Consider the following 115343-nt stretch of genomic DNA (forward strand, 5'->3'; position numbering starts at 1 on the left):
TGAAGACTTGGTGGGCGGTACTGGGTTCGAACCAGTGACCCCCTGCTTGTAAGGCAGGTGCTCTCCCAACTGAGCTAACCGCCCAAATCTTTGCCGCTTCCCGCCAACCAGGCGAGAAACCGATATAAGTGGCGTCCCCTAGGGGATTCGAACCCCTGTTACCGCCGTGAAAGGGCGGTGTCCTAGGCCTCTAGACGAAGGGGACCCCGGACNCAACTGAGCTAACCGCCCAAATCTTTGCCGCTTCCCGCCGGCCAGACGAGAAACCGATATAAGTGGCGTCCCCTAGGGGATTCGAACCCCTGTTACCGCCGTGAAAGGGCGGTGTCCTAGGCCTCTAGACGAAGGGGACCCCGGACATAAAAGGCCGCATGGCGGCCTTTTACTGAAACCTTGGTGGAGCTACGCGGGATCGAACCGCGGACCTCTTGCATGCCATGCAAGCGCTCTCCCAGCTGAGCTATAGCCCCAGAGCGCACTCACGAGGGCGTCCCCGTTAGTGCGTGGCGCATTTTAGGGAGCCCCCCCAAGTGAGTCAATAGCGTTTTTTACGAATTCGCTCTGTTTGCTACAAATTCAACCGCCTTGTTGATCCTTTCTACGGAACGCGTCTGCCCTATCAGCAACAGAGTGAGATCCAGGCTTGGAGACTGGCCCGCACCGGTCACCGCAACCCGCAGGGGCATGCCCACTTTCCCCATCCCAAGCTCCAGCTCTTCGGCAGTATCCTTGATGCTCTGATGGATCGCCTCGGCGCTCCACTCGCTCAAGGCGGAGAGCTTCTCGGCGATCCGCTCCAGGGGAGCCTGGGCCACGGGGCGCAGGTGCTTTTTGGCAGCCGCCGCATCGAACTCGGTGAACTCCTCGTAGTAGTAGCGGCTGGACTGCGCCAGCTCCTTGAGGGTCTGACAGCGCTCGGCCATCACCGGGATGAGGTCCGTCAGCGCCGGACCGTTGGCGGTATCGATCTTCTGATCCGCAAAGTGCCAGGCCAGATGCTCCGCCACCTCCTCCACCGGCAGGCTCTTCATGTAGTGCTGGTTCAGCCACAGCAGCTTGTCGGTATTAAAGGCGGAGGCGGACTTGTTGATCGCCTTCAAGGAGAACAGCTTGATCATCTCCTCCATGGAGAAGATCTCCTGGTCACCGTGGGACCAGCCGAGACGCACCAGGTAGTTGAGCAGAGCCTGGGGCAGGAAGCCGTCGTCGCGGTACTGCATCACGCTGACCGCACCGTGGCGCTTGGACAGCTTGGCGCCGTCATCACCCAGGATCATGGAGACATGGGCGAACTCCGGCACCGGGGCGCCCAGCGCCTCGTAGATGTTGATCTGACGCGGCGTGTTGTTGATGTGGTCCTCCCCACGAACCACCTGGGTGATCCCCATGTCCCAGTCATCGATAACCACACAGAAGTTGTAGGTCGGTGCACCATCGGTTCGACGGATGATCAGATCATCGAGTTCGCGATTGTCGATCTCAATGCGGCCGCGAACATGGTCATCCCAGGCGACTTTGCCCTCGACCGGGTTGCGGAAACGCACCACAAAGGGGGCATCGGCCTCCGGCGCTTCCCCGAGGTCACGGCAGTGGCCGTCGTAACGGGCCTTCTCACCATTGGCCATCTGCTGTTCACGCAGGGCATCGACCCGCTCCTTGGAGCAGTAACACTTGTAGGCTTTGCCCTCTTGCAACAGCTGGTCAATCAACTGGTTGTACCGATCGAAACGCTGGGTCTGGAAGTAGGGTCCCTCCTCCCAGTTCAGGCCAAGCCAGTTCATCCCTTCGAGAATGGCGTCGATCGCCTCCTGGGTAGAACGCTCCAGATCGGTATCTTCGATGCGCAGGACGAAATCCCCGCCTTGATTTCGGGCGTATAACCAGGAGTACAAAGCAGTGCGAGCGCCACCGACGTGCAAAAAGCCGGTCGGGCTGGGGGCAAAACGGGTCTTAACGGTCATATCCTTCTCGATATACAGTAACTTGAGGAAGTGGCCCGGGGCCATGTAGGCAGGCTAGTTTAGCAGCCTCCCCGCACAGCGCCAAAAGCTATCGCTGCAGGCCCGCTGAAGGGGAAATATTGTTCTACGCTAACTCACAGAACTTCGCATCGGAGGATAGCAATATGCCGAAGTCCATCTCTCAATCCGCCCCCTTGGAGAGCATCGCCCGTTACCTGCAACGGGTGGAGGGCTGTGATCCGGTTCAGGCCGAACGAGAAGCACGCCAGGTGGTTGCCGACTTCGAGCGCATGCAGCGCCAGGGTTACATCAGCGGCTGGTACTTTGACGAGCAGGGCCATCTGGACCTGATCCCCTCCGATGACGTGCTGGGACGATTGAATGAAAAATAAACGGCGCGGTCGGCTGACCGCGCCGCGCGAGCCCTGTGAATTTCCCCTCTCTCCCCTATTGAGTCCTTCCGGTAAACTGGCATAGTAAACAGACTACCCGCAGTTTTATCGAGGCAACTCAAGCGTCTATGGATCTACGTCAGTTACGTAATTTCGTCATGGTGGCAGAACATGCCAGTTTCACCCGAGCGGCGAAAGTCTTGGGAGTTGCCCAACCTGCGGTCAGTACCGCCATCAAGAAGCTGGAGACCGACTTGGGACTGGTACTGCTGCATCGCCAGGACAAACGGGTCCAGTTGACCGCCGAAGGCAAGGAATTGCTGCCCCATGCCCAGGCGATTTTGCAACGGGTTGAACAGGCCACCCAGGCGATGGCAAGGCTGCGGGATCTGGATCGCGGCGAAGTGCGGATCGCCCTGCCGGGCATGGTCGGCTCCTACTACTTTCCGGCCCTGTTGATGGCGTTTCACCATCGCTATCCGGAGCTCAAACTGTCACTGTGCGAAGCGGGCACCAAAGAGATCCTCGGAATGCTGGAGCGGGACGAAGTGGACATCGGCATCATCATCGATCCCGGCGAACATGCCGGCCTCGAGACCCTGCCTTTAACCCGACCTGAGATGATCGCGGCGGTCGGCCTCGAACATCCCCTGGCCAAGCAGGACAGCATCGACTGGGATGAGTTCTTCCAGCATGAACTGGTGATGTTTAAGGACGGCTATTATCACCGTGAATTGGTTAATGAGTTGGCCCAGGCCCGGGGCTTCCAACCGGATATCGCCTTCGAGACCAACCTGATCGAGCTGATCCGCAGCATTGTCCGGCAGGGTTTTGCCATCACGACGGTGCTGGATATGGTGGTCAAGGGGGATCCGGAAATCAAGGCGCTGCGGTTTAAGGAACCGATGTACATGGATCTGCATGTTGGCTGGAAAAGTGGCCGTGCCCTAACCCAGGCGGATCGTACCTTCCTGGACTTTTTGCTGGAACAAAACGCCTGACACCGACAAGGGCGGACTATGACAGCAAGCTGTTCATCAGCAGTTGCAGGATCACCGCGTTGGACACATCCACAAAGAAAGCGTTAGCCAGGGGAATCACCATAAATGCCAGCGGTGCGGCTCCGTAACGGGCCGTTACCGCGTTCATGTTGGCCATCGCATTGGGGAGTGCCCCCAGTCCCATGCCGAGATAACCGGCACAGATCACCGCGCTGTCATAGCTCCTGCCCAGCAGTGGAAACATCACGAAAAGCACCAGCAACACCATCATGGCGACCTGGGCCAGCACCGTCAGCAGCATCGGCAGCGCCAGATCCACCAGCGTCCAAAGCTGCATCCCCATCAGTGACATCGACAGAAACAGGCCCAGGGTTATCTCTGACAGCAGCGGCAGCGATTGCCCCTCCGTCGGAGCTTCAAGCCTAGGTAACAGTCGGGGTAGCACGTTCGTCAACACCAGACCGGTTAGCATGCAGGCCAGGAATTCGGGAATATTCACACCATGTTGCCCGGCCAGAGCGGCGATATTGGTGCCCAGAATGATGCCAGCGCTGACATACATCAACACCACGAACATCCCCTGGCTGTCTATCTGGCGCCCCTTACGCTCTCCGCTTTGAGTCCTCAGTACCGGCTCACCGGCACGCAAACGGTGACGTTCGATAAGACGCTGGGCCAAGGGCCCGCCCACCAGCCCCCCCAGTACCAGGCCGATGGTGGCACTGGCGATCCCGATCTCCAGGGCGTTCTCCACCCCGGCGCTTTGCTCAAATACCGAGGACCAGGCCACCGCGGTTCCATGGCCACCGAACAGGGAGACCGAGCCGAGGAGCAAACCATTAATAGGCGGAAGCCCGCTGGCCTTGGCCATCAGTAATCCGGTGACATTTTGCAGCAGTACCCCCAATACGCAGATCACCAACAGCACCATCATGGGGCGCCCACCACGGGTCAACATCTCGAGGCGGGCCGTCAGCCCTACGGAGGTAAAAAACGCCAATAGCAGGACGTCGCGCAATGAGGTATCAAACTGAAGATCGAAACCGAAAAACTCGTGAGCCACGAGGGTAAGAAGGGAGGCTGCGATCCCCCCACTGACAGGTTGGGGAATGTTGTAGGTTCTTAGCACAGCGATCTGACTGTTAAGCAGGCGCCCCATCAACAACACCAGGATGGCGGCCAGCACAGTCTCTCGCAAAGATAACTCCATCCTCAACACCTCGAATCGCGTGCTTCAGCACCTGCTGTCCCGGTCGGGGTCAAGGAGATCCCGAACAGGCTGTTGGGTCGCTCAGAAGCCAGCAACGCCGGTCAGGATCGCCGTAACGTCACTGCCATCCACGCGCTCTTAATCGCGTGCTTTAATGACTTGGCCGTAGGAACGAGAGAAGGAAGTATAGGCCTCATTTTGCCCGCCTTGGGGGCTTGGGCCCAGAAACCCGTGGGGAAGTAACCGGTTTAAAAGGCATCCGGCTGCAGCTCGGGGGCGGCCTGCCTGAAGCAGGGAAGCGTGCGGCATCGCGCGACAATCTGGTTGATGCGGCGGTAGGGTTCCAGCATCAGCTGCTCCCGTTGCGCCTGTTCCCACTGGGGGAGTAGGCAAAGATCCGCCAGGGTTAAGCCATCCCCAAAACAGTACTCACCCGCAGTGCGCTCCAGTTGCACCTCCAGGGCATCAAAGCTCTGTCTTAGCCAATGCTGTCGCCATGCCTCCGGCGTCGCTGACGATGACTCGTGGTATATCGCGAGGCGGCGTTCTACCCGGCTGGTCAACAGGGGCTGGCAATCCGAAACCATCATCTGGGCCAGAGAGCGAACCTGGGCACGCTCCACCGGCTTGCTCGGCAGCAGGGGGGGGAGTGGGTAGGCTTCCTCCAGGTACTCGATGATCGCCAGGGACTGGGAGAGAACGAAGTCGCCATCCACCAGGGTGGGCACTGCCCGGGCCGGATTCAGCAAGCCGTAGCCGGGCAGTCGGTGTGCCCCGCCGTCCCGCTCGAGATCCACCGCGACGTACTCAAAGGGCAGGCCCTTGTAGTGGCAGGCAATGCGAACCCGGTGGGCGGCGACCGAGCGCCAATAACCGTACAGTTTGACCATGCAGCATCCCCCTGGCGATGCCTTAATCCCTGTCATCACTATAGACGGGGCGATACCCGCCGAGAGAGAAAAGGGCATTAATTCATTCGATTGGGGGATGCATTCATGGCATCCGTCCGCCACCTGGCCGACGGCGCCACAAGGCTCAGATCACGCCGCGACGGATCTGGTCCTCTTCGATCGACTCGAACAACGCCTTGAAGTTGCCCTCACCAAACCCTTCGTTGCCCTTACGCTGGATGATCTCGAAGAACACCGGACCGATAACCGTCTGGGTGAAGATCTGCAACAGGATCCCATCCTTGCTCGGGGCCCCGTCAATCAGGATCTGCAGCTCCCGCATCGCGTCGAGATCTTCCTGGTGCCCCACGACACGGTCATTGACCTTGTCGTAGTAGGTATCCGGGGTCGGCATAAAGGCCATGCCACCATCACGAAGGGTCTTAACGGTCTGGTAGATGTCGTTGGTACTCAGCGCGATGTGCTGGATCCCCTCCCCTTGGTAAGCACGCAGGTACTCCTCGATCTGGCTCTTGTCATCAGACGACTCGTTGATCGGGATCCGGATCTTCCCGCAGGGGCCGGTCATCGCCCGGCTCACCAGCCCGGTCAGTTTACCTTCGATATCGAAATAGCGGATCTCACGGAAGTTGCCGATCCTCTCGTAGAAACCGGCCCAAGTATCCATATTGCCCCGGAAGACGTTATGGGTCAGGTGATCAATCTCGAAAAGCCCTGCGTCACAGGCCTTCAATCGGGCCTGTGCATCGGGGTAGAAACGGAAATCCACGTCATAGATGCTTCGGTCACCGTAGCGATCGACGAAGTAAAGCGCCGAACCGCCGATGCCTTGTACCGCAGGAATATTCAGCTCCATCGGCCCAACGGCGGTTTCCAGCCGCTCAGCGCCGTTGGCTAACGCATGGGAAAGCGCCGCTGCTGCATCCCGGCAACGCCACGCCATGCCGCAGACACTTGGGCCGTGGGCCCGGGCAAAGTCGGCCGCCTGGGAGTGGGGCTCGGCATTGATGATGAAGTTGATGTCCCCCTGACGGTAGAGCCAGGCCTCCTTGCTGCGATGACGAGCGATCTCGGCAAAGCCCAGGTGGACGAACAGGTCCTTAAGCGCCTGGATCCCCTTCGGGTCCGGTGCGGTGTATTCGACAAACTCGAACCCGTCAGTCCCCAGGGGGTTACGACGCTGTTCGGATTGGGGGTCATTGTTATGGGTCGTGTGAGTCACTGTGCTTTCCCTCTTAAATTCTCATATGTTCACATTGCAACAACAACCTGTTTACCTAATCGGAGGGCAGGGATAAACCACCGCGCAGCACCAGCACAAACACGACGCAAAAAAAAATGTCAGGGTGACGTTACACCCTGACATTTTCCCATATTTATTAATACCTTAATGCCCTATGATGGCGTACGCTGCTTACCGATGCGGTACTCACGGAGCTTATTCGCAATGGCGGTGTGCGATACCCCAAGCTTGCGGGCCAGCTGGCGGGTCGAGGGGTAGGCAGGGTAGAGGCGCCGCAACAGGCTGGCCTCAAACTGCTTAACCGCTTCATCGAGCGTGCCCTCAAACTCCCGGTCGAAATAGCCGAAACTCTCGTTCCAATCGGGCAGGCGAAGCTGCTCCGGCGTCAGTTCACCCCGCTGCTCCGCCATGGAGACCGCGCGGAAAATGGCATTTTTAAGCTGCCGAACGTTGCCGGGCCAGGCGTAGTTGCGGATGAACTCCCGGGTTTGCGCCGAGAGCTGCCGCACCGGCGTGCCCAACTGCTCGCTGTAGTGTTCCAAAAACAGCTCGGCCAGAGGGATGATGTCTGCTTTGCGCTCCCGCAGCGGGGGGAGGATCAAGTTCAGGACGTTGATGCGGTAGTAAAGATCCTCACGAAACTCCCCTTTCTGGCATAGCTCCGAGAGGTCTTTCTGGCTGGCACAGATGATGCGCAGATCCACCTTGATCTCGGTATCATCCCCCACCCGACGGAAGCAGCCATCCTGGATCAGACGGAGCAGCTTGACCTGCAGTTGAGGGGACATATCCGCCACATCATCCAGGAACACAGTGCCTCCGCTGGCCTGCTCGATCACCCCACGCTTCACCACCTCACCGGGGCTGCTGGCCAGGCCAAAGAGTTCGCTCTCCGCCACATTATCCGGCAATGAGGCGCAGTTGATCACCACGAACCCCTTGTCCCGGCGTAAACTGGCTTCGTGGCACGCCCGTGCCATCTGCTCCTTACCGGTGCCGGTTTCCCCCAGGATCAGCAGCGGCGCCTCCAGCTGAGCCATGCGACGCGCCTCCTCCAGCAACAGCTTCATCCGCTCGCTGTCGGCAATCAGGGTATCGAAACCGGAACGCTGCTCCCGCAGGGCATTAAACTGCTTGCCAACCCGAGCCGGCGACTTGAGCTGTACCATGGCGCCCGCCAAAATCTTCTTCCCCTCCTCGTCCGGCAAGACGATGGGCGACATCTCGGCAAGGTACTGGTTACCGGCAATGGTCACCTTGGTCGCCTGAGGTTGCACCTGCTCCGAGCCCAGCCAGCGGACAAAGGAGAAACCGTGTAGGTAATTGGCAATAGGCTGGTCTACCAACTCCTCCCAGGAAACACCAAGGATCGCCAGGGTCGAGTCATTGGCCAGCGCAAAATTGGCTTTTAAGTCAATAGAAAATACCGGATCCGGCAGCGTTTTCAGTAGCGCCGAGAGTATCGAGTGCTCCCTCTCAGAGGGCATGTAAGGAACCGTGCGGACATCCGTGACATCACGAATTTTACGCAGTTGCGGCATCAGCGCCTGCAGTTGGTCAAAGCTGGGGGCCGGGATCTGAAGATACACAAAGCCTTCGCTGGCCGCGTCGATGGCATTGATATTGATTTCAAATTTTTCTAATACATCGAGGATTTCGCGGGCAAGCCCGATCCTGTCCTGACAACTGACTCGTAAGCGCATCCTCTCTCCCTGTTATTATCATGCGGGGCCCGGCGACTACCGATAGGGGTTGCGGGATATCGGGTCATCCTGACCGGCGCGGGGCTCAGTGCGGAGATGATACTGTAAAATTCGCTGTACAATACAGTCAAAAAAATGAAAAAACCCACCGCGATGGGTGGGCTTGGAGACTGGGCGAGACCCGATCACGAGTCAAGCAGTGCGTCGGTCTTCGCCGCCATGATGAGGTCATTGCGGTGTAATCCATTGATGGCATGGGTCCACCAGGTCACCGTCACCTTTCCCCACTCCAGCAGGATCGAGGGGTGATGAAACTCCGATTCCGCCAGCTCAGCCACCCGGTTTGCAAAGGCCCAGGCCAACTTGAAGTTCTTAAAATCGTAAGCCCGCTCCAACTGCATCACACCATCACGGACCGGGAGGGACCAATCCGGTATCTGCTTCATCAGTTTGGCCAGTTCCTCCTCACTGATCTTCGGGGCTCCAGCCTGGCAGGCTTCACATTTGAGTTCGGTCAATTCGGTCATGCTTGGCTTCCTTTCTTAGCTAACGTTTTTTTTCATCTCAAAACTGGGCGCAAAAAGACCCAACTGCTGGGCACGACGAACATGCGCCATCAGATCCTGCTGAGCAAGATCGTAAAGCTGGTCAATCTGCTCCAACACAAAGTAGATGGGTTGCATGATATCGATGCGGTAGGGGGTTCGCATCGCCGTCACCACGTCCAGCGGCTTGCGCTCGGGCTGTTCAGACATCGCGTACTGGGTCTCACCGGGGCTGGAGAGGATCCCACCGCCGTAGATCTTGAGCCCATCCGGGCTGTTTACCAGGCCAAACTCAACGGTAAACCAGTAGAGTCGGGCCAGGAATACCCGCTCCTCGGGGCTGGCGGCGAGGCCGAGCTCACCGTAGGTCTGGGTGAAGTGGGCAAAGGCAGCATTAGTCAGCAGCGGGCAGTGGCCAAAAATCTCATGAAAGATGTCCGGCTCCTGCAGGTAATCCATCTCCTCACGGGAACGAATGAAGGTCGCCACGGGGAAACGCTTGCTGGCCAGCAGTTCGAAGAAACGTTCGAAGGAGATCAGGGCTGGTACCTGGGCAGTTTGCCATCCGGTGGCATCGAGAAGGACACTATCCACCTCCGACAGCTGGGGGATCCTGTTCATGGGCAGATCCAGCGCCGCCAGTCCCGCCATATATTCATCACACGCTTTCCCCTGGATGCATGCACTCTGTCGGGCGATCAACTCAGCCCAAATCTGGTGCTCCTCCTCGGGATAATGGATGTAGCCCTTCTGATCCGGCAGTCGTGCCTGATACTTGGTGCCCTTCATGCTCTCTTTCCCCTCTGACTCAAGTTTCGCCAGCGTCTACCACTACTCCTGCTTGCCGCCGCCAAGGCTGATCGTCCTGACTTTGCCGCTGAGAATACGACCGCTTAATCTTCCCAACCTACCCCGTCAGTGGGCAAAAAAAAGACTGCCGGCTCAATCTCCTTCCCCCTTCTTTGTAAACTCTTCGTTACGACGTTTGAGATCCCGGGCATGGCGTATCGCATCCGCCGACACGCGAGTCAACTGGGCCAGCAGCTTGCCCTGAACCGTCAACAGCGCTGGTCGGTGACGGGCCCGGTAGGGTAACGGCCGGCACAGGGCACAGGCGGCATAACCGAGCCGTGCCGTCAGCAGGCCAGCCCCCAGCCCCTGGGCAACCCGAGCCGAGAGCTTGCCCGTCAACTCCGCAGACAGCATCTGGGTACCCAGATCCACCGCCAGCTCGCTGCCCCCGGCGTAGAGCAGATTGACCAGGATCCCACGCAGCAGGCGCACCCGTCCCCAGTATCCCGGCTCAATGCCGTAAATCCGCGCGACCTCATCCAGCATCGCCTGGTTGCGCCACAGCATCAGGGCCATATCCAGTATCGCGACAGGACTGGCGGCCAGCAACAGGCTCGCCTGGCCGGCATAACGATAAATACAGGCCTCCGCCGCCCTGTCCTGCTCCGCCAGCACCGTTCGCTCGTAAAGCAATAGACTCTCGCCATCATCGTGGTAGCCCTGTCGGCACGCCAGCCACCGCTCCCGAGCCGGGTGGTACGCCTCTGGCAACGACTGGGCCAATGTATCCAGCCACGCCTCGGCCTCACCCCGCTGGCTGCCCTGCTCCATCCGTTTTGCCTGTTCGCGCTGCCGCTCGGCCCGCTTCAACTGGCCCAGGCGGTGCCACTCGCGCCATCCCCAGCGCCCCAACAGGAGAGACGCGCCCCCTATCACCCCGGCGTAGAGGCCGAACCAAAGCGGACCACGTAACCAGGCTTCATACAGGCTCCAGCCGGACTCCATCACCACCAGGATCAGCAACAGCAGGAGAAACAGACCCAGCAGGCGGTGGCGACGCTTGGGCCGCTTCGTTGCGGCACGCTGCGGGGGCGCCTCCTGCCAGAGGGGGTCATCCCACTCCGAGGCGGGTTGGAGCCTCGTCTCCTCAGTGTCTGGGGGGCCGGGGTCGAGCTGGGATTCGTCGAACTGCTGGGGCGGTTTCAAGGTACTCATCGCATCTTGTCTCCCAGTAACCACTCAAGCAGATGATCCATCCGCATATGGGGCAGAGGCGCATGAGGATCCGGCAGGGCCGGTGGTGCTAAGGCACCAAAGGCAAACCCCTGGCGTTGCCAGAACTCTGGCTGAGGCAGGGTTCTAGGGACTTCACCGGGGAAGCGGGTCACGGGGGTGCCCGCACTGTCCCGCCCCCGGATCACCGGTACCACACCGCTACCCGGGTCCACCTGGCCCTGCTGGCTGGCCCGGATGGCACTGAGCACCATGGTTTCTACCCGCCCCCCCATGAAGCGGGCCCGGCGGCCGATTTCGCCGGTCAGGCTGTCGGTCAGGGCCAGTAGGTTGGTGTGCTGATCCACAGTGATGTGATCCGCCTTGCTGGCCACGAAGAGTAGCTTGTCGATGCGGGGGTTGATCAGACGGCGTAGCAGCGAACCGGGACCGTATTGGAAGCTTTGCATGATCGCCTGCACCGATTGCGCCATCTGCAGACACTGGGCATGCCCCTGGTCCAGGGCCCCAAGCGCATCCAGCAGAACAATCTGGCGGTCAAAGCGAGCAAAGTGCTGCCGATAGAAGGGTTTGACCACCTGCTGTACGTACGCCTGGTAGCGGCTGGCCAGCCTCTGGGCCAGCGGCGACGCCAGCGCCTCCGGAGGAAGGGGAAAAAACGCCAAAATGGGTGTCCCCGCCAGCTCACCGGGCAGCAGCGCCCGCCCAGGCTGCAGGTAAGTCGCCGACAGCTCCCGCCGTAACGTCTTTAACAGCTCACCATACTCGGTGGCCAAGACGCCCAGCGATGAATCATCCAGCGCCCGGGCTTCAGAGGTGTGGGCCACTATCTGGTCAAGCCAGGGCTGGGCCCGTTCGGCCCAGGGCGCCTCGGCGAGGATCTGCCACTGCTGTTGACTCCAGCTGGCGAAGTCCATCCCCAGCAGCGGCAGATCCAGCAGCCATTCGCCCGGGTAATCCACCAGGTCCAGGTAGAGGGTAAGGTGATCCGCCAGCTGCCGCTTTAGCCCCTTGGCCGGGACATAGCGCAGCGCCAGACGGATCTCGGAGATCCCGCGGGTGGATGGGGGCCATTGGGGCTCACTCTGGCAGAGGCCACCGATGGCAGCATCGTAATCGAACGGCAGCAATGCCAAATCCGGCTGCGGTTGCCGGGCCGCCCCCAGCAGCCGTCCCTGCTGCACCACCTCCCACATCGGCAACTGACCGGCATCCGCGTGCAGCAGCTGGTGCACCAAGGAGGTGACGAACGCGGTTTTGCCGGCACCGGACAGACCGGTGATACCGACCCTAAGGTGCTGATCCAGGCTGCGGTAGGCGAGCTGTTCCAATTGTCGCCCCAAGCGGCTTAGCTGAGATTTCATGCCATCCATCACAACAAAAGGCGGGTGCCCGAAGCACCCGCGTTCTAAAGAGAGTTATTTTAGGTTATCGATTTCGCGCCTGAGGGCGTAAGCATCTGACGTCACGTAGCGTTCCATCTGCTGCAGGCGCAGATCCAGGGAGCGGAAGCGGCTGCTGACATCACGAAAGGCCTCTCTTGGGGACTCCCCTGCTTGCCATACCTTGGTTTTCAGCTCCGGTCGACTCAGGGGCAGCTCACGGGGTTTCTTGTCCAGCAACACCCAGCCGATGACATAGAGCAGAAACACCACGCCAAAGAACCAACCGGTCAGGAGGAAAGCGGACAGGGCGATGATCCGCACCAGCCAGACCTCCCAGCCGAAGTGCTCCGCCAGCCCGGCACAGACACCGGCAACTTTGCCCTGCTCCGGAATGCGGTAAAGCTTGTTTTCCTGATTACTGGTGGCCATCTTTCCTCCGCCATTGTGGTGACTCCGCATCGAGGATCCGCTCCAGGCTGTCGATCCGCTCCGCCATCTTGTCGGCGCGATGCAGGAGCTCGCTCAGTTGCTGGTACTCCTCATCGGTCAGCCCCTGGCTGATCTGCTTCTTGCTGCGGTAGTGCAGGATCAGCCAGATCGGCGCCACCAGCAGCAAAAAGATGATCAAGGGGGCGAGCAACAAGCCAATCATCTCTTCCATCCCTTACTCCTCATTAATCAGTTTACGATTTTTTCTTGGCCAGCTTTTTCTTCATCGCTTCCAGTTCCTGGTTGACCTTGTCCTCCGCCTCCAGGGCGGCGAACTCGTCCTCCAGGGAGTGCGGCTGGCTCATTTCGTAAGCCTCAACCTCCGACTCCAGCCCCTCGACACGACGTTCATACTGCTCGAAACGGGACATCGCCTTGTCGATCTTGCCCGGGTCAAGCTGACGCTTCACATCCAGGCGGGAGCTGGCAGTCTGCTTGCGCATGATGATGCTCTTCTGACGCGCACGGGCATCATTGAGCTTCTCCTGCAGCTGGCTGATCTCCTCCTTGAGGCGGTTGATCTGCTCCTCGATGATGATCAGCTCATCTTTGAGTGCATCCACCACGTCACTGGCCTTCTGTTTCTCCACCAGGGCGGCTCGGGCGAGATCTTCCCGCTCCTTGGAGAGCGCCAGCTCTGCCTTGTTCTGCCACTCGCTGACCTGCAACTCGGCGCGCTCGATACGGCGCATCCCCTCTTTCTTCTCTGCCAGCACCTTGGCGGAGGTGGAACGAACCTCGACCAAAGTGTCCTCCATCTCCTGAATGATCAGGCGAACCATTTTTTCCGGATCTTCCGCCTTATCCAGTAAGGCACTAAGATTGGAATTCACAATATCTGCGAAACGCGTAAAGATACCCATAATCAATTCCTCGTGTTTTCGATAACCCTCGGCACTAACAGATACAGGAACCGTGCCAACTTCGAATTCTGCAGTTAAACCGCTGTTTTGACTTATCTTAATCAGTAGGGTTTCTTTTTGATTTGGCCCTTCCTATCATGGGAAATGCCAACAGTTGGCCAAACTCACCATCGCTAAGGAACCGGATGTCCTCTCCTCGCCAAAGTGACAACCTGCTCGGTCAGTCCAGCGCCTTTCATGACGTCCTGGAGCAGGTCTCCAAGGTCGCGCCCCTGAGCAAACCCGTCCTGATTATCGGTGAGCGGGGCACCGGCAAGGAGTTGATCGCCGAGCGACTGCACTTCCTATCCCAGCGCTGGGAGCAGCCCTACGTCAAACTCAACTGCGCCGCACTAAACGAAAACCTACTGGAAAGTGAACTCTTTGGCCATGAGTCCGGTTCCTTTACCGGCGCCGGGAAGCGCCACGAAGGGCGCTTCGAGCGGGCCAATGGTGGCACACTGTTTCTCGATGAGCTGGCCAACACCTCTGGACTCATCCAGGAGAAGCTGCTGCGGGTGATCGAGTATGGCGAGTTTGAGCGGGTCGGCGGCAACCGCACCCTGCGCACCGAGGCCCGGCTGATCTGCGCCACCAACGAGGACCTGCCCAGACTGGCCGCCGAGGGGCGCTTCCGGGCGGACCTGCTGGACAGACTTGCCTTCGATGTGATCACCCTGCCGCCGCTGCGTGCCCGTCCCGACGATATCCTGCTGCTGGCGGAGCACTTTGCCATCCAGATGGCACGGCAACTTGAGATGGAGCTTTTCGCCGGCTTCACCGAGCGGGCCCGTAAAATCCTGATGACCTACCACTGGCCCGGCAACATCCGGGAACTGAAAAACGTGGTGGAGCGCAGTGTCTACCGCCACGATAACGCCCAGTTACCAGTCCACGAGATCATCCTGGATCCCTTCGAGTCTCCCTGGCGACCCAACCAGACCATCGCAACCGAGGACCGCCGTCCACGTCCGAGTGAGGAGACAGAGAGAGAGGAAGCGTCTCCAACTCCCCCACCCGGCTCCGAGATCACGCTGCCGCTGGATTTCAAGCAATACTGTCAGGAGAGGGAGGTCGCCATCCTCAAACAGGCCCTGGCGCAAAGCCAGTTCAACCAAAAGAAGAGCGCCGAACTGCTTGGCCTCACCTACCATCAGTTACGCGGGATCCTGAAGAAATACGACTTGCTGGGGCAGGACAATTGAGCCGCTTCCGGCCCCTTGCTAGACTAAGCCGATCAACAAGTTGTGGATTAACGATGGCCCCGATATGGCGATAACCCGGTACCTGCTCGCCTCACTGACCCTGTTTTGGCTGGTCGGCTGCGGTGGCGATCAGCCCCAGGGCGGCTCGGGGCTGGTGTACTGCTCCGAAGGCAACCCGGAGACCTTCAACCCCCAACTGACCACCTCGGGCACCGCCATCGACGCAACGGCCAAGCAACTTTACAACCGCCTGCTGTCGATCGACCCCACCAGCGGTGAACTCGTCCCGGAACTGGCAACGGCGTGGTCTGTCAGCCCGGATGGACTGGCGTACCACTTCACCCTGCGCCAAGGCGTCGCCTTCCACAGTACCGACACCTTTACCCCGACCCGTCCCTTCAATGCGGACGATGTTCTGTTCAGCTTCGGGCGGGTCATCGATCCCCAGCACCCTTACCATTCGGTGTCCGGTGGCCGCTACCCCTACTTCCAAAGCATCGGCCTAGCCGCGCAGATCGCCAGGATGGAGCGGCGCTCGGATCACGAGGTGGTGTTCCACCTGCAGAAACCCAACGCCAGCTTCCTGGCCGATCTGGCCACGGATTTTGCCATCCTGCTCTCCGCCGAGTACGGCGAGCAGTTGTGGCAGCAGGGGAAGCCAACGCAGCTGGACAACCAGCCGGTTGGCACCGGCCCCTATCGCCTCAGTCGCTACCTGCGTAATCGTTACGTGCGCTACCGCCCCCACCCGGATTACTGGGGGGAGCCGGCACCACTGGACCAGCTGGTCTTTGATATCACCCCCTCCAGCACCACCCGGGTGGTGAAGCTGATTGGGGGGGATTGCGACGTCGCTGCCCTGCCGCAGATCAGCGAGTTGGCGGTGATCCAGCGCTATGACGATCTCGCCGTCGATACCCGCCCGGGGCTCAACGTTGCCTTCTGGGCCTTCAATACCCAGAAGCCGCCTCTGGATGATCCCCGTGTCCGACGCGCCCTCAGCCTGGCAGTGGACAAACGTCGACTGCTCACCACCGTCTATCAGAATACCGCGGTGATCGGTAAGGGTCTGCTGCCCCCCATCTCCTGGGCCTACGACCCCAGCCTGCCCCCCTTTCCCCACGACCCCTACCGGGCACGCCAACTGCTGGAGAGTGCAGGGATCAGCGAGCTGGAACTGGATGTGTGGGCGATGCCCATAGGACGGATCTACAACCCCAATGCGATCAAGACCGCCGAGATCCTGCAACAGGACATGGCCAACATCGGCGTCAAGCTGAACATCGTCAGCTACGACTGGGGCGGCTTTATCAGCAAACTGGAGCACGCGGAGTACGACTCGGTGCTGATCGGCTGGGCTGCGGACAACCTGGACCCGGACAACTTCTTTACCCCGCTGCTCTCCTGTGATGCCCTGATCAGCGGCTCCAACCGGGCACGCTGGTGTGACCCGGAATTTGATGCGCTGATGGCCCAGGCCCGGGCCACGGAGGACAGGGAAGCGCGCAAGGCGATCTATCGTAAACTGGAGCGCCGGCTGCAAAGCCAGGTGCCGCTGCTGCCCCTGGCACACGCCAGCCGAACCCTGGGCCGCCAGCGACACTGGCAGGGGCCGATCCTTCACACCACCGGCGGGGTCGACTTTACCCGGATCCGCAAGGAACCTTAGATGCTGATCTACCTGCTTAGACGCCTGAATCTGCTGGTCCTGACCGCCCTGGTGCTGTTGGGACTGCTCTACATCGCCAGCCTGAAGATGCCTGGTGATACCCTGACCAACCTCAGCGGGGTGACCCACCCGTCGCAGGAGCAGGTGGCCCGACTCACAGAGCGCTACCACCTCGACGGCAACGGTCTGCAGGGCTACCTGGCGTTCGTGCGCCAACGACTCACCGGTGATTTCGGCCTCTCTCAGGCCTCGGGGCGCCCGGTGCTCAACGAGCTGCTGCAGGTGATCCCCGCCACACTGGAGCTGACCATACTGGCCCTGCTGCTCGCCCTGCTGGTGGGGATCCCACTGGGCGTGCTGGCCGCCGGCCGTCGCGGCCCTCTCCCCAACCTGCTCTGGGGCGGGACCCTGCTGGGGTTCAGTGTGCCCACCTTCTGGCTGGGGTTGCTGCTGATGCTGACCTTCGGCCTCAGCCTGGACGCCCTGCCCGCCTCCGGACGCATCAACCTGCTTTACGATGTGCCCTTCGTAACCGGCTTTATGCTGGTGGATATCCTGCTCTCCGATGCCCCCTGGCGCTGGGCCGCCCTTTGGGATGCGATCAATCACCTGGTGCTGCCGACTCTGGTTCTGGCCGCCCTGCCCTGCTTCATCGTTATTCGCACCATCCGTGCCGCCATGCTGGCGGAGATGGATAAAAATTACATCAGGGCACTGATGGCCCGGGGCGTGCCCCGATACCGCCTGGTCCTCTCCCATGCACTGCCCAACTCCCTGGCCCCGATGCTGCGCCTGTTGAGCCTGCAGTTGGGACAGATCGCCTCCGGTGTGATCATCGTCGAGATGATCTTCACCTGGCCGGGGATCGGCAGCTGGCTACTGGCGGCACAGTACCAGGGGGATCACACCGCCCTGACCGGCGGCGTCCTTGTGGTGGCCCTCTCGATTATCGTGCTGACGATACTGCTGGAGATCGCCCAGGCGCTGCTGAACCCCGTGATCCGGAAGGAGATCCATGGCTAAACCCCAGCTCTATCACGAGGAGAGCATCCCCTCTCCCTGGCACCAGATCTGGCGCCACTTCAAGGCCCGTCCCAGCGCCGTCATCGGCCTGTGGGGATTGGGTCTGATGGTGGCCTTGTCCCTGTTTGGTGCCTACCTGGCGCCCTACAGCGCCCAACAGCAGTTCAGTGACCAGCTGCTTGCTCCCCCCTCCTGGCATTCGGATGGCTCCGTGCTCTTTTTCCTCGGCACCGACGCCCTGGGGCGGGATCTGCTCTCCCGTCTCCTACACGGCGCCCACATTACGTTCGGCTTCGCTGGCTTGATCGTGGTGCTGGCGCTCGGGGTTGGCCTGGTGATCGGTACCCTGTCCGGGACCAGCCAGGGGCTGCGATCCTCGGTCCTGGGGCACCTTCTCGATGCCCTGCTCTCCCTCCCCTCCCTGGTTTTGGCCCTGCTGTTTGCGGCGGTCCTGGGGCCAGGACTGCAGAATGTCTTCTGGGCGGTCGGCCTGGCCCTGCTGCCGGGGTTTGTGCGGGTGGTGCACAACGCCATCCACGAGGAGATGCAGAAGCAGTACGTCATGGCGGCACGGCTGGATGGTGCCAGCCCGTGGCAGCTGCTCCGATTCGCCATCTGGCCCAACATTACGGACGTGGTGGTGCTGCACACCACCCTATCCTTCTCCACCGCCATCCTGGACATCGCCGCTCTGGGGTTCCTCTCCCTGGGCGCCCATGCCCCCTCACCGGAGTGGGGCGCCATGGTGCGTGAAGGGGTCAACAACGTGCTCAGCGCTCCCTGGACGGTGACCATGCCCGGCCTGGCAATTCTGTTCGGGGTGCTGGCAACCAACCTGGTGGGCGATGGCCTACGTCACGCCATCGCCGAGGAGCGCGGCTGATGCAGCTACTGGATATTCGTAACCTCACCATTGAGCTGGATACCCCCCAGGGGCGCTTCCCGGCACTGGAACGCTTCAGCATCAAGCTGGCGGAGGGGGAGATCCACGCCCTCGTGGGGGAATCCGGATCCGGCAAAAGCCTGCTGGCCAAGGCGGTGCTTGGCATCACTGATCGGCGCACCCACGTCCGCGCCGACCGCCTCAACTGGCGGGGCCAAAACATGCTGGCAATGAGTGCCAAGGAACGCCGGACGCTGATGGGTCAGGAGATCGCGATGATCTTTCAGGAGCCGGCTTCCTGTCTGGACCCCGGCGCCCGTATCGGTACCCAACTGCTGGAGGCGATGCCAAAGATGAAGGAGCTGCCATGGTGGCGGCGTCGCAGCCAGCGTCGCGCCCTGGCGATCAAGCTGCTGCACAAAGTGGGCCTCAAGGAACACCGCAGCATCATGCGCGAATTTCCCTGGGATCTCACCGATGGGGAGGCCCACAAGGTGATGCTGGCGATGGCGCTGGCGCACAAGCCGCAACTGATCATCGCCGATGAGCCCACTACCGGGCTGGAGAGCTCGGACCAGGCCAAGATATTCCGGCTTCTGGATAAGATGAATAAACTCAACGGCGTGGCGATCCTGTTTATCAGCCACGATCTCAAGGCGGTCGCGAGGTGGGCTGACCGGATCAGTGTCTTGTACTGTGGCCAGCTGATGGAGTCCGGGCGAAGCAAGAAGCTGCTGGAGCATACCCGCCACCCCTACACCGAGGCGCTGCTGCAAAGTGCGCTGACCCCAGGCTCCAGCCGAGCGCGAAAATCGGAACTGCCCGCCCTTCGCGGTGGTATCCCCCCCTTGCAGCATCTGCCTGTGGGCTGCCGGTTGGGGCCACGCTGTCCCTATGCCCGACGGGAGTGCGTCAAGCCCCCCGTCATCCGAAGCCAAAGCGGCCACGCCTATCGCTGCCACTTCCCGCTGGGCGAGGATAAGGAGAACAACGGATGAGCCCTCTGCTTGAGGTCAGGGACCTGTATAAGCACTACAAGAAAAGTGGTGGCTGGCTCAACCGGGAGTACAAGAAGGCGCTGATGCCGATCTCCTTCGATCTGCATCAGGGAGAAACCCTGGCCTTCGTCGGCGAAGCGGGCTCCGGTCGCAGTACCCTGGCGCAGATCCTCTCCGGCGCCAAGGCGCGCAGCGGCGGCCAGATCCTGCTGGAGGGTCAAGACCTACAAAGCCAGAATCGTAAACAGCGCAGCCAATTGATCCGGATGATCTTCCAGGATCCCAGCACCTCCCTCAATCCCCGCCGCCGGATCGGCAACCAGCTGGAGGAGCCGCTGCTGTTCAACACCGATGCCGGCCCGGAGCAGCGTCAGGAGCGGGTGATCCAGAGCCTCACCCGGGTGGGTCTGCTTCCGGAGCACGCCGACTTCTATCCCCATATGCTCGCCCACGGCCAGCGTCAGCGGGTGGCCATCGCCCGGGCACTAATGCTCGAACCGAAGATCCTGGTGGCTGACGAGGCGTTCTCCGGCCTGGATACTTCGCTGCGGGCCCAGTGCGTCAACCTGATGCTCAGTCTGCAGAAGGAGTTGGGGCTCGCCTACATTTTGATGTCTCACGATCTCGGACTGGTTCGCCACATGAGCGACAGGGTGATCGTGATGAAACGGGGCAAGGTGGTGGAGCAGGGAGACACCCAGGCGGTGTTTGAACACCCCCAGCACAGCTATACCAAGCGACTGCTGGAGGAGCAGTTCCTGCAGATACGACGTTGATCCCGTTTACCGGAGCATCCTTTGGAAACCGGTCAAAACCGGGAGAGGACACCGTTGAGCACCCGCTCAACGGCTTTTTTAACGCCGCAGCCGCACCGCGGTGCCAAACACCAGCAGCTCCGATGAGCCATCCATAATGGCGCTGGTGGTGAAACGCAGGCCCACCACGGCATCCGCGCCCAGCCTTTGGGCTTCCTCCTGTAGGCGTGACAGCGCGATCTCTCTCGCCTCGGTCAGCATCTCGGTGTAGCCGCGCAGCTCGCCCCCCACCAGGTTTTTGAGTCCCGCCATAATGTCGCGGCCAAAGTGCTTGGATTGCACCACGTTGCCGGTCACCACCCCAAGCACTTCGCCTATCTCTTTGCCGGGAATGGTCTCTATTGTCGTCAGGATCACGGGGCCTCCATCATGGTCAGTATCGGGTAGCAGATTAAAAGACCATTAGAGTTCAATTACTTTTTCTTTGCATCAAAAAAAAACGAGCCTCAATGAGGCCCGCCATTTGATGCTTCCGGTGTGCTCGGTCACCGCTTAGTTCAGTGCATCTTTAGAGTTTGATCACCACCCGCCCGGACACCTGACCGCGGGTAATGGCATCCGCGTACTCTGGCACCTGCTCTAGGGTGATCTCTTCACACGCCTGTTGATAGAAGGACTCAGGCAGCAGCTTCGCCAATCGCTTCCAGGCCGCCTGACGCTTGTCAAAGGGGCACATCACCGAATCGACACCCAACAGAGCCACGTTGCGCAGGATGAAGGGCATCACCGTGGTCGGCAGATCGAAGCCCCCCGCGAGACCACAGGCTGCGACGGCCCCTCCGTAGTTGACCTGGGCCAGCACATTAGCCAGCAGAGTACTGCCCACGGTGTCCACCGCCCCGGCCCAGCGCTGCTTATCCAGCGGGCGACCGGGCTCAGACAGGGTGCTACGCTCGACAATTTCGCTCGCCCCCAGGGCCTTGAGCATCTCGCCGTTTTCCGCGGCACGCCCGGTAACCGCCGCCACGGTATACCCCAGCTGGGCCAGCAGCGTCACCGCCACCGAGCCCACACCGCCGCTGGCACCGGTCACCAGCACAGTGCCTTTGTCCGGCGTCACGCCGGCATCTTCCAACGCCTGAACACAGAGCATGGCGGTCAGACCGGCAGTGCCGATCATCATCGCCTGTTTACCGCTAAGCCCCTCGGTCAGGGGAACCAGGTGATCGGCCTTGAGCCGGGCACGCTGTGCCATACCGCCCCATCGGTTCTCGCCGACGCCCCAACCGGTCAGCACCACGGCATCACCGGGCTTGTAACGGTCATCACTGGACTCAGCCACCTTACCCACCAGGTCGATGCCCGGCACCATGGGAAACTCGCGGACAATCTTGCCCCGGCCGGTCACCGCAAGGCCATCCTTGTAGTTTAGGGAGGAGTAGTCGACGTCGACCAGCACCTCGCCCTCGGGCAGTTGACTCTCATCAATGGACCCGATGCTGGCCAGAGTCTTTTTATCTTCTTGGTTAAGGATCAGTGCTTTAAACATGGCAAGAGCTCCATAGCTGGAAAATGTTTGGGAACCACTGAACGCAGTCTAGTCAGCGGATCCCGATCAACCCAGTGATATCTCTTCATCGAAAACATGCACCAAGTGCATACGTGAATGGAGTCATCCTAAAGGGCGTACGCCAATCCCAAATTTGAGACACGACTTGTGACCCGCCAGACTTGCCTGGCCCAAGTTTCCGGGGCAACGCCCAGCAGGTGCCCGCCTGCAACCGCCCTGACGGTGGCATGTGCTCGCAGTGCCACTCCGTGCTAAGTTCTGAACAGGGGCCCATCGGGCCGGGCGTGGAGCGGCTATGGACCTGGATGAGATCTTTCGCAAGGATCTGAACCTGCTGGTGGCGCTGAAAATCCTGTTAGAGGCGGGCAGCGTCAGTGCCGCTGCCGAGCGCCTTAACCTGAGCCAGTCCGCCACCAGCCGGATCCTCGGCCGACTGCGACAGCTCACCGGCGACCCGCTGTTTATCCGTCAGGGACACCGCCTTGTCCCTACCGAACGGGCTCTGCAACTGGGCCAGGCCCTGGGGCAGCCACTCTCTACCCTAGGACAATTGCTGACCCCGGAGGAGTTCGAGCCGACCCGGTGCCAACGGCACTTTACCATCGCCGCCACCGACTACGCGGTGCAGACCATCCTCCCCTTCGCTCTGCCGCGGCTCTACCGGACGGCGCCCAACCTTGAGCTGGACCTCACCCCCGTACTGCACGATCAACTGCTGAAGCAGCTCACGACCGGGGGCGTCGACATGGCGATCTGCCGCAAGAATCGCTCCATTGAGCCATTGCTCTCGGTGGATCTGGGGCCGGTAGGGGTGTTCTGCTTACTGTCGCCAAACCACCCGCTGGCCCGGGCGCCTCTCACCCTGGAGGACTACCTGCACTATCCCCATGCACTGATCGCCATCAGCGATGGGGTCAAGGCGCTGCTGGACGACGCCCTGGCGGGGCAGCCCCCGCGCAAGCTGGTGCTGCGAGCCTACCACCTGCAAACCGCCCTGTCGGTGCTCGACACGCTACCGCTGATCTTGACAGTACCGGCGGATCTGGCGTATCTGGTGGCCAAGGAGCAGGGCCTGCTGATCCGGCCGCTGCCGTTTGACTTCAAACCGTTCCAGTATTCCCTGATCTGGCACCCACGATGCGAGTTTTCACCTGCCCAGAAGTGGCTGAGAGGGGAGTTGCAAGCGGCCTGTCGTGCTCTGATTGCGGATCGGATCCAAGCGATGGGACTGGTGTAAGGCATCACGACCCGGTATCAAGCCCTTGGGTCGCGGAACGCTTCAGCGGGAGGTGCGGGGATAGCGGACTGACGCAACGCCGACAGTCCGCCGTGCCGACGGGATCAAAGCCAGCTGGCGCCCTCCCCCATTGTTGTCTTTATTGAAAAGGTTACACTGCCCCATGGTCGGGCAGACCCGGTTTCCCAAAAGGAGTGCCCTTGATGTCCCATCCCCTCCCGGCAACCACCCTGTTGCTGGCCAGCCTCGGCTTACTGCCCTTCGTGGGGTTGTCGATGGCTCCCCGGCTGGAGATCCTCCCCTTCGATGCGGCTCTTGTGGCCTTTCTCCAATACAGCGCGCTGATCCTTACCTTTCTCGGCGGGGTCCACTGGTACCGGGGCACCATCGCCCAGCCAAGTCCCCTAACCGCAGCGCTGGCCCTGATCCCCTGCCTGGTGGCGCTAGCCGCGCTCTGGCTGCTCAATGCTGAGCCCGCCTTATGGTTACTGGGGATCGCCTACCTGGCAGTACTGGGGTGGGATCTTGCGGTGCTGGGCGCCACAGCGCCCAGTGGCTACCTGGCGATGCGCATCACCCTGACCGCCATTGCCGTGCTCACCCACGCCCTCTGGCTGCTGACCTAAGCGAGCGAGCCGTGCCAAACCACTGTCGCCAACTCGGACGCAGTAAGCTAGGAGGATTCCCTACTTAAGCAGATCCTCCACCTTGCTGAAGTCCAGATGGCGAACATCCGTACCCTTGACGTAGTAGATCACATACTCACAGATGTTTTGGCAACGGTCGCCGATCCGCTCCAGGGAACGGGCGGCCCAGAGCACATCCAGCACATGGGGGATGGAGCGCGGGTCCTCCATCATGAAGGTCATCAACTGGCGCACCACCCCCTCGTAGGCATCGTCGATGCGCACATCCTGCTGGTGGATCTGCATCGCTGCCTCCACATCCATGCGGGCAAAGGCATCCAGCACATCATGCAGCATCCGCTGGGTCAGCCGTCCCATGGCATCCACCGTCATCACCATGGCGCGGTGGCGCTTGTCCCCCTGCATCGCTGCGGTGCGGGCGATGCGCTCCGCCGCATCGCCGATCCGCTCCAGATCGGTCACCGCCTTGGAGATCGCCAGCACAAGGCGAAGATCCGACGCCGCCGGCTGCCGCTTGGCGATGATCCGGGTACACTCCTCATCGATACCGACCTCCAGGGTATTCACCTTGCGATCCCGGTTGACCACCTTCTCCGCCAGGGTCTCATCGCCATGCTGCATCACCTCGAGGGCATCCGCCAGCTGCTGCTCCACCAGCCCCCCCATGGCCATCACGCGGTTACGGAGATCCTCCAGTTCGGCATTGAAGGCACCGGAGATGTGCTTGCTGATATTAAAATTATCCATACTGCGCTCCTCGGCGTCGTGGCTTAGCCGTACCGGCCGGTAATGTAATCCTCGGTCTGTTTCTGCCGGGGCGTGGTAAACAGGGTATTGGTGTCCCGGTACTCGATAAGTTTACCCAGGTACATGAAGGCGGTGTGATCCGACACCCGGGCCGCCTGCTGCATATTGTGGGTGACGATCACCACGGTGTAGCGACTTTTCAGCTCGGTGATCAACTCCTCGATGGTGAGCGTGGAGATGGGATCCAGCGCCGAGGTGGGCTCATCCAGCAGCAGCACCTGAGGCTCGATGGCGATGGCCCGGGCGATCACCAGACGCTGCTGCTGCCCACCTGAGAGGCCAAAGGCGTTATCGCCGAGACGATCTTTCACCTCGTCCCACAGCGCCGCCGCCTTCAGGGCCTGCTCGGCGGCCTCATCCAGTCGCCGGCGATCCCGGATCCCATGAAGGCGCAAACCGTATACCACGTTTTCATAGATCGACTTGGGAAAGGGATTGGGACGTTGGAACACCATCCCCACGTTGCGTCTCAGTGCCGCCACGTCGATGCGGCGATCATGAATATCGTCGCCATCGAGACGTATGGTCCCAGTAATGTGGCAATCATCGATCAGGTCGTTCATCCGGTTCAGGCAGCGCAGCAGTGTCGATTTACCGCAACCGGAGGGGCCGATGAAGGCGGTGATCTGGTGCTTTGGGATCTTCATGCTGATCTCGCTCAGCGCCATCTTATCCCCGTAGTGAAGACCCAGGTTCTCGATCTCGAAGGCGGTCTGCGCCTTGGTCAGGCGGTTGGGATCGATCGCTTTGGTGGCGCGCTCGCCCGTGTCGATAGAAAGCATGCGTTGGCCCCTGTTATCCATGATCGATGCTGCGGAACTTCTCCCGCAGATGGTTACGTACGGCGATCGCCGTCAGGTTGAGGCTGACAATCACCGTGACCAGCAAAAAGGAGGTGGCATACACCAGTGGGCGCGCCGCCTCCACGTTGGGACTCTGGAAGCCCACGTCGTAAATATGAAACCCCAGGTGCATAAACTTGCGCTCCAGGTGCACGTAGGGAAAGTTACCATCCACCGGCAGCTGGGGGGCCAGCTTGACCACCCCCACCAGCATAAGGGGAGCCACCTCACCCGCTGCCCGGGCCACCGCCAGGATGAGACCCGTCATGATCGCCGGGCTGGCCATCGGCAGCACGATGCGCCAGAGCGTTTCCGCCTGCGTTGCCCCCAGGGCCAGGCTGCCATGGCGCACCGTGGAGGGGATCCGCGCCAGCCCCTCCTCCGTGGAGACGATCACCACCGGCAGGGTCAGGATCGCCAGGGTCAGGGAGGCCCAGAGCACGCCGGGGGTGCCAAAGGTGGGGGATGGCAGGGCCTCGGGATAAAACAGGCTGTCCAGCGAGCCCCCCAGCACGTAGACGAAAAAGCCGAGGCCGAACACCCCGTAGACGATGGACGGCACGCCAGCGAGGTTGATCACGGCGATGCGGATAAAACGGGTAAGCGCATTGTTAGCCGCATATTCATGGAGGTAGACCGCCGCGAGCACCCCGAAGGGGGTCACGATCACCGCCATCAGCATCACCATGAAGACGGTCCCGAAGATGGCGGGAAAAACGCCCCCCTCGGTATTGGCCTCGCGGGGTTCGGCGGTAACAAAAATGGCCACCTTGCCCATCCAGTGCCATAGCTTCTCCAGCAGGTTCATCCGGTTGGGGAAGGCCACCGCCAGGACCTGGTCCATCGGCAGGCGCACAGTCTCCCCTGTCATCTCCCGCACCTCGAGCCAGTCACTGGCCGCCTGCTGACGCAGCGCGAACAGCGACTGCTCCAGCACCTGATACTCGGCCCGTAGCGCACTCGCCTGGGCCTCCAGCGGCGCCAGGTTATCGGGGCTATCCTGCCCCTTGAGGGCGAGCTTGCGCTTTTGCAGCCGCAGCTGCTCCAACTGATAGTTGATTCGCCCGATCGCCCCGGACTGCAGCTCCCGTGCCTCGTCACGAAGGCGGTTGGCCTCCTCAATCACCGACGGCAAACGCGTCGCCATCTGCCCCCCCTGGAGCCGCTCGCCATCCACCACCAGGGCTTCGGGGTAGCCATAAAAGTTGCCGTTACGGACCCGCTCAACCACCGCCAGTGCTTCCGGGGTCCGCTCGGCGATCACCTGATCCTGCCAGATCCAGCGAAAATCCAGGCTGACCCGCTCCCGGTTGCCGGTCTTGACCAGGAAGCGTTCCACGAAGGGGGCCTCCCCGGGGACCGTCATCCCGGCCTGCTCCAGTCGCTCCCTTGGAACTCGCTCCCGCTCGTAGCGCTCACCGATCACCACGCTGGTCTCACCCTGGCTCTCCTGCAGCTGCCACTCGTAGAGCGTTGAGGGCCAGAAATAGACCAGACCACGGCTGGCAATCAGCAGCAGCAGGCCAAGGACGGCGATCAGAGCCAGGCTCACCGCGCCGCTGGTCATCCAGATCCAGGGTGCGCCGGACGTAAACCATTTCCTCATCGGCCTCCCCTTAAAGCGTCGAATACTTGCGGCGCAGCCGCTGGCGAACCAGCTCCGCCAGCGTGTTAAAGAAGAAGGAGGCGACGAAGAGCACGAAGGCAGCCAGGAACAGCACCCGGTAGTGGCTGCTGCCGATGGCAGATTCCGGCATCTCCACCGCGATATTTGCGGCCAGGGTGCGCATCCCTTCGAAGATGTTCCACTCCATCAGTGGCGTGTTCCCTGTGGCCATCAGCACGATCATCGTCTCCCCAAGGGCACGGCCGAAACCCATCATGATGGCGGAGAAGATCCCGGGGCTGGCGGTCAGCAGCACCACCCGGTTGAGGGTCTGCCACTGGGTGGCACCAAGGGCCAGGGAGCCATTCACCAGGTGCTTGGGCACGGAAAAGATCGCGTCCTCGGCAATGGAGAAGATGGTGGGGATCACCGCAAAGCCCATCGCCAGCCCTACCACCAGGGCATTACGCTGGTCAAAGGGGATCCCCAGCTCGTGGGTAATGAAGGCGCGGGCATCTCCCCCCATTAGGAGTAACTCCAGGTAGGGGCTCAGCCAGAGGGCCACGACCCCGGTGAGGATAAGCACCGGCAACAGCAGCAACTCCCGGTAATGTCCCCAGGTACTGCTGTGCCACCGCTCGGGCAGTCGCTGCCATCCCCAGGCACAGAGCAGGATCACCAGGGGCAGGAGCAGCACCAGCAGCAGGATCCCCGCCAGGTTCCGCTCCACGATGGGCGCCAGCCACAACCCGGCCAGGAAACCGAGGATCACCGTCGGCAGCGCTTCCATGATCTCCACCGTCGGCTTGACCAGTCGGCGTACCCCGGGGGTCATGAAGTAAGCGGTGTAGATGGCGCCGGCCACCGCCAGGGGCACCGCGAACACCATTGCATAGAGCGCCGCTTTGAGGGTGCCAAACGCTAGGGGCATCAGGCTCATCTTGGCTTCGAAGTCATTGGAACCGGAGGTGGATTGCCAGACATAATCCGGCTCGCTGTACCCTTCGTACCACACCTTTTGCCACAGGGCACTGAAGGAGATCTCCGGGTGGGGGTTATCCAGGGTGAACAGGGTGACCCCCTCCCCGCTCTCTAGGATAAGGCCGTTACCCGCCGGAGCGAAAGCCAGGTGGCGTACCGCCCCGTTTCCGCCATCCTGGTGCAGCAGGTGGCGCTCGGCAGTAGTGTGGTAGAGATCCAACCCGCCCTCTGCGTCCCCCAGGGCAAAACCTTTACGGTAGTGCTCACTGGCAATGGCGGTCACCGGACCATCATGGACGAAGGCCCGCACCCGCTGGTAGCGGCGCTGGCCATCGATACGGGCCTGGAACCACTGGGAGACCACGCCATTGTCATTGACCACCAGCAGGGAACTCTCCCCCGCCAGCAGCGCCAGCTCAGTGATCCGGGCTTCGGGCTCTGCCGCATCCAGCACCTGGTCCAGCCGGACGGCGTCCAGGGCGCCGATCTGCCACACTTGGATGCGATTATCAGTCAACACAAAGAGCTGACGCTGATCCGGTGACAGCTGCAGGCTTTGGACGTTGTTGAGCTCCGGCAGCTCCACCGACACCGGGGTCCAAACCACCTCATCGGAAAGAAAATCTCGCTCCCCGTAGAGTCGGGTCAGTTGATAGGGGCCCTGGTCACCCCGCCACACCAGGGTGACCTGTTCCTGGTCCGCGGCCACACTCAGTGAGCGGATCGCCTCCTCTCCCAGCGGGTATGTGGGGCTGCCCAGGGGATAGCCAAGCGCAGGCGTGATGGTTCGAAGGTTATTCGGATAGGTGGTGATGAAATCGGTGCGGGCCAGGAGCAAATCACCGTTACTCAGCCCCATGGCCAGGATCTCACTGGCGGGGTGCGCCTTCGCGGAGGCGGTGATCTGCGCGCCCTCGGGCAGGTCCAGTCGGCGGGCGGTGTGTTCGCCATTGGCCTGGTAGAACTCCACCACGCCGAGATCCGTAAAGCGGTAGCCGTACTGCCGGCTATCATCAAGCCCCAGCTTCAGGGTCTTGGCAGGAGAAAGAAAAGGGGCCTGGTAGCTCTCGGTCAGGCTTGGGCTGCGAAACAGCGGGGTTACCACGTACAGCAGGTAGAAGAAGATCAGCAGCAGGGAGACCAGCACCATGGAGCCACCCAGCACAATCCCGATACGGGTGAGGCGGTTTTTCAGCAATCGACGTTGGCTACTGCGGTAGCGCTCCAGTTTTGCGGCGTCCATGGTGTTCCCGAATAGGCGGCATCAGTGCGGCTTGGCGCCGCAAAAGGAGTATATGTCGTTTGTATGACAGTCAGATGACAGGGACCGGCCAACCCGAGGGTGGCCACCTTGGTATAAAATATCATCAAATCAGTAGATTATACCTTCACTGCCAATAGAAGATGGTGGCACCCTGGTGATGCAGCGCCCCCGCATACGGGCCCCTGGGCCATGGAATTAAGGAGTGATACCGGTGCAACAGGCCTTTCCCTACATCGAGAAGGAGCTAAGCTGGCTCAGTTTTAACGAGCGGGTGTTGCAGGAAGCGGCAGAGACCGATAACCCGGTGATCGAGCGGGTGCGCTTTTTGGGGATCTTCTCCAACAATCTCGACGAGTTTTTCCGCGTCCGGGTCGGCGAGGTGAAGCGGCGGATCCTGATCGAGGAGGCCCAGGGGGGTGGCGATGCTTCACGCGCCCTGCTCGGCCAGATCAACCAGCGTGCCTTGGTGCTGCAAAGCCAGTTTGATGAGATCTACCGGCAACTGCTGCTGGACCTGGCCCGACGCAACGTCTTCCTGGTCAGCGAAACCCAGTTGTCAGCGTTCCATGGCCGCTGGCTCAAGCAGCACTTCAAGAACAAGATCCGTCGCCATATCATCCCTATCCTGCACCATAAGGATCGCCCCGCCCTGGCCAATATGGAGGATGGGCTCACCTACCTGGTCGCCCAGATGCACAAGGCCGACCAGGTCCAGTACGCCTACATCCCGGTCCCCTCCACCCGCACCGCCCGCTTCACCCAGCTGCCGTCGGAGGGGGAGAAGTCCCGAAAAACCCTTATTTTGCTCGACAATATCATCCGCCACTGCCTGGATGAGCTGTTCGAAGGGATCATCGATTACGACAGCATAACCTGCTACTCCATGAAACTGACCCGGGGAGCGCAGTTTGATCTCTCCCGGGAGATCGACGAGAGCCTGCTGGAGCAGATGTCAGAGGCGCTCAAACAGCGGGTCACCGCCGAGCCGGTGCGGCTGGTCTATGACCGGGAGATGCCCCAGCAGATGCTGGACATGCTGGTGGAGCAGCTCGGTCACAACCATTACGGGTCCCTGATCCCCGGTGGTCGTTACCATAACTTTCGCGATTTCATGGCCTTTCCCAACCCGGGACGAAAGTACCTGGAACATGAAAAGATGCCCGCCCTGGCCAGCCGGCAATTCACCAGCTACCGGACCGCGTTCGAGGCGATCAGCGCCGGGGATATCCTGCTGCACTATCCCTACCACAAGTTTTCCCACCTCACCGAGTGGCTGCGCCAGTCCGCCTATGATCCCCAGGTTCGCAGCATCAAGATCAATGTTTACCGGGTAGCGAAGAACAGCCAGGTGCTCAATACGCTGATCGAGGCGGTCAAGAACGGCAAGGATGTCACTGTGGTGGTGGAGTTGCAGGCCCGCTTCGATGAGGGGGCCAACATCGAATGGGCCAAACGCCTGACCGACGCCGGCGTGCGGGTGCATTTCGGGATCCCCTCACTGAAGATCCACGCCAAGCTCTGCCTGGTGAGCCGCCAGGAGGAGGGACAAATCGTTCACTATGGCCATATCGGTACCGGTAACTTTCACGAGAAGACCGCCCGGATCTACACCGATTACGCCCTGTTTACCCGCCACCCGGAGCTGACCCGTGAGGTGGATGCCGTCTTTGATTTCATTCTCCACCCCTATCGGCGGTTCCGTTTCCAGCACCTGCTGCTCGCCCCCACCGACACCCGGAGCAAGCTCTACCGCTTTATCGATCGGGAGATCGAGAATCAAAAGCAGGGACTACCAGCGCTCATCACGTTGAAGCTCAACAACCTGGTGGACCCCGATCTCATCGCGAAGCTCTACAGGGCCTCCCGGGAAGGGGTGAGCATCCGTCTCATTATCCGTGGCATGTGCTCTCTGGTGACCGAAGTGCCCGGGGTCTCTGACAACATACGCGCCATCTCGGTGATCGACCGCTACCTCGAACACCCCAGGGTGATGGTGTTTGGCAACGGCGGGGATCCCCAGGTGTTGATTACCAGCGGTGACTGGATGACCCGCAACCTGGACAGCCGGCTCGAGGTGGGCTGTCCCATCTACCACCCCAGGCTGAAACAGATGCTGCTGGACCACCTGGATATCCAGTGGCGGGATAACCAGAAGGCGCGCCTGATCAACCGTGCCCAGGACAACCCCTACGTCAAGCGGGGCAACCGCAAGAAACTGCGCAGCCAGAGTGCCATCTACGAACACCTCAAGGGGATGGAGCAGGCGCAGGGCGAGTCATAACCCATACTGAACCCAGAGCCTCAACCGCACCGGGGGAACAGGAGTGATACCGCATGAACCGGCAACCTGTGCAAGTCGGTGACACCATCGCCGCCATCGACCTGGGCTCCAACAGCTTCCACCTGGCGATCGCCCGGGTACTGGAGAACCGGATCCAACTGCTGCACCGGGTCAAGCAGCGGGTGCAACTGGCCGAGGGGATGGACGAAAAGGGCAACCTCAGCGAGACCGCCATGGCCCGCGGGCTGAACTGCCTGGAGCAGTTTGCCCAGCAGTTGAACAACAGCCAGATCAGTCAGGTGCGCGCCGTCGCCACCTATGCCCTGCGCCGCGCTCCAAACCGGCGCCAGTTTCTCGATCCCGCCCATGACCGCCTGGGGATCCCGGTGGCGGTGATTCCCGGAACCGAAGAGGCCCGCCTGATCTTCCGTGGCGTCGTCCAGTCCCAGGAACTCAAGTCAGGCAGCCTGGTGATCGACATCGGCGGCGGCAGTACCGAGCTGATCCTCGGACAGGGCATTGAGCCGCAACAGCTCACCAGCCTAAATATGGGCTGTGTCAGTTACCAATCCCGCCATTTCCCCACTGAGCAGCCGACCCCGGCCCAATTCCAGCGCGCCATCATCGCCGCTCGTCAGCAACTGGAGCCCCTCCTTTCCCGCTACCGGTCCGAGGATTGGACCCTAGCCATCGGCTGCTCCGGTACCATAAAGACGCTGACCGGACTCTGCCAACCCGGTGATGAACCGGCGCCATTAGAGCGCCAGAGCCTGGAGCAACTGGTCGCCTTTATTGGCCACCACGGCATGGCCCACCCGCGCTTCGCCGGGCTATCCGACAGTCGGCGCCGGGTGCTGCCCGCGGGACTTTCGATCCTGCTGGCCTGTATGCGCAGCCTGCAGATCGAAGCCATGACCTTCTGCGACAGTGCCCTGCGGGAGGGCGTGCTGGCGGAGATGGGCGGCGAAGCGCCCCATCCCTCCGTCTGTGCCCAGACGGTAGCCGCCATGGAGCGGCTTCACCACATCGATACCCGGCATGGCCAGAGGGTGGCCCAATCCGCCGCCAGCCTCTACCTGCACTGCCCGGAGGCGGTGCCGGACCTGATGCAGCTGCTGCACTGGGCGGGACGCCTGCACGAGACAGGCCTCTCCCTCAACTTCCGCCACCGGCATCGACACACCGGCTATATCCTTGCCAACAGCAACCTTCCCGGCTTCACCCTGGAGCAGCAGCAGTTACTGGCCCACCTGGGCCGCTTCCACCGCAAAAAGCTTGAGAGTTTCGAGCCCCTGGACTCACAACTTGCCAACGCCGGGCAGCAGCGGCAGCTGCTGATGGCCCTGCGGCTGGCGGTGGTGTGGCACCTGGGGCGACGCCACGATCTGCCCCTGCCCGAACTTCAGTGGCTGCCGCAGGGCTACCAACTGATCCTGCCACCGGCACTGGCAGACGACCCGCTGCTGCAGGCGGACCTGCTTCGCGAGCAGCGAGAACTGGCCTCTGCGCCGCAACCGATGCAGCTGTTTCTTTAGTCCCGCCCTCCTCACCCTTGTCCGGGATGCTCCGGCCAAAGAGGACGACCTCAGAAACCAACCTACTGCGCCGACCAGCACTGGTCGGCGCAGTAGGTTTCCCCATTCGCAGCAGGGACTTTTCCGGCCCATGTTAACACCTTGTTATCGAATGCAACATTTTTGACGGACAGTTTAATGATTGGGCTGTCAAAGTTATTCGTGGTTATAAATCAGTTGGTTAAATGGGTACCTCTTCAAGGCCCGTATCGATCAGACCCATTACCTCGCCCGTTGCGTGTCGCAAGGAGAAGGTGAGGATTGTCAAGGAGTCATTGTGAACAAGAAAACTTACCTGGCATTGCAAATCGCCGCAGTGCTCGGCGCCTCCTTTACCCTGCCTGCGGGCGCCGAAGAGGCCCCCTCAGCCACCTCTAAGGGACGTCAACTGGAAGTGATTCAAGTGCGCTCCCAGAAGCGGGTTCAGAACCAGCAGGAGGTGCCGATCGCCATGACCGCGGTCAGCGAGGCGGACATTGAGCGTCTCGGCGCCACCGAGGTCAAGGATATCCAGTTCGCGACCCCCAACTTCACCGTCACCGGCAGCGATCCGGGGATCCAATCCTTCGGGATCCGAGGCGTTGCCGACCGGGGTCGTAACCCGGGTTATGATCTGCGGGTCGGCGTCTATGTGGACGGCGTCTGGGTAGGGAAAGCCGCCGCCGCCAACCAATCTGCCCTGGATGTGCAGACCATCGAGATCCTTCGCGGCCCCCAGGGCACCCTGTTCGGGAAAAATACCGTCGCCGGCGCGGTGAACATCACCACCATCCGCCCGTCCGAGGATTTCTCCGGCTACCTGCAGGCGGAGCTGGGCAACTACGGTCACACTCGCTTCAAAGCCTCGGTGAACGGCGGCCTGACCGATGGCCTCTCCGGTAAGCTCTCCCTTTCCACCTTCGACCGCGATGGCTACGTCGATAACGTTTATGCCGACGCTCCGGTCAAAGAGTACAACGACAAAGCCGAACGTGCGGGCCGCGGCCAACTGCTGTGGCAGGCCGGCGAGCGCACCGAAGTGCTGTTCACCTATGACCACTTCGAAAACAGCTTCTACTTCAGCGGCGGTGGCGAAGCCATCAACGATCCCGTGGCGCCGGAGCCCTACAAGATCAACGTAAACGAAGCCACCCGCTACGACATCGACGGCGTCGGCGGTGGGTCTGTCCACATCACCCACAGCTTCGACAACGAGTTCGAGCTGACCTCCATCTCCGCCTACCGTTACGAGAAGTACGGTTACGTTGATAACGACGAGGACATGACCCCCCTCAAGGTCGGCACCTCAGGGATTACCTCAGACGGCAACCACTTCAGCCAGGAGCTGCGGATTGCCTCGCCCCTGTACGACAACTTCAACTACGTGCTGGGCCTCTACTACCTCGACCAGGAAACCAAGGGGGGCGGTGATGCCTTCGTCAACCTATCCTGGCTTACCGGCGGCGCCGTGCCCATTGAAAGCTACGATATGTCGTACCGCGCTAAGGTGGATACCGAGGCCTACGCCGCCTTCGGCCACGCCAACTGGTTCTTCACCGACAGCCTGCAGTTGACCGGTGGGGTGCGCTATACCCACGAGAACAAGGCCGTCAACTACAGCATCTTCGATCCCCTCGGCGTCTTCTTCGCTAACGGGTCCACCCAGGAAGATCGTTCTGTCGATGACTGGTCCCCCAAGGTGAGCCTGAACTGGTTCGTCAACGAAGATAACATGCTCTACGTCGGCTACTCCCGCGCCTTCAAGAGTGGTGGCTACAACACCGACTTCATCGCCGATCTCAGCGCCCTGGAGTTTGACGACGAGAAGGTAGACGCCTACGAGCTGGGGATGAAGAACACCTTCTTCGACAACACCCTGCGCTTCAACTGGGCCATCTACGATGCGGAATACCAGGATCTGCAGGTACTGGCTCAGACACCGCTGGCGGACAGGGACGGCTCCATCATCACTATCACCAACGCCGGTCGCCTGACCAGCCGCGGTTTCGAGATGGATCTGCAGTGGCAAGCCCTGGACAGCCTCCAGCTCTGGACCTCCTATGGCTACACAGACTCCAAGTTTGACGAGTACCTGGGCTGCGCCCAGTCCGATAACCCCAACGGCGACTGCAGCGGCAACGTCGCGCCGGAAGCGCCTAAGCACAACTTCAACGTGGGTGCCGAGTTCTACTACCCGACCGACAGCGGTGACTTCTACGTCAACGCCAACTACTTCTGGCGCGACAAGATGTTCTCCAACGCCAACAACGAGCCGGAGTTTGAGAACGAGGCCTTCCACGAGCTCAGCGGCCAGATCGGCTGGAAGTCCGCCAGTGGCGCCTGGAACGTCTACGCCTGGGGCAAGAACCTGACTGACGACACCTTCCAGACCTACAACACCCGCACCTTCCTGGGTGCCGATCGGACGGTCTACAACGCGCCGCGGATGGTGGGGATCACCGCCCGATGGAACTTCGGTTCCTACTAATCCTCGCGGAGCCTCCCCCAGGGCGAGGACACAGAGGCAGTCTTCGGGCTGCCTTTTTTGTTCTCCCCCTCTCAGCTCCCAGGCGCCAGCTGTTAGGTACTCAATAACCGTTACAAATGGATTTAATTACAGGATGAGAAAAATGAAAAGGAACCGGTTCGCCCCGAAACTTCTCGCCCCTATGCTGTGGCTTGGGCTCGCCTCTGCCACCACCGCGCAGGATTACGATCTGGTGATACTCAACGGCCGGGTGATGGACCCTGAAACCATGCTCGACGCCGTGCTAAACGTGGGAATTAAAGATGGCATGATCTCCAAAATAACCTCAAGTGCTATAGAAGGGGATAAAACTATTGATGCGAAAAACTTGGTTGTGGCGCCTGGGTTTATTGATACTCACTTTCATGCATTAGACGGCTTGTCGCTGAAGTTAGCTGCTCTCGATGGTGTGACAACAGGTATGGACCTCGAGGCGGGTGCTATTCATGTGGGCGAGTGGTACGCAGAAAAAGATAAAGGCTGGCCACTCAACTATGGTACGGGCGTCAGCCAACAAATGACGCGTATGCGTGTTCACGATACTGAAATCGATACCAGTGGCCCGCATGACGTGACGAGCATTTTTGAGCTTCTTGGAAAATCGATGCAAGATGGAACGCCAGGTTGGTCAGTTTCTCGCAGTAATAAAGATCAGATGAACCAAATCTTACAATATCTCGATGAAGAGTTTCGTCAAGGTGCGATCGGTTTATCGTCAACCGTAGGTTATATGACACAAGGTGTCACCACCTACGAGATGTTTAAATCTCAAGAAGCAGCAGCGCGTTATGGTCGACTTACTGGTGCCCATGTTCGTTTCCACGGAAACCCAAGTAACCCTGAAGGTCCGCTGGGTTTCAGTGAAATCTTTGCCAATGCGATTGCACTTAACGCTCCGCTGAGCCTCAGCCACAACAATGAATATGGCTGGTGGGAAAACGAAGAAAAGCTGCAAGCTGCACGCAAGCAAGGTTATAACGTATGGTCTGAATACTATCCATACTCTGCGGCATCAACGGCGATTTCAGCGGAAATTTTCCACCCAGAAAAATTTAAGGTACTGAGTGGCGGGTTGCCGTATGAAGAAGTGATTTTTGACCCCGTACAAGACAAGTTCTTAACTCAAGCCGAGTGGGAAAAAACCTCCGCCGAACATCCAGAACGCTCAATTTTCGCCTTCAACAGAAAGCGTGACGACTGGCTACCGTACTGGCTACGTATGCCACACATGATCGTTGCCTCTGACGCGATGTGGTCAGGCAAAGGCATTGATTCTTGGGATCTAGACCCGACGGAATATGTTGGTCACCCAAGAACCGCGGGAACTCGCGGCAAAGTGCTGTCAGCAGCGCGTGAAAATGGCGTGCCATTAATGTTCACGATTGCACAAATGTCTTACTGGCCTGCGAAGCACCTAGGTGATACAGGACTGAAAGCAATGCAAGCTCGCGGTCGCCTTCAAGAAGGTAAAGTTGCGGATATCACCATTTTTAATCCAGAGACTGTCAAAGATAATGCAACCTACACTAAGGGCGAGCAAGGTCTACCAACATCGGGCATTCCTTATGTGATTGTAAGTGGTGTTGAGGTCGTTAGTCAGGGTGAATTTAATCTTGATGCTAAACCAGGTAAACCCATTCGATTCCCTGTCGAAGCTGAAGGTCGATTTGAGCCAATTTCTGTAGAGGGTTGGACAGATTAGCACGTGATCAGACCAATCAGCATCGATGCTATTTCACTTTGACAGTCAGTGAAATAAAACAAAAGGCAACCAGTGTCGTCGCACTGGTTGCCTTATACATTGATTTTTTATCGAAGACAGGTAACTCCCATGATTCACTTTTTTACCGTTTTATTTTTATTCTCACTTTGTATATCTGCGACCCTGTCTGCACAAGAATCGCCTAAACTACAAACAAACACATCAGCATTCGATCAATTTGTTGCTCAGGAGTCTTTGCGTTTTACGGATGAGAATATCGCCACTTTAATAGAGGAGCATTCAGAAAATTCACAGTTAATGTTGTTTTGTCAAGAACACCAAATGCTAGAACCGAAAAAGATGGATAAGGGTATCTGGGCACGCAGAGACATGTTTAAAGCGCGTTCACTAAACTAATTAACTAAAAAGTCGATTAATTATTCATTATTCATAGTTCTTTCGCACTTGATCCTACTTCATGGCAATGGCTAATCATTGCGTAAAGGTTGTTAACAACAAAGTTGAAGTGCCTCATCAGCATCCAACCCACTAAATAACTGATCCTAATTGTGCTCCACTCGCGATAAGCCATGCCCTCCACCGGGAAAGGGTGAAGCATTGTTCATGAAGTGCTTCACCTGCTTGAGTAAAGTCCACATCTGTTAGCATCATGGGGCTCGACTTCTTTGTGGAGCTGTTTCTTTTGAGCGATTGATCAGAACGCATAACGGCAGCCGAATTCCCTTCATTCCAGAAAACTCAGCGATCGACATTTCGGAACAGTTATTTAGATCGCCCTTTAGGCACTGGCTCCTAAAGCCCCTTTTCTCACTGGACACGACAGAATGAAAAATGCCCCGATTATTCGGGGCATTTGGTATCGGTGCCGGTGCCGTGCGTGACTACAACGCCAGCTGCGCCAGGGTTCGCTCCACCACCGCCACAGGCAGGGGAACATAACCATCCTTGGCCACAATAGCCTGTCCCTCCCGGGAGAGGATAAAGCGAACAAACTCCGCCACCATCGGCTCCAGCGGACGGTTGGGGTGTTTATTAATATAAACGTACAGGTAGCGGGAGAGGGGGTAACGCCCCGCTGCGGCGTTCTCGGCCGTAGCCTCGATAAACGCCCCCCGCTTATCGGCCACGGGGACGGTGCGCACACCGGCGGTCAGGTAGCCGATGCCGGAGTAACCGATGGCGTTGAGGGAGGTGGAAACCGACTGTACCACGGAAGCGGAACCGGGCTGCTCGTTAACGCTGGGTTTGAAGTCCCCCTTGCACAGTGCCTTGTCCTTGAAGTAACCGTAGGTGCCGGAAACGGAGTTTCGGCCATAGAGCTGGATATCCCGGCGTACCCAGCTGCCGGAGAGCCCCAGCTCCCCCCATCGCTCGACCGGCTCGCCACCGCAACGCTGGGTCACCGAGAAGATAGAATCTACCTGCGTCAGGGTCAGTCCGGGGATCGGGTTGTCCTTGTGGACGAACACCGCCAAGGCATCGATGGCAACACGGATCGCCGTGGGGGGATAGCCGTAGTGATCCACAAACGCCTCCACCTCGGAGGGCTTCATCTGGCGGCTCATCGGGCCCACCTGGGCGGTGCCTTCGGTCAGGGCCGGAGGGGCGGTGGAGGAGCCCGCCGCCTGGATCTGGGGGTTGATGTTGGGGTAGTAGTAACGAAATGCCTCGGCCCACAGGGTCATCATGTTCGCCAGAGTATCCGAGCCCACCGAGGAGAGGTTCCCGGAAACCCCGCTGACCTTCTCATAAGCGGGCAGAGGGGGCTCAGGCTGTGCCGCCAGCGGGGCCGACAGCAGAGTGACCATCAATCCAATCAGGGACAGAGGTTTAAAGCTTTTCATCGCTGTTCTCCCAGTCTCATTCGCGTTAGGGGTCGAGTCGAACTCGGTACCCTGTCAGTATTTAGCCTGTAGATGACGTTCCCGTGACACTTTCATTACGCCGTACTGATACCAGCGACGGCGGCAGCTCAAAGGCAAAACAGCTGCCCTCGCCAGGCCGGGATCGGATGAGCAATTGACTGTTGTGGTGACTGAGGGCGTGCTTAACAATGGCTAGCCCCAAACCACTGCCACCGGTATCCCGGGAGCGTGCCCTGTCCACTCGATAGAAGCGCTCGGTAAGCCTCGGCAGGTGCTCCGGCTCGATCCCCATCCCCTCGTCATGCACCTCAAAGCGCCCTCGTGCCCCCTGCAAGAACCACTTTACCCGCACTTTTCCGCCCTCCGGGCTGTAACGGATGGCGTTTTGCACCAGGTTGGCACAGGCACTGTGAAGCTGCATCTCGTCGCCGTAGAGCCATAGCGCTGGATCCACCTCGAACAGCAGCTCATGACGACCATCGGAGAGCTCCTCCGCCTCCTTGCGGACCTTCTCCAGCAGCGCCGGCATCGCTACAGGGTGCTCAAAATCGATGTCAGTGGCCGCTTCGATTCGGGAGAGGGTCAGCAGGCGATCGATGAGGGTTTTCATCCGCAGGGACTGGTCCTCCATTGCGCGGTACTGCTTGCCCAGCACGCTGTCAGGATCCGAGGTCATCTGCATCATCTCCACGTAGCCCTGAAGCACCGTCAGCGGGGTCTTCAGCTCATGGGAGACATTGGCCACGAACTCCCGTCGCATCTGCTCGAGCTGCCGCACCCGGGTCACGTCCCGGGCGATCAGCAGCCGTTGACTGTCACCGTAGGGGATGATCCGGATCTCCAGTGTCCGGTCATCGTTAAGGGGGGAATCCAGCTCCAGCGGGTCGTGAAAGTTGCCTCGACGCCAGTACTTGACGAAGCGGGGGTGGCGCAGCAGGTTGTGGATCCGGTTGCCGGCATCCTTGGGCCAGTGGATCCCAAGCAGCCGCTCCGCCAGGGTGTTGCCCCACAGGATCTCCCCCTGCTGACCCAGCACCAGGGTCGCATCAGGGAGTGCCTCCGCCCCCTCCCTAAAGCGCGACAACATCTGCGCCAGCTGGGCCCGGCGACGCCGGTCTTTGCCCTGCATCCGGTAGATCCCGTTGAAGATCACCTCCCAGCTGCCGCTGCCGTGGGGCGGGGTCAGGCTGCGGTCACGCCAAAACCAGTGGGCCAGCCGGATAAGCTGTTTGTAGTGCCAGAACAGCAGCCACCAGGCACCAACAAGGAGCGCCCAAGCCACTTGGTCCAGCATCAGTCCAAGAAACAGGAAGGGCAGCTGAGTCAGTACGACACGCGTCAACAGCCGGGGAAGGGAATACTCTGCAAACATGCCACTCCTCGTGAACAGATGAAAAAGCCACGGTTGGGCGATACCGCCCACCGTGGCCCGGATTCCGATCGTTACCGACTCAGAGTTTACTGGAGAAGCGGTAACCGGCGCCACGCACCGTCTGGATCAGGCGGTCATGGCCATGCTGCTGGATCGCCTTACGCAGGCGACGGATATGAACATCCACGGTGCGATCCTCCACGTAGACATTGGTGCCCCAAACATTATCCAACAGCTGTTCTCGGCTGTAGACCCGCTCCGGGTGGGTCATGAAAAAGTGCAGCAGGCGAAACTCGGTGGGACCGATCTCCAGATTCTGATGCGCCGCCGTCACCCGGTGGGAAACCGGATCCAGCCGCAGCCCCTCGATCTCCACCACCTCCTCAAGGCGGGTCGGTGCCGAGCGTCGCATCACCGCCTTGATCCTGGCCACCAGCTCCTTGGGGGAGAAGGGCTTGGTGACGTAGTCGTCTGCCCCAACCTCCAAGCCCCGAACCCGATCCTCCTCCTCACCGCGGGCAGTAAGCATGATGATCGGGATCCCCCGGGTGTGAGCCTCACCACGCAGGCGCTTGGCCAACTGCACCCCACTGCCACCGGGCAGCATCCAGTCCAGCAGGATCAGATCCGGGTAGGGTTCCTGGACCGCCTTCAGGCCCTGGTCAAAATCGGCGGCGGTCGTGGTGCGAAAGCCATGCTGCTCCAGCACAAAAACCAGCATCTCACGAATGGCGGTTTCATCTTCAACAATCAGGATATTGGCGGTCATAGCGATCCATCGAGGTTACTGCGTTTCAGTTCGGGACAAAGTATCTGGCAGCGAGATGACAGAAATATGACCCCTGAAACAAGATACCCACAAAAAAGAGGCATTACTGCCCCTTTTTGCGTGCGTTCAGGCCCGTTCAAAAGTCGTAACGCAAACCGACCGCCAGCACACTGTCATCGTCCTGCACGTCGTAGCTGGTGCCGGTGTAGTAAGCGTTCACCCGCAACGGCTTGGAAAGCTTGTGCTCCACCCCAACGGAGTAGACACTCCCCGCATCGGCGAACTTATTGCTGCCATCGGCGTCCTGGAACTGCCCCTTCACCTTGGTTTTCCCGAAGCTGTAGGCGGCGGATACCATGAAACCATCGAAGGACTCGGCGCCGTTGATCGCCTCCTGATCGTTGTACATCGCCCCGAGCTCGACCCCGGCAATCTGGCCGCCCACGGTCACCCGGCTCACATCGTAGCCCTGAACCTTGCTGTCGTAGGCCAGGGCGACGTAGTAGGGCTGCTTCTTGTAATCGGCATCGCCGATCATCGCGGCGATGGAAACGCCACTTTCGTCCTCCTGTTTGCTGTCCGCTTCGGCCACGTAGGTCACCTCCAGCGCCAGGAGGCCCGCCAGGGTCGGCGTCATGTAGGAGACCTGCTGAGCGACCCGGTTTTCACCGCGAAAGAGTGCGTTGATATCCCCTTCGTAGTCGCTGAACTGGTCCACCTTACCCTGGGAGCGTTTCAGGGCCGTATCGCGGCGACCCAGGGTCGCCAAACCAAAGCCCCCTTTGAGACCGACAAACTGGTTACGGTTGGAAAACACGTCACCTTCGACCACATTCACGCCCCACTCGGCCTGGAAGATCGCCTCCAGGTTGTCGCTCAGGGCGTGGCCCCCCTTGACCCCGAAACGGGAGGAGTGGGAAGTGATACGGGTGGTGCTTTCACTCTCATCGCCCCCCAGTTCCGCGGCCTGCAGCGTCAGGTTGAGGCGGCCATAAACGGACAACTCGTCGGCAGAAACGGTGCCAGGAATAAAGGCAGCGGCCACTGCAGTAGCCAGCAGAGTACGGGTGATAGACATGATTCAATTCCTTGTTTTGACAGAGACTCCCCGGATTCATCGGGAAGCGATGCGCAGTGTGCGCCCCTTTTATGACAATTCCATTTCACCAGGCAGTGACATTTTTATTACATTGTGAAGCTTCGTTCAATTAATACCCGTTTATCCGTTAGTTGCCCCGACCTACCGGAGCAATAAAGCCCCCTGTTTTTTGCCTCCAGGGACGATTGCGACCCAGGGCGCTTTTCCCTACACTGCCGGGCCATCAAACATTTCTCAGCGGTGACCCCTATGTGGTTTAAAAACATCCAGCCTTACCGGCTGACCAAGCCCCTCTCCCTGGCCGTGGAGGAGCTCGAGCAGCAGCTGGAGGCGTTAACCTTCACGCCAGCCACCAGCCAGGAGATCAGCAAGCTGGGTTTCGTGCCAGCATTGGGCCCCAAGGTCGGCCAGGCGCTGGTTCATGAGGCACAGGGCAACCTGCTTATCGCCATCGAGAAGGAGGAGAAGATGCTCCCCGCTTCGGTGATCCGGGAGGAGTTGGAGGAGCGCGTCGCGCAGCTGGAGAACGACGAAGGCCGCCCCGCCCGAAAGGCGGAGAAGGAGGCGATGAAAGAGGACATCATCGCCGTGCTGCTGCCCCGCGCCTTCAGCCGCCGCAAACAGGTCCGGGCGCTGATCATGCCCAAACAGCAGTTGATCCTGGTGGACAGCGCCAGCGCCAGCAAAGCCGAGGAGTTACTCTCCCTGCTTCGCCAGGCGATCGGCTCTTTGCCGGTGGCCCCCCTGATGCCCAACACCCTGCCGGAAGAAGCGATGGCGGAGTGGGTGCGCAGCGGTAAGGTGGGCAACGGCTTCAGCGTCCTGGAGGAAGCGGAACTCAAGAGCCTGGCGGAGAGCGGCGGCAGCATCAAGGTAAAGGACCTGCCCCTGGACAGCGACGAGGTGCGTGCCTACCTCGATGGTGGCCTGCTGGTCTCCAAGCTGGGCCTGGATTGGTCCGACAGTGTGAGCTTCGTCCTCAATGCGGACATGTCCCTGAAGCGGATCAAATTCTCCGATGTCGTTCTGGAGCAGAACGAAGAGATCGACAAGGAGGACCTGGCCGCACGACTGGATGCGGATCTCTCTCTGATGTGCGGCGAGTTCGCCCGCCTCTGGCCAGCCCTGCTGGAAACCATGGGCGGCATCGACGACACCCTGTAACGGTTTCCGAGCACAATAGAGCCCGTCCCATGACAGGCTAAGGTGCAAAAAAATGGGCCAGATGGCCCATTTTTTTACTTCCCTGGTTCGCTATCGAAGGGCCAGGGGGTGCCTGTCCAGCGGGCAAATGCCGCGCGCTGTGTGGCAGTGGTGCTGGCCAGGGGCGCCAGTGACGGCGCCCCCTTAGGCTGCACTCTCCAGGGCAGTTCGCGGGTGATCAACCGTTCCCGGCGAAACAGGGTGACCGTCACACTCTGATCCGGTTCCGGATCGCCCAGACGCGCCGCCCAGTCACCGGGCTGCCAGCGCAGTCCTTCGATGGCCACCAGACGATCCCCCGGTGTCAGGCCCGCCTCCCAGGCAGCACTGCCTCGGCGTACGCCGGTGAGCAGGTCCGCCCCCTCTTCACCCAGCTGCCAGCCAGGATCCCACTCACGGGCCTCTGGCCATACTAGGGAGAGCCCCAACTGCTCCAGCCAGGCATCAATCGGCAGCAGCAGTGGCGCCTCCACGTTCTGCCGCCACCAGGATTCTGCAGAGCGGCCGGTCAGCAGTTGCATCAGGCGACGCAGGTCCGCTTCCCCGTAACTCTCTGGCAGCGCATGCTGCCGGTACAGCGCCTGGTGCAACGCCTGCAGGCTGCTGCCCCCCTTTGTCAGCCAAAGATCCAGCGCCCAGGAAGCCATGAACCCTTCGCTGTAGATGCTGACACTGTGGTTGTTGCCGTAGTCGCCTCCCCGGGCGATCCAGTTATCAAAGCTGGCTTCAGCCACACTCTGCTCGCTGACACCGGGCCGAGCCATAAAGCGCTGGATACGCTCCGCCAGGCGGCTCAGGAACTCCTCATGGGTCATCACCCCCGCCTGCAGCAGCCAGAAGTTTTCCAAGTAGCTTGTGCCCCCCTCGGCGAACCAGAGCAGGCGGCTGTAGTTGTCGTTCTGGTAGTCGTAGGGGACCAATCCCCTCGGGCGGTAAGCCTTCACGTTCCAGGTGTGCACCAGCTCGTGGGCTGCGGTGGACATCAGGCTCAGGTGGTCCTCCCGGCTCGCGAAGCGCCAACGGGGGCGCTGGATCACCGTGGAGTTGCGATACTCGGTGGCCCCCCGGACACCATCGGTCGCATGGATAATGAACAGGTAGCTTTCAAAGGGATACTCCCGGCCAAAGTAGCGCCCTCCGGTGGCGGCCAACGCCTTGAGATCCTCGACAATCTTACCTGCATCGTAGTTTCCCTCACCCCAGAACAGCACCCGATAATCGCGACCATCGACGTGAAACTCGAAGTGCTGGTGTAAGCCGGTTTCGATGGGGCTGTCCACCAGGACGTCATAGTCGGCGGCCTGGAAGCGATGGGCCCCGAGCCGCTTTAGCCCGCTGTCACTGCGCCAGGACTCTGGCACGCTGAGGGAGACCACCGCCTCGCTGTCTCGCCAGGGCTCGGCGTACATCAGCACCCCGGAGGCGTTCAGGTAGGCGTGGCTGTCGTCGATATGTCGACTGCGGTCGCCCAGCTCGTTGGCGTGGACCTGGTACTGGATCTTCAGTGCCCCTGGCTCGCTGCGGCTCACCGTCCAGCTGGCCCGGTCGGATTTACGCCAGGCCAGGGTCCGCCCCTCGCCATCCTCGGCCTGAAAACGGCGGATCCCGTCCGCCATCGGCAGCAGCTGGTAGCGCCCGGTACGCCAGTTGGGAAGCTGGAGGACCACCTCACCCGCCGGCGATGTCGGCAACGTCAGGGTGATCCGGGCCAGGTGGTGTTCCGGCTCCGTGATCTCGATGTGGTAGTTCACCTGTGCCCAGCCGGGCAAACTGCAGATTGCCAGCATCCAAGCCAGCACTCGCCCAAATCTCATAAGTTTCCTTTTCGATACATCGTTGTTAAGCACTTGATGGACTGGCAGTATATCAGCCGATAGGGAGAATTTGACTCAAGGAGGCGTCATGAGAGGGTTAGCCGCACTCCTGATGTTGATCGCGTTACCCGGCCTCTGCCTGGAGCCCGGGCGGTTTGTCGATGTCTGGCAACGACTGCCCGAGGATCCTCAAGGCATACTGCGTGACTTCGCGCAGCCGGCCTCCGACCCCACGCTGGAGAGTGAGCGCCTGCTGTTGCGTATGCACGCGCAGTGGCAGTTAGACAAAGACTATGATGCCCTGCCCGAGCAGTTTGCCAGGCTTAAGCAGCGGGATCTCACCCCCGTTCAACGGGGACGGCTGCTGCTGGCTGAGGGCAACTACCTCGGTGCCGTTAATAGCCAGTACGATACCGCCCTGACCCTGTTTGACAGTGCCAACCTGCTTCTGCTGGGTATGGTGGAGCCGGAGGCGCTTCGCCTGCATACCGAAGTGTTGGCCACCCAGGGCTCCCTGCTGGCTTACCTGCGCCGGAACGATGAGGCCATCGAGGTACTGAAGCAGGCCCAAAAGAAAGCGCTGCTGGCTAACGACCGACGCCAGCTCGCCCTGATCAAGCGCGATTTGGGTCGGGCTTACCGTTTCCTCGAAGAACTGGATCCCGCCATGTCCGAGTTTCAAGCCGCCCTGGCCCTGGCCGATGCGGTACCGGCCCCCGACTTCCCTGTCAAGATGACCATCGAGATCGCCAGGGTATTCAAGGCCCTGGGGCAACATGATGCCGCCATCTCGACCGCTAACAGCGCCGCCCAGGAGGCGGAGCGGATCGGCAAACCGTACCAGTTGGCACTGGCGCTGTCGGAGCTGGGATACAACTACGAAGCGCTGGAGAACATCTCCCGCGCCCTGCACTACCACATGCTGGCGCTGGACCAACTGCAGCAACTGGACTCCACCATCGGGGTGGCCCGCACCCGGCTCGATATCGCCCGGACCTACATCGATGCCGAGCAAACCGACAAAGCCCGGGTGCACCTTGAACGGGCCACCTCGGTGTTTGAGCAACGCCAGCACCAACGCTACCTGTTCCAGGCTCACTACCAGCAAGCCCGCCTCCAACTGGCCCAGGGTAACGCGGCCCAGGCACTGTCAGTGGCCACCCCCCTGCTGGCGCAGATCGATGAACGAACCTCGGCCAACGCCCATCGGGACCTGCTACTGCTGCTGGCCGAAGCCAATCACCAGAATGGGACCCACGAGCAGGGTTGGCACCAGCTGCGCAAAGCGTTCGAGATTCAGGCCGAGAGCCCCGGGAAAAAACGCACCGCCAGTGATGCCAATGCGCTTCAACTGCGTCAGCAATTGGCCCAGCAGGGCCAGCGCCAGCGCCAACTGGAGGCGGAACTGTCACGATACCGTCAAACCCGCGTCGCGGGCCTGACGACCATCCTCTGCCTGCTGGTTATCCTGGGCCTGGTGTTGCACCGGCAACGCCGCCTTACCAGCCGATACTGGCGCGCCGCTGCGGCCGCCACCGAAGACCCTGTCACCGGGCTGAACAACCGCACCGGCCTGATCACCGCCCTCGCCAACCAATCCCCCGCTACCCTGGTGCTGCTGCGATTCGGCTCCCTGCCAGATTGTGAGTTGACCCTGGGCCAGCGGGCACACCAGCAGGCCAGGCGCACCCTGAGCCAGCAGCTGGCTAATCTGGCGGGGGTGAGCCACCTGGCAGAGATCGCCCCGGGGCTGTTCGCACTGCAGCTGGATCCTAAGTGCCCGCTGGAACCCTGGTTTGAGCGCTTGATCGACGAAGCCCGGGGCTGGCCCACCCTCACCCGCTTCCTGCATCAGCCGATCACCCTGGGCGCCCTGCCCCACCCCTTCCAGCCCGGCGTGATGTTCCAGTTGTCTCCCCACGCGACCCTGGAACTGGCTCAGATGGCGTTGCAATCGGCCACCCTGACCGCAAAACAGTGCGAGCAGTCCCTCTATGTCCAGCTCAAGCCCCTGGCGCTCAATGCCCCCATGCTCAACCCAGACCATCTCTATGCCAGCGCCGCCAAGTGTATCCACAGTGGGGTCATCCGTTGCCAGAGTAACTATCAGGGGGAGTTGGAGATGGCACAGGAGACCTTGCCCGAAGCGGGGCAAAGCGCCACCCACCCAACGCGCCGTGACCCGGTGGAAGCGACCTGAGTCGGCAGCGACACCCGCCCGGTTAAGCGACATGGCTCGACTGCTATGATTGCCTTGCAGGGAAGTTTCGTCAGGGAAGCGGTGTGACCGCTTGAACTGCCCCTCGACGGCTCGGTGGCACCCCCTGTGGTGCCCCGCTCCAAAGACAGGGTCTCTGACCCGCGTTGGCGTTAGGCACGAAAGGAGGCCAAATGCAGATCCAGGTGCGTCCCCGGGGCAGCCTTGACCAGCTCTCCCAGCTCGAAGTGGAGCGGCTGCGACAAAATGCCGCCTCGGATCTCTACCAGCTCTATCGGAACTGCTCCCTGGCGGTATTGGCCGCGGGGATCCAGAGCGATGACAGCGAGGCCCTGCTGCAGCGCTACGCTGACTTCGAGATCCGCGTGTTGCGTCGTGAGCGGGGCGTCATGCTGGAGTTGACCAACCCGCCGCAGGAGGCGCTGGTGGACGGGAAGTTGATGCGCAGCATCCAGGAGCACCTGTTCTCCGTGCTGCGCGACATTCTCTACATCAATGACCGTTTCGAAAGCCTGGTCCACATCAACCTGACCAACGCCAAGCACATCACCAACGTGGTGTTCGAGATCTTGCGCAACGCCAAGGCGCTCACCACCGGCGGGAAAACCAACATGGTGGTGTGCTGGGGCGGCCACAGCATTACCGAACCCGAGTACCTCTACACCCGTGAGGTGGGGTTTCAGCTGGGCCTGCGGGATCTGAACATCTGCACCGGCTGCGGCCCCGGCGCGATGGAGGGACCGATGAAAGGCGCGGCCATCGCCCACGCCAAGCAGCGTAACAAGGACGGTCGTTTCCTGGGCCTGACCGAACCCTCCATCATCGCCGCAGAGCCTCCTAACCAGATCGTCAACGAACTGGTGATCCTGCCGGACATCGAAAAACGGCTGGAGGGGTTCGTTCGCCTGGCCCACGGCATCGTGATCTTCCCCGGTGGGGTGGGTACCGCCGAGGAGCTGCTCTACCTACTGGGTATCCTGCTGCACAGGGAGAATGCCGCCGAACCCATGCCCGTGGTACTCACCGGCCCAAAGGAGAGCCGCGGCTATTTCGATGAGATCAACGAGTTTATCGGGGCCACCCTAGGCCCCCGGGCGCAGTCCCGCTACCACATCATCATCGACGATGCGGTGGCGGTGGCCCGCTGCCTCAAGCAGCACACCACCAACGTCAAGGCGTTCCGGTTACAAACCGATGACTCCTTTGCCTACAACTGGCGGCTGCAGATAGAGCCGGAGTTTCAGCTCCCATTTGTCCCCAACCACCAAACCATGGCCAACCTCGCCCTCCACGCCGACCAGGAGCCGGCCCAGCTTGCCAGCAGCCTGCGCAAGGCGTTTTCCGGCATCGTCGCCGGCAACGTCAAGGCCAGCGGGATCCGTGCGGTCCAGACCCAGGGCCCCTTCAAACTCACCGGCGATCCCAACCTGATGCGTCGCATGGACAACCTGCTCAAGGCCTTTATCGACCAGGGCCGGATGAAGCTGCCGGGCACCACCTACCACCCCTGTTACGAGATCCAGACCGGATGACCGTCCACCTCCTCCTTATTGACGCCCTGAACCTGATCCGCCGTATCCACGCCACCGCGCAGGATAACCCCGAAGCGCTCCAGGAGCGCTGCCTTGCTGCGGTTAACAAGGCCCTGCGCCAGCACCGCCCCAGCCACGCCATCCTGGTTTGGGATGGGGGGCACCAAAACAGCTGGCGCAAAGAGCTGTATCCGGACTACAAGGCCCACCGAAAGCCGATGCCGGAAGACCTGGCGGCCCAGTTACCCACCCTAAAGCAGCAGCTGAATGCTCTCGGTGTTGGCTCGGTTGAACTGCCGGATATCGAGGCAGATGATCTTATCGCCACCATCGCGGTCAAGGTGGTCAACCACGACGGCCAGGTGCTGATCCTCTCCACCGACCAGGGGTTTGGCCAGCTGCTGCGACCGGGGATCCGGCAGTGGGACCACTTCGAGGGGCACCCTATCGACGCCGACCGGCTGCAGCAGAAGCTTGGGGTCCGGCCGGAGCAGCTGCTGGAGTTCTGGGCATTGGCCGGCGACAGCGGCAATGGGATCCCCGGTGTCCCCGGTATCGGAAAAAAAACCGCACAAACCCTGCTGGCCGAACACGGCTCGCTGGCCAACATCTTCAGCGAGGGCGCCGTTGTGGGCAAACTGGGGGAGCGGCTCGCCAACCACAAGGCACAAGCCCGCCTCAGTTACGCCCTGGTGCGACTTCGACAAGACCTGACACTGAATCTCAACCTGGCTCAATTTCGACTCAAGGAGAACCTATGACTCAGACTGTACTGATCACCGGCGCCAACCGCGGCATCGGCCTCGAATTCACCCGCCAGAGCCTGGACGCAGGCGACCAAGTGATCGCCTGCTGCCGGGCACCGGAGCAGGCCCAGGCACTGGAGGCCCTGGCCGAACGCTTTCCTCAACAACTGGAGCTGGTAGGGTTGGATCTGGGCCAGCCGCAACAGTTGACGGCACTGCAACGCTACCTGGGGGAGCGCCGGGTCGATCTGCTGATCAGCAACGCCGGTGTTTACGGGCCCAAGGGACTGGCACTGGGTGAGTATTCCGCCGAGCCCTTTGCCGACATCATGCAGGTTAACGTGCTCGCCCCGCTGCTGCTGGTCCAGGCGCTGCGGGACAACCTGGCCCCCGGAGCCAAGATCGCCCTGCTGAGCTCGAAGATGGGATCGGTCACGGACAACACCAGTGGCGGCGCTTACTTCTACCGAGCCTCCAAGGCGGCCCTCAATGCCATAGGTAAGAGCCTGGCCATCGACCTGGCCGATGCCGGCCACCCCGTGGTAATGCTGCATCCGGGCTGGGTACAAACCGACATGGGCGGCCCCAACGCCCTGATCGATACCGAGCAATCCGTCTCGGGGATGCGACAGGTGATCGACGGGCTCACCGAGGCGAGCAGCGGAGGCTTCTTCAGCTTCGATAGCAGCCCTATCGCCTGGTAGACGCAGTTTCCAGCAGCATGTACTGCGGTTGCGTCCAGGATGGTCGGCAACCGCTGTTTTTTCCCACCAGCCGTTGCGTCACGACAACATCTTGTTAACCTAAGGCTAAGATGATTGCTTCAGAGGCCAACTCCCCCATGAAACCGCATGCCAAGCGCTCCCGAGTGCTCCCCCTAATCCTTGGCCTCGTTGGCGCTTACGTCCTCTTCGTGGTGGTGGTCGTGCTCCTCTGGGAGCCCGGTAACGGTGGGCCCGACGATCTGGACTGGGACGACCGGCAGCGCCACAACGTGGCCACCATGGCCCAACTTGAACTGGGGATGACCCGCAGCGAAGTGGTCACCCTGCTGGGCAGCCCGGATTTCAGTGAGGCGTTTGAAGATGGCGACGGCCACAACCTGCAGATCCTGCGCTACCGGACCCACCGTACCAAGGGCGACGGCCTCACCACCCTGGATGAAACCACCCCGTTACTGTTTCAGGATGACCGACTGACCGCCTGGGGCAACACCGCCCTGTCAGCCGTAACGGACTAGACGCGGCCTCTTACCGAACCGCCGACGCTCCCCCCTCGCCAACAGCAGGCACAAAAAACGGCCCCATCGGGGGCCGTTTTTTGTGCCTGGTCTGTCTGGCCTAGAACCCCTACTCCTTGGGATCCTCAGGACTGTAGGGCACACCATCACGCCACCAGTGTGGGGCCGGTGCGCCTTTGAGGGTGTGGTTAAAGAACGCCATCATCTTGAGACTGTAATCCAGTTTGTTGGGGTACTTCTTCAGATGGTGTGGTTCATCCTCGTACTGCAACATCACCACCGGCTTGCTGAGGCGGCGCATCGCCAGGTAGAGCTCTATCCCCTGCTCCCAGGGCACCGCATCATCCCGGTCACCGAACATGATCACCATGGGAGTGTTGATCTTCTCTGCGTGGAACACCGGACTGTTCTCGATATAGAGCTCCGGCGCCTCGTACAGGCTCCGACCGATGCGGCTCTGACCCGCCTCGTACTGGAACTGGCGGCCAAGGCCGCTGCCCAGACGGATGCCGGTGTAGGCGGAGGTCATATTGGCAACCGGAGCGCCGGTCACCACCGCCTTGAACATGTCGGTCAGGGTTACCAGCTGGGCGCTTTGGTAGCCCGCCCAGGAGTGCCCCTGCAGACCCACCGCATCGGGATCGGTGATCCCCATCCGGATCAGGGTTTCCACCCCGGGGATCAGCGCATCCGCGGTTGAACGGCCCGGGTGGCCGATCTCAAAACGCACATCCGGCAGGAACACCGCGTACCCCTCACTGGCAAACCAGGGAAAATTGGGCCTGTGGTTCAATGCCATCTGCGGGAACTGGTGCAGGCGATCGCTCATGAAGCGATAGAAGTAGACGATGGTGGGCAGGGGGGCGCTGCCATCATAGCCCGGGGGGGTGATCACCACGCCGCTGAGCACCTCCCCCTTACGAGAACGCCAGCTGATCCGCTGGGCCCGGCCCCAATCGAGGGTTTCCAACTGCTTACCGAGATGGCTCACCTGCTCCAACTGCCCCTGCCAGCCCAGACTGCGCTGCAGATCCGGGTAACGATCGTAACGCTCCAGGGTAAAGAGGGCGGCATCACTCCCCTTGGCCTTGGTAACAAAGCGGTAGCGCTGGGACCCCCTGAGCCAAGGTTCCATCGTTTCAGTGGCCACGGTGTAGCGGGCCAGCCCCTCCTCCCGGGTCACTTCGTTGTGGCGATGCAGCAGCAGCGGCACCTGGCTCTGTGCCCAGCGCGCCTCAGGATCGCTCTCCACCACGCGGAAAATCTCCTGCCGGTCCCGTCCCTCGGTGAGGCGTGTCAGCTCCCCGCCCCGAGCCTGGAAAACGTCGTACTTGTCATACACCAGAGCGCCCTGGCCAGGCTCCAGCCAGGGACCCATGCCGTAGCCCGGTGCCGGGCTGGGATAGTCATGATCCTCGTCGGCGAACCCCTTGCCCAGGGTGACAGTACGGTTGGCCTTGATGTCGTGCCACTTCAACGCGCCGCGGACATGCCAGATCACCGCCTCATCATGGGGCGACAGGCTGGGCTCATCCGCTTCCAGCGTTTGCTCCACCAGGCGCCGACGCTGGCCGGTGCGCAGATCCACCAGGTACCAGTCCCGGTAGAAACCCGCCCAGGAGATCATCTTGCGATAGAGCTGATCGCTGTGGGCCAGCAGGTAGCGGGTGTTGTCCGCCAACTGCAGATCCGGCACCAGGGGATCCGTCAGTTGAATGAAGAGGTCATCATCGAGGTGCCAGACGCCCTGGTACTGGCGCTTAAACTCCTCGTCGAAGCGGTTCTGCTCATTGGGCTTGATCCGTTCATCATCGCCATGCCAAACCTGCACCTGCCGGTGGGCCAGCAAGGTTTCGCTGTCCCTGAGCGCCTTGTTGTCCGCATAGGGCTCCGGTGTCCGAACCTCGGGACGCCGGGCCTGCCGTCCGATAAAGAGACGCTCGGCATCACGGGAAAAGGTCAGCTCGCTGAACCCGGACACCAGGTAGTCGGCGTGGTTAAGATCCTGCCACTGCAGATCCTCATCGAAGTAGTAGGCCACACGGTGCTCCCGCTGGCGCTTGGGCACGGCGTCATCACCCCAGGTAAAGGCCAGGTGGCGGCCATCACGACTGAGCGCAAGGTCACCGCTGACCCCAGAACTCTCCTGCCAAACCAGGATCGGGTTGAGATCCGAGTCCAGCCGATAGATACCGTTACCCGCTGACTCACCGGTGGCAGTGCTGAACGCGATACCGAAACCGTCGGCGGCAACCTCGAGGTGGTGGACCCGTTCAAAGGTTTTGTTCAGGCTTCGCTTGAGGTCGCGAATCATCAAGCGACTGCCCAGGGTCGGCGCGGGTTCGTTGTCACTCTCCGCTTTCTCCTCGCCTGGCGCGTCCGTCGCCTCATCGGCCTCATGCCAGACCAGCAAAAAGCGCCCATCGTGGCTGAACTGGGCGGACTTAACCCGTTCGAATCTCAGCTGCATACCACTGCGACTGTTTACCAGTAAGCGTCCACTTTTTAGTGCCTTACGCTCCTTTTTATCGGCGTTCTCCCGTTCGAGCAGCGCAGGGGGCGTGACAAAAAGGGCGTAGGCACCGTCAGCGGACAGTTGGGGGTCGGCCGCGCGAGGCAGAGTGAAGGTATGGCCATCGCCCCGGCGCAGGTAACCCACGGGGTCCCCCCGGTCTGGCCTTCCCACGTAGGCCACCACCTCACCGTTGTCGCTGAGCACCGGGGCTTCGAGCGTCTCGAACGCCATGATCGCCTCCGGTGTGACCGGCGCCGCCGGGGCCGTGATCACCCAACCGGCCCAGAGCACTGCGGCCAGAATCAGTTTCTTCACCATACTTCCTCTCAAATCGTCCATTTGTTGCGCCTTACCCTATCCACCGCTTACAGCACGGGTTGAAAAGATGTAGACTTAGCGCCGCATCATGCTAACAAAGCCCCCCAACCTCTGTCACAGATGCTTGCGATCAGGGATAAGAGGGGCATGGAAAAATATCACACCAACGCGGAAGGATGCGTGCATGTCTACCACCATTACTGTGATCCCCGGTGACGGGATCGGGCCCGATATTGTCGACGCCACCCTCAAGGTCCTGGATAAAGCCGGTTGTAACTTTACCTACGAATTTGCCGACGCGGGCCTCACCGCACTGGAAAAACATGGTGAACTGATCCCCCAGCAAACCCTGGATCTGATCGAGAAAAACAAGGTGACCCTGAAAGGTCCCCTGACCACCCCCATCGGCGAGGGCTTCACCTCCATCAACGTCAGCCTGCGCAAGACGTTCAACCTCTACGCCAACGTACGCCCAGTGCTGTCACTCAAGGGCACCCGTGCCCGCTATGATAACGTGGACATCATCACTATCCGCGAAAATACCGAAGGGATGTACTCCGGCATCGGCCAGAAGGTCTCCGAAGATGGCACCATCGCCGAAGCGATGAGCGTCATCACCCGGGAGGGTGCAGAGCGGATCTGCCGCTTCGCCTTTGAACTGGCATGCAAGGAGGGTCGCAAGAAGGTGACCTCCGTGCACAAAGCCAACATCATGAAGTCCACCTCCGGCCTGTTCCTGAAAGTGGCCCGCGAAGTGGCCAAGGAGTTCCCCGAGATCGAGTTCGAAGAGATGATCGTCGACGCCACCTGCATGAAGCTGGTGATGGACCCGAGCCAGTTTGACGTCATAGTGACCACCAACCTGTTTGGCGATATCCTCTCCGACCTTTGCGCCGGCTTGATCGGCGGCCTGGGCCTCGCGCCCGGTGCCAACATCGGCACCGATGCGGCGATCTTCGAAGCGGTTCACGGCAGTGCACCGGACATCGCCGGTCAGGATCTGGCCAACCCCACCGCTCTGATCCTCGGTGCCGTCCAGATGCTGGAGTACCTGGGCATGGCCGAGCAGGCGGGCAAGATCCGCGATGCGGTTCGCGACACCATCGCGGCCGGCGAGTGCGTCACCCGCGACCTGGGCGGTAACGCCGGCACCCAGGCGTTCACCGACGCCATCCTGGCGCGCCTGTAAGCAGGCCCGCACCGATACCAAGGGAGCCTTAACGGCTCCTTTTTTTATCTCCCTTCCGATACTTAAAGGCCTATGCTGCTCCCGCTCCGGGACAGGCCCGATTCGACGCTGAAACCCTCGCACCACTTTCTTCCACCTCCCGACACTGCCTGGCCCATAATTAAATTAGGCATCACTAATTCTTGTAAATTAGAAAAGGCTAATTTATGCTTAGCTCAACTACATTAGATTTGCCTTATATCCTGGAGCCCCCATGAGATCTCAGGTCATTCGCTTTGCTACCGAGCACCCCAGACGCGTCTTCGCTGCGATTCTGGCGCTGGTGATCGCCACTGCAGCGCTGATCCCCAATATCCAGATCGACACCGATCCGGAGAACATGCTCGCCCACGACGATCCTGCCCGTGTTTTCCACAACCAGGTCAAGAGCGACTTCACCATGTACGACAGCATCGTCGTGGGCGCCATTGCCGATGGCCCGGACGGGATATTCACCCCGCGCTCGCTCTTGGCGCTGCACACCCTGACCAGCGAGATCCTCAAGCTCGACGGCGTTGTTCCCGGCGAAACCCTGGCCCTCTCTACCTCGGACAACATCACCCAGGGCGCGCCCGGCACCATCCGCTTCGAGTACCTGATGCGTCAGGCTCCCCAGACCCAGGCCGCGGCCGCCGCCATCGGTGAAGCGGTGGCCCGCTTGCCGCTGCTGGACAACACCCTGGTCTCCGGCGACGGCAAGGCCGCGGCGATCTACGTCCCCCTCTACCACAAGGAGGACAGCTTCGAGGTGGCCGAGCAGATCCGCGCCCTCATCACCACCCTGGACTCCGACGATCACTACCACATCACCGGCCTCCCAGTAGCGGAGAACCAGTTCGGGGTAGAGATGTTCGTGCAGATGGCGATCTCCGCCCCCATGGCCGGCGCGATGATCTTCGCCCTGATGTGGTTCTTCTTCCGCAGCGTCCCCCTGGTGGTCGCCCCGATGCTGGTGGCGATGGCCACGGTGATCGCCACCATGGGTACCCTCATCGGCATGGGCTTCACCGTCCATATCATGTCTTCGATGATCGCCATCTTCCTGATGCCCATCGCAGTAGTGGACAGCGTTCACATCATGTCCGACTTTACCGACCGCTACCGGGCCGGTGATGATGCCAAGGCGGTGATCAGCGAGGTGATGGAGGACCTCTTCAACCCCATGTTGTTCACCTCCGTCACCTCCGCCGTCGGCTTCTACTCCCTGATGCTGACGCCGATCCCGCCGGTGCAGATCTTCGGTGCCTTCGTCGGCAGCGGGATCCTGCTGGCGTTCCTGATCAGTGTCCTGCTGGTGCCCGCTTACGTGGTCCGCCTGAAACCCGCCACCCTGGACAGCATGCAGGCGAGACTGCATGGCGAGAGTGAGCACAGCGGTCTGCTGGCCCGCACCCTGCCCAGCCTCGGCCGCTTCGCCATGAACAAACACAAAGCCCTGCTGATCGGTGCTGGGGTGATCCTGCTGGCCTCCCTGGCGGGGATCAGCCGGATCCAGATCAACGACAACCCGGTGCGCTGGTTCAAGGCCGATCACGACATCCGCATCGCCGACGAGGTACTCAATCACCACTTTGCCGGCACCTACGATGCGTGGCTGGTGCTGCAGGACAACAATGCCCTGCTGGACAGCACCACCCGGGAGACTCTGGCGCAGAACCTGGCGGCGGTAGGCATCACCCTGTCCCAGGAAGCGCTCACTCCTCAGGCCATCGCCGACCTGCTCACCGAGCTGGATGACCGCGCTTTCAGTGCCGAAGATGACGCCACCCTGGACGCCATTGAGGCCGCCGTTGCCCAACTGGAGCCGTTGGCCGAGCAGAGCCGCCGCTTCCTGGACCCCAAGGTGCTCAGCTGGATGGCCGGCTTGCAGGCGGACCTGCAGCAAAGTGGCCTGGTGGGCAAATCCAACGCCCTGCCGGACATCGTCAAGACCGTTAACCGTGAACTGCGCTCCGGCAAGCCGGAAGACTTCGTCCTGCCCGGCAGTGCCGCCGGCGTGGCCCAGACCCTGCTTCAGTTCCAGTCCTCCCACCGACCGGACGATCTCTGGCACTTCGTCAGCCGCGACTACCGTCAGAGCCTGATCTGGCTGCAGCTCACCTCCGGTGACAACCAGCACATGAACCAGGTGGTGGCCCGGATCGACGACTACCTCGACGCGCACCCGCTCCCACAGGGGCTGGAAGCACACTGGGCGGGCAAGGCTTACATCAACGTGATCTGGCAGGATGCCATGGTTAGCGGCATGGCGGGCAGCCTGGCCTCCGCCTTCGTCATCGTCTTTATCATGATGGCGCTGCTGTTCCGCTCACCGCTCTATGGCCTTATCGCCATGCTGCCGTTGACCCTGACCATCGCCTTCATCTACGGCCTGGTGGGTTGGCTGGGTAAGGACTACGACATGCCTATCGCCGTCCTCTCGGCGCTGGCGCTGGGGCTGTCGGTGGACTTTGCCATCCACTTCCTGGAGCGGACCCGGGCGATCCACAAGGAGACCGGCTCCCTCCCGGTGACCCTCAAGCTGATGTTTGAGGAGCCGTCCCGGGCAATCAGCCGCAACGCCATCGTGATCGCGCTGGGATTCACCCCGCTGCTGCTGGCCCCGCTGGTGCCCTACATCACCGTGGGCGTGCTGATGGCCTCCATCATGGCGGTGTCCGCCAGCGTCACCCTGCTGCTGCTCCCGGCGGCACTGACCCTGCTGCAGAGATGGGCTCTGCCAACGCCGTCCGGCAAGCAGGACGCCACTGCTCCTCAATCGAATTCAGGAGAATGATGATGAACACCCCGATCAAAAAAACACTTATCGCCCTGTTGGCCATCGGCAGCACTCTCACTGTCCAGGCCAGCGAACTGAGCGCCGAGCAGATCATCAACAAGGCCAACCAGGCCTCCTTTTACGCCGGAGACGATGGCCGCAGCCAGGCGCGGATGAAGATCATCGACGACCAGGGCCGTGAACAGCTGCGTCAGTTCACCATCCTGCGCCGCACCAAGGAGGCACTGGGGGATCAGCAAATGCTGGTGTTTTTCTCCCGCCCCTCCGACGTGCGCGGGACCGTGTTCCGGGTGGAGAAAAAGATCGCCAGTGATGACGACCGCTGGCTCTACCTGCCGGGGCTGGATCTGCTGCGCCGGATCAGCGCCGGTGACAAACGCACCTCCTTCGTGGGCAGTCACTTCTTCTACGAGGATGTCTCCGGTCGCAATCCCAGGGAGGACAGTTTCGCCCTCGTAGAGGAGACCGACGAGCACTACGTCATCGATGCCACCCCGAAAGACCCGGGCAGCGTCGAGTTTACTCACTACCGTGTCTGGATCGACAAAACCACCTTCCTGCCAATGAAGGCGGAGTACCGTGATGGCCAGGACAATCTCTATCGTCGGGTTTCCGTGGCCAAGGTGGAAACCGTGCAGGGCCACCCCACCGTGGTGCGCTCCAAGGTGGAAGATCTGCGCAGCGGCGGCGCCACCCTGATGGAGTTTCGCGGCGTTGAGTACGACCTGGGCCTGCCGGAGTCCATCTTCAGCGAGCGCAGCATGCGCACACCACCCACCCAGTACCTGCGCTAAGCGGTATCACTTTTGGTAGCGAGGAGTTGGTCAAGATGAAAGATCCCATGAGCCCACGACTTGCCCTGATGCTGGCACTGTTCGCTCCGCTGGCGTGGGCAGGCGACGATTGGGGGGACGATGAGTGGGGCGACAACTGGGAGGAGGCCAGAATCTCCCCCTGGCAACGGCCCAGCGGCTTTATCGAACTGGGGGCCGGCTACCGGCTGCAATCGGATGGCGCCGGACTGCCACGCCAGACCTTGGGCGAAGCCCGGGGCCGGTTCGAAACCGGCTATCGTAGTGACAAGATCCGGGGCGATCTGCGGGCTGACCTGCGTTACGACGATGTGGTCGAGGGTTGGCAACTGGACATTCGCGAGCTCACCATCGGCTTTGCGGCCGGGGATCACACCGACATCAAGGTGGGCCGCCAGGTGCTGACCTGGGGAACCGGTGATTTCCTGTTCTTGAACGACCTCTTTCCCAAGGATTGGCAGGCGTTCTTTTCCGGTCTGGACGATGAGTATCTCAAGGCACCCACCAATGCCATCAAAGTCAGTTACTTCGGCCCGGGTCGAGCCAACTTGGATCTGGCGTGGATCCCGCGTTTTGAGAGCGACAACTACCTCAGCGGCGATCGCTTCAGCTTCTACAATCCGGTGATCGGCGGCCCGGTGGCCCCGGGGCTGGATGTGGATGAACCCAGCGACGATGCCCTGGCGGCCCGTATTTTCGGCAATGCGGAGGTCGGTAATGCCCGAACCCTGGAGTGGGCGGTCTACGGCTACTGGGGGTACGGCGGACAGCCGGAAGCGGTGGATAGTCAGGGCCGGCCCGATTTCGCCCGGCTCAACAGCCTGGGTGCCAGCATGGTGCTCCCCCTGGGCGCCGGCCTGTTCAACCTGGAGGGCGCCTGGTACGACTACAAAGATCAGGATGGCGACAACCCCCGCCAGCCGGCGGATAAGCTGATGCTGCTGGCTGGATACCAGCAGGAGCTGATCACCAACCTGACCCTGGGCGTTCAGTACCAGTTGGAGCACCTGAGGGACTATGGGCAGTGGCGTGACGTTCAACCCTATCCGGAGACCCTGGCGGATCAGAACCGTCACCTCACCACGATGCGACTGGATTACCGGGCGATGCAGGAGGCCCTGGTGCTCTCGCTGTTCGCCTTCTACAGCCCCAGTGACGAAGATTTCTACCTGCGCCCCCAGGCCAGTTACCGATTGGACGACAACTGGTCTTTCGCCGCTGGCTTTAACCTGCTGGGAGGGCAGGAGGACCACACCTTCTTCGGCCAACTGGCCGACAACAGTAATGGCTGGTTGCGGGTACGCTACAGCTATTGACCGGTAACGGGGTTGGACTGCACACCGACCCCCATCAAACTAAAAGGAGTTCATCATGAGCAAAGAGAGATCGTTCTGTACCCTACCCAACTCCACCGAGCGCACCCTGTACGCCTTCGCGGGCTTCATGGTTCTGCTCTCCGTGGCACTGACCGTCTGGGTCCACCCCATGTTCGTCTGGTTAACCGTGTTTGTTGGCGCCAACCTGATGCAAAACGCCTTTACCGGCTTTTGCCCTGCGACCATGGTGATGCGTAAACTGGGACTGCGCTCCGAGCGCGAACTGGCCCAGCAACCCAAAACGAGGACATGATGTTAAATAAGCATTTGACCCAGGGCGCCCTCGCCCTGCTTATGGCCACGGGCGCCCTGCTCCCCTCTGCCCTGGCTCTCCCTTTGGCTCAAGGCGAGGTGGACAGCGCCGCGACCGAAGCCTCAACTCCCGCTCCCGCTCCCGCTGCCCAGGCTGCACGCCAGGCCTGGCAGTGGATCCAGCAGGGCGCGGTGGTGATCGACGTCCGCTCCGACGAAGAGTTTGCCCAAGGGCACCTCAGTGGCGCTAAGCATATCCCCTATGATCGCATCGGCGAACAGATCGGGGGGCTGTCACTGTCGCCGGACCAGCCCATCGTGGTGTACTGCCGCAGTGGTCGCCGCTCGGGCATCGCCCAGGCAACGTTGGAGGCGATGGGGTACAGCCAGGTGCACAACGGGGGCGGCCTGGAAACTCTTCGGGCTGAGCGCCCCTGAGCGAGCCCAGTCAGTAAGGATTCACCAGGCCGCGGGTTCAGTGGCCGTTACGGCCGTTCTCGTAACGCTCCCGCTCCGCTTCCAGCTGGTCCGCGACCCTCGCCACCGCCGCTTCCCCGGCGGCGATCGCTTCGCTGGCACGCTGGAACTCCATGGTGGCGATCGCCCCCACCCTAGGCAGGACCATCGCCTCCGGCGGATCCCCCACCAGCCGGGAGCGCTTGTGCCGCTGCTCCAGGATCGCCATCGCCTGGTGCATCACCGCCACCGAGCTTGGATGCTCACTGGTAAAGGTGCGCTTGAGACGACTCAGCACATCCCGGCCGGTGATCAAAAAATCCATGAAACCGCTGTCGGCTGCCTGCCGCGTCTTCTGCGCCTCCGGCACCGGCGTGTCCATCTTGACCACCCCATCCCGGTGCTGACGACTCTCCCCGTGCAGGTCCACCGCGATCACCATATCCGCGCCCAGCGCCCGGCAAGCTGAGACCGGCACCGGGTTGACCACCGCCCCATCCACCAGGTAGCGATCGCCAATCTTCTTGGGCAGCATCAGGCCCGGAATGGAACAGGAAGCACGGATGTTCTCCTTCAGATCGCCCTGGTCCAGCCACACCTCCTGTCCGGTGTAAAGATCCGTGGCCACGGCCATGAAGGGCATGGTCAACTCATCCAGGCTGCTTAACCCGATGGCGCTGCCGCCAATATCAAACACCTTGTCGCCCTCGATCAGGCCACCACGGCGCCAGGAGGGATCCATCAACCCCATTACATCCCAGCTGGAGAAGCTCAGCACCCAATCCTCCAACGCGTCCAGCTTACCGGCGGCATAGGCAGCGCCGACAAAGGCCCCGATGGAGCACCCGGCCACCACCTGCGGGGCCATATCCAGTTCGATCAGTGCCTTGAGCACACCAATATGCGCCCACCCCTTTGCGGCCCCACTGCCCAGGGCTACCCCTATCTTTAACTGCTCAGACATTCCATCGCTCCCAAACGCGCTTATTGTTCTGCTGTGGTGGTGAACCTGTCGCCATTGTCACACAAATGCCAGCTTTTGATACATTTTGACAACACTTCCGGCGACTGGTACTTTGCCGCGCCAACCCTTCCCTTTCAACCCGTCAGGTCTCCTCTCCTATGTTTGAACTTCGCAGTAACCCAGACGCCACGGTTCGTGCCGATCTGCTCTCCGGCCTCACCGTTGCGCTGGCCCTGGTGCCCGAAGCCGTGGCCTTCGCCTTCGTGGCCGGGGTCGAGCCCATGGTGGGGCTCTACGCCGCCTTCCTGGTCGGCCTGATCACCGCCATCTTCGGTGGCCGGCCCGGCATGATCTCCGGCGCAACCGGCGCACTGGCGGTGGTGATGGTGGCGCTGGTGGCGGACCACGGGATCCAGTACCTCTTTGCCACTGTGGTCCTGATGGGGCTGCTGCAGATCCTCGCCGGTGCCCTGAGACTGGGAAAGTTCATCCGTCTGGTGCCCCACCCAGTGATGCTGGGGTTTGTTAATGGCCTCGCCATCGTTATTTTCCTGGCCCAGTTGGGTCAGTTCAAGGTTCAGGACGCCACGGGTAACTGGGTCTGGATGCAGGGACAGGCGCTCTATCTGATGCTGGGGCTCATCGCACTGACCATGGCGATCATCCACTTCCTGCCCAAGATCACCACCGCCTTCCCCTCCTCCCTGGCGGCGATCCTGGTGGTCACCGGACTGGTGCACGGACTGGATCTGGACACCGCCTCCGTGGTGGATTTTGTCCGTGCCATGACCGGTGACACCACCGCCACCCTGGAGGGTACCCTGCCCACCTTCGCCATCCCGGCGGTGCCCCTGAACTGGGAAACCCTGACCATCATCTTTCCCTACGCCTTGGTGCTAGCCGCCATCGGCCTGATTGAATCCCTGCTGACTCTGACCCTAGTGGACGAACTGACCCAGACCCGAGGCAAGGGCAACCGCGAGTGTGTGGGCCAGGGTGCCGCCAACGTCGTGACCGGTTTCTTCGGCGGCATGGGCGGTTGCGCCATGATTGGCCAGTCGATGATCAACATCAACTCCGGCGGCCGCTCCCGACTCTCCGGCGCCTCGGCAGCACTGTTCCTGCTCGGCTTTATCCTGTTCGGTGCCCATCTGATCGAGATGATCCCCATCGCCGCCCTGGTGGGCGTCATGTTCATGGTGGTTCTGGGGACCTTCGAATGGTCGAGCCTGCGGATCATGGGCAAGATCCCCAAGGCGGATGCCATGGTGATTGTTTTGGTATCGGCGGTGACGGTAATCACCGATCTGGCGGTCGCGGTCTTTGTGGGCGTGGTGATCTCCGCGCTGCGCTTCGCCTGGGAGCATGCCACCCATATGACGGCCAAGACCCACATCAATGAGCAGGGCTGGAAGAGCTACCAGCCCCAGGGGCCACTGTTTTTCGCCTCAGTTACCAGTTTCCTGGATCTGTTCGACGCCAAGAACGACCCCGAGGAGGTGATCGTGGATTTTCGGGACTCCCGGGTCGCGGATCACTCCGCTCTGGAGGCGATCGACACCCTGGCTGAGCGTTACCTGCGGGAGGGCAAGCGCCTTCACCTGCGCCACCTGAGTGCCGAATGTCGGCAGTTACTGGATAAAGCGGGGGATCTGGTGGAGGTCAACCTGCTGGAGGATCCGGATTACAAGGTCGCGACCGACCGCTTGGCGGGGTGACCGCCTGACGGGGCCCCTTACGCCACAGTGTGTGCCCCGGACTTCTCCTCACCCTTTGCACTGTTCGGCGCAGGCAGCGCCCTTTTACTGCGCTGCTTGTGCCGGTACATCCGCTGGTCCGCGACCTCCAGCGCCTGATCACAGCTGAGATCCTGCCCATCGAGCGCGCACACCCCCCAGGAGAGGCGCAGGATAGCGCGATCGCAACCTGGTATCGCCAGCGGCACCCCAGGATCCAGGATCCCCTGGCAAAACTGTTCCCCCTGGCCCTCGTCGGTATTCACCAGCAATATCAGGAACTCATCCCCCCCGAATCGACCCACCATATCCGACTGACGGACGTTCTGCTTGAGGTACTCTGCCACCTTGATCAACACCTGATCACCGATGCCGTGGCCGAGTTCATCATTGATCTCCTTGAAGTCGTTGAGGTCGATAAACACCAGCGCCGCGCTGCTCCCATGGCGCTGACAGCGCACGCTCTCCCGTCGCAACTCCATCATAAAGGCCTGGCGGTTGAGTAGCCCGGTGAGCGGCTCCATGCGGGCCGACTCGGAGAGTTCACAATAAGCTCGGTTGAGCTTTTGCAGCGAGCCGTGCAGTTCATCCCGACGCCGAACTTCGTCCGTCACATCCTGGATCACCCCCACCAAGTACTGCTGCTCCCCTTCGCCATCGAGGATCCCCTGCCCCCGGTCCCGCACAAACCGGATGGTCCCATCCGGACGGCAGACCCGGTACTGGAGATCCCACCCCTGGGCCGCCAGGCGATCCCCCCGACCGGCCATCACCGCATCCCTGTCCTCAGGGTGGATCTGGGACAGCAACAAACCAGGGTTGTCATACAGCTCCCCTCTTGTGCGGCCCAGGAGGGTTTCCACGCCCGCATTAACATAGTGGAAGCGGGTCAGGTCCGGCGTGGCGATCCAGGCCAGTGCCTGTTCGGACCAATACTCCACCATTACCCGTAGTTTGTGCTCCGAGGCCGACAGGGCCCGCTGGGCGCGCTTCTCCTCACTCACATCCTCGATGGCCACAATGAAATAATCCGGATCCGCCGTCACCAGGGTCACCGTCAACCGGCCCCAGACACGATGGCCATCCCGGTGCAGGTATCGCACATCGGCGCAGTAGTGGCTGCGCTGGCCGGAGAGCAAGGTCTCGAACTGGCGCAGATCCCCGGGGACATCCTCAGGGCAGGTGATGCTGTGCAACTCCCGGTCCACCAACTCCTCCTTGCTGTAACCGATAAAATCGGTAAATGCTTGGTTTACATTAATAAAGTGCCCACTGAGACTCATGTGCGCCAGGCCAATGGCCCCCAGCTCGAAGGTATCGGCAAAGCGCTGCGCCAGATCAGAGACCCCCTGCCCCACCTCGTCGCAGTGGGCCGCCCGCACACTCAGCAGGGCCAGGGCATAGGGGCGTCGGCGAAAGGAGAGACGCTTGAAGCGCAGCAGCACTTTGCGGTCCGGCTCACTGAAGGAGAGCCAGACCCGGCTGCCCAGTTCACCGTCGGTTTTGAAAAAAAGATCCCTCTGGTGCTGGAAGTGTGCCCGCTGACCCGGGGCGATGGCGCCTTCGAGCTCGATGACGCCGGAGGCCTGCTCCCCCTGGAAACCACTCTTGTTCAGCCAGATCTGACCTGCCCGACTCATGGCCACCGTCCGCCCCTCGCTGTCGAGGATCACCGCCGGATCCGGCCAGCCCCTGAGCCAGCGCTGCCAGTAGCTCTTCGGGGTCACAAAGAGGAGGCTGAGCGAAGCGGCCAACAAGCCCAGTGCCAGAACCAGGATGGTTAACAGCAGAAGCGGGGGAACGGTAAGGGAGAGGACCAGGCTGAGAAGTTCACCGGACAGCTCAACATCCGGAAGCCAGAGCAGCAGCGCAAGCGCACTGCCGCAGGCACCGACGAAGAGCAGTTTTAAGGTTTTTTCAGCCACATATCACTCCAAAGTTTAGGTCGTTGGCGGCCATGCCAAGGTGCTGCATTGAGCTTAGAACAGCCCACAGAGAAGGAGGGGGAGTGATGGAAGATCCGTTCGATTTTTGTGGCACCGAAGGGCCAAAAAACAAAAAAGCCCCCGGGATCGGAGATCCCGGGGGCCGCTTGAACAGCTTTATGACGCTTAGGATCGAACCGCCTGACCCAGGGCGGAGCCCAGCGCCTCGGTATTGTCCGCAAAGAGCAGGTGGGCCGTGTTGGCGTTGAGCACCAGCAGGTGCACCACCCCCAAGGCTGACAACGCCTCGGCATCAAGGGCAGCGGTATCAGCGACGTTGATCCGAAGCCGATTGTCCGCCACGGAAGCCGCGGATTTCAGCCCGGGCAGCTGAGCCTTCAGTGCGTCGGCCTGGGCCTGCATCTCGGGGTCCATGGCCACCCCCTGGTCGCGGGCCTCCTCGGACGCCGGGGTGGCGGCCGCCGAGGGCGTGAAACCACCGCTGCGCAGCAGCTCCTCCATCTCCGTCTTGGTGTTCTCGGCAATGGTACCCACGATGGCCTGGATGGCATTCCCGGATACCAGCACACCGGAGGCGCCCAACTGCTTGAGGCGCGCCTGGTCCACCTTGCCGGGATCGACAACCGTCATCCGCAGCCGGGTGATGCAGGAATCCACGTTGGAGAGGTTGTCGGGCCCACCAAACGCCTCGATAAACTGGCTGGCACGCTCAGTGCCGGTGGCACTGATCATCGCCTCCTGGGCCTCGATCTCCCGCCCCGGTGTTTTGAGGTCCAGGGCCTTGATCGCCACCCGGAACACCACGTAGTAAACCACCGCGTAACCCAGCCCGACCACCAGCATCAGCGGGATCTTCTGGGCATTGGGACTCAGCACCACGAAATCGATCAGGCCGTGGGAGAAGCTGGTGCCGTGAACAATCCCCAGGGCATTGGAGACCACGTAGGCGGAGCCGGCCAGCAGGGCATGGATCCCGTAAAGCACCGGCGCCACAAACAGGAAGGCAAACTCGATCGGTTCGGTGATCCCGGTAAGGAAGGAGGTCAGCGCCGCCGACACCATCAAGGAGCCGACCTTTGCACGATTCTCCGGACGGGCACTGTGCCAGATCGCCACGGCGGCCGCAGGCAGGCCAAACATCTTGAAGAAGTAACCGCCCGCCAGCTGCCCGGCGCTGCCGTCACCCTGCATGAAGCGGGACAGCACCCCCCGCACCACTTCGCCACTCGGCAGGGTGTAGCTGCCCACTTCGAAGAAGAAGGGGGCGTTCCAGACATGGTGCAAACCAAAGGGGATCAGCGCCCGCTCCACCACGCCGTAGATGCCAAAAGCCAGGGTCGGATTCTGGTACGCCGCCCAGTGGGAGAAAGTATCGATGGCGGCGCCGATGGGCCACCACACCACCGTCAACAGGGCACCGGCCAGGATGGCGGCAAAGCCGGTGATGATCGGCACCGCCCGCTTGCCGGAAAAGAAGCCAAGGTAAACCGGCAGCTCAAGCTTGAAGAAGCGATTGAAGGCCCAGGCGGCGATCCCGCCGGCGATGATCCCCCCGAGGACACCGGTATCGGTGCCCGGTGCCAGCAGGGTGATGGTCTTGCCCATGATCTCGTAACCGATCAGCGCCGCCACCGCCGCCACACCGTCGTTGCGGGTGAAGCCCAGGGCCACCCCCATGGCAAAGAGCAGTGCCATGTTCTCGAACACGGCACCACCGGCCTGCTGCAGCAGGGAGGAGACGATCGCCGGCAGGAAGCTGAATTGTGCGGCGCCGACCCCCAACATGATCCCCGCCACCGGAAGAACCGAAACCGGCAGCATCAGGGCCTTACCGACCTTCTGAAGGGTCGCGAATGCGTTAGTCATAATACTCATAATCGTTGTTTTTCCATCCTGGCCTCAATGGCCCGACTAGTGACCATCCAAGGTGGCATGAAATGCCTGCATCTGGGCGCGAACCTCCGCCGCATCGGCACAGGCCATGGCGGCATCGGCCAGTGACTCACAGGCCTCCCGGCTCAGGTTACGAACCTGCTGTTTAACCTGGGGAATAACCGGCACCGAGCAGGACAGCTCGTCCACCCCCAGTCCCACCAGCAGCGGCACCGCATCCCGCTCGCCCGCCAGACCGCCACAGACCCCCGTCCACTTGCCGGCCTTGCGTGCCGCGTCGGTGGTGGCCTTGATCAGCCTCAGTACCGCCGGGTGAAGGCCATCGGCAATCGCCGCCAGTTTGGGATGCCCCCGGTCGATCGCCAGGGTGTACTGGGTCAAATCATTGGTGCCTATAGAGAAGAAATCCACGTGGGGGGCCAGCACGTCCGCCATCAGTGCCGCAGAAGGCACCTCGATCATGATCCCCACCTCGATATCGTCCAGGTTGACCCCCAGCGCCTCGGCCTCTTGGGCCAGGATCCGCTTGGCCAGTTTCAGCTCAAACAGGCTGGAGACCATGGGGAACATGATCCGCACCCGCCCCGCGTCACTGGCCTTAAGCAGTGCGCGCAACTGCTGGCGCAGCACCACGGGTTTGTCCAAGCCCACCCGCAGTCCCCGCTCCCCGAGGAAAGGGTTATCCTCTTTGGGCAGCGGCAGGTAGGGCAGGGGCTTATCACCGCCCACATCCAGCGTACGCACCACCAGGGGCCGCGACTCAAGTGCCGCGAGCACGGCTCGAATGGATTGCTCCTGCTCACTTTCGCTCGGGAAGACCGGCGATGCCTCGTAGAGAAACTCCGTGCGCAACAGGCCCACCGCTTCTCCGCCATTGGCCACCAGCTTAAGCGCGTCCTCCGCCTTGGCGATGTTACCGGCCACCTCGATTCGTACACCGTCCCGGGTGATCGCCGGCTCATCCTTACTGGCAAAAGCTTCGGCATCGCGCTGCGCCTGCTGCTCCTGATGCTGGGCCAATGCCATCAACTGCGCACCGGAGGGGTTCAGGCTCAATAAACCCGCGCCGGTATCCAGCAGTGCCGGGGTGTCGTGCAACTCCAGCACCCGTTCATCCACGCCGGTCAGTGCTGCGATCCCCAGTGCCCGGGCGAGAATGGCACTGTGGCTGGCGCTGCCGCCCTGGACCGTCACCATCCCCACGACCCGCTCAGGGTCGAGCTCGGCGGTATCTGAAGGGGTCAGCTCCCGCGCCACCAGGATGGTGCCTGCAGGCAGATCCGATGGGATCGCCCGTTGCGGAAGGCCCGCCAGCAGACGGGAGACCCGCTCCCCAACATCCCGAAGATCGGCAGCCCGGCCTGCCAGCACCACGTTGTCCATTGATGCCAGCTGTTTCGCCTGCTCGCTCACCGCCTCCGCCCAGGCGTAACCGGCGGATTGGCCCTGGGCGATCGCCGCCATCGCCGCATCGAACAGATCCGGGTCCGACAGCAACTCCTGGTGCGCCACGAAGATGTCCGCTTTCTGCCCCATCCCCTTAGCTCGCAGGTCGGCCACGGTCTCCTCGAGCGTCTTCCCGGCAGTCTCCACCGCCTGTGTCAGCGCCTCCCGCTCCTGACCAACGCCGCTGCCCTGCTTCACGACCTGGGGCAGTTCTGAGTTCGCCACGAAGAGGGTGCCATGGACCTGGCCCGGCGCCGCCTCGACGCCGCGCAGGGTGCCCTCTTCGTCATCCTGAGCAAAGAGCAACGAAGGTTCTGCATAGAGATCCAGCTCCGCTTGCGCTTCGGCCCTGCCCGGCTCTGCACCCGCCTCACCAAGGCCAGACTCAAGCCCGGCAACCACGGCGCGGATCGCCGCCTCCGCATCTTCGCCCTGCGCCAACACCTGCACCTCATCGGCAAAGGCGACATTCAGGCCCATCAGTGCCACCACGGAGCGGGCGTTGACCACCGACTCATCTTTTTTCAATAGCACCGCGCTGTCGAAGCGCTTGGCAATGGCTGCCAGCGCGGCCGCGGGGCGGGCATGCAACCCTACTGGGTTGATGATGCGAACCGATTCAGAAGCCTGCATCGACTCCAGATCCTGCGCTGCAGGGGCATCCCCGTCAGCCGACGCTTTAAACTCAACACTAAACAGCGGGTCACCCACACGAACGAAGGCCTCTTCAGTGGGGGTCAACGAGAGGATCCTGTCCTGGTCGGTCAGCAGCACCACGGTACGCAGTGAACGTGCTTTCATCGCGATCCGGTCCAGGTCCAGTTCCAGCAGCGGTGTTTTCGCCGTTACCCGCTCCCCCTGCTGCACCCGGGCGGTAAACCCCTCCCCACCGAGCTTGACCGTATCGACACCGACGTGGATAAGCAGCTCGGCACCACTGTCCGTGGTCAAGGTGACCGCGTGGCAGGCGGGGTGAACTTGGGTCACCGTCCCATCGCAGGGGGCACATAGCAGCGATTCCGTCGGATCAATGGCGTAGCCATCCCCGACCAGTCGCTGGGCAAAAGCCGGATCCGGTACCTGCGCCAGTGGGCAGGCGATCCCGGTCATCGGCGAAAGCAGTTGCAACACTGCCGATTTGGTTGCAGTCATAGCGAACCCATCCTTTCATTCTGTTCAGAAGCGCAAACGCACCCTCTGGCATCCATCCGGGGTTATCCCGTCTGAGAGTGAGGTATTATCCTCATCACCCTAGCGTTTACGTCCTATTTTTCTGTGATTTATCCCGTGATCTGGCACGCAAAATCCCGGCTCCCTCCAGCTTCGCTTGCGAACGAGGAAAATTGAAGCAAAAAGCGTTTTTTATCACGTTTATCTTGGCTGTTTAATGAATCGACTTCGACTCGGTTTCTGTCTGAACTCACTCTCGATCGCCGCCAAGAGCCTAGCACCGGACACTCGCGCCTACGCCGGTGGCCCCGCGAAGTCATGGCACGACGACTATACTCTGGCTGGGAAAACCGCTTGCCGAACCGCATCCTCCAGGCATTCACCCCAGAGGCATGCCACTCGGCCTTATGAGAGAGGAAAGACCATGCCAGACACCTGGGTTCTTGTCGCTGACAGCTGCCACGCACGTTTTTTCACCAATGAACAGGCCAGCGGCCCTATCGTCGAACAGTACGCACTGACCAATCCCTCAGGCCGACTTCATCGCGGTGATATCGTCTCCGATCGGCAGGGACATAATCGCAAAGGAGACATGGGCCACGAGGCCAAGGCTCAGCAGGAAGGCATTAGCCGCTTCGCATCGAGCGTGTGTGAAACCCTGGAGCAGGCCCGAAACGAGGGTGAACTCGGCAAGCTCTACGTCGTTGCACCCCCGCAGTTTCTCGGAGAGCTGCGTAAACACCAGAGCACCCCGCTGCAAAAACATGTCGCGCAGGAGCTGGGCAAGAACCTCGCCACCAGCGATGTCGACACCATCCGGGACGCCCTGCCCAACAGACTCTGAGATACCGCCCCGGCGGCATCACGCCTGCCGGGGCAAAAATCCCCCCCATGCCCTATCTTCCGCTCTAACTTGTCGCACCGGCCTATAATCGAGCGGTCAGAATTTCCCCACTCGGAACTCAACGCTTTCATTTGCGAAAAGAAAGCCGTTAAAATGGCGCCAACTCCCCATAGCTCAACAGGATAGAGCAGCCGCCTCCTAAGCGGCCGATAGAGGTTCGAGTCCTCTTGGGGAGGCCATATCCTCACTTTTCACCTTTAAATTCAAAAATTTAAAAATGGTGAAAGATTTTGTGCCGCACTTGTGCCGACCCCAAACCAAAGCTTTCTTCTGCCCTTCCTGGCCTAATCCTTCGGCCAAGCCTCGATTTTCTGCACTTTGCGCTTCAACGCAATCCACTGCAAAATGGCTCCATTAGTCGTCATAACTTGCCAGCAAGACAGATGCTCCCTCTTCGCCCTAACAATCTCGAAGGGTTCTCTATTTCAGCGTTTGAGCAGATTAGGCGCCCCAGCATCCGCGGCATCACCCAAAAGATCATGAGAAGCGTTAACACGAAAGCTAAGGTAATCGGATGCAGCGGTCTTAAAGACAATTATTATGCATTCGAAATGGTCTATCGCCGGAGACGCCAGTACGCGAAGCAGCCAAAACAATAATCAATGGGACAGACTTGAACACATTACTCAGACGCTCGGCAGAACTCGATGTAGTGATAAGCCGCATCCAGCTGCTAGCTCCCTACCAGAGCAATCCCCGAACCATGGGGGCTCATACTCTTTGTAGTGTTTCATACGAGCATGCCGAGAGTGCCAGGCTTCTCATCTCTAACGGCAACTTCACGTCCGCCGTGGGTCTGCTTCGGCTTCAATTTGAAGCTGCTGTAAGAGCGATATGGCTCTTCTACTCCGCGTCAGATACCGCAGTAGAGAAGCTGACAGCGGTATTAACTGCCGAGACCGCAAAGCGAGGTGAAAAAGTCCCCATGCTCGGTGAAATGCTCAATAAACTCGATGGCAAAGCTCCCCAAGAGGCTGTGAGTATGTTGTTGGAGTTTAAAGAGTATTCATGGAAGCCCTTGAGCTCATTTGTCCACGGCGGTATTCACGCAATACATCGTCATGCGGCTGGCTACCCTGAAGCCCTATTAGAACAAGCGTTGAGGGCATCAAATGGTCTTTCCATCATGGTGGGGATGTTCCTTGTTATCCTTTCAGGCGATCCCGGACAGCAGGGCGCCATTACGGCTCTTCAACAAGAGTTCGCAGACTGCTTACCGCCTAATAGACGCGACCTCACTCAGGATTAACCCTGTGACAAGAGCCGCCATGACTGTACATCGAGCACCCAAAACCACACCATCAGCTGATAAAGCGCCCCTCTCGCCGCCTTTACCCCGTTCACCCTTAACACCTCCGATCAAACTTTGCCGGGGGCGTCATAAAAAATCTGCTTTCACCTACGCAATTCGCTGACTGTCTGAGAAAGGCGGTTAGATCACTGCCTACCTAGCGCTGTAACGAGTGCTAGCCAAGGTGAGGTATTGCACTCGGCGATTCTGGAGCAAGTCCAGTCCGATAAACGCCCCCATGCATTTGACATCGTTTCATTTTTCGCGATAAAAAGGCATGGCTGCCAAGGATAGGTAGCGCGTCAAAAGGGTGTTGCTCATGGCATCGCAGTTTGTATTATTTCGTTATATTCTTTTAATGGTTTCCGCCTCCATTTTGATCGGTTGTGGTGGTGGCTCCAATGACTCTTCGGGCGAAGAGCCCCCTCCTAAAGAGCACGGCCACCCCCTCTTTTTTGCTCAAAACGTCACGAAAACTTATGGCGATGCCGATTTCTCCCAAAAGGTGTCTGGTGGTAATGACGGTTTCATTTCCTACAGTTCCAGCGACAACTCAGTGGCCACCGTGGGCGCGAGCAGTGGTCAAGTCACCATAATCGGGGCTGGCCGCACGACGATTACGGCATCTGAAGCGGAGTCGAGTCGATACTTTTCCCAGTCAACCAGTTATCTTCTGACCGTGAAAAAAGCTCCGGGTAAGCCAATCACCATCGGCGATGACATGCTGCTCACCTATGGCGATGAGGACTTTGTTCAAGCGGCCGAAGGTGGCAACGGAGAGGCCATCAGATATACCTCGAGTGATCCGACCGTGGCCTCCGTAAACACAGAATCTGGCGTCGTTAGCATCAAAGGGGCAGGCGCCGCGGTTATTACCGCCACTCAAGCTGAGTCAGAAAACTATCTATCGCAATCCGCCAGTTATCAAGTAGTCGTGGCCAAGGCTTCCGGAGCGGCTGGGACTCCTCTCTTTTTTGCTGGGGACGTCAATAAGTTTGAGGATGATCCTCCATTTAGCTATTCAGCCCAAGGCGGTAACGGCGGTCATGTGTCCTATAGTTCGAATAATGAACAGGTTGCAAGTGTCGATAGTAACGGTCTGGTGACAATAAAAGGTTCCGGAGAGGCTCAAATCATCGCCCAAGAGGCCGAAAGTAATAATTATTTTGGCCAGAGCACCAGTTACATACTGACTGTAGAGCCAGTTATCATCGTGATTCCTGAAACCCTCTGGGATGAGGCCGATTGGGATGACACGAATGCCACCTGGGGACAAATTCACCCTGATGCGCCACATTGGAATACAGCAGTATTCCAATAGATATAAATGGAATTACATACCTTCAAAAGGAACCTCGCATATGAAACCATTTCTCTCTGCCTTTATATTGGGAGTCACTGCCCTGCCACTGTCGACCGCTTTGGGTGCCGGCGAACCTGTTGGTCATCAATTTAACTCTGGCGATCCCATCATTGCTGCGGAAGTCAACGCCAACTTTCAGGAGTTGGCTGACCGCATTAATTCGGCTAACTCCGCTGTAAGTAATCTCGATTCCTCTCTCTCTGCCGAAAACTCTGCCCTGGACACGCGCGTCGCCGCTTTGGAGGCGCAGCAGCAACCAGTGACTAACTCTCAATTTATCGGCGTCTCTAGCAGTATGGTGGCTGGAAACATCGGCGTACTGGAAATGACAAAGCAATGCCAAATTGATTATCCGGCAAGCCGTGTCTGTAACACATTGGAGATCGTAAGAACGGTCGAAATACCAGAAGTTCCTGAAGGCTATTATTGGGTAAAACCAGTGATGTCTGGAGCAGGAACAGGGTTATCAAGTACAAGTAGTCTGGCGACCTTTGATTTAGGCTCAGGGATAACGTCCGCCAATCAAGGGCTATCCTGTGACAATGGGAACAGTGGTATCAGAGTATCCCAAACTGGGAGGTTTTTGACCGCCAACTGCACCACAGAATTCGCTATCGCCTGTTGCAAATAGTGATAGATAAAAGGTAGAGCGTAATGAAAAGATGCTGCCTATTAATTTACATGCTCCCTGCGTTCGCATTGTGTGCCGGAGACCCTGTAGATTATCAGTTCCAGCCTGGTGACCCGATTCGTGCCGCAGAGGTTAACGGTAACTTCCAGGAACTTGCAGACCGAATTGATAACAACATTTCGAGCTTACAGGTTTTAGACACCAACATGACGAATACTGATGCTTCAATAATTCGTCGTCTTGAAGACCTTGAAGCGGCCAGCCTCACAAGACAAACACAAGCGGAATACGTTGGCGTATCTAACGGCACCACGACTGGGGATGCAGGGATCGCAGGCATGACGCAACTGTGCCAGGCGGATTACCCTGGAAGCAGAATGTGTACTTCCGTGGAGTTTGCCAACTCCACCTCATTTCCTAACCTTCCCAATAACTCAGCGTTTATTAGGCCCGTTCTGGGTAGCCTTAGCGATGGCGACTATCAAAATAATTACGTGTTTGATAGTGGCTCGGGAAGGACGCTAAAGACAACTCAAACCAGCTGTGGAGGGTGGACCGTTGGAAGCGTTGGAAGCAGCCATGGCTTCGCGTTGGGCATTAACTCCGCTGGCGGGTTCATGGTTCTGGGTTGCGCTAACGCCAACCCGGTCGCCTGTTGCAAATGACCCGATACTCATCCAATAGAGCCCTCGTTACGTTTGGGCTCTTCTCTTTTGCCTATCCTACCGATACGGGTCTAAACAAAGCCCCACGCCAAAATTGCCGGTGCGTATTGCCGTTTTGAGTCATTACCCAACCAGCCTTTATGACGGCAAAACCGATAGACCGGACTCTTCAGTTCGAGCACACTTCGAAAGCAACTCGAGCTCGAGGCTTACCTCTTCCAAGGAAGAGGTAGACTCCACTCCGCCCCGGAGTGCACACAAAAAAGCGGCCTGTTTCATGAACAAGCCGCCTTGCCAAACAGGGTCTCTGCTGAGGACTACAACGCTTCCAGGTTGTCCATCAGGGTGTAGAAAAAGCCGATAGAGCGTCCGTACTCCTCCACCAGGATAGGCTCATTGACGCCGTGGAACCCTTCAAACTCCGTGGTCGATTCGAGCTGAATGCCGGTAATGGTATAGACGTCCTGGGCGAAGGGGCGGGATGGCAGGATGGCAGGATGGCAGGATGGCAGGATGGCAGGATGGCAGGATGGGGCAGCATGGTCGCCGCCCCCACACATGGATTCACGGATGAAGCCTTGGTTGTTAACCCCTCTGCTGGGATTGGCCCTGGCAGGCTTGGTGGGATTCAGCCTCAAACCCCGCCCTACGGAACCCCTGCCTTTGCCGACCGGGCGCTAACCACCACGCAGCCCCAGGCAGATAAAGCCAAGGGCTTATCTACCGCGCTTTGGGCAGCACAGAGTGAAACCTATCGGATGTGGCGTCAGCGCCGCCCATTGCCCCTGGTCTCCCCGCTTCACTGGCAGCTGGGCTTTCCCCGTTTACTGCCCCTGCCGACAACCGGGCTGGACAGCATGAGTCAACTGCAGCCGGGGAATATTGTGCTCGACGTGGCCGGCCAGCCACACTATCTGCCCAGGCCCGCTCGATCTCTGCCTCGCAGTAGCGCACTGGCATTGGATATTCATATCCTGCATCGCGGCCAGGTGCTCAGGTTGGTGATGCCGACGCCCCCTGCCCTTACTGAGCCGCCTGGGATTCCAGCACCAGGGTCATTAAATCGTTGAGCACCACATCCGCGTGCAAGAAGCCGGTGCTGTAGATATTGCGCACTTGCCGCTGCGGATCAATCAGGTAGACCCTCAGCAGGTGCGACAGCATGCCGGTGGGGTTGCCCTGCTCGTCATACTCCGCCAGCACCCACTGGTTGTAGTCTTCGAGGATTGGGGCCAGCTGCGCAGCACCCGAGGTGGTGGCAAACAGCCATTGTGGTGCCCCTGGCCGGGTAAAGCGTTGGCCATACTCTGCCATAGTGGCCGGGCTGTCGTACTGGGGATCAAAGCTTAAGCTGATCAAGCGCACCTGCGCCGCCAACTCTGGCTGTTGAGCCAGTTTCAGTTGCAACCGCGACAGCACAAAACTGGCCAGGGGGCAGGCGTTGGGATCCGGACAGCGGGTGTAGATAAAGCTCAGCACCACATAGTGGCCCTGGTAGAGCGAGAACAGCTGCGCCGGCTCGCCGTTGCTGAGCAGCACCTTGCCATCCTTTGCCCCATGGATGGGGGGCAAGCGGTAGTTGCCCGCCGCTGGCAAGGTGTAGCCCAGCCCCTGGTAGGCGGGCGCATCCGCCGGACGTTCCCGGTGCTGGGCATGGGGATCCTCCTCAGCCCAAAGCCTCAGGGGCAGCAGGCAAAGCCCCAATGCAGTCGCAATCCCCAGTGCTCGACTCATCGACTCAGCGACTCACTGTTGGGCCTGTCAATGGCGACTCGGAGCGTTGGCCATAAAGTGCAAAGGCCCCCATCCGCATCTGGTGCGGACTGCCCAGCTCCGCCTGGTGGAAGTCCAGTGAGAAGGTCTGCTCCAGCGCCTTGCCATCCCAGCGGTAGCCTTTGACGTACTGCAGATCCTCCCCTTCGGTCTTATCCCAGTTGGCCAGCAGGGATGACGAGTAGTAGAGCCGTTCACCGTCCCAGCTTTGCGACACCATATTCACCTGGCCGCCGATCTTTTCGCTCAGCACCTGCTTGGGCGCAAAGGGATCGGAAATGTCGAACAATCGGGTGAGGCCATCGTTCCAAGTGTTGACCCAAAGATGGTTGTCATCGGCGCTGATGGAGATATCCACCGGCAGCGGGATCTTGCTGGCATCGCCAATGTCCGCCACCGCCTGGGCGTGCCACTGCCCATCCTGCTCATAGATAAGCCAAAGCTTGGAGGTCAGCGCCGTGGTGGTGAAACAGTAGTTGTTCTTGGCGCCCCAGGCACAGCGCAGCTCCAGCGGTGCCCCGGGCACATCCAGGATGGTCTTGGGCTGACGGCTATGCAGGTCCCACACCACCACGGTGTTGCCAAACTGTTTCATCGCCTCCGGATCGGCCATCATCTTTCCCAACCCCATCATGTAGTTGTTCCAGCCGGTGAAGGAGGAGGTGAACATCGCATTGCGCCGGGGCAGCACCCGCACATCGTAACCGTAGCCGTCGGCGTATTGTCCGGTCTTGGTGGCGCCATTGAGGGCCCCCTCTTTGGGCATCCAATGGGTGGCCACGTAGTTACCCTGGTTGCTGTACTCCACCATGCCGGTCTGGCCACCATGATCGCGGTCGTTGGACAGACCGGTGAGCATCATCCGGCCCGGCAGGGCATAGTTGGTGTGGGGGCCAACCACCCCGCCAGAAGCCTTGACGAAATCCTCGATCACCTTGTGCAGCCGAGGCTTGGCCGGATCGCTGTGGACATCGAAGATGAAGATCTTGGAGCTGTCCAGGCCGCTGGCCCAGAGATAGCGGCGGTCGTCGGTAAAGCCGCTGTGGTGCGCCTCGTTACGGCCGCCCACCGAAACCTGGTGGATCACCTGACCAAACCGTTCCGAATCGGGGTTGACATCCACCGTCACCAGCTTGTCCTCGCCATCGCCAATCCCCTCCACCCCCAGAGTCCAGACGTAGAGCACATCCTCCTGCCCGACGATCTTGGCCATGTAGGGGGACATGCAGGTTTCATCGGCCATGACCGGTGCCATCAGCGCGGCACCAAGCAGCAGCCCTCGTGGAACATTGCCCATGTTGAACTCTCCCGTGGCGTACATCATGAGCAGTATAGTTGGCCCCCTGAGGGGCTACACTTTGGCCATGAACGTACGGCAATGGACCTGGCTTGTGCTGTTGACACTGCCCCTGTTGGCTCAGGCAGCGCCCCCCCTGACGCAGCAGGGGGTCAACAGCCAAATGACCGCCGCGGATCCCCGCTGGATCGCGTTGGGGCGGCAACTGTTCCTTGACCGTCGTCTGTCGGTTAACGGCACCCTCTCCTGCGCCAACTGCCATGTCCCCGCCATGGGCTTTACCCACCACCAGATGGAGACCGCCGTCGGCGTCGCCGGCCGCGCCGGTCGCCGCAATGCCCCAACCCTGCTTAACGTGGGTCGGTTGCCAGCGCTGTTCTGGGACGGGCGGGAGGGGGATCTGGAAGCGCAAATCTGGGGGCCGCTGCTGGATCCCAGCGAGATGGCCAACCCCAGCCGGCAGGCGGTGGTTGACCGTCTGGCGGCGCTGCCGGACTACCAGGTACGCTTTGAAGTGGCCTTTGCCGGCCCGGTCACCGCCCAGCGGCTTGGCCAGGCGCTGGCAGCCTATCAGCGCAGCCTGGTGGCCATGGACAGCCCGTGGCAGCGCTGGCTGAGTGGCGAGGTGGAGGCGCTCTCCGACGAGGCCCGCCAGGGCTTGGTGCTATTTGGTGGCAAGGCCGGTTGCTACGCCTGCCACCCGCTGCAATCCGCTGACGGGTTGATGACGGATCACCACTACCACCGCACCGGCGCCGGCGCGCCACAGAGAGACCGCCGCCCTGTGCTGTTGCCCGATGGCAGCCAGACCCAACTGGGGACACTGGTCAACGTCGGTGGTGCTGCCCGACCGGATCTGGGTCGGGCGGAGGTCACCGGCGAGCCCACCGATCAGGGTAAGTTTCGCACCCCGGGGCTGCGCAACGTGGCGCTGACCCCGCCCTACATGCACGATGGCTCGCTGCCCACCCTGGCGGCGGTGGTGGCCTTCTATAACGCAGGAGGTGGGCCGGTGGCGGACAAGAGCCCCCGGGTGATGCCGCTGCACCTCAGTGCCGAGGAGCAGCGCCAGCTGGTGGCCTTTCTGCAGGCACTGACTGGGCGCGAGGCCCAGCGCTGGGTCCAACAGGCCGAAGCAACGCCGGTGGGTAACCCAGGCGACTGACAGCCAGGGGAGACAGCACAAAAAACGCGGCCAAAAGGCGTAATGCCGATCACTTAAGGATCGTTTGACCGACCCTTTGAGGCTGTCAGAATCCGAGTTCCCCTCAAGGAACTCGGATTTTTTATGCTCCTCAGTCAAGCCATCGATACCCTGCATAGCTTTTCCCCTGACAACCTCTCCGCCCTCTCCGAGTTGCTTGACCCAAAGCTTGTTGAGGAATGTCTGAAGGACACCGGGACCGTAACATTTAGGAAGCGGCGATTACCCATGGAGCTGATGGTATGGAGCGTGGTGGGGATGGCACTGTTTCGAAATTCGCCCATGTCTCAGGTGGCGAATCAGCTGGATATTGTTCTGCCCGGCAAACGTCCCTTTGTTGTGCCCAGCGCCGTGGTGCAAGCCCGGCAAAGACTCGGCGTGGAGCCAGTCAAAGCGGTATTTGAGAAAACCCAATCATTGTGGCGCGATAAGACGCCATTGCCGCACTGGAATGGCTTGACCTTGCTCGGAGTGGATGGTGTGGTCTGGCGCACACCGGATACACCAGACAATAGCGAGGCGTTTGCTCGAACCGGCACGAAAAGCACCACCTCAGACTACCCGCAGCTGCGCATGGTGTGTCAGATGGAGCTCACCAGCCACTTGGTGGTGTCCTCGGCCTTTGACTGCATCTCTAACAATGAAGTCACGCTGACTGCTGAGCTGATCGACAAGACGGCGGACCACTCCCTGACGATCTTTGATAAAGGTTTCTATGCCCTGGGTCTGCTTATGGCCACCGCTCCTCAGTCCCAGGTCAATCTGCAAGATACGCCCTACTACCACTGCGTTACCCGCTGCGTCCGCCGCAGCTTCCTCTGTGGTGAAGATCCGGTCATTGGCAAAAGCTATGAACACCGGCGGGCCTGGGTGGAAAGCCGCCTTCTCCTGCTCAGCGACGTCTTTGCTGTGATCTAACAAGACACCCATAAATTTAATACAGCTGCTCAATGGTGGTGGCTTGGTTGGCCGCTTCGCGTTGCTCACGCTTCACCTGATTGGGGTCGATGTCATCGACCAGCTCTAAGGCATGACGTTTGGCCTTCTCTCTAGCTTTATCGATAGTGACTGACGGAAAATCGGCTAACGTGATCTCGATGTCCTTACCTTTGACCTTGCGGCGGTAGCGCAAACGTTTCTCACCGCCGGTCAGTACCTCCAACACTAAACCAGGCACTGACTCTCTGCTTACCTTGTCGGAAAAATCGTGAGGTTAAATTTCGCTATAAAACACATTTTTCCTCGCCATGCTTGCGTGTCAGCTATCATTAGCATCCGCCTTAAAAATCACAATATAGAATAAGCTGTAACCAAGATAATTTAAAATTAAAAACAACATTGTAAGCATGATTTTTCACTTTAATTCTAAAAGTCCATTATGGAAAATTACTTCACCAAGAAATCATATTTATCCCATTGCAAGTGAAACCAATCATATTTCATTTGAGGTTTTAATATGTCAAAAGGAAAAAAAGTGGGCAAGTTAACCGGGCCTGGATATCGAGTAATAGAACCTGATGAAAATCATAAACACCCAAATCCTGAGGAGGAAAAAAATGAAGTTATTCAATGCCCATTTTGTGCTGAGGATATAAAATCCAAGGCCATATTATGCAAACATTGCAAATCAATACTGGATTGGACCAATGAAATTGACATCAAAAAAACTTCCGTTAAAAAACATAATGAATCAATTCCAAGTGGAAAAGTAGCATGTATTCAGTGCGGAATACCAATAAGAATGTCAACAGCAAGTACGGGAAATGGTAAATGTCTGGATTGTAGGCCATGTCAAAAAAACCAAGCGAAAACAAGAATTTTAATACAAAAAAAATCAAGCGAAAACAAGAATTTTAATAATGGTAAAGTTTGTTGCCCTAAGTGTAGTTGTACACAATTTTTTGCAAGTAAAAATGGTTACGCCTGGGGTAAAGGTCTAGCCGGTGGACTGCTTACCGGTGGACTTGGCCTATTAGCAGGTTTTTGGGGGAGTAATAAAATAATGGTTACTTGTATAAATTGTGGTTATAAATGGCGACGGTAAAAAGATAACTGAGATCCATATTTAAACCAACCGAACTCAGTTTCAGTTCGACCGTACCTCGAAAGCAACTTGAGCGCGATGCTTGCCTCTGCCAGCAAAGGGATAGGCTCCAAACCGCTCCAAACTGCAGACAGAAAAAAAGCGGCCTGTTTCATGAACAAGCCGCCTTGCCATACAGGGTCTCTGCTGAGGACTACAACGCTTCCAGGTTGTCCATCAGGGTGTAGAAGAAGCCGATAGAGCGTCCGTACTCCTCCACCAGGATACGCTCATTGACGCCGTGGAACCCTTCAAACTCCGTGGTCGATTCGAGCTGAATGCCGGTAATGGTATAGACGTCCTGGGCGAAGGGGCGGGATTGGAAGTGTTTGGAGTCCGTTCCCCCGATCACGAAGAAGGGAGAAACAATCAGGTCATTCCCCCAAGTCTGGCGAATGGTTTTCTCCAGCAGCTGGTAGCCTTTGCCATGGGGGTCCGCAACATTGGTGGCCGGGGTTGAGGCGGAGATATCCCGCACGGTGATGCGCTCATCGTTAATGACGTTTTTCACGTGCGCGATGATCACTTCTGGCGTATCCCCGGGCATGGGCCGGAAGTTCACCACGGCGGTTGCCGCCGGAGGCAGCACGTTGTCTTTCACCCCAGCGTTAAACATGGTTACCGCCGTGGTGGTACGGAGCATCGCCCGGGTCACGGGGTTGGTCGCCATGGCCTCGATAAAGGCCTGTTCCAGCTCCGTCATTGTGTCATTGTTGCCATAGGCTACCGCCTGGTACATCGGCTGCTGGGCTTCGGGCAGCTCCGGTCCCATAAAGCGGACTTGGTAGCGCACAGCATCGTGGATCTTAAAGGGAAACTGCGCCTCCTCCACCTTAGTCACCGCCTTAGCCAGGGCGACAATGTTGGACTCTTCGGGCGGCATGGAGGAGTGGCCACCGACCGCGTGGATCGCCAGTTCCAGGCTGACATAGCCTTTTTGTGCAATCCCGATCAGGGCGGTATTGTCCCGAATACCGGGGAAGATCCCCGGAGTCAGGGGGGCCGACTCATCCAAGACAAAGGCGATCTTGTCGTAGCCACGCTGCTCGATAATATCCGCCGCCACTTTGGCCCCTTCCGGGCCACCCACCTCTTCATCGTGACCGAAAACAAACATGATGGTACGGCTCGGCTGGAACCCCTCTTTGAGCTTCATCTCGGCCGCTTCCAGGATGGCGTGGATCTGATTCTTATCATCCAGCACACCACGGCCCCAGATGTAGCCATCTTTGATGGCGCCAGAAAAGGGCTCCACCAGCCATTGGTCGCGGGAGTCTTCGGCGATAGGTACCACGTCCTGATGCGCCATGAAGATCGCGGGGGGCAGCGACGGGTCTTTACCCTCCCAGGTGTACAGCAAACTGAATGGGCGGGGGTCGCCGACAACTTCTCTTTTCAGGGTTTTGTGGACTAACGGGTAGGAGTCCACGATGAACTGGTGGTAATCCTTGAACGCCTGCTCATCAAAGTCGCTGCGGTCCTGGTTGGAAATCGTAGGAAACTGCACGGCTTTGGAGAGCCGTTGTACCGCCCCTTCCAGGTCGACCTGCACTTCGACCGGTTCCACGCCTGTCATCTGCATGGATGAAAATTCTTGCGCCTCATCGGCTGCCCAAGCTGAAAGGCTTGCGCCGATCGCAAAAGCGGGAACAAGCATTCGAGCGAACTTGCCATATCTGGCCATGGAGACTCCCTTATCCACTAAGTACTTTTGATATTTCGAAGAAACAACGAACATCTAGACTAGCGGCACGCATCCACTGGTGACAATTAATTTATGGTTTTTCGTCATAGGGTTACTTCACCCCTATGCAAGCGACGTCGACGCCTTCGGTCAACATTCTTACCCGAACATATGGCAAATCCCAAACCCCAGATCTACCGGATATGCCACTACGGATGACCTGCAACAGACTCCAAAATCGAAAAACAGTCAGGTACAAAAAAGCACCGCCGTAGCGGTGCTTTTTCGATGAGGATCATTGGCTCAGTAGCGAAGGAGGGGCAACTCGATACAGTTACAGCGGCGCCGGAACTGATAGGCCAGCAGGCCAAGATAGGAGAGGCCAAAGCCCGCCAGGATCCAGCCAACCTGTTCGGTACCACAGCGACGGGGATACAGCAGTACCACCAGACCCGGTAACATCCAGATCAGCAGTACCATCGCAGACAACCACATCTCGCCCATCCTCACCTCATCGATCGCTTCGTTCAGTCCGTCCGGCGAAGGTACACAGTGATCTCTTCCCGATCATGGTACAGGTGCTTCGCCTTGAGCTCGTACCCTACCCCAGAGTTGTCGAGGATTTCTGTTAACTGGTTCAAACATTCGCAAACGCTGGCGTAACGTTGTTTCATCGGCAGCTTCAGGTTAAAAATCGCCTGTTCGCACCAGCGGTTGACCACCCAGCGGGCCATCAGTTGGGCCACCCGGTGGGGTTTCTCCACCATGTCACAGACCAGCCACTGGTTGCCGGGCTTCTCGGGCTGGAACTTGAACCCATCGGCAGGGTAATGGGTCACTTGACCGGTCTCCATCAGGCTATCGGCCATCTGGCCGTTGTCCACGGCACTGACAAACATGCCGCGACGCACCAGCTGATAGGTCCAGCCTCCGGGGCAGGCGCCAAGATCCACCGCCCGCATACCGGAACGCACCCGCTCCTCCTGCTGCTCCGGGGTCAGGAAAACCGAAAAGGCTTCATCCAGCTTAAGGGTGGAGCGACTCGGCGCATCGGAGGGAAACTTCAACCGCTCAATGCCCATGTAGAAGGGCGAACCATTGTCGGAGCGGCTGTATCCCAGGTAGCCGTGACTGGAGTCGGACAGGAACAGGTGCAAACGGGGCATCTTCTCCTTCTCCGTCTTGGTGAGCTTGCCCGCGTTGCGCAAGGCCTGGCGCAGTGGCACGGTGAACTTGCGGCAGAAAGACAACATAGAGCGGTAGTCATCCCCGTCGCCGCTCTCCACCCAGAGTTTCCCCGCCTTGGGCAGGTCATCACAGGCAGCCATCACCGCACTGACCCGGTCCGCCGGATCCATATCACTCAGCTGTGCAGTGATCACAAACCAGCTGCGGGTAAAGATCATCTGGTCGAAATCCAGCCGCTCCATCAGGGCGACACCATCCTCGGCACCGTAGCCCTCGAACAGGACAAAACCACTGTCCGCCTCCAGGCGGGGGTAGCCGTAGACGCCAATCTCTGCTGCCAACTCCTGGAACTCGGCGGCGCAGTCCTTCTCAAAGCCGGGACGGCAATGCAGCAAGACTCTATTCATCGATCTTCTCCCACTTCACGGCGGCCACTGCCAGCAGCAACCACCCAATCATCAACATCAGCCCCCCCATCGGGGTGATGGGGCCAAAGAATTTATCGCCCAGCAGCACCAGGGCGTAGATACTGCCGGAAAAGCCGAGCATGCCGAGCACCAGGCAACCCCCGGCAGCCACCAGGAAAGGGCAGTGTCGCAACCTCAGGGCCAGCGCCAGCAGTAACAGCAACAGGCTGTGAAAGAACTGGTACTGCACCGCCGTCTCGAAGCTGGCCAACAGCGCCGGCGACACTTTGCCCGGCAAACCGTGGGCCCCGTAGGCGCCCAATGCGGTAGCCAGTAACCCGGACAGGGCGGCGATGATGCCAAATAGCCTTGCCATACGCTTTCCTCTACTCACTCTTCTCAATCAGGGATTCTATGAACGCACCAGCCTGCTGGCTGGCCTCGGATAACAGTTGCTGCTCCGTCAGGCCGCTGCGTTTGCGCGGCACGAAACTGTGGTCGCCATCGGTTAACCAGTGCAGCCGCGATCCCGCCGGCATCGACGCCGACAGGCGTGCCTCATCAATCTCTTCACGATGCCCGAAGTTGTCCCGCTCCCCCTGTAGAATCAGCAGCGGGGCGGTGCACGCCTGCAACGGCTGCCAGCGCCACTGCTCGGGGTCACGTTTGCCCACCGGGTGGAAGGGGTAGCCCAGGGCGATCACCCCGGCGGGCATCACCCCGCAGGCCGCCGTCACTTCGGCACCGGCGCAGAGTGCGGCCACCCGACTGCCCATGGATTTTCCCATCAGGACCAGCGTCGCCTCGGGATGGGCGTTTTGAGCCGCGACCAGCCAGCGCTGGAAGCAGTCGACCAGATTGGGCAGGCGATCCGGCGGGCGACGCCGCTGCTGCGCCCGCGCAGTGGCCATGTAGTCAAACTCGAAGCGCAGCACCGCAGTATCGGCATCGGCCAGCTGCTCCGCCATGGCTGCCATGAAGGGATGATCCATGCCGGCACCGGCACCGTGGGCAAAGAGCACCAGGAGCTTGGGCTTTTGCGCGCCACTCCAGCGGTATTCGCCGGGCCAGAGATCAGTCGATGTGGGGGATGAGATCACTGTGGGCCTCCTCCTCGAAGGTTTTCAGCAGCCACTCCCGGAAGGAGCGGATCTTACCCAGCTCTTCCTGGCTTTCGTGGCACACCAGGTAGTAAGCGTTCTTGTGCTTGAGCACGGTATCGAAGGGGCAGATAAGTCGTCCCGCCTCCACCTCCGGCCGCGCCAGCACGGAGGAACCCAGGGCGATCCCCTGGCCATGGATCGCCGCCTGCAGCACCAGCGAAGAGTGGCTGAAGATGGGGCCTGCGTTGACGTTCAGCATCCCCTTGCCATGCTGCTTGGCCCAGGCCTTCCAGTTATGCCGGGTCATGTCGTGCAACAGGGTGTGGTTGGCCAGGTCATCGACGCTGCGCAGTGGCTTAGGACCGGTCAGCAGCCGGGGCGCGCACACTGGCACCAGGCATTCGCTGCGCAGCTTGTCCGCCCTCAGCCCCGGCCATTTGCCGCGGCCGTAGTAGATCGCCACATCCACATCCTCGGTGAGGGAGTTATCGTCCTGGTCCACCGCCTTGATCCGCACGTCCACCTCCGGATGCAGCTCCGAGAAGCGGGCCAGTTTCGGCACCAGGGACTGGATGGCGAAACTGGGGGTCATGCTCACGGTCAGCGAGCCGGTGGCAGTTCGGGCCAGCAGGCGCTCGGTAGCGTCCGCCAGCTGGGTGAACACATCCTTGATATCGAGGAAGTAACTCTGCCCCTCCTCCGTCAGCAGCAAGGAGCGGTTGCGTCGGCGAAACAGCTTCAATCCCAGGTGCTCCTCCAGCCCCTTGATCTGGTGACTGACGGCGGCCTGGGTCACAAACAGCTCTTCGGCGGCCCGGGTGAAACTCAGATTCCGGGCCGCGGCTTCAAACGCCTTCAGGGCGTTCAGGGGCGGCAAACGACGGGACATGGGCGGCGATCCATCCGATTAGTTTTTCTCATGCTGAAGTCTACATGAACTCACCGACGAGAAACATGAAGCGGCAGGCAAATGTCGGACGACAACACCAGGCAGGCAGCAGGAGTGGCGGATGGATAGAAAAAAGCCGCGTCAGGGACGCGGCGATTCCATGTTTCCAGCTGACTGCCCTACTGGATACCCAGGTCGGGCTGGGATTTGATCAGGTCATCCAGGGCCTTCACCTGGGCCAGGAAGGGCTCCAACTTATCCAACGGGAAGGCGGAGGGGCCGTCACACTTGGCATTATCCGGGTCAGGGTGCGCCTCCAGGAAGAGCCCGGCCAGTCCGGTCGCCATCCCCGCCTTGGCCAGCTCCACCGTCTGGTGACGGCGGCCACCGGACGCGGCGCCGAGAGGATCACGGCACTGCAGCGAGTGGGTCACATCGAAGATCACCGGCAGTCCGCCGGTGCACTCCTTCATGGTACGGAAACCCAGCATGTCCACCACCAGGTTGTCGTAACCGAAGTTGGCCCCCCGCTCGCACAGGATCACCTTCTCATTACCCCCCTCCCGGAACTTCTCGACGATATTTTTCATCTGTCCGGGGCTCAAGAACTGCGGTTTCTTGACGTTGATGATGGCGTCGGTCTGCGCCATCGCCATCACCAGGTCGGTCTGTCGGGCCAGGAACGCGGGCAGCTGAATTACGTCACACACCTCCGCCACTGGCGCCGCCTGCTCGGGGGTATGCACATCGGTGATCAGGGGGACCTGGAAGGTGGATTTGATCTCCTCGAAGATCTTCAACCCGGCCTCCATGCCCGGCCCCCGGTAGGAGTGGATGGAGCTGCGGTTGGCCTTGTCGAAAGAGGCCTTGAAGACGTAGGGGATCCCCAGTTTCTGGGTCACCTCCACGTAGTGCTCGGCGATGCGCATCGCCAGATCCCGCGACTCCAGAACGTTCATGCCGCCGAACAGGACAAAGGGTTTGTCGTTGGCAACGTCGCACTGCCCCACCTTCAAGGTGACTGCGTTCATGCTAAATCCTCATGTTTATCAAAAGGTGCCGGCATCACGTCGCCAGCACCTGCAAAAGTTGTCCGCAAAACCAGGCCATGTAGGTGCCCAATACATAACCGAGTACCGCCAGCAACACCCCCACCGGCGCCAAGGCGGGATGGAAGGCCGCCGCCACCACGGGAGCACTGGCGGCCCCACCGACGTTGGCCTGGCTGCCCACCGCCATGTAAAACAGTGGCGCCCGGATCAGCCTGGCCACCAGCAGCATAATCGCGGCGTGCACCAACATCCAGATCGCCCCCAGCAGGAAGAACAGCGGCGCATCCAGCACCGCCTTGATGTCCATATGCATACCAATGGTGGCCACCAGCACGTAGATCCCCGCGGATCCCACTTTCGACGCGCCGCGGGACTCCAGCTTGTGGGCAGAAGTCATCGAGAGCAGCACGCCAAACGCGGTGGAGAGCACCATCAACCAGAAAAAGCCGGAATGCAATGAGTAGCGCTCCAGGTTGGGGTAATGCTCGGTAAACCAGGGGGCCAGAATATCAGCGCCGTAGTGAGCCAGACCGGTGGCACCGAAACCCACCGCCAGGATCAGCATCAGGTCGTGCAGCGACGGGATCCGTGCATGTTCCGCCTGCCAGGCTTCCATCTTATCCCTCAGCGCATGCAGGGCGGTGGTATCCGCCTTGAGGCGTCGATCCCAGCTCGCGGCCCGGGGTACCATGATAAGCAGCACCGCCATCCAGGCGTTGGCCATCAGCACGTCCACCGCGATCATGGCGGAGAAGATCTCATCGCCAACGCCGTAGATCTCCTTCATCGCCGTCTGATTCGCCCCGCCGCCGATCCAGCTTCCGGCAATGGTGGTCATTCCCCGCCACACTGCGTCCGGACCGTTGCCATTGAGTAGCTCAGGAAAGAAAGTGGCGCTGATCAGCAGGGCCAGCGGTGCTCCCAGGACGATCCCCACCGTCCCGGCCAGGAACATGATGATCGCCTTGGGCCCCAGGGAGGTGATCGCCTTCAGATCCAGGTTAAGGGTCAGCAGGACCAGTGAGGTGGGTAGCAGGAATCGGGACGCCATGTGGTAGAGGGTGTCGTCGCTGCCATCGATGACACCAAAGCTGTTGAGCAGAGAAGGGATGAAATAACACAGCAACAGGGCAGGCACGAAGCGGTAGACGCCTCGCCACAGCGGGTGATTACTGTGGCTGGTGAAAAACACCGCCCCCAGCACCACCATCAATAATCCCAGCACCGAAGCGGGGTTACTGATCACAACGGACTCCATATTGGCTCCTGATTAATGCACAACGGGGCCCTTTGGCCCCGTAATGGAAGGAAGAGCGGCTCTTGTCAGCTTAGTAACATTGGGCTTTTCGTGACGGCCAACACCGCCATGTAGTAGACCCAACCCAATGCTCCGAGAAAGGCCACCACCTTAAACACCCGCCCCCGTTGCAATTTGAAGGTGAGGACGCCCAGAAAAATATAGGCCACCATTGCCAACAGCTTCTCCGTCAGCCAGGCATCCCGCAGCGGCATCCAGCCCGCCACCATGATCAGCGCGATACCGCTGAGCAGCAGCAGTGTATCCAGCACATGGGGGACGATCTTCACCCACTTACGCTGCATCAGGCCGGAGCCCATCATCGACCAGATAAAGCGCAGCACGAAGAGGCCAACGCTCAAGCCGATCAGAGTTAGGTGGGTGTGCTTAAGACCCTCATACATCATCGAGTTCATTCCTTAAATCAATGTTTTCCTAATCCTATCCGGCCAGCTTGTGGCTGTATAGGGCAACGAGATCATTTGCTGCTGTTTTCCCCGGGCCAGACCCCCTGGGTAAAGCGATCGCGCCGACCAAGATCCTGCCCGGTTTTCACCTCTGTCAGCCCCGCTGCGGTAAACAGATCCCGGACCGCCGCGCCCTGGTCATAACCGTGCTCCACCATCAGCACGCCACCGGGCGTAAGGTGCTGCGGTGCCTCCAGCGCGATCTGCTCAATATCCGCCAGCCCACGGTTAGCGGCGATAAGCGCCGATTTGGGCTCGAAACGCACATCGCCCTGCTCCAGATGGTGATCCACCGGGTCGATGTAGGGCGGGTTGGAGATGATGAGATCGAAACGACGTCCGGCCAAGGGGGCGTACCAGCTGCCCTGATGAACGGTAACCGGCAGTGCCAAGCGGGCGGCGTTGCGCCGGGCCAGCGCTGCCGCCTCGGCACTGTACTCTACCGCCTCCAACTGCCAATGGGGGCGTTCGCTGGCCAGCGCCAGGGCGATGGCGCCGGTGCCGGTACCCAGATCCACCACGCGGGCCTCGTCGGCTAACGGCAGGCCCAGCGCCGCCTCTACCAGGGACTCGGTTTCCGGCCTCGGGATCAAGGTACTGGGGTTGCTCTCCAGCGTCAGGGTCCAGAAATCCCGCTCCCCGGTGATGTGCGCCACCGGCTCACCGGAGAAGCGCCGGTCGAGATCCGCCGCCAGCTGCGCCTGCATCGCTTCATCCAGCAGGTGCTCGGGCCAGGTAAAGAGAAAGCTTCGGGGCTTGCCCAGGCGATGGAGCAGCAGCACCTCGGCATCGACGGCAGGGCTCTCCGGATCGCTCTGGCTCTTATCGTGCGCCAGGCGCGCCGAGGCCTCAGCCAGCCACTGGTCGATGCGCACTGGCGCCTTACTCATCCGCCAGTGCCGCCAGAAGATCCGCCTGATGCTCCTGCAAGATGGGCTCCATCAAGGCGTTGAGATCCCCCTCCAGCACCTCGTTGAGGCGGTAGAGAGTGAGGTTGATGCGGTGATCAGACACCCGCCCCTGGGGATAGTTGTAGGTGCGGATCCGCTCGGAGCGGTCACCGGAGGTCACCAAGGATCGCCGGGTATCGGTTTCCGCCTGCTTGCGACGGGCATCTTCTGCCGCCTGCAGACGCGCCGACAGGACTGCCATCGCCTTGGCCCGGTTCTTATGCTGGGAGCGCTCATCCTGACACTCCACCACGGTTCCAGTGGGCAGGTGCGTAATACGGATGGCGGAGTCGGTTTTGTTCACGTGCTGACCGCCAGCCCCGGAGGCCCGGAAGGTATCGACTTTCAGATCCGCCGGGTTGATCTCGATCGCTTCCGCTTCCGGGATCTCCGGCATCACCACCACGGTACAGGCGGAGGTATGGATCCGTCCCTGGGACTCGGTGGCCGGCACCCGCTGGACCCGGTGGCCACCGGATTCGAACTTCATGATGCCGTAAACCCCCTCGCCAGAGAACTTGGCGATGACCTCCTTGTAGCCGCCGTGCTCGCCATCGCTGCTGGACATCAACTCCACCTTCCAGCCCTTCTGTTCGGCGTAGCGGCTGTACATCCGCAGCAGATCGCCGGCGAAGATCGCCGCCTCGTCGCCACCGGCGCCGGCGCGGATCTCCACAAAAGCGTTGTTGTCGTCGTTGGGGTCCTTGGGCAGCAACAGGATCTGGAGCTCGGCCTCCAGGTGTTCGCAGCGCGCCTTGGCTTCCTCCTGCTCCTCTTTGGCCATTTCGGCCATGTCAGGATCAGAGAGCATCTCTTCGGCGGTCTCGATGTCCTCCTGGCTCTGCTGGTACGCCCGGAAGGCCTTCACCACCTCCTCAAGTTGCGCGTACTCTTTGGAGAGGGAACGAAAACGATCCTGGTCGGCAATCACGTCGGACTCCCCCAACAGTGCCTGGACCTCCTCGTAGCGCTCTACCAAGCCTTCCAACTTCGCGTAAACAGACGGTTTCATCGCACACCTTATACAGACACAACGGCCCGTATCAGACGGGCCGTTGTTAAAAAGTTCATCGAATATCGAAACTTAATTGTCGTTGATCCCTAAGGCCGAGCGCAAGAGATCCAGGCTGTCCAGGTCCCCCTGACGGGCGGCCTTGGAGAGCGCCTGGGTGGGGGCATGAATCAACCTGTTGGTCAGTTTATTGGCCAATTCGTTAAGCACCGCCTCCGGATCCGCCCCCTGCTCCAGCCGCTCCAGTGCCCGGGCCAATGCCGCCCGCTTGAGCTCTTCACTCTGGGTACGGAAGGACTTGATGGTGGCAACCGAGTCCAGTCCCCGCAGCCACTGGACAAACTCCTGGGACTGCTGCTGGGCGATAAGTTCCGCCTGCTCCGCAGCTTGCAGACGATTTTTCATGTTTTTCTGCACGATCCCCTGGAGATCGTCGACGGTGTAGAGGTAGGCATTTTCCAGATCCGCCACCTCGGACTCGATATCCCGGGGAACGGCGATGTCCACCAACAGCATCGCCTGCTGCCGCCGCTTCTTGAGCGCGTTTTCCACCATCCCCTTGCCGAGGATCGGCAGGGGGGACGCGGTAGAGCTGATGACGATGTCACATTCGTGGAGATGTTCAGGGATCTGCGGCAGGGTGATCGCCTGGCCGTTGAACTCGGCGGCCATCCCCTCGGCCCGGGCCAGGGTGCGGTTGGCGACGATAAGGTCGGTCGCCCCCTGCTCGCTTAGGTGACGGGCCACCAGTTCGACCGTCTCCCCGGCCCCCACCAGCATCACCCGGCTGCGGGAGAGATCATCAAAGATATGCTTGGCGAGGTTCACCGCGGCAAAGGCAACAGAGACCGCGGAGGCGCCAATCTCGGTTTCGGTGCGGATCTGTTTAGCGACCTTGAAGGTGTGTTGAAACAAGCGGTCGAGGGTGTGGGCGATGGTGCCGACTTCACGGGCATCAAAGAAGGCTTTCTTAATCTGCCCGAGGATCTGGGGCTCTCCGAGCACCAGCGAGTCGAGTCCGGCGGAGACCCTTAGCAGGTGCTGCACCGCCTTCTGGCCGGTATGCATATAGAGGCAACTGCGCAGCTCCTCCTCATCCAGGTTGTGGAACTGGCTCAACCAATGGATCAACTGTTCACTTTCAACCTGGTTGGTATAGAGCTCAGTCCGATTACAGGTTGATACGATCACCGCTTCCCCGGTGCGGGTCTGGGCAGCCAGACTTCTCAGCGCATCACTGAGGATGTCTGGCCCGAATGCCACTTTCTCCCGCAGCGCAACACTGGCGGTCTTGTGATTGATCCCGATAGCAACTAACGTCATGGCAAAAATAGCGAATGGCCCCGTTTCTTCTTTAATCCTTGGCGCAGAGCAATAATCCTTGGCGCAGAGCAATTCTATGCCCAAAGCGTGCCTTGAAGAAATATTTATCGGACAGAACGGCATCATTCCCGTCATGAATGCGGCCAGGCGCACAAAGTAGGACAAAAATGCTTAACCTTTTTAATAAAACTCTTCCCGCAGTGTTACTTAGCCTGGTGCTTCATGGCTGTGCCAGTTACCGAGCCCCCGACCTGAGCGATACCATCGCCCAACAGGACGATTGGCTGCTTAGGGGGAAACTGGGCGTGATCACCCCCGATGAGCGACTCTCCGCCAACCTGCACTGGCGCCACCTGGGACGAAGCGGCCAGGACGACCTGCGCCTGACCAACCCCTTCGGTGGCACCGTATTAAGCCTCAGTGCCCAACCCGGCCTGGCGAACGTTACCCTGGACGGCCAGCACTACAGTGGCAGCAGCGCAGAACAGCTGATCCGCCGCCTCACCGGCTGGCAACTGCCCCTGTCCCAACTCAGCGCCTACCTGCTGGGGGATCCCGGCAACAACCCCTCCACGGTGTACGATGCCGATGGCAACCCGCTGTCGCTGACGCTGATCCACCCGCAAAGCGGCGAGTCCTGGCTACTCACTTACCAGGGCTGGCAGCAGCTATCCGGTTACAAGGTGCCGCGGCAACTGGAGTTGCGCCAAAACGGTCAGCGCATAAAATTGGCCATCTCCTTCTGGCAACCGGAACCCTAATCCATGCACTCAGCCTTCACCGACTGGTGGCCAGCCCCGGCCAAGCTCAATCTCTGCCTCCACATCAACGGTCGGCGTGCGGACGGCTACCACGAGCTACAGACCCTGTTCCAGTTCATCGACTGGGGTGACCGCCTGCGTTTTCGCCTGCGCCAGGATGGGGAGATCACCCTCTCTCCGGCGCTGCCCGGTGTTCCGAGCGAACAGAACCTGATTGTCCGTGCCGCCCGTGCCCTGCAACAGCACACCGGCACCGGTCTGGGTGCGGATATCGAGCTGGATAAGCGCCTGCCAATGGGCGGGGGGATCGGTGGGGGCTCCTCCGATGCGGCCACCACGTTGGTGGCGCTCAATTCACTGTGGCAAACCGCAGTCGATGAGGACACCCTGGCCGAGCTGGGGTTGAAGCTCGGGGCGGATGTTCCCGTCTTCGTTCGTGGCCGGGCCGCGATGGCCGACGGCGTTGGCGAACAACTGCGCCCGGTCGAGGTCGACGAACCCTGGTACCTGGTGGTGGCACCGGATGCCGAGGTGAGTACTGCCGCGGTGTTTACCCATCCCGATCTGCCCCGTGACACCCCCAAGATCCCGGGGCTTGAACGTCAGCCGGAGCAGTGGAAAAACGACTGCCAACCACTGGTTTGCGGCCTCTACCCCCAAGTTGCAAAGGCGCTGGCCAGATTGCTAGACTATGCGCCGTCAAAAATGACCGGTACCGGCAGCTGCGTTTTCGCCGTGTTCACTGACGAAAACAGTGCACGGGCAGCCCGGGAGGCGCTTCCGCGGGACTGGGTGGCACATGTCGCCAAGGGCTGTAATCGCTCTCCCCTTCTGCTTCGTCGCGACAGCGCCGATTCGGTCATAGAGTAAACGTCGTCTCGGCTCGACCGAGCACCATCGGCACCGTGCCACGGGAACAAGATAAGGACAGAACCTTGGTTTCCATGATGCGGTATCGACTCAGGATTGCCCCCTCCCCACCGGGGGAGGAACAGTCCAGGAGGCCGGGCTTTGGCTCAACGCCTCCTTGGTGTGAGAGAGGAACGACAACGGTTCCAACATTAGGATCCTTACGAGGGTTATGGATGTCGACGGGCATCCACTCCCAAAGCCAACATGCCTGAGGTTTATCTCGTGCCCGACATTAAGCTGTTTACCGGCAACGCCAACCCGGAACTAGCGAAACTCATCGCCCAACGCCTCTACTCAACCCTCGGCGACGCCGAAGTTGGCCGTTTCTCCGACGGCGAGATCAGCGTCCAGATCAACGAAAACGTTCGCGGCTCTGACGTCTTCATCATCCAATCCACCTGCGCGCCCACGAACGACAACCTGATGGAACTGGTGGTCATGGTCGACGCCCTGCGTCGTGCCTCTGCCGGCCGCATCACCGCCGTGATCCCCTATTTCGGCTACGCCCGTCAGGATCGCCGCGTTCGTTCCGCTCGTGTGCCTATCACCGCCAAAGTGGTTGCTGACTTCCTCTCCAGCGTCGGTGTTGACCGGGTGCTGACCTGTGACCTGCACGCTGAACAGATCCAGGGCTTCTTCGATGTCCCGGTGGACAACGTGTTCGGCAGCCCGGTACTGCTGGAAGATATGCAACGCCGTAACCTGGATAACCCGGTTGTGGTCTCCCCGGACATCGGTGGTGTAGTGCGTGCCCGCGCCGTCGCCAAGCTGCTGGATGACAGCGACCTGGCGATCATCGACAAACGTCGTCCCCGCGCCAACGTATCCCAGGTGATGCACATCATCGGGGATGTCAAAGATCGTGACTGCATCATCGTCGATGACATGATCGATACCGGTGGCACCCTGTGCAAAGCTGCCGAGGCACTCAAAGCCCAAGGCGCCCGCCGTGTCTTCGCCTACGCCACTCACCCGATCTTCTCCGGTGACGCTCCGAAGAACATCGCGGAGTCGGTCATCGACGAAGTGATCGTGACCGATACCGTGCCGCTGTCCGATGCTATGAAGGCCACCGGCCGCGTGACCCAACTGACCATGTCCGGTGTGATGGCCGAGGCGATCCGTCGGGTTAGCAACGAAGAGTCCATCTCCGCCATGTTTGAGCACTAAGTCGCGCTCAAAACGGCAACAAAAACGCCCCGCCAGGTCAACCTGACGGGGCGTTTTTTCACCGCCGTTTTGCCCCTCCCGCCTCCTTGGTGGTAAACTGCCGCGCCTTTGTCTGTTGCCGACACGCCGTTTTCCTGGGTGACAAAGACGCCCAAGCCGGCGTGGTTGGTATATAAGGAAAGAGACCCGTTTCTGGTCGCGGAAACGGGCAACACACCACACAAGGAGAAAGATCGATGTCAGATTTTGAGTTTGATGCCGAGATCCGTACCGATTTGGGCACCGGAGCGAGCCGCCGGTTGCGTCGGGAAGGGCAGGTACCCGCGGTGCTGTACGGTGGAGACAAAGAACCCCTGTCCCTGACGCTGTCCCACAACGCCGTCAACCGGGCCCAGGAAAATGAGGCATTTTACAGCCATGTGCTGACCCTCAACATCAACGGGAAGAAGCAAGAAGTGATCGTCAAGGCGATCCAGCGCCATCCCTACAAACCCAAACTGTTGCACCTGGACTTCCAGCGCATCGTGCGTGGCGAAGCGATGAACGCCACCGTACCTCTTCACTTCATCAATGAAGAGGAGAGCCCGGGCGTTCGTGCCGGTGGCACAGTGATGCATCTGCTTAACGAAGTGGAAGTGCACTGTCTGCCCAAAGATCTGCCTGAGTTTATCGAGGTGGATATCGTCGCGCTGGACAATGGCCAAAGTCTGCACCTGACCGACATCACGCTGCCCAAAGGGGTTGAGTTGGTTGCTCTGAGCAAAGGTGAAGACAGCCAGGATCTCTCCGTTGTCACCATGCGACCGCCCAGAGGCGCCAGCGAGGAAGATGAAGCGGAAGAGAGCGAGGAGCCGAGCGTCACTAACGGTGAAGGTGACGGTGACAGCGAAACCAAGTCAGAAGAGTAACGGTGAGCAGTAATATCCGTTTAATCGTGGGCCTGGCAAATCCAGGCCCCGAATACGCCAACACCCGCCATAACGCGGGTGAATGGCTGATCAAAGAGCTGGCGCGCCAGCACAACGTATCCCTGAAGGCTGAGAGCAAGTTTTTCGGCCTGACCGGCCGAATCCAGAGTGCCGGCCAGGATCTGCGACTGCTGATCCCCACGACCTTTATGAACCTCTCCGGCAAGGCAGTGGGCGCCCTGGCCCACTTCTATGGTTTCGAGCCGGAGGAGATCCTGGTGGTCCACGATGAGCTGGATCTCCCACCCGGCGTTGCCCGCATAAAGCAGGGCGGTGGCCACGGAGGTCACAACGGGCTCAAAGACATCATTGCCCGCCTGGGCAACAACAAGAATTTCTACCGGCTGCGCGTCGGCATCGGCCACCCTGGCGATCGCAACCGCGTGACCGGCTACGTGCTGGGCAAAGCCCCGGCCAGTGAGCAACGGGCCATGGACGAGGCCATTGACGAGGCGTGCCGCTGCGTCGACATCCTACTGAAGGATGGCATGACCAAGGCACAGAATCGCCTCCACGCTTTTTCGGCCCAACCGGCCTAACAGACGACAAAGGTTAACATCACCATGGGTTTTAAATGTGGCATTGTGGGCCTGCCGAACGTCGGCAAATCCACGCTGTTTAATGCACTGACCAAGGCGGGTATCGAAGCCGCCAACTTCCCGTTTTGCACCATCGAGCCGAACACCGGTGTGGTTCCGGTGCCGGATAAGCGCCTCGACGCCCTGGCCAAGATCGTCAACCCCCAGCGGGTACTGCCCACCACCATGGAGTTCGTCGATATCGCTGGTCTGGTGAAAGGGGCTTCCACGGGCGAGGGTCTGGGAAACAAGTTCCTCGCCAACATCCGTGAGACCGATGCCATCGGCCACGTGGTTCGCTGTTTCGAGAACGACAACATCGTCCACGTCGCCGGCGGGGTGAACCCCGCCGAGGACATCGAGGTGATCAACACCGAACTGGCACTGGCCGATATGGATGCGGTGGAAAAGGCACTGCACCGTCTGGGCAAACGTGCCAAGGGGGGGGATAAAGATGCCAAGGCGGAGATCGCCGTTTTGGAAAAGATCCTGCCCGCACTGGAAGCCGGTGAGATGGCCCGCTCCGTCTCCCTGTCCGACGATGAACTGACCATCATCCAGTACATGGGCCTGCTGACCCTCAAGCCCACCATGTACATCGCCAACGTCAACGACGATGGCTTTGAAAACAACCCCTATCTGGACCAGGTTCGCGAAATCGCCGCCAAGGAGAACGCTGTCGTGGTTCCGGTTTGTGCCGAGATCGAATCCGAAATCGCCGAGCTGGACGACGAAGAGCGGGAAGAGTTCATGGCCGATCTGGGCATCGACGAGCCCGGCCTGAACCGGGTAATCCGCTCCGGCTACGAGCTGCTCAACCTGCAAACCTACTTTACCGCCGGGGTCAAAGAGGTGCGCGCCTGGACCATTCCGGTCGGCGCCACCGGCCCCCAGGCCGCCGGTAAGATCCACACCGACTTCGAGCGTGGCTACATCCGCGCCGAAGTGATCGCCTACGACGACTTCATCGCCCTGGGCGGGGAAAACGCCGCCAAGGAAGCCGGCAAAAAACGCTCCGAAGGTAAGGGCTACATCGTCAAAGATGGCGACGTGATCCACTTCCTGTTCAACGTCTAAGACGTTCGCGACCTTATTGGTAGATTCAGGCCCGGCTTATGCCGGGCCTGCTGCTATCTGAAGACCTACCACGAACACCACACTCAGCAGCAGCGGGATTACGCAGGGTTGTCACTATAGTGCTAGGGAACGACCACCTCACCCGGAACGAAAAGCGGCTCGCCATGCTGATGGAGTTTCAGCAAGGACAAACGACCCTGAATGGCCTGCCTTTATAGCCGCCGTTTCAGGCATTCACTGCCGGGGTATCGACGCAACTCTTTTCCGGCACCAGCAGCAGGTGGCAGGACAGGTGTGCCATTAGCTGTTGCGGCAATCCCCCCTCCCCCTTAATCGCCGCCATCAGTCCACGCCGGGGTACGCAGCCCAATACCAGGGTATTTGCCCCCAGCGCACAGCTCATATCCCGAATCACCAACCCCGGGTTACCCGCTTTGACGTGGATCCTCTCTTCCGTCACCCCCTCCCCGGCGAGCCACGCCAGGGGCAATGTCTTATTCTCCATCGCCCTACGCTCACGCCAGCGGGCATTGAGCAGATCCAGATCTTTCCAGAACCCCGCCAGGACCGGGACATAAAGCACATGCAGTTCCGCCCCCTGCGCCTGTGCCAGGCACTTGGCCTGCTTCAATACATGAACATTCAGCCTTTCAACCCGCGGGCTTCGATGCCCAAGATCCAGTGCAGCCACCACCGTACCCTTCTTGACTCTCACCTTGGGTGTCAGCATCCACACCGGTAACGGGGAGCGCTTCAGGACCTGCCAGTCCATCGGTTCGCCATCCTGGGATTTGATAATAAGATCACAGGGCGTCAGTCGCAGCACGGAGTCGATCGCCTCGTAAAGGGGTGAGCCGCACTGGCTATAAAACTGAACCACCTGTCCGCTCTCGTCACTGCACTGTTGTGCCAGGGAGTGGCAGCGAGCCAGGCTAAGCGTCTGAGCCTCATTAGCGGTGTGATGCAGCACCAGCAGGGCGCGCCCAGTACTTTGGGCCAACGCCAACGCCGAGACCAGCGGCTCGGTAGAAAGCTCGGGGGTTGGGACTATCACGAGAAAAGGCTTCAAATCGTCACTCCAATTCCGGGGAAAACGCGCCCGGGACGTTTGAATGAGGCTTTTCAAGGTATAGCAAGAATTGGCGGAGCGCGTTTAGCCACCCAAACGTCGCTGCACCCTGTCGGGATATCGCTGCTCTTTTGCCCACTTTTGCGTACCCAAATGGTGCTTTTTTGCCTAGCCTGTTTACTTTGCCGTCGAATGGGACGCAGGCTCGACTTTTTCCCGGCAAAGCGGTTGACGCTCAGGGGGCAACTCCGCATAATACGCCCCGCTCCCAACGAGGAGTTGTTGGCTACGTAGCTCAGCTGGTTAGAGCACGGCACTCATAATGCCGGGGTCGCAGGTTCAAGTCCCGCCGTAGCCACCACCTTACGATATGTAGGGACATTGTGCGGAAGTGGCGGAATTGGTAGACGCACCAGATTTAGGTTCTGGCGCCGCGAGGCGTGAGAGTTCAAGTCTCTCCTTCCGCACCACCTTTTGGGCTATCGCCAAGCGGTAAGGCAGCGGGTTTTGATCCCGCCATTCCCAGGTTCGAATCCTGGTAGCCCAGCCATATTCGAGTGATGGATGCTATCCGTCACTCAAAAAGTTTTCGTGGCTATGTAGCTCAGCTGGTTAGAGCACGGCACTCATAATGCCGGGGTCGCAGGTTCAAGTCCCGCCATAGCCACCATGACTTGCGTTGTTATGGCGTCAGGAAAGTGCGCGACACTCAGCTAACACTGAGGAGTCACAGGTACAATCCGCCATGGCGACCATCTTTCAAGTCTTAGAGTTCGCTTTAAGCACCCAAGTTGGGCTATCGCCAAGCGGTAAGGCAGCGGGTTTTGATCCCGCCATTCCCAGGTTCGAATCCTGGTAGCCCAGCCATTTTCAGGATGCACTCTCGCAATGCGGGTTATGATCCCGGCGACACGCCCAGGTTCCAATTCTGGTCGCGCAGCCACACTTTCGATGTTCGATACACTCGGCCATCACGCGACAATTGTCGTGGCTATGTAGCTCAGCTGGTTAGAGCACGGCACTCATAATGCCGGGGTCGCAGGTTCAAGTCCCGCCATAGCCACCATGTTTCAAGTCTTAGAGTTCGCTTTAAGCACCCGAGTTGGGCTATCGCCAAGCGGTAAGGCAGCGGGTTTTGATCCCGCCATTCCCAGGTTCGAATCCTGGTAGCCCAGCCATCTTAAGGTTGAACTCCCGCATTGCGGGTTTTGATTCCGAAGTCTCAACGTCCATGACGTCGAGCAACCAAGTTGGGCTATCGCCAAGCGGTAAGGCAGCGGGTTTTGATCCCGCCATTCCCAGGTTCGAATCCTGGTAGCCCAGCCATCTTCAGGATGTACTCTCGCAATGCGGGTTATGATCCCGGCGACACGCCCAGGTTCCAATGCTGGTCGAGCAGCCATACTCAGGATGAATCCCCACAATGCGGGTTTTGATCCCGGCGACTCGCCCAGGTTCTAATTCTGGTCGAGCAGCCATCTTCAGGATGTACTCTCGCAATGCGGGTTATGATCCCGGCGACACGCCCAGGTTCTAATTCTGGTCGAGCAGCCATCTTAAGGATGAACTCCCGCATTGCGGGTTTTGATTCCGAAGTCTCAACGTCCATGACGTCGAGCACCCAAGTTGGGCTATCGCCAAGCGGTAAGGCAGCGGGTTTTGATCCCGCCATTCCCAGGTTCGAATCCTGGTAGCCCAGCCATTTTCAGGATGCACTCTCGCAATGCGGGTTATGATCCCGGCGACACGCCCAGGTTCTAATTCTGGTCGTACAGCCATATTGCAAAGCCAGCAATGCTGGCTTTTTTGTTTCGGTGAGGTGGCCGAGTGGCTGAAGGCGCGCCCCTGCTAAGGGCGTATAGGTTAATCCCTATCGAGGGTTCGAATCCCTCCCTCACCGCCATTACTTTTTCCGTTTAACGGCAAAGGTGATGCTTCTGGTCAGAAGTGAAATGACAATCGGACGCGGGGTGGAGCAGCCTGGTAGCTCGTCGGGCTCATAACCCGAAGGTCGTCGGTTCAAATCCGGCCCCCGCAACCACTTCTTTCTCAGAAGCAAAACAGAGAACAATCGGACGCGGGGTGGAGCAGCCTGGTAGCTCGTCGGGCTCATAACCCGAAGGTCGTCGGTTCAAATCCGGCCCCCGCAACCACTTCTTTCTCAGAAGTAAAACAGGGAACAATCGGACGCGGGGTGGAGCAGCCTGGTAGCTCGTCGGGCTCATAACCCGAAGGTCGTCGGTTCAAATCCGGCCCCCGCAACCACATTCCTCAACAAAGCCAACCTGTGGGTTGGCTTTGGTGTATCTACTTTTCCATAAGTCGGTGTTCTCCCGAGACTCTGCGAGCCCCCTCCACTCATGGCTTCAGAGCCACAGTCGCTCGTCGGACTCAGCTCTCCATAACAGCCGCGAAGGCCCCGCTTCAAATCCGGCCCCCGCAACCACATTCCTCAATAAAGCCGTGCGCCCCTGAGACTCTGCGCGACGCTTTTTGGTCAGGGCTTAACAGCAACAACCGCTCGTCGGTCTCAGCGCCCCATAAAGCCGCGAAGGTCCTGGGCCGAAATTCAATTCCCTTAACTTCACCGTTTAACAATGCCCTGCTGACACCAGGACAAACAATGTTGCCTAAACTAGCTGGCAAGACAGATGACATGGGTTGGTCAATGAAACACAGTCGCCCTCTCTCCCGGCGGGATCACTTTATCTTCAGTAATTACCGCATCGTGCATGCTGTTCGAGTCACCCTGGCGTTTGTCCTGACCCTGTACCTCACCCGCTACCTGGGATTACCGGAAAGTGCCTGGATCCTGCTTTCCCTGGTCGTTGTCATCACGCCGATCTCCTTTGTCGGCAATGTCTCCCAACGGGCCTGGCACCGGGTTTTCGGCACCCTTATCGGCGCCCTGTCCGGGTACCTGGCGATCTGGCTAAGCCATCACGCGCACTGGGCGATGATTCTATGGTGCGCCCTGGTGATCTTCTCCAGCGCCTACTTTGCACGCGGGCAGCGCCCCTACGTCGGCCTGCTGATCGGTGTGACCCTGGCCGTCACCATCGGAGGGGGAGACCGGCAGCTGGATATCGCCCTATGGCGTGGTGTCGATGTGGCCATCGGCTGTGGACTGGCACTGCTGTTTTGCTACATCTATCCGCAACTGGCGTTCCACCAGTGGCGCCTGCGCAGCGAAGCGGTGACCCGGGGTCTGGTAACCTTGTACCAAAAGCAAGTAGAGGGCGAAGCGGACATCCCCCTGAAACACAAGGCACAACAGCAACAGATCAGCGCCCTCAGCAGCCTCATCGCCCCCGCCTCCAAGGAGACCCACCTCAATCCAGCGCTCTTTGAAGCCGTACTTGCCCAGCTGGTCAATACCCGTCACATCCTGGAGTTGCTCGCCAGTGAAACCTGGCTGGAGGGGCCCTGGCCCGCAGCGATCCAAGCGCCGCTGAACCAGTGCCGGCAGATCTCCATCCACGCCCTGGAGGAGATTGCCGATGCCATGCTTCAAGCCACGCCCCCACCCGCTGGCCAAAGCTGGCCGGAAGAGGAGCTGGCAGAGGCATTGACCCAATACGCTCAGCAGCAGCCGGTAGCGCAACAGCGACAGCTGCACGGATACCTCTGGTTGAACTTACGTTTGATTAAGGAGATCAAGGAGCTGCGACAACTTAGCAGCTACCTGATGATGAACTAACGCCGGGCTGGCCGGCTCCCCTATCCCGGGCAGACAAACGCCTTCATAATGTTATTGTGATATCGCCACTCAATGGGCTTGAAACCCATTAAGCGGACTCTAAGCAACGCCAGAACCATCAGGGCTCTAGAATGGATAAGCTAACGAGTGAGTGTCGAGCCTTCTTGCACCAGGTGTAAATTGGCCCAGCACACATGAATCATTTTTAGGAGTTTCCATGGCCCTTCGGCTCATGCAAGTGATGATCCCCGCCGACGCCGAGTCGGAGTTGAAGCCTCTGTTGGAGGGGTGCGATATTTTGACCTCCTGGTGTGACGACAGCGAACCCGCACGTCTGATTGTTCAGCTTCAACTGCCAGCAGAAAAAAGCGAAGCGCTGATGGATGACCTGGAGGAGTGTTTCGAAGAGCACGAGGATTTTCAGCTGTTGCTGCTGCCGCTGGAAGCCGTGCTGCCTCACCCGACCCCCGAGGACGACACGGCCCCCAACACCAATGGATACACGGGAAGTGATTCTCTGAAAGAGACAATCCGGGTCAGCCGGGAGGAGCTCTACAGTAACCTCGGCGAGACCCTGGGGGTAAACCGGGCATTTATCGCCATGATCCTGCTCTCCACGGTTGTCGCCGCCGTGGGCCTGATCCAGAACGATGTGGCGGTGATCATCGGCGCCATGGTAATCGCCCCACTGCTTGGCCCCAATGTGGCGATGTCACTCTCGGCCACACTGGCGGATCGCGAGCTGTTTCTGAATGCTCTGCGTACCGCCATCGCCGGAACAGCCGTCGCCCTGCTGGCCTCGGTACTGATCGGCCTGGGGCACCCCGTCACGCCGGATAACCCCGCCATTGCCGCCCGCTCCGACTTCAATTACAGCGACATTATCCTGGCCCTGGCTGCCGGCTCCGCCGGCACCTTTGCCTTTACCCGGGGCCAGGCCAACGCCGTGATCGGGGTGATGGTGGCGGTCGCCCTGATCCCGCCTCTGGTGGCCTGTGGCCTGTTGCTGGGGAGCGGTCACTTCAGCGAATCCGCGGGCGCCCTGGTGCTGGTTTTAACAAACATTATCTGCATCAACCTGGCGGGGATCCTGACCTTCATCTTCCAGGGGGTACGCCCCCGCCGGGTCTGGGAGAGCAAGCGCGCGGAGAAAGCCCGACGCTATACCCTCGCGATCTGGCTGGTACTCCTGGTACTGCTGCTCACCCTCGGCTGGCTGACCCGCCAGCTACCGGACCTTTTCGGCTGACCCAAGTTGGACCGTTAAGAGAGCCCCATGGCGTAGCGCATCACCTGGCGTTTGATCGGCCCACTGCGCTGAGCGGCCCCCAGCGCCAGGTTTCGTGCCAGTTTCAGCGGCAAGAAATCGTTGGAAAACGCCTTGTAGAAAAGATCCATCGCCGACTGCATCATCAGGTTATCCGGCTGCCGGGCACTCTGATATCGCGCCAGCACCTCCGGGGCATCCCACGCGTCTGGGTCGCTGTTCTTCGCCTCGCCGAGGATCTCCGCCAGTGCCGCCACATCCTTGAAGCCCAGGTTAACCCCCTGCCCCGCCAGCGGATTGATGGTGTGGGCCGCATCCCCCAGCAGCACCATGCGCCCGGCAAAGTATGCCTGGGCATGGCGCCGAACCAGTGGAAAAGATGCCAGCGCCTGCACCTCGAACTCCCCCAGGCGAGCAGGGAAGTGCTGCTGGATCTCCGCCTTCAGCGCCGCCTTATCGAGCCGCTTTAGGGCCGCAATCCGCTCCGGGCTGTCATACCACACCAAAGAGCCCTGGTGTCCGACCAGGGGCAGGAACGCCCTTGGCCCCTGGGGCGTGAACAGCTGCCAGGTGATCCGCTGCTGCGGCATCTGAGTTTCGACATTGATCGCCAGGCAGTGCTGACGATAGCTCCAACCGGTGACGCCGATCCCCGCCGCCTGGCGCACCCGGGACTCCGCCCCGTCACACCCCAAAAGCAAGCGACCGCTTAGGGTCCGCGCCCCCAACGTCAGGTAGGCGCCCTCAGCGTCCTGCCAGAGCTTGGAGGGGGCTTCCCCCACCAGGAGATCGACGTTATCGAGCTGCTCTAACACTTGCCAAAGCCCCAGTTGGACCACCCGGTTTTCGATGATATGGCCCAGGTGATCGTGGCCAATCTCCTCGGCGCAGAACGCCACCTCACTCTGCGCCCACTCCCAGGTTGCCAGGGTATCGTAGGGGGCCAGGCGCATCCCGGTGATAGGCTCCCAGGCGCCAAGGCTTTCCAGCAGACGCTCAGAGGCCGCACTGACGGCGCTGACACGCAGATCCAGCGGCTGATCCGCGGCAAAGGGGGCGGGGGCCTGAGCCTCGATCAGGGCGATACGAAAGCCGTGGCGCGCCAGGGCACAAGCGCTGGCCGCCCCAACCATACCGGCGCCGACGATCAGCACGTCATAGTTATCCATGGTGGTAACTCCTTCATTCCAATAGCCGCAGTGTACGCCACCAGGCCGCTCCATATCAGCCCCAATAGCGTGGCCCGGCGTGAGCCCGGCGACAAAATCACCGCCCGCCCTGCTCATTTTTTCCCCAGCATGAATGCCTTAGCAAAAAGGTCGGAAAAAGGCCTCGCCACGTCGGCCGGATCCCTAGTCATGACCGGCGTTCGGCGCTAAAATGCACGGCTAATTTTTTTACACCCACTTTGAGCGACGCTGATTGATGAGCAAAAAACTGCACATTAAGACCTGGGGCTGCCAGATGAACGAGTACGATTCCGCCAAGATGGCGGATCTGCTGGATGCCTTCGGCAACTACACCCTGACCGAAGAGGCGGAAGAGGCGGACGTCCTGCTGCTGAACACCTGTTCCATCCGGGAGAAGGCCCAGGAGAAGGTGTTCCACCAACTGGGACGCTGGCGTCCGCTCAAAGAGGCCAAGCCCGAACTGGTGATCGGCGTCGGCGGCTGCGTTGCCTCCCAGGAGGGGGATGCCATTCGCGAGCGAGCCCCCTACGTGGACATCGTTTTCGGCCCCCAGACCCTGCACCGCCTGCCGGAGATGATCGCCAAAGTCCAATCCGGTGAACACGGCGTGGTGGACGTCTCCTTCCCCGAGATTGAGAAGTTCGACCGCCTGCCGGAGCCCCGCGCCGAGGGAGCCACCGCCTTTGTCTCCATCATGGAGGGCTGCAACAAGTACTGCTCCTTCTGCGTGGTGCCCTATACCCGCGGTGAAGAGGTCAGCCGGCCCCTGGACGACGTCCTCTACGAAGTGGCGCAACTGGCGGAACAGGGTGTCCGGGAGATCAACCTGCTGGGCCAAAACGTCAACGCCTACCGCGGGGCAACCCACGACGACGGCATCTGCAGCTTTGCGGACCTGCTGCGCTACGTCGCCGCCATCGACGGCATCGACCGCCTGCGCTTTACCACCAGCCATCCGGTGGAGTTCACCCAGGACATTATTGACGCCTACGCCGACGTGCCGGAGCTGGTGGACTTCCTTCACCTGCCGGTACAGAGCGGCTCCGACCGCGTACTGACCATGATGAAGCGCAACCACACCGCGCTGGAGTTCAAGTCGATCATCCGCCGTCTGCGCAAGGTGCGCCCCGACATCCACGTCAGCTCTGACTTCATCGTGGGCTTCCCCAACGAGACCGATCAGGATTTCGAGGACACCATGAGCCTGATCCGCGAGATCGACTTCGACATGAGCTTCTCCTTCATCTACAGCCCCCGTCCGGGTACCCCGGCGGCGGACATGGTGGATGACGTCGACGACGAGACCAAGAAACAGCGTCTCTACATCCTTCAGGAGCGCATCAACCAGCAGGCGATGCAGTACAGCCGCCGTATGCAGGGCACCATCCAGCGTATCCTGGTTGAGGGCACCTCGAAAAAGAACGTGATGGAGCTGCGCGGGCGTACCGAGAACAACCGGGTGGTAAACTTCGAAGGGCAGCCGGAGCTTATCGGCAGCTTTGTCGATGTGGAGATCACCGACGTGTTCCCCAACTCTCTGCGTGGTACGCTGGTGCGCACGGAACAGGAGATGGATCTGCGTCGCGAACTGCGGCCCGGTGATATCCTTAAGAAACGCCCCAACAACACCCCCGACGAGCTGGGCGTTGCCACGTTCCAGCCGTAACGGTCGCCACTAAGGACAGAGATTGAGTAACAAATTGCTGACCCTCGAGGTCCACCTGGAACCGGCCCAGAACCAGCGCCTGGCGGCGCTGTGTGGGCCCTTCGACGACAACCTGAAGCAGATTGAGCGCCGACTCGGCGTGGAGGTGAGTTACCACAGTAACCACTTTACCGTGGTGGGGCAGCCAACCCAGGCCAAAGGGGCCATTGAGCTGCTGAAAACCCTCTACGTCGAAACCGCCCCAGTGAAGGGGCAACAGCCGGACCTGGAGCCGGAACAGGTGCACCTGGCCATCCAGGAGACGGTCCGGCTGGAAGCGGAGGACACCAGCGCTTTGGGCGATGAGGTGTTCCTCAAAACCAAGAAGGGGGTGCTCAAGCCCCGCAACCCCAACCAGGCGCAGTACATCCGCAACATCATCGCCCACGACATCTGTTTCGGTGTCGGCCCAGCCGGTACCGGCAAGACCTACCTGGCGGTCGCAGCGGCGGTGGATGCCCTGGAGCGACAGGAGATCCGTCGCATCCTGCTGACCCGTCCAGCGGTGGAAGCGGGCGAAAAGCTTGGTTTTTTGCCTGGCGACCTGAGCCAGAAGGTCGATCCCTACCTGCGCCCCCTGTACGACGCCCTGTTCGAGATGTTGGGCTTCGAGCGGGTGGAGCGCCTGATTGAGCGTAACGTCATCGAGGTGGCCCCCCTGGCCTACATGCGTGGCCGGACCCTCAACGACGCCTTCATCATCCTCGACGAAAGCCAGAACACCACGGTGGAACAGATGAAGATGTTCCTGACCCGCATCGGCTTTAACAGCCGCGCGGTGATCACCGGTGACATCACCCAGGTGGATCTGCCCCGGGGCACCCGCTCCGGTCTGCGCCACGCCATCGAGGTGCTGCGGGACGTCGAAAGCATCAGCTTCAACTTCTTCCAGTCCACCGACGTGGTGCGCCACCCGGTCGTGGCCCGCGTTGTGGAAGCCTACGAGAAGTTTGAACGGGCCGAGCAGGCCAACAAGGCCAGGATTGAGAAGGCTCGCCAGGCCGAGCGCGAGGCACTGGTGGCCGCCAACACGCCAGCCGCGGCCAGCGTCAGCACACCGAAAGGGGAGTCTAGCGATGAGCAATGATCTGGATCTGCAGATCGCCGTGGAGGACGCGAACCTTCCGACCCATGACCAGTTCCAGGCCTGGGTCGATGCCGCCCTGGCCGGGCAGGCGGGTGAGCATGAACTGACAATCCGCGTCTGCGATGCGGCGGAAAGCCAGCAGCTCAACCGGGATTACCGGGGCAAGGACAAGCCCACCAACGTGCTCTCCTTTCCCTTCGAGGCCCCGCCGGGGATCGAGCTGCCCCTGCTGGGGGATCTCGTGATCTGCGCCGAGGTGGTGGCCCAAGAGGCGGCCGAACAGGAAAAAAGCCTGATGGATCATTGGGCTCACATGGTCATTCATGGTTGCCTACACTTGATCGGCTACGATCACATCGAGGATCAGGATGCCGAGGAGATGGAGGCGCTGGAGCAACAACTGTTAGCGCAACTGGGCATTGCCGATCCCTACCAAGAACGGTAATCTGACCCTGAATTTTTTAGCCAAAGAGACAACATGAACGAAGACCAACCCCCGTCGAGTAGCAGTAATAAGGGCAAACCGGGCCTGCTGGACCGGATCTCGCAACTCTTTACCGGTGAACCCCAGAATCGACAGGAATTGGTGGACGTGATCCAGGATGCCGAAGAGCGGCATCTGATCGACTCCGACACCAAAGAGATGATCAACGGCGTCCTCGATGTCGCCGAGTTGAAGGTGCGGGATCTGATGATCCCCCGCTCCCAGATCATTGCCATCGAAAAAAACCAAACGGTGCCGGAGTTCCTTCCCATTGTTATCGAGTCCGCCCACAGCCGCTTCCCGGTGATCGATCGCGACAAGGATCACATCGAGGGGATCCTTCTGGCCAAGGATCTGCTGGCCTGGGGCTTTGGCAATGACGCCGACTTCACCCTCGACAAGGTGCTGCGCCCTGCGGTGGTGGTTCCCGAGAGCAAGCGGGTCGACGTCCTGCTCAAGGAGTTCCGCTCCGAGCGCTACCACATGGCCATCGTTGTGGACGAGTATGGCGGTGTCTCCGGCCTCATCACCATCGAGGATATTCTCGAAGCGATTGTTGGCGACATCGAAGATGAAACCGACGCCGAAGAGGACAACCTGGAACATATCCGCCGCATCAGCCGGCAGGTTTGGTCGGTGGCGGCCCTGACCCCCATCGACGAGTTCAATGCCCACTTTGACTGCGGCTTCCCCGACGAGGAGTACGACACCGTCGGTGGCCTCATCAGCCACGCCTTCGGCCACCTGCCGGAGCGGGGCGAGAGCATCGAGATGGGCGGCTTCGAGTTCAAGGTGGTCAGCGCCGACACCCGGCGCCTGGTGCAACTGCAAGTTCGTCAGACCCACACCGACAGTATCAAGGATCATTCTGCCGCGTGAACCCCAAACATCGACCGCTAGCGGGGCTTTCCAGCCCCGCTTTTCATTATCTGCTGGCGCTGCTGTCCGGTATCCTGGCTCACCTCGCCTTCGCCCCCTACCCCCTCTGGCCACTGCTGCCGCTCTCGCTGGCGCTGCTGCTTTGGCAAACCCGGGGGAAAAGTGCCGCCACCGCGGGCCGCCTCGGCTGGGCCTGGGGCTTCGGCCTCTTTGCCGCCGGGATCCGCTGGGTCCATGTCAGCATCGACACCTTCGGTGGCATGCCCCTGGGAGTGTCACTGGCCCTGATGGCCCTGCTCTGCCTCTACCTGGCGATCTACCCTGCCCTGGCGCTCTACCTGCTGAACCGCTTTTTCAGCCACAGCCTGCTCAGCCGAACCCTGGCGTTCCCGGCTCTCTGGCTGGTGGCGGAGTGGCTGCGGGGCAAGATGCTCACCGGCTTCCCCTGGCTCTGGTCCGGCTACAGCCAGCTCGATGGCCCCATGGCCTCCCTGGCTCCGGTTATCGGTGCCCTGGGCCTGGGCATGGCGGTCAGCTTCCTGGCCGCCGGTTTGGCCGCCCTGGCCCAGGGACGGTGGCGCTACGGGATGATCCCGCTCTGCCTGGTGCTGCTCAGCGTCCTGGCAACTTGGGCACCCCGCCCCCAGCAGGATGGCCGCACGCTGGATGTTGCCCTGGTCCAGGGCAACATCGCCCAGAGCCTCAAGTGGGAGCCGGAGAACCTCTGGCCGACCCTGACCCGCTACCAGGATATGAGCCGGCCCCACTTCGACGCCGATCTGATCATCTGGCCGGAAGCGGCGGTGCCCGCGCCGGAGGTGATGGTGAAGGATTTCTTGGTGATGCTGGATGCGGCCCTCAAGGAGGCCGACACCCCGCTCATCTCCGGCATCATCAGCATGGACCCGGACAAGAACTTCTATAACTCCCTGCTGACCCTCGGAGAGTGGCAGCAGGTGCCACTGCTGCCGACCGACCCGGGGCGCTACCACAAGCACCAGTTGCTGCCCATCGGGGAGTTTGTCCCCATGGAGGATCTGCTGCGGCCCCTGGCGCCCTTCTTCAACCTGCCGATGTCCTCCTTCGCCCGAGGCGATTTCCTGCAGCCCAACCTCAGCGCCGCCGGCGTCACCCTGGCACCGGCGATCTGCTACGAGATCGCCTTCCCGGAGCTGGTTCGAAGCAACGTCCACGCCGACACGGATCTGCTGCTGACCGTCTCCAACGATGCCTGGTTTGGCGACTCCATCGGCCCCCACCAGCACATGGCGATCGCGCGGATGCGCTCGCTGGAGCTGGGTCGGCCCCTGCTGCGGGTCACCAACAACGGGATCACCGCCGTGGTCGACGAGCGGGGCCAGATCACCGCACAGTTACCGCAGTTTGAGCAGGGAGTGCTGCGCACCGACGTTTCCCTGGTACAGGGGCAAACCTGGTTTAACCGCCTCGGCCAAGACCCGCTGTACGCCCTGGCCGTGCTGCTGCTGGTACTGTCAGCCTGGGCCGGACGCCGCGCCAGAGACTGACGGCTCACGTATCGACGCACCACAAGGGCAACCCTAGGGTTGCCCTTGTGCTTTCTCTCTTGCAACTGAAAGGGCTTAGCCCATCGAGATCAGCACCTAGATCAGCTCCTAAATGGCTGTTCCTAAATATGCGCCACTTTCGTGAAAGCTCAGGCTCCCTGGGCTTTGCTTCGGCTCTTAGGAACTAGAGCTTAGGAACTAGGCTCTTGTTCCTAGTTCCTAAGCGCTTTGTGCTCCTCTGCATCAGGTTGCTCTCGCGAACGGTAGGGTGTGGGACAATTCGGAACAGTTAGTTAGAGCGCCGCCCAGTACCGTGCCGGTCAATGTGCGCGACACAGCGTCAAACAAGCATGGTAACCTGCACTTTGTGAATAAAAACAACAGGCAGGGAGCCATGGCACGCATAAGACAACTGATCCTCACCACCCTCATCGCCACAACCAGCCTCAGCACGGCGGCCTTTGACCGGGTCTCCGGTCAGCCCTTCGCCTCCCGCTCCCCCGTGTATGCCCAGCAGGGGATGGCGGCCACCAGTCAGCCACTGGCTACCCAGGTGGCGCTGGATATCCTCAAACAGGGCGGCAGCGCGGTGGACGCGGCCATTGCCGCCAATGCCGTCCTGGGGCTGGTGGAGCCCACCGGCTGCGGCATTGGCGGCGATCTGTTCGCGATCGTCTGGGACGGCGAACAGCTGCACGGCCTTAACGCCTCCGGCCGCAGCCCGCAAAGCCTCACCCTGGACGTGTTTGAAGCCCAGGGGCTGGAATCCATCCCCTCCTACGGCCCCCTGCCGGTCTCCGTACCCGGCGCAGTGGATGGTTGGTTTGAGCTGCACGGCCGTTTCGGCAAGCTGCCTATGACCACGCTGCTGGCGCCGGCCATCCAGTACGCCGAAACCGGCTTTCCGGTATCGGATCTTATCGCCTACTACCTGGACCGCAGCGCCGACCGGTTAGGTAAATACCCGGGCTTTAAAGAGACCTTTATGCCCGAGGGCGCCATGCCCAAGACCGGCGAGATCTTCAAAAACCCGGGGCTGGCCTACAGCTACCGACTGCTGGCCGAGCAGGGCCGGGACGCTTTTTACAAGGGCGAGATCGCCGAGCGGATCGACCGCTATATGGCCGAGCACGGCGGCTACCTCACCAAGGCGGACTTGGCCGCCCACACCAGTGACTGGGTGGATCCGGTCAGCACCAACTACCGCGGCGTCGATGTGTGGGAACTGCCCCCTCCGGGTCAGGGGATCGCCGCACTGCAGATCTTAAAGATGCTGGAGGGCTATGATCTGGCCGCCATGGGCCGGGAGAGCAGCGAGTATGTGCACACCTTTGTCGAGGCCAAGAAGCTGGCCTTTGAAGACCGGGCCAAATACTACGCCGATCCGGACTTTGCCCAGGTGCCGGTGGCGCAGCTTATCAGCGACCAATACAACCAGGACCGCGCCAAGCTGATTGGCCCGAAAGCGGCCAAACGGCTGGATGCGGGCAACCCGGCGCTGTATCGCGGCGACACCATCTACCTGACCACCGCCGACAGCGAGGGCAATATGGTGTCGCTCATTCAGAGCAACTACCGGGGCATGGGCAGCGGTATGACCCCGCCGGGCCTGGGCTTTGTCCTGCAAGACCGAGGCGAGCTGTTCTCCCTCACCACAGGGGAAGCCAACAGCTACGCCCCGGGCAAGCGCCCCTTCCACACCATCATCCCCGCCTTTGCCACCAAAGACGACAAACCCTGGCTCAGCTTTGGCGTGATGGGCGGTGCCACCCAGCCCCAGGCCCATGCCCAGATCATCATTAATCTCATCGACTTTGGCCTAAACCTGCAGGAAGCCGGTGACGCCCCGCGGATCCTCCACACCGGCTCCAGCCAGCCCACCGGTGAGCAGATGACCGACGGCGGCGTGGTCAGCTTGGAGTCCGGTTTCCCCTACCTCATCCGCCGGGAGCTGATGGCCAAAGGCCACACAGTGCAAGACACCTTGGGCGCCTACGGCGGCTACCAGGCGATCCTTTGGGATGAGCAGAACCAGACCTACATCGGCGCCTCGGAGAGTCGCAAAGACGGCATGGCGGCGGGGTACTGAGCCGAGGGCGGCCCCTCAGCGCTCCCCGTCTTAGACGGGGGCGGCTTAAGTTTTGGGGGCCGCTGTCGCGGCGGACGTGAGGTTTAGTGTGCTGCGCACGGCTGGGTGTTCGTGGGCCGCTGCGCGGCGGGGGCTTGAAAGAATGAGTGTGCTGGCGCACGGCTGGGTTTGCCGGGTGCGGCTCGGCGGCCGCCAAGGGCTTCGCCCTCTGGACTCCCTTGTGTCTCCCTGCGGCCGCTCATCTTTGGTCGAACGGCGCCCGATGGGCAGGAAGCCCAAGTGCCGCGATCACAGGGAGGTGAAGGAGCGGCCTCGAAGTCGACAGAGCAAAGCGTGGGTATTCGAATTACGTGAGTCGACTTTGCCTCCGGTGCGCTCTCGCTGCGGCCCGGGCCAGAGTCGGCTTTATCGCTGCTCGCTCCCTACTGTGCGATAAATGTCCGGCTTCGGCTTTCACCCATGCCTCCGCTGGCCTTTAGTGCCCCTCTGACCCTCTCCCTTGCCTTACCGGGGCTTCACTCGGGCACCTCTAATTCGGCCTAAAAGCGGGTGGGATGTCCGTCTTCGAGCCGTGACTGGCTGATGACAACAGGGCGGCTATTTCAAATTTTCGAATACGAATGTATTCGTCTGCCCAAAAATCCGCGAACAACCTTTTTTATGTGGGATTGAACAGGTGACGACGACCGCCTGTCGCGCCGTGTTTATGGTGGTGATTCATAACCAGTCACCTGTGACAGCCATACCACCGACAAACCAAGTCCAGAACAGGGCGAAGAGTGTCCAAATGTGTAAAAAGTGACAGAACTTCGGCCCACTAAATCTTAACAGTGAATAGATAGCAGAAGCCGCAGCAACCGTCAGGCACACATATAGCGGCATTATTAACGTGCTACTTGTGTATCCCAACCTGCCGAGGATAAGAGAAAAACCCAGAACGCAGAGCAAAAATGCTGCGTGCATCGATACTGCTATCCGATGCACGCCTGCGTACTTCTCCGCACGCCAGAACCCACAAGACACACCAATACTCATCCCGGCATAAAGCAGGTTGAACAGAAGTTCCTGTGTGCTATTTAGATGTTCCATATCCGTATCGCGCTAACGCCCTATTAATGGGAAAAATCAAGTTGGATAGAATGTGAAGCGGAGCTAAATCAAGCCAATTTAATTTTCTCCACTTTAAACATTTTGTTATGAAATGCTAATTGTCAAATGTCCACTTGGCGTCATTTCCAGAGCACTCAGAAGTGAATTTAAAATCCTTCGTGCCAACAGGTTTTATCTTGTATTCTGCAAATGTGAAGAAATCTTCCAGTTGTGATAACTTTAGATGTTTTAGACAGTGGATCTCCAGTTTTTTAGACGATATCTCACCAGACCAAAACTGAGCCATAAGTACCTTAGATAATTCTTTGGCATTGTAGCTATCGCCTTGGTAGTAATAACTTCCATCAATCCTTAATTCTACAAAAATATGGTCATCTGTTTCATTTGGCATCATCTGACATGAACAGATAAGAAGAGGAGATGCTATTAAGAACTTAGACTTCAGGTTGAGCATATACTTCCTTGTGTGAATAACGCTTGCCGTAAACGGCACAAAATAGCAGGCTAAAATTGGCGACGAAGGAGCACAAGCCTGCTGTTTTGTGTCCTTGGTTTAACGGCCTTGTTAGGTGCGATTTTGATCAATATCATGACCACAGTTATAACAATTTGAAGATGGTAAGCGATATTTGTAAAAACCTTGCATTACTTGATTTCTATGACACTTTTGGCAGGTATAACCTAAAGCTTTAATTACTAATAGAATACCAAGCACCATGCTACCGATATAAAACGGATTAACAAAGAAATCATCAACGGTTGTTCGTTGGAATTGATAACCTATGATGCATAAGATTAACAAACCCAAATATATTTTAAACTGAACACTACGCTTCAATTTAACCTCTCTCTCAACAGAGCACCTAACAGTGTGTTTATTGCGCCTACAGGCACCTTTGCAGGCGCAATAACTCCAGCGAAAGTTCGCTCAACGTACCAAGCGATCCCCATTCAATCAATCTCTTAGATGTCATTTTCGACTGTCCTTTGGGTGAAACAGAGCGGTCATCCGGTGAAAGTTCGCCAACGCCACGAGTGACCGCTTTTGGCGCTAAAGCGGCCATGCTCTGACCTCTCATCGCTTTGCTGGAGGTGGGGTTG

General features: G+C 60.1%; 97 protein-coding genes and 18 tRNA genes. 64 read left to right on the forward strand and 51 right to left on the reverse strand.

Features of this window, described 5'->3' with window-relative positions:
• Positions 1-8 precede the first annotated feature (8 nt).
• From ABD997_RS00005 to gltX, 5 genes are all read right to left on the reverse strand, one after another.
• Positions 9-84 (reverse strand) — tRNA-Val (locus tag ABD997_RS00005).
• A 45-nt stretch (positions 85-129) separates the two neighbouring features.
• Positions 130-205 (reverse strand) — tRNA-Glu (locus ABD997_RS00010).
• Positions 206-276: 71 nt separating this feature from the next.
• Positions 277-352 (reverse strand) — tRNA-Glu (locus ABD997_RS00015).
• 42 nt (positions 353-394) lie between these two features.
• A tRNA-Ala gene (locus tag ABD997_RS00020) sits at positions 395-470 on the reverse strand.
• A gap of 78 nt (positions 471-548) precedes the next feature.
• Entirely contained in the window at positions 549-1961 is a 1413-nt protein-coding gene (gene gltX / locus ABD997_RS00025; RefSeq protein WP_345314975.1) for a glutamate--tRNA ligase, read from the reverse strand.
• A 164-nt stretch (positions 1962-2125) separates the two neighbouring features.
• On the opposite strand from gltX, the gene ABD997_RS00030 reads away from it, so the two are divergent.
• Both ABD997_RS00030 and ABD997_RS00035 read left to right on the forward strand, forming a co-directional pair.
• Positions 2126-2353, forward strand: a complete 228-nt coding sequence (locus ABD997_RS00030) for a hypothetical protein (protein ID WP_345314976.1) — start codon at positions 2126-2128, stop codon at positions 2351-2353.
• 128 nt (positions 2354-2481) lie between these two features.
• Positions 2482-3354 carry a LysR family transcriptional regulator gene (locus ABD997_RS00035; RefSeq protein WP_345314977.1) on the forward strand — a complete coding sequence of 291 codons (873 nt, stop codon included), beginning with the start codon at positions 2482-2484 and terminating at the stop codon, positions 3352-3354.
• 16 nt (positions 3355-3370) lie between these two features.
• On the opposite strand, the gene gltS is transcribed toward ABD997_RS00035, so the two are convergent.
• From gltS to pspA, 11 genes are all read right to left on the reverse strand, one after another.
• Positions 3371-4564, reverse strand: coding sequence for a sodium/glutamate symporter (gltS, locus tag ABD997_RS00040; protein ID WP_345314978.1), 1194 nt, complete (start codon positions 4562-4564; stop codon positions 3371-3373).
• A 248-nt stretch (positions 4565-4812) separates the two neighbouring features.
• The gene (gene maiA / locus ABD997_RS00045) at positions 4813-5454 is read right to left on the reverse strand and encodes a maleylacetoacetate isomerase (protein ID WP_345314979.1); all 642 of its coding nucleotides are present in this window, start codon (positions 5452-5454) and stop codon (positions 4813-4815) included.
• A gap of 145 nt (positions 5455-5599) precedes the next feature.
• A complete protein-coding gene (gene hppD / locus ABD997_RS00050; protein WP_345314980.1) occupies positions 5600-6697 on the reverse strand; it encodes a 4-hydroxyphenylpyruvate dioxygenase in 1098 nt (365 codons plus the stop codon).
• 173 nt (positions 6698-6870) lie between these two features.
• Entirely contained in the window at positions 6871-8421 is a 1551-nt protein-coding gene (tyrR, locus tag ABD997_RS00055; RefSeq protein WP_345314981.1) for a transcriptional regulator TyrR, read from the reverse strand.
• Positions 8422-8606: 185 nt separating this feature from the next.
• Complete coding sequence (locus ABD997_RS00060; RefSeq protein ID WP_345314982.1) at positions 8607-8948, reverse strand: 4a-hydroxytetrahydrobiopterin dehydratase; 342 nt, start codon at positions 8946-8948, stop codon at positions 8607-8609.
• 15 nt (positions 8949-8963) lie between these two features.
• Positions 8964-9755, reverse strand: coding sequence for a phenylalanine 4-monooxygenase (gene phhA / locus ABD997_RS00065; RefSeq protein WP_345314983.1), 792 nt, complete (start codon positions 9753-9755; stop codon positions 8964-8966).
• Positions 9756-9908: 153 nt separating this feature from the next.
• Complete coding sequence (locus tag ABD997_RS00070; protein WP_345314984.1) at positions 9909-10973, reverse strand: YcjF family protein; 1065 nt, start codon at positions 10971-10973, stop codon at positions 9909-9911.
• Positions 10970-12355, reverse strand: a complete 1386-nt coding sequence (locus tag ABD997_RS00075) for a YcjX family GTP-binding protein (RefSeq protein ID WP_345314985.1) — start codon at positions 12353-12355, stop codon at positions 10970-10972. The genes ABD997_RS00070 and ABD997_RS00075 overlap by 4 nt, the downstream gene beginning before the upstream one ends.
• Positions 12356-12409: 54 nt before the next feature.
• The gene (gene pspC, locus ABD997_RS00080) at positions 12410-12805 is read right to left on the reverse strand and encodes an envelope stress response membrane protein PspC (protein ID WP_345314986.1); all 396 of its coding nucleotides are present in this window, start codon (positions 12803-12805) and stop codon (positions 12410-12412) included.
• Complete coding sequence (gene pspB / locus ABD997_RS00085; protein WP_345314987.1) at positions 12792-13037, reverse strand: envelope stress response membrane protein PspB; 246 nt, start codon at positions 13035-13037, stop codon at positions 12792-12794. The genes pspC and pspB overlap by 14 nt, the downstream gene beginning before the upstream one ends.
• A gap of 22 nt (positions 13038-13059) precedes the next feature.
• On the reverse strand, positions 13060-13728 hold the full coding sequence (gene pspA, locus ABD997_RS00090; RefSeq protein ID WP_345314988.1) for a phage shock protein PspA: 669 nt from the start codon (positions 13726-13728) through the stop codon (positions 13060-13062).
• A gap of 185 nt (positions 13729-13913) precedes the next feature.
• On the opposite strand from pspA, the gene pspF reads away from it, so the two are divergent.
• The 6 genes from pspF to ABD997_RS00120 all read left to right on the forward strand — a co-directional run bounded on the left by pspF (position 13914) and on the right by ABD997_RS00120 (position 20321).
• Positions 13914-14972, forward strand: a complete 1059-nt coding sequence (gene pspF / locus ABD997_RS00095; protein WP_345314989.1) for a phage shock protein operon transcriptional activator — start codon at positions 13914-13916, stop codon at positions 14970-14972.
• Between the two features lie 64 nt (positions 14973-15036).
• A complete protein-coding gene (locus ABD997_RS00100) occupies positions 15037-16641 on the forward strand; it encodes an ABC transporter substrate-binding protein (RefSeq protein ID WP_345314990.1) in 1605 nt (534 codons plus the stop codon).
• On the forward strand, positions 16642-17664 hold the full coding sequence (locus tag ABD997_RS00105; RefSeq protein WP_345314991.1) for an ABC transporter permease subunit: 1023 nt from the start codon (positions 16642-16644) through the stop codon (positions 17662-17664).
• Entirely contained in the window at positions 17657-18547 is an 891-nt protein-coding gene (locus ABD997_RS00110) for an ABC transporter permease subunit (RefSeq protein WP_345314992.1), read from the forward strand. Before ABD997_RS00105 ends, ABD997_RS00110 begins: the two co-directional genes overlap by 8 nt.
• Complete coding sequence (locus ABD997_RS00115; RefSeq protein ID WP_345314993.1) at positions 18547-19545, forward strand: oligopeptide/dipeptide ABC transporter ATP-binding protein; 999 nt, start codon at positions 18547-18549, stop codon at positions 19543-19545. Before ABD997_RS00110 ends, ABD997_RS00115 begins: the two co-directional genes overlap by 1 nt.
• Complete coding sequence (locus tag ABD997_RS00120) at positions 19542-20321, forward strand: peptide ABC transporter ATP-binding protein (RefSeq protein WP_345314994.1); 780 nt, start codon at positions 19542-19544, stop codon at positions 20319-20321. Before ABD997_RS00115 ends, ABD997_RS00120 begins: the two co-directional genes overlap by 4 nt.
• A 78-nt stretch (positions 20322-20399) precedes the next feature.
• Here the strand turns inward: ABD997_RS00120 and ABD997_RS00125 are convergent, their stop codons facing one another.
• Both ABD997_RS00125 and acuI read right to left on the reverse strand, forming a co-directional pair.
• Positions 20400-20717: a heavy metal-binding domain-containing protein gene (locus ABD997_RS00125; RefSeq protein WP_345314995.1), complete on the reverse strand. Its 318-nt coding sequence runs from the start codon at positions 20715-20717 to the stop codon at positions 20400-20402.
• Positions 20718-20868: 151 nt separating this feature from the next.
• Positions 20869-21849, reverse strand: coding sequence for an acrylyl-CoA reductase (NADPH) (acuI, locus tag ABD997_RS00130; RefSeq protein ID WP_345314996.1), 981 nt, complete (start codon positions 21847-21849; stop codon positions 20869-20871).
• Between the two features lie 316 nt (positions 21850-22165).
• Between acuI and ABD997_RS00135 the strand changes: the two genes are divergently transcribed.
• Together ABD997_RS00135 and ABD997_RS00140 are read left to right on the forward strand one after the other, a co-directional pair.
• A complete protein-coding gene (locus ABD997_RS00135; RefSeq protein WP_345314997.1) occupies positions 22166-23107 on the forward strand; it encodes a LysR family transcriptional regulator in 942 nt (313 codons plus the stop codon).
• Positions 23108-23310: 203 nt separating this feature from the next.
• On the forward strand, positions 23311-23733 hold the full coding sequence (locus ABD997_RS00140) for a DUF3429 domain-containing protein (RefSeq protein ID WP_345314998.1): 423 nt from the start codon (positions 23311-23313) through the stop codon (positions 23731-23733).
• Positions 23734-23793: 60 nt separating this feature from the next.
• Here the strand turns inward: ABD997_RS00140 and phoU are convergent, their stop codons facing one another.
• The 4 genes from phoU to ABD997_RS00160 are packed head-to-tail and all read right to left on the reverse strand — an operon-like array spanning position 23794 to position 29233.
• Positions 23794-24501, reverse strand: coding sequence for a phosphate signaling complex protein PhoU (phoU, locus tag ABD997_RS00145; RefSeq protein WP_345314999.1), 708 nt, complete (start codon positions 24499-24501; stop codon positions 23794-23796).
• A 23-nt stretch (positions 24502-24524) separates the two neighbouring features.
• The gene (gene pstB, locus ABD997_RS00150; RefSeq protein ID WP_345315172.1) at positions 24525-25343 is read right to left on the reverse strand and encodes a phosphate ABC transporter ATP-binding protein PstB; all 819 of its coding nucleotides are present in this window, start codon (positions 25341-25343) and stop codon (positions 24525-24527) included.
• 13 nt (positions 25344-25356) lie between these two features.
• Positions 25357-27009, reverse strand: a complete 1653-nt coding sequence (gene pstA / locus ABD997_RS00155; protein WP_345315000.1) for a phosphate ABC transporter permease PstA — start codon at positions 27007-27009, stop codon at positions 25357-25359.
• 10 nt (positions 27010-27019) lie between these two features.
• Positions 27020-29233 carry an ABC transporter permease subunit gene (locus ABD997_RS00160; protein WP_345315001.1) on the reverse strand — a complete coding sequence of 738 codons (2214 nt, stop codon included), beginning with the start codon at positions 29231-29233 and terminating at the stop codon, positions 27020-27022.
• A gap of 232 nt (positions 29234-29465) precedes the next feature.
• Here ABD997_RS00160 and ppk1 point away from each other — a divergent pair, with 232 nt between their 5' ends.
• From ppk1 to ABD997_RS00185, 5 genes are all read left to right on the forward strand, one after another.
• The gene (ppk1, locus tag ABD997_RS00165; protein ID WP_345315002.1) at positions 29466-31535 is read left to right on the forward strand and encodes a polyphosphate kinase 1; all 2070 of its coding nucleotides are present in this window, start codon (positions 29466-29468) and stop codon (positions 31533-31535) included.
• Positions 31536-31588: 53 nt separating this feature from the next.
• Entirely contained in the window at positions 31589-33070 is a 1482-nt protein-coding gene (locus ABD997_RS00170) for a Ppx/GppA phosphatase family protein (protein ID WP_345315003.1), read from the forward strand.
• Between the two features lie 316 nt (positions 33071-33386).
• Positions 33387-35576 (forward strand): TonB-dependent receptor, encoded by a 2190-nt coding sequence (locus ABD997_RS00175; RefSeq protein WP_345315004.1) that lies wholly within the window; start codon positions 33387-33389, stop codon positions 35574-35576.
• A 133-nt stretch (positions 35577-35709) separates the two neighbouring features.
• Positions 35710-37317, forward strand: coding sequence for an amidohydrolase family protein (locus tag ABD997_RS00180; protein WP_345315005.1), 1608 nt, complete (start codon positions 35710-35712; stop codon positions 37315-37317).
• A gap of 129 nt (positions 37318-37446) precedes the next feature.
• Complete coding sequence (locus ABD997_RS00185; RefSeq protein ID WP_345315006.1) at positions 37447-37734, forward strand: hypothetical protein; 288 nt, start codon at positions 37447-37449, stop codon at positions 37732-37734.
• A 485-nt stretch (positions 37735-38219) separates the two neighbouring features.
• Here ABD997_RS00185 and ABD997_RS00190 read toward each other — a convergent pair whose 3' ends face one another.
• From ABD997_RS00190 to ABD997_RS00205, 4 genes are all read right to left on the reverse strand, one after another.
• A complete protein-coding gene (locus ABD997_RS00190) occupies positions 38220-39182 on the reverse strand; it encodes a PstS family phosphate ABC transporter substrate-binding protein (RefSeq protein ID WP_345315007.1) in 963 nt (320 codons plus the stop codon).
• Between the two features lie 61 nt (positions 39183-39243).
• Positions 39244-40575, reverse strand: coding sequence for a phosphate regulon sensor histidine kinase PhoR (gene phoR / locus ABD997_RS00195; protein WP_345315008.1), 1332 nt, complete (start codon positions 40573-40575; stop codon positions 39244-39246).
• 79 nt (positions 40576-40654) lie between these two features.
• Entirely contained in the window at positions 40655-41344 is a 690-nt protein-coding gene (gene phoB / locus ABD997_RS00200; protein WP_345315009.1) for a phosphate regulon transcriptional regulator PhoB, read from the reverse strand.
• A gap of 136 nt (positions 41345-41480) precedes the next feature.
• On the reverse strand, positions 41481-42422 hold the full coding sequence (locus tag ABD997_RS00205) for a porin (protein WP_345315010.1): 942 nt from the start codon (positions 42420-42422) through the stop codon (positions 41481-41483).
• A gap of 270 nt (positions 42423-42692) precedes the next feature.
• Here ABD997_RS00205 and rdgC point away from each other — a divergent pair, with 270 nt between their 5' ends.
• A complete protein-coding gene (gene rdgC, locus ABD997_RS00210; RefSeq protein WP_345315011.1) occupies positions 42693-43607 on the forward strand; it encodes a recombination-associated protein RdgC in 915 nt (304 codons plus the stop codon).
• 74 nt (positions 43608-43681) lie between these two features.
• On the opposite strand, the gene ABD997_RS00215 is transcribed toward rdgC, so the two are convergent.
• A complete protein-coding gene (locus tag ABD997_RS00215) occupies positions 43682-45460 on the reverse strand; it encodes a M61 family metallopeptidase (protein ID WP_345315012.1) in 1779 nt (592 codons plus the stop codon).
• Positions 45461-45548: 88 nt separating this feature from the next.
• Here ABD997_RS00215 and ABD997_RS00220 point away from each other — a divergent pair, with 88 nt between their 5' ends.
• The 5 genes from ABD997_RS00220 (at position 45549) to ABD997_RS00240 (ending at position 51196) form a co-directional block, all read left to right on the forward strand.
• Positions 45549-47660, forward strand: coding sequence for a tetratricopeptide repeat protein (locus ABD997_RS00220; protein WP_345315013.1), 2112 nt, complete (start codon positions 45549-45551; stop codon positions 47658-47660).
• 191 nt (positions 47661-47851) lie between these two features.
• Positions 47852-49210, forward strand: coding sequence for a nucleotide 5'-monophosphate nucleosidase PpnN (ppnN, locus tag ABD997_RS00225; protein WP_345315014.1), 1359 nt, complete (start codon positions 47852-47854; stop codon positions 49208-49210).
• The gene (gene xni, locus ABD997_RS00230) at positions 49207-49971 is read left to right on the forward strand and encodes a flap endonuclease Xni (protein WP_345315015.1); all 765 of its coding nucleotides are present in this window, start codon (positions 49207-49209) and stop codon (positions 49969-49971) included. The genes ppnN and xni overlap by 4 nt, the downstream gene beginning before the upstream one ends.
• Positions 49968-50660, forward strand: a complete 693-nt coding sequence (locus ABD997_RS00235) for an SDR family oxidoreductase (RefSeq protein ID WP_345315016.1) — start codon at positions 49968-49970, stop codon at positions 50658-50660. Before xni ends, ABD997_RS00235 begins: the two co-directional genes overlap by 4 nt.
• A gap of 137 nt (positions 50661-50797) precedes the next feature.
• Complete coding sequence (locus ABD997_RS00240) at positions 50798-51196, forward strand: DUF3192 domain-containing protein (RefSeq protein ID WP_345315017.1); 399 nt, start codon at positions 50798-50800, stop codon at positions 51194-51196.
• 109 nt (positions 51197-51305) lie between these two features.
• Here the strand turns inward: ABD997_RS00240 and ABD997_RS00245 are convergent, their stop codons facing one another.
• The gene (locus tag ABD997_RS00245; RefSeq protein ID WP_345315018.1) at positions 51306-54026 is read right to left on the reverse strand and encodes an alpha/beta hydrolase family protein; all 2721 of its coding nucleotides are present in this window, start codon (positions 54024-54026) and stop codon (positions 51306-51308) included.
• 187 nt (positions 54027-54213) lie between these two features.
• On the opposite strand from ABD997_RS00245, the gene ABD997_RS00250 reads away from it, so the two are divergent.
• The 6 genes from ABD997_RS00250 to ABD997_RS00275 all read left to right on the forward strand — a co-directional run bounded on the left by ABD997_RS00250 (position 54214) and on the right by ABD997_RS00275 (position 60914).
• Positions 54214-55218 carry an isocitrate dehydrogenase gene (locus ABD997_RS00250; protein WP_345315019.1) on the forward strand — a complete coding sequence of 335 codons (1005 nt, stop codon included), beginning with the start codon at positions 54214-54216 and terminating at the stop codon, positions 55216-55218.
• A gap of 253 nt (positions 55219-55471) precedes the next feature.
• Positions 55472-58033, forward strand: a complete 2562-nt coding sequence (locus ABD997_RS00255) for an efflux RND transporter permease subunit (RefSeq protein ID WP_345315020.1) — start codon at positions 55472-55474, stop codon at positions 58031-58033.
• Between the two features lie 2 nt (positions 58034-58035).
• Positions 58036-58830, forward strand: coding sequence for an outer membrane lipoprotein-sorting protein (locus ABD997_RS00260; protein WP_345315021.1), 795 nt, complete (start codon positions 58036-58038; stop codon positions 58828-58830).
• 47 nt (positions 58831-58877) lie between these two features.
• Positions 58878-60164, forward strand: coding sequence for a hypothetical protein (locus ABD997_RS00265; protein WP_345315022.1), 1287 nt, complete (start codon positions 58878-58880; stop codon positions 60162-60164).
• Positions 60165-60219: 55 nt separating this feature from the next.
• Positions 60220-60477: a YgaP family membrane protein gene (locus tag ABD997_RS00270; protein ID WP_345315023.1), complete on the forward strand. Its 258-nt coding sequence runs from the start codon at positions 60220-60222 to the stop codon at positions 60475-60477.
• Positions 60477-60914, forward strand: coding sequence for a rhodanese-like domain-containing protein (locus tag ABD997_RS00275; protein ID WP_345315024.1), 438 nt, complete (start codon positions 60477-60479; stop codon positions 60912-60914). Before ABD997_RS00270 ends, ABD997_RS00275 begins: the two co-directional genes overlap by 1 nt.
• 37 nt (positions 60915-60951) lie before the next feature.
• On the opposite strand, the gene rssA is transcribed toward ABD997_RS00275, so the two are convergent.
• On the reverse strand, positions 60952-61896 hold the full coding sequence (gene rssA, locus ABD997_RS00280) for a patatin-like phospholipase RssA (protein ID WP_345315025.1): 945 nt from the start codon (positions 61894-61896) through the stop codon (positions 60952-60954).
• Positions 61897-62054: 158 nt separating this feature from the next.
• On the opposite strand from rssA, the gene ABD997_RS00285 reads away from it, so the two are divergent.
• Positions 62055-63614, forward strand: coding sequence for a SulP family inorganic anion transporter (locus ABD997_RS00285; protein WP_345315026.1), 1560 nt, complete (start codon positions 62055-62057; stop codon positions 63612-63614).
• A gap of 17 nt (positions 63615-63631) precedes the next feature.
• Here the strand turns inward: ABD997_RS00285 and ABD997_RS00290 are convergent, their stop codons facing one another.
• The 3 genes from ABD997_RS00290 to ptsP form a co-directional block, all read right to left on the reverse strand.
• Positions 63632-65557: a diguanylate cyclase gene (locus ABD997_RS00290; RefSeq protein ID WP_345315027.1), complete on the reverse strand. Its 1926-nt coding sequence runs from the start codon at positions 65555-65557 to the stop codon at positions 63632-63634.
• Positions 65558-65743: 186 nt separating this feature from the next.
• Complete coding sequence (gene ptsG, locus ABD997_RS00295) at positions 65744-67444, reverse strand: PTS glucose transporter subunit IIBC (RefSeq protein WP_345315028.1); 1701 nt, start codon at positions 67442-67444, stop codon at positions 65744-65746.
• Between the two features lie 45 nt (positions 67445-67489).
• Entirely contained in the window at positions 67490-70069 is a 2580-nt protein-coding gene (gene ptsP, locus ABD997_RS00300) for a phosphoenolpyruvate--protein phosphotransferase (protein ID WP_345315029.1), read from the reverse strand.
• A 442-nt stretch (positions 70070-70511) separates the two neighbouring features.
• Here ptsP and ABD997_RS00305 point away from each other — a divergent pair, with 442 nt between their 5' ends.
• From ABD997_RS00305 to ABD997_RS00330, 6 genes are all read left to right on the forward strand, one after another.
• Positions 70512-70931, forward strand: a complete 420-nt coding sequence (locus tag ABD997_RS00305) for a host attachment protein (RefSeq protein WP_345315030.1) — start codon at positions 70512-70514, stop codon at positions 70929-70931.
• 163 nt (positions 70932-71094) lie between these two features.
• A tRNA-Arg gene (locus ABD997_RS00310) sits at positions 71095-71170 on the forward strand.
• A gap of 434 nt (positions 71171-71604) precedes the next feature.
• The gene (locus ABD997_RS00315) at positions 71605-72240 is read left to right on the forward strand and encodes a DUF6988 family protein (protein ID WP_345315031.1); all 636 of its coding nucleotides are present in this window, start codon (positions 71605-71607) and stop codon (positions 72238-72240) included.
• A 361-nt stretch (positions 72241-72601) separates the two neighbouring features.
• A complete protein-coding gene (locus ABD997_RS00320; protein WP_345315032.1) occupies positions 72602-73603 on the forward strand; it encodes an Ig-like domain-containing protein in 1002 nt (333 codons plus the stop codon).
• Between the two features lie 40 nt (positions 73604-73643).
• Positions 73644-74276 (forward strand): hypothetical protein, encoded by a 633-nt coding sequence (locus tag ABD997_RS00325; RefSeq protein ID WP_345315033.1) that lies wholly within the window; start codon positions 73644-73646, stop codon positions 74274-74276.
• A gap of 23 nt (positions 74277-74299) precedes the next feature.
• Positions 74300-74941 (forward strand): hypothetical protein, encoded by a 642-nt coding sequence (locus tag ABD997_RS00330; protein ID WP_345315034.1) that lies wholly within the window; start codon positions 74300-74302, stop codon positions 74939-74941.
• A gap of 317 nt (positions 74942-75258) precedes the next feature.
• On the opposite strand, the gene ABD997_RS00335 is transcribed toward ABD997_RS00330, so the two are convergent.
• The 3 genes from ABD997_RS00335 to mtoX all read right to left on the reverse strand — a co-directional run bounded on the left by ABD997_RS00335 (position 75259) and on the right by mtoX (position 78011).
• A complete protein-coding gene (locus tag ABD997_RS00335) occupies positions 75259-75579 on the reverse strand; it encodes a hypothetical protein (RefSeq protein WP_345315035.1) in 321 nt (106 codons plus the stop codon).
• Positions 75580-75964: 385 nt separating this feature from the next.
• On the reverse strand, positions 75965-76675 hold the full coding sequence (locus ABD997_RS00340) for an SCO family protein (protein ID WP_345315036.1): 711 nt from the start codon (positions 76673-76675) through the stop codon (positions 75965-75967).
• 4 nt (positions 76676-76679) lie between these two features.
• Positions 76680-78011 (reverse strand): methanethiol oxidase, encoded by a 1332-nt coding sequence (mtoX, locus tag ABD997_RS00345; protein WP_345315037.1) that lies wholly within the window; start codon positions 78009-78011, stop codon positions 76680-76682.
• 25 nt (positions 78012-78036) lie between these two features.
• On the opposite strand from mtoX, the gene ABD997_RS00350 reads away from it, so the two are divergent.
• Together ABD997_RS00350 and ABD997_RS00355 are read left to right on the forward strand one after the other, a co-directional pair.
• Positions 78037-79176 carry a cytochrome-c peroxidase gene (locus ABD997_RS00350; RefSeq protein WP_345315038.1) on the forward strand — a complete coding sequence of 380 codons (1140 nt, stop codon included), beginning with the start codon at positions 78037-78039 and terminating at the stop codon, positions 79174-79176.
• Positions 79177-79299: 123 nt separating this feature from the next.
• A complete protein-coding gene (locus ABD997_RS00355; RefSeq protein WP_345315039.1) occupies positions 79300-80133 on the forward strand; it encodes an IS4 family transposase in 834 nt (277 codons plus the stop codon).
• A 16-nt stretch (positions 80134-80149) separates the two neighbouring features.
• Here the strand turns inward: ABD997_RS00355 and ABD997_RS00360 are convergent, their stop codons facing one another.
• A complete protein-coding gene (locus ABD997_RS00360; RefSeq protein WP_345315040.1) occupies positions 80150-80392 on the reverse strand; it encodes an Arm DNA-binding domain-containing protein in 243 nt (80 codons plus the stop codon).
• A 297-nt stretch (positions 80393-80689) separates the two neighbouring features.
• Between ABD997_RS00360 and ABD997_RS00365 the strand changes: the two genes are divergently transcribed.
• Positions 80690-81259: a hypothetical protein gene (locus ABD997_RS00365; protein WP_345315041.1), complete on the forward strand. Its 570-nt coding sequence runs from the start codon at positions 80690-80692 to the stop codon at positions 81257-81259.
• A 193-nt stretch (positions 81260-81452) separates the two neighbouring features.
• Here the strand turns inward: ABD997_RS00365 and ABD997_RS00370 are convergent, their stop codons facing one another.
• From ABD997_RS00370 to hemA, 12 genes are all read right to left on the reverse strand, one after another.
• Positions 81453-82880 carry a M20 family peptidase gene (locus ABD997_RS00370; RefSeq protein WP_345315042.1) on the reverse strand — a complete coding sequence of 476 codons (1428 nt, stop codon included), beginning with the start codon at positions 82878-82880 and terminating at the stop codon, positions 81453-81455.
• 405 nt (positions 82881-83285) lie between these two features.
• The gene (locus tag ABD997_RS00375; protein ID WP_345315043.1) at positions 83286-83477 is read right to left on the reverse strand and encodes a hypothetical protein; all 192 of its coding nucleotides are present in this window, start codon (positions 83475-83477) and stop codon (positions 83286-83288) included.
• A 32-nt stretch (positions 83478-83509) separates the two neighbouring features.
• Positions 83510-84577, reverse strand: coding sequence for a 23S rRNA (cytidine(2498)-2'-O)-methyltransferase RlmM (gene rlmM, locus ABD997_RS00380; RefSeq protein WP_345315044.1), 1068 nt, complete (start codon positions 84575-84577; stop codon positions 83510-83512).
• On the reverse strand, positions 84570-84953 hold the full coding sequence (locus tag ABD997_RS00385; protein ID WP_345315045.1) for a DUF423 domain-containing protein: 384 nt from the start codon (positions 84951-84953) through the stop codon (positions 84570-84572). Before ABD997_RS00385 ends, rlmM begins: the two co-directional genes overlap by 8 nt.
• A 10-nt stretch (positions 84954-84963) precedes the next feature.
• Positions 84964-85677 (reverse strand): alpha/beta family hydrolase, encoded by a 714-nt coding sequence (locus ABD997_RS00390; protein ID WP_345315046.1) that lies wholly within the window; start codon positions 85675-85677, stop codon positions 84964-84966.
• Positions 85652-86569 carry a transcriptional regulator GcvA gene (locus ABD997_RS00395; protein WP_345315047.1) on the reverse strand — a complete coding sequence of 306 codons (918 nt, stop codon included), beginning with the start codon at positions 86567-86569 and terminating at the stop codon, positions 85652-85654. Before ABD997_RS00395 ends, ABD997_RS00390 begins: the two co-directional genes overlap by 26 nt.
• 179 nt (positions 86570-86748) lie before the next feature.
• Positions 86749-87600 carry a 3-deoxy-8-phosphooctulonate synthase gene (kdsA, locus tag ABD997_RS00400; RefSeq protein WP_345315048.1) on the reverse strand — a complete coding sequence of 284 codons (852 nt, stop codon included), beginning with the start codon at positions 87598-87600 and terminating at the stop codon, positions 86749-86751.
• 34 nt (positions 87601-87634) lie between these two features.
• A complete protein-coding gene (locus tag ABD997_RS00405) occupies positions 87635-88879 on the reverse strand; it encodes a DUF819 family protein (RefSeq protein WP_345315049.1) in 1245 nt (414 codons plus the stop codon).
• Positions 88880-88944: 65 nt separating this feature from the next.
• On the reverse strand, positions 88945-89325 hold the full coding sequence (locus ABD997_RS00410; RefSeq protein WP_345315050.1) for a SirB2 family protein: 381 nt from the start codon (positions 89323-89325) through the stop codon (positions 88945-88947).
• A gap of 71 nt (positions 89326-89396) precedes the next feature.
• Positions 89397-90275 (reverse strand): peptide chain release factor N(5)-glutamine methyltransferase, encoded by an 879-nt coding sequence (prmC, locus tag ABD997_RS00415; protein ID WP_345315051.1) that lies wholly within the window; start codon positions 90273-90275, stop codon positions 89397-89399.
• A complete protein-coding gene (gene prfA, locus ABD997_RS00420; protein ID WP_345315052.1) occupies positions 90268-91347 on the reverse strand; it encodes a peptide chain release factor 1 in 1080 nt (359 codons plus the stop codon). Before prfA ends, prmC begins: the two co-directional genes overlap by 8 nt.
• Positions 91348-91419: 72 nt before the next feature.
• A complete protein-coding gene (hemA, locus tag ABD997_RS00425; protein ID WP_345315053.1) occupies positions 91420-92670 on the reverse strand; it encodes a glutamyl-tRNA reductase in 1251 nt (416 codons plus the stop codon).
• A gap of 167 nt (positions 92671-92837) precedes the next feature.
• Between hemA and lolB the strand changes: the two genes are divergently transcribed.
• The 6 genes from lolB to ychF all read left to right on the forward strand — a co-directional run bounded on the left by lolB (position 92838) and on the right by ychF (position 98136).
• The gene (lolB, locus tag ABD997_RS00430) at positions 92838-93431 is read left to right on the forward strand and encodes a lipoprotein insertase outer membrane protein LolB (RefSeq protein ID WP_345315054.1); all 594 of its coding nucleotides are present in this window, start codon (positions 92838-92840) and stop codon (positions 93429-93431) included.
• A gap of 3 nt (positions 93432-93434) precedes the next feature.
• The gene (gene ispE / locus ABD997_RS00435; RefSeq protein WP_345315055.1) at positions 93435-94301 is read left to right on the forward strand and encodes a 4-(cytidine 5'-diphospho)-2-C-methyl-D-erythritol kinase; all 867 of its coding nucleotides are present in this window, start codon (positions 93435-93437) and stop codon (positions 94299-94301) included.
• 264 nt (positions 94302-94565) lie between these two features.
• Positions 94566-95513, forward strand: a complete 948-nt coding sequence (locus ABD997_RS00440) for a ribose-phosphate pyrophosphokinase (protein ID WP_345315056.1) — start codon at positions 94566-94568, stop codon at positions 95511-95513.
• Between the two features lie 236 nt (positions 95514-95749).
• A complete protein-coding gene (locus ABD997_RS00445; protein ID WP_345315057.1) occupies positions 95750-96421 on the forward strand; it encodes a 50S ribosomal protein L25/general stress protein Ctc in 672 nt (223 codons plus the stop codon).
• 2 nt (positions 96422-96423) lie between these two features.
• Entirely contained in the window at positions 96424-97020 is a 597-nt protein-coding gene (pth, locus tag ABD997_RS00450; protein ID WP_345315058.1) for an aminoacyl-tRNA hydrolase, read from the forward strand.
• A gap of 24 nt (positions 97021-97044) precedes the next feature.
• Positions 97045-98136 (forward strand): redox-regulated ATPase YchF, encoded by a 1092-nt coding sequence (gene ychF / locus ABD997_RS00455; protein WP_345315059.1) that lies wholly within the window; start codon positions 97045-97047, stop codon positions 98134-98136.
• Positions 98137-98362: 226 nt separating this feature from the next.
• Here the strand turns inward: ychF and ABD997_RS00460 are convergent, their stop codons facing one another.
• Positions 98363-99205, reverse strand: coding sequence for a universal stress protein (locus ABD997_RS00460; protein WP_345315060.1), 843 nt, complete (start codon positions 99203-99205; stop codon positions 98363-98365).
• Positions 99206-99489: 284 nt separating this feature from the next.
• On the opposite strand from ABD997_RS00460, the gene ABD997_RS00465 reads away from it, so the two are divergent.
• From ABD997_RS00465 to ABD997_RS00535, 15 genes are all read left to right on the forward strand, one after another.
• Positions 99490-99566, forward strand: a tRNA-Met gene (locus ABD997_RS00465).
• Between the two features lie 24 nt (positions 99567-99590).
• Positions 99591-99675 (forward strand) — tRNA-Leu (locus ABD997_RS00470).
• A gap of 5 nt (positions 99676-99680) precedes the next feature.
• Positions 99681-99755 (forward strand) — tRNA-Gln (locus tag ABD997_RS00475).
• A 43-nt stretch (positions 99756-99798) separates the two neighbouring features.
• Positions 99799-99875: transfer RNA gene (locus ABD997_RS00480), tRNA-Met, on the forward strand.
• A gap of 122 nt (positions 99876-99997) precedes the next feature.
• Positions 99998-100072: transfer RNA gene (locus ABD997_RS00485), tRNA-Gln, on the forward strand.
• A 122-nt stretch (positions 100073-100194) separates the two neighbouring features.
• Positions 100195-100271 (forward strand) — tRNA-Met (locus ABD997_RS00490).
• Between the two features lie 37 nt (positions 100272-100308).
• A tRNA-Gln gene (locus ABD997_RS00495) sits at positions 100309-100383 on the forward strand.
• A gap of 73 nt (positions 100384-100456) precedes the next feature.
• Positions 100457-100531: transfer RNA gene (locus ABD997_RS00500), tRNA-Gln, on the forward strand.
• A 301-nt stretch (positions 100532-100832) separates the two neighbouring features.
• Positions 100833-100907, forward strand: a tRNA-Gln gene (locus tag ABD997_RS00505).
• 111 nt (positions 100908-101018) lie between these two features.
• Positions 101019-101108 (forward strand) — tRNA-Ser (locus tag ABD997_RS00510).
• 61 nt (positions 101109-101169) lie between these two features.
• Positions 101170-101246: transfer RNA gene (locus tag ABD997_RS00515), tRNA-Met, on the forward strand.
• A gap of 35 nt (positions 101247-101281) precedes the next feature.
• A tRNA-Met gene (locus ABD997_RS00520) sits at positions 101282-101358 on the forward strand.
• 35 nt (positions 101359-101393) lie between these two features.
• Positions 101394-101470 (forward strand) — tRNA-Met (locus ABD997_RS00525).
• 403 nt (positions 101471-101873) lie between these two features.
• Positions 101874-102905, forward strand: coding sequence for an FUSC family protein (locus ABD997_RS00530; protein ID WP_345315061.1), 1032 nt, complete (start codon positions 101874-101876; stop codon positions 102903-102905).
• 217 nt (positions 102906-103122) lie between these two features.
• A complete protein-coding gene (locus ABD997_RS00535; protein WP_345315062.1) occupies positions 103123-104154 on the forward strand; it encodes a TIGR00341 family protein in 1032 nt (343 codons plus the stop codon).
• A 14-nt stretch (positions 104155-104168) separates the two neighbouring features.
• Here the strand turns inward: ABD997_RS00535 and ABD997_RS00540 are convergent, their stop codons facing one another.
• Positions 104169-105341 (reverse strand): FAD-dependent oxidoreductase, encoded by a 1173-nt coding sequence (locus ABD997_RS00540; protein WP_345315063.1) that lies wholly within the window; start codon positions 105339-105341, stop codon positions 104169-104171.
• A gap of 256 nt (positions 105342-105597) precedes the next feature.
• Between ABD997_RS00540 and miaB the strand changes: the two genes are divergently transcribed.
• The 6 genes from miaB (at position 105598) to ggt (ending at position 113132) form a co-directional block, all read left to right on the forward strand.
• A complete protein-coding gene (gene miaB / locus ABD997_RS00545; protein ID WP_345315064.1) occupies positions 105598-107028 on the forward strand; it encodes a tRNA (N6-isopentenyl adenosine(37)-C2)-methylthiotransferase MiaB in 1431 nt (476 codons plus the stop codon).
• Positions 107029-107050: 22 nt separating this feature from the next.
• Positions 107051-108154 (forward strand): PhoH family protein, encoded by a 1104-nt coding sequence (locus tag ABD997_RS00550; RefSeq protein ID WP_345315065.1) that lies wholly within the window; start codon positions 107051-107053, stop codon positions 108152-108154.
• Entirely contained in the window at positions 108144-108599 is a 456-nt protein-coding gene (gene ybeY, locus ABD997_RS00555; RefSeq protein WP_345315066.1) for an rRNA maturation RNase YbeY, read from the forward strand. Before ABD997_RS00550 ends, ybeY begins: the two co-directional genes overlap by 11 nt.
• Positions 108600-108632: 33 nt before the next feature.
• Entirely contained in the window at positions 108633-109517 is an 885-nt protein-coding gene (corC, locus tag ABD997_RS00560; protein WP_345315067.1) for a CNNM family magnesium/cobalt transport protein CorC, read from the forward strand.
• Positions 109514-111043: an apolipoprotein N-acyltransferase gene (lnt, locus tag ABD997_RS00565; protein ID WP_345315068.1), complete on the forward strand. Its 1530-nt coding sequence runs from the start codon at positions 109514-109516 to the stop codon at positions 111041-111043. Before corC ends, lnt begins: the two co-directional genes overlap by 4 nt.
• Positions 111044-111437: 394 nt before the next feature.
• Positions 111438-113132 carry a gamma-glutamyltransferase gene (gene ggt / locus ABD997_RS00570; protein ID WP_345315069.1) on the forward strand — a complete coding sequence of 565 codons (1695 nt, stop codon included), beginning with the start codon at positions 111438-111440 and terminating at the stop codon, positions 113130-113132.
• 1204 nt (positions 113133-114336) lie between these two features.
• Here the strand turns inward: ggt and ABD997_RS00575 are convergent.
• Positions 114337-114696, reverse strand: coding sequence for a hypothetical protein (locus ABD997_RS00575; protein ID WP_345315070.1), 360 nt, complete (start codon positions 114694-114696; stop codon positions 114337-114339).
• Between the last annotated feature and the right edge of the window lie 647 nt (positions 114697-115343).

It is taken from the genome of Ferrimonas gelatinilytica (genome assembly GCF_039544205.1).
Classification (GTDB): Bacteria; Pseudomonadota; Gammaproteobacteria; order Enterobacterales; family Shewanellaceae; genus Ferrimonas; species Ferrimonas gelatinilytica.

Bases quoted from the DNA above. Each gene is read 5' to 3' on its own strand.
- gltX (WP_345314975.1), bottom strand. From the start codon at position 1,961: ATGACCGTTAAGACCCGTTTTGCCCCCAGCCCGACCGGCTTTTTGCAC.
- ABD997_RS00030 (WP_345314976.1), top strand. From the start codon at position 2,126: ATGCCGAAGTCCATCTCTCAATCCGCCCCCTTGGAGAGCATCGCCCGT.
- ABD997_RS00035 (WP_345314977.1), top strand. From the start codon at position 2,482: ATGGATCTACGTCAGTTACGTAATTTCGTCATGGTGGCAGAACATGCC.
- gltS (WP_345314978.1), bottom strand. From the start codon at position 4,564: ATGGAGTTATCTTTGCGAGAGACTGTGCTGGCCGCCATCCTGGTGTTG.
- maiA (WP_345314979.1), bottom strand. From the start codon at position 5,454: ATGGTCAAACTGTACGGTTATTGGCGCTCGGTCGCCGCCCACCGGGTT.
- tyrR (WP_345314981.1), bottom strand. From the start codon at position 8,421: ATGCGCTTACGAGTCAGTTGTCAGGACAGGATCGGGCTTGCCCGCGAA.
- ABD997_RS00060 (WP_345314982.1), bottom strand. From the start codon at position 8,948: ATGACCGAATTGACCGAACTCAAATGTGAAGCCTGCCAGGCTGGAGCC.
- phhA (WP_345314983.1), bottom strand. From the start codon at position 9,755: ATGAAGGGCACCAAGTATCAGGCACGACTGCCGGATCAGAAGGGCTAC.
- ABD997_RS00070 (WP_345314984.1), bottom strand. From the start codon at position 10,973: ATGAGTACCTTGAAACCGCCCCAGCAGTTCGACGAATCCCAGCTCGAC.
- ABD997_RS00075 (WP_345314985.1), bottom strand. From the start codon at position 12,355: ATGAAATCTCAGCTAAGCCGCTTGGGGCGACAATTGGAACAGCTCGCC.
- pspC (WP_345314986.1), bottom strand. From the start codon at position 12,805: ATGGCCACCAGTAATCAGGAAAACAAGCTTTACCGCATTCCGGAGCAG.
- pspB (WP_345314987.1), bottom strand. From the start codon at position 13,037: ATGGAAGAGATGATTGGCTTGTTGCTCGCCCCCTTGATCATCTTTTTG.
- pspA (WP_345314988.1), bottom strand. From the start codon at position 13,728: ATGGGTATCTTTACGCGTTTCGCAGATATTGTGAATTCCAATCTTAGT.
- pspF (WP_345314989.1), top strand. From the start codon at position 13,914: ATGTCCTCTCCTCGCCAAAGTGACAACCTGCTCGGTCAGTCCAGCGCC.
- ABD997_RS00100 (WP_345314990.1), top strand. From the start codon at position 15,037: ATGGCGATAACCCGGTACCTGCTCGCCTCACTGACCCTGTTTTGGCTG.
- ABD997_RS00105 (WP_345314991.1), top strand. From the start codon at position 16,642: ATGCTGATCTACCTGCTTAGACGCCTGAATCTGCTGGTCCTGACCGCC.
- ABD997_RS00110 (WP_345314992.1), top strand. From the start codon at position 17,657: ATGGCTAAACCCCAGCTCTATCACGAGGAGAGCATCCCCTCTCCCTGG.
- ABD997_RS00115 (WP_345314993.1), top strand. From the start codon at position 18,547: ATGCAGCTACTGGATATTCGTAACCTCACCATTGAGCTGGATACCCCC.
- ABD997_RS00120 (WP_345314994.1), top strand. From the start codon at position 19,542: ATGAGCCCTCTGCTTGAGGTCAGGGACCTGTATAAGCACTACAAGAAA.
- acuI (WP_345314996.1), bottom strand. From the start codon at position 21,849: ATGTTTAAAGCACTGATCCTTAACCAAGAAGATAAAAAGACTCTGGCC.
- ABD997_RS00135 (WP_345314997.1), top strand. From the start codon at position 22,166: ATGGACCTGGATGAGATCTTTCGCAAGGATCTGAACCTGCTGGTGGCG.
- ABD997_RS00140 (WP_345314998.1), top strand. From the start codon at position 23,311: ATGTCCCATCCCCTCCCGGCAACCACCCTGTTGCTGGCCAGCCTCGGC.
- phoU (WP_345314999.1), bottom strand. From the start codon at position 24,501: ATGGATAATTTTAATATCAGCAAGCACATCTCCGGTGCCTTCAATGCC.
- pstB (WP_345315172.1), bottom strand. From the start codon at position 25,343: ATGCTTTCTATCGACACGGGCGAGCGCGCCACCAAAGCGATCGATCCC.
- pstA (WP_345315000.1), bottom strand. From the start codon at position 27,009: ATGAGGAAATGGTTTACGTCCGGCGCACCCTGGATCTGGATGACCAGC.
- ABD997_RS00160 (WP_345315001.1), bottom strand. From the start codon at position 29,233: ATGGACGCCGCAAAACTGGAGCGCTACCGCAGTAGCCAACGTCGATTG.
- ABD997_RS00170 (WP_345315003.1), top strand. From the start codon at position 31,589: ATGAACCGGCAACCTGTGCAAGTCGGTGACACCATCGCCGCCATCGAC.
- ABD997_RS00180 (WP_345315005.1), top strand. From the start codon at position 35,710: ATGAGAAAAATGAAAAGGAACCGGTTCGCCCCGAAACTTCTCGCCCCT.
- ABD997_RS00185 (WP_345315006.1), top strand. From the start codon at position 37,447: ATGATTCACTTTTTTACCGTTTTATTTTTATTCTCACTTTGTATATCT.
- ABD997_RS00190 (WP_345315007.1), bottom strand. From the start codon at position 39,182: ATGAAAAGCTTTAAACCTCTGTCCCTGATTGGATTGATGGTCACTCTG.
- phoR (WP_345315008.1), bottom strand. From the start codon at position 40,575: ATGTTTGCAGAGTATTCCCTTCCCCGGCTGTTGACGCGTGTCGTACTG.
- phoB (WP_345315009.1), bottom strand. From the start codon at position 41,344: ATGACCGCCAATATCCTGATTGTTGAAGATGAAACCGCCATTCGTGAG.
- ABD997_RS00205 (WP_345315010.1), bottom strand. From the start codon at position 42,422: ATGTCTATCACCCGTACTCTGCTGGCTACTGCAGTGGCCGCTGCCTTT.
- rdgC (WP_345315011.1), top strand. From the start codon at position 42,693: ATGTGGTTTAAAAACATCCAGCCTTACCGGCTGACCAAGCCCCTCTCC.
- ABD997_RS00215 (WP_345315012.1), bottom strand. From the start codon at position 45,460: ATGAGATTTGGGCGAGTGCTGGCTTGGATGCTGGCAATCTGCAGTTTG.
- ABD997_RS00220 (WP_345315013.1), top strand. From the start codon at position 45,549: ATGAGAGGGTTAGCCGCACTCCTGATGTTGATCGCGTTACCCGGCCTC.
- ppnN (WP_345315014.1), top strand. From the start codon at position 47,852: ATGCAGATCCAGGTGCGTCCCCGGGGCAGCCTTGACCAGCTCTCCCAG.
- xni (WP_345315015.1), top strand. From the start codon at position 49,207: ATGACCGTCCACCTCCTCCTTATTGACGCCCTGAACCTGATCCGCCGT.
- ABD997_RS00235 (WP_345315016.1), top strand. From the start codon at position 49,968: ATGACTCAGACTGTACTGATCACCGGCGCCAACCGCGGCATCGGCCTC.
- ABD997_RS00240 (WP_345315017.1), top strand. From the start codon at position 50,798: ATGAAACCGCATGCCAAGCGCTCCCGAGTGCTCCCCCTAATCCTTGGC.
- ABD997_RS00250 (WP_345315019.1), top strand. From the start codon at position 54,214: ATGTCTACCACCATTACTGTGATCCCCGGTGACGGGATCGGGCCCGAT.
- ABD997_RS00255 (WP_345315020.1), top strand. From the start codon at position 55,472: ATGAGATCTCAGGTCATTCGCTTTGCTACCGAGCACCCCAGACGCGTC.
- ABD997_RS00260 (WP_345315021.1), top strand. From the start codon at position 58,036: ATGAACACCCCGATCAAAAAAACACTTATCGCCCTGTTGGCCATCGGC.
- ABD997_RS00265 (WP_345315022.1), top strand. From the start codon at position 58,878: ATGAGCCCACGACTTGCCCTGATGCTGGCACTGTTCGCTCCGCTGGCG.
- ABD997_RS00270 (WP_345315023.1), top strand. From the start codon at position 60,220: ATGAGCAAAGAGAGATCGTTCTGTACCCTACCCAACTCCACCGAGCGC.
- ABD997_RS00275 (WP_345315024.1), top strand. From the start codon at position 60,477: ATGTTAAATAAGCATTTGACCCAGGGCGCCCTCGCCCTGCTTATGGCC.
- rssA (WP_345315025.1), bottom strand. From the start codon at position 61,896: ATGTCTGAGCAGTTAAAGATAGGGGTAGCCCTGGGCAGTGGGGCCGCA.
- ABD997_RS00285 (WP_345315026.1), top strand. From the start codon at position 62,055: ATGTTTGAACTTCGCAGTAACCCAGACGCCACGGTTCGTGCCGATCTG.
- ptsG (WP_345315028.1), bottom strand. From the start codon at position 67,444: ATGACTAACGCATTCGCGACCCTTCAGAAGGTCGGTAAGGCCCTGATG.
- ptsP (WP_345315029.1), bottom strand. From the start codon at position 70,069: ATGACTGCAACCAAATCGGCAGTGTTGCAACTGCTTTCGCCGATGACC.
- ABD997_RS00305 (WP_345315030.1), top strand. From the start codon at position 70,512: ATGCCAGACACCTGGGTTCTTGTCGCTGACAGCTGCCACGCACGTTTT.
- ABD997_RS00320 (WP_345315032.1), top strand. From the start codon at position 72,602: ATGGCATCGCAGTTTGTATTATTTCGTTATATTCTTTTAATGGTTTCC.
- ABD997_RS00325 (WP_345315033.1), top strand. From the start codon at position 73,644: ATGAAACCATTTCTCTCTGCCTTTATATTGGGAGTCACTGCCCTGCCA.
- ABD997_RS00330 (WP_345315034.1), top strand. From the start codon at position 74,300: ATGAAAAGATGCTGCCTATTAATTTACATGCTCCCTGCGTTCGCATTG.
- ABD997_RS00340 (WP_345315036.1), bottom strand. From the start codon at position 76,675: ATGAGTCGAGCACTGGGGATTGCGACTGCATTGGGGCTTTGCCTGCTG.
- mtoX (WP_345315037.1), bottom strand. From the start codon at position 78,011: ATGGGCAATGTTCCACGAGGGCTGCTGCTTGGTGCCGCGCTGATGGCA.
- ABD997_RS00350 (WP_345315038.1), top strand. From the start codon at position 78,037: ATGAGCAGTATAGTTGGCCCCCTGAGGGGCTACACTTTGGCCATGAAC.
- ABD997_RS00355 (WP_345315039.1), top strand. From the start codon at position 79,300: ATGCTCCTCAGTCAAGCCATCGATACCCTGCATAGCTTTTCCCCTGAC.
- ABD997_RS00370 (WP_345315042.1), bottom strand. From the start codon at position 82,880: ATGCAGATGACAGGCGTGGAACCGGTCGAAGTGCAGGTCGACCTGGAA.
- ABD997_RS00375 (WP_345315043.1), bottom strand. From the start codon at position 83,477: ATGTGGTTGTCTGCGATGGTACTGCTGATCTGGATGTTACCGGGTCTG.
- rlmM (WP_345315044.1), bottom strand. From the start codon at position 84,577: ATGAATAGAGTCTTGCTGCATTGCCGTCCCGGCTTTGAGAAGGACTGC.
- ABD997_RS00385 (WP_345315045.1), bottom strand. From the start codon at position 84,953: ATGGCAAGGCTATTTGGCATCATCGCCGCCCTGTCCGGGTTACTGGCT.
- ABD997_RS00395 (WP_345315047.1), bottom strand. From the start codon at position 86,569: ATGTCCCGTCGTTTGCCGCCCCTGAACGCCCTGAAGGCGTTTGAAGCC.
- kdsA (WP_345315048.1), bottom strand. From the start codon at position 87,600: ATGAACGCAGTCACCTTGAAGGTGGGGCAGTGCGACGTTGCCAACGAC.
- ABD997_RS00405 (WP_345315049.1), bottom strand. From the start codon at position 88,879: ATGGAGTCCGTTGTGATCAGTAACCCCGCTTCGGTGCTGGGATTATTG.
- ABD997_RS00410 (WP_345315050.1), bottom strand. From the start codon at position 89,325: ATGATGTATGAGGGTCTTAAGCACACCCACCTAACTCTGATCGGCTTG.
- prmC (WP_345315051.1), bottom strand. From the start codon at position 90,275: ATGAGTAAGGCGCCAGTGCGCATCGACCAGTGGCTGGCTGAGGCCTCG.
- prfA (WP_345315052.1), bottom strand. From the start codon at position 91,347: ATGAAACCGTCTGTTTACGCGAAGTTGGAAGGCTTGGTAGAGCGCTAC.
- hemA (WP_345315053.1), bottom strand. From the start codon at position 92,670: ATGACGTTAGTTGCTATCGGGATCAATCACAAGACCGCCAGTGTTGCG.
- lolB (WP_345315054.1), top strand. From the start codon at position 92,838: ATGCTTAACCTTTTTAATAAAACTCTTCCCGCAGTGTTACTTAGCCTG.
- ispE (WP_345315055.1), top strand. From the start codon at position 93,435: ATGCACTCAGCCTTCACCGACTGGTGGCCAGCCCCGGCCAAGCTCAAT.
- ABD997_RS00445 (WP_345315057.1), top strand. From the start codon at position 95,750: ATGTCAGATTTTGAGTTTGATGCCGAGATCCGTACCGATTTGGGCACC.
- ychF (WP_345315059.1), top strand. From the start codon at position 97,045: ATGGGTTTTAAATGTGGCATTGTGGGCCTGCCGAACGTCGGCAAATCC.
- ABD997_RS00530 (WP_345315061.1), top strand. From the start codon at position 101,874: ATGAAACACAGTCGCCCTCTCTCCCGGCGGGATCACTTTATCTTCAGT.
- ABD997_RS00535 (WP_345315062.1), top strand. From the start codon at position 103,123: ATGGCCCTTCGGCTCATGCAAGTGATGATCCCCGCCGACGCCGAGTCG.
- ABD997_RS00540 (WP_345315063.1), bottom strand. From the start codon at position 105,341: ATGGATAACTATGACGTGCTGATCGTCGGCGCCGGTATGGTTGGGGCG.
- miaB (WP_345315064.1), top strand. From the start codon at position 105,598: ATGAGCAAAAAACTGCACATTAAGACCTGGGGCTGCCAGATGAACGAG.
- ybeY (WP_345315066.1), top strand. From the start codon at position 108,144: ATGAGCAATGATCTGGATCTGCAGATCGCCGTGGAGGACGCGAACCTT.
- corC (WP_345315067.1), top strand. From the start codon at position 108,633: ATGAACGAAGACCAACCCCCGTCGAGTAGCAGTAATAAGGGCAAACCG.
- ggt (WP_345315069.1), top strand. From the start codon at position 111,438: ATGGCACGCATAAGACAACTGATCCTCACCACCCTCATCGCCACAACC.
- ABD997_RS00575 (WP_345315070.1), bottom strand. From the start codon at position 114,696: ATGCTCAACCTGAAGTCTAAGTTCTTAATAGCATCTCCTCTTCTTATC.